Source organism: Acidovorax sp. K2F, from assembly GCF_025246485.1.
GTDB lineage: Bacteria > Pseudomonadota > Gammaproteobacteria > Burkholderiales > Burkholderiaceae_C > Acidovorax > Acidovorax delafieldii.
Map to the genome: position 1 here is coordinate 1 of NZ_JAOBSQ010000022.1, position 92068 is coordinate 92068.

General features: G+C 66.7%; 76 protein-coding genes and 1 tRNA gene. 50 read left to right on the forward strand and 27 right to left on the reverse strand.

What is annotated here, in order from left to right; all coding sequences use genetic code 11:
* Positions 1 to 154 precede the first annotated feature (154 nt).
* Together xdhB and xdhA are read right to left on the reverse strand one after the other, a co-directional pair.
* Entirely contained in the window at positions 155 to 2503 is a 2349-nt protein-coding gene (xdhB, locus tag N4G42_RS06620; RefSeq protein WP_260666616.1) for a xanthine dehydrogenase molybdopterin binding subunit, read from the reverse strand.
* A complete protein-coding gene (gene xdhA, locus N4G42_RS06625) occupies positions 2500 to 4011 on the reverse strand; it encodes a xanthine dehydrogenase small subunit (protein WP_260666617.1) in 1512 nt (503 codons plus the stop codon). The genes xdhB and xdhA overlap by 4 nt, the downstream gene beginning before the upstream one ends.
* Before the next feature lie 104 nt (positions 4012 to 4115).
* Between xdhA and N4G42_RS06630 the strand changes: the two genes are divergently transcribed.
* The 12 genes from N4G42_RS06630 to N4G42_RS06685 all read left to right on the forward strand — a co-directional run bounded on the left by N4G42_RS06630 (position 4116) and on the right by N4G42_RS06685 (position 17878).
* Positions 4116 to 5048 (forward strand): LysR family transcriptional regulator, encoded by a 933-nt coding sequence (locus N4G42_RS06630; RefSeq protein WP_099729453.1) that lies wholly within the window; start codon positions 4116 to 4118, stop codon positions 5046 to 5048.
* Positions 5049 to 5127: 79 nt separating this feature from the next.
* Positions 5128 to 6714, forward strand: a complete 1587-nt coding sequence (locus tag N4G42_RS06635; RefSeq protein ID WP_260666618.1) for an ABC transporter ATP-binding protein — start codon at positions 5128 to 5130, stop codon at positions 6712 to 6714.
* Positions 6707 to 7780: an ABC transporter permease gene (locus N4G42_RS06640; protein WP_260666619.1), complete on the forward strand. Its 1074-nt coding sequence runs from the start codon at positions 6707 to 6709 to the stop codon at positions 7778 to 7780. The genes N4G42_RS06635 and N4G42_RS06640 overlap by 8 nt, the downstream gene beginning before the upstream one ends.
* Positions 7780 to 8700, forward strand: coding sequence for an ABC transporter permease (locus N4G42_RS06645; protein ID WP_056060799.1), 921 nt, complete (start codon positions 7780 to 7782; stop codon positions 8698 to 8700). The genes N4G42_RS06640 and N4G42_RS06645 overlap by 1 nt, the downstream gene beginning before the upstream one ends.
* A 109-nt stretch (positions 8701 to 8809) precedes the next feature.
* On the forward strand, positions 8810 to 9976 hold the full coding sequence (locus tag N4G42_RS06650; RefSeq protein ID WP_056060802.1) for a BMP family ABC transporter substrate-binding protein: 1167 nt from the start codon (positions 8810 to 8812) through the stop codon (positions 9974 to 9976).
* Between the two features lie 117 nt (positions 9977 to 10093).
* Positions 10094 to 11077 (forward strand): aromatic ring-hydroxylating dioxygenase subunit alpha, encoded by a 984-nt coding sequence (locus N4G42_RS06655; RefSeq protein WP_260666620.1) that lies wholly within the window; start codon positions 10094 to 10096, stop codon positions 11075 to 11077.
* Positions 11077 to 12129: an adenosine deaminase gene (locus tag N4G42_RS06660; protein WP_260666621.1), complete on the forward strand. Its 1053-nt coding sequence runs from the start codon at positions 11077 to 11079 to the stop codon at positions 12127 to 12129. The genes N4G42_RS06655 and N4G42_RS06660 overlap by 1 nt, the downstream gene beginning before the upstream one ends.
* Before the next feature lie 218 nt (positions 12130 to 12347).
* On the forward strand, positions 12348 to 13922 hold the full coding sequence (locus tag N4G42_RS06665; RefSeq protein ID WP_108498050.1) for a methyl-accepting chemotaxis protein: 1575 nt from the start codon (positions 12348 to 12350) through the stop codon (positions 13920 to 13922).
* A gap of 179 nt (positions 13923 to 14101) precedes the next feature.
* Positions 14102 to 15202, forward strand: a complete 1101-nt coding sequence (locus tag N4G42_RS06670; RefSeq protein WP_260666622.1) for a BMP family ABC transporter substrate-binding protein — start codon at positions 14102 to 14104, stop codon at positions 15200 to 15202.
* A gap of 112 nt (positions 15203 to 15314) precedes the next feature.
* The gene (gene guaD / locus N4G42_RS06675; RefSeq protein ID WP_260666624.1) at positions 15315 to 16613 is read left to right on the forward strand and encodes a guanine deaminase; all 1299 of its coding nucleotides are present in this window, start codon (positions 15315 to 15317) and stop codon (positions 16611 to 16613) included.
* A gap of 80 nt (positions 16614 to 16693) precedes the next feature.
* The gene (gene dcd, locus N4G42_RS06680) at positions 16694 to 17266 is read left to right on the forward strand and encodes a dCTP deaminase (protein WP_015012892.1); all 573 of its coding nucleotides are present in this window, start codon (positions 16694 to 16696) and stop codon (positions 17264 to 17266) included.
* A 135-nt stretch (positions 17267 to 17401) separates the two neighbouring features.
* On the forward strand, positions 17402 to 17878 hold the full coding sequence (locus N4G42_RS06685; protein ID WP_260666625.1) for a hypothetical protein: 477 nt from the start codon (positions 17402 to 17404) through the stop codon (positions 17876 to 17878).
* Here N4G42_RS06685 and N4G42_RS06690 read toward each other — a convergent pair.
* From N4G42_RS06690 to pcp, 3 genes are all read right to left on the reverse strand, one after another.
* Entirely contained in the window at positions 17830 to 19530 is a 1701-nt protein-coding gene (locus tag N4G42_RS06690; protein ID WP_260666626.1) for a diguanylate cyclase, read from the reverse strand. The two genes, N4G42_RS06685 and N4G42_RS06690, sit on opposite strands and share 49 nt — an antisense overlap.
* Positions 19527 to 20516, reverse strand: coding sequence for a delta(1)-pyrroline-2-carboxylate reductase family protein (locus N4G42_RS06695; protein WP_260666627.1), 990 nt, complete (start codon positions 20514 to 20516; stop codon positions 19527 to 19529). Before N4G42_RS06695 ends, N4G42_RS06690 begins: the two co-directional genes overlap by 4 nt.
* Positions 20517 to 20637: 121 nt before the next feature.
* A complete protein-coding gene (gene pcp, locus N4G42_RS06700) occupies positions 20638 to 21312 on the reverse strand; it encodes a pyroglutamyl-peptidase I (RefSeq protein WP_056060826.1) in 675 nt (224 codons plus the stop codon).
* Between the two features lie 112 nt (positions 21313 to 21424).
* Here pcp and N4G42_RS06705 point away from each other — a divergent pair, with 112 nt between their 5' ends.
* From N4G42_RS06705 to N4G42_RS06745, 9 genes are all read left to right on the forward strand, one after another.
* Positions 21425 to 22309 (forward strand): neutral zinc metallopeptidase, encoded by an 885-nt coding sequence (locus tag N4G42_RS06705; RefSeq protein WP_056060829.1) that lies wholly within the window; start codon positions 21425 to 21427, stop codon positions 22307 to 22309.
* A gap of 34 nt (positions 22310 to 22343) precedes the next feature.
* Positions 22344 to 24533, forward strand: coding sequence for a cyclic nucleotide-binding domain-containing protein (locus tag N4G42_RS06710; protein ID WP_260666628.1), 2190 nt, complete (start codon positions 22344 to 22346; stop codon positions 24531 to 24533).
* A gap of 124 nt (positions 24534 to 24657) precedes the next feature.
* Positions 24658 to 25080 carry a group II truncated hemoglobin gene (locus N4G42_RS06715; RefSeq protein ID WP_108497517.1) on the forward strand — a complete coding sequence of 141 codons (423 nt, stop codon included), beginning with the start codon at positions 24658 to 24660 and terminating at the stop codon, positions 25078 to 25080.
* Positions 25081 to 25195: 115 nt separating this feature from the next.
* On the forward strand, positions 25196 to 25789 hold the full coding sequence (locus N4G42_RS06720; protein ID WP_056060837.1) for a LemA family protein: 594 nt from the start codon (positions 25196 to 25198) through the stop codon (positions 25787 to 25789).
* A gap of 19 nt (positions 25790 to 25808) precedes the next feature.
* On the forward strand, positions 25809 to 26900 hold the full coding sequence (locus N4G42_RS06725) for a M48 family metalloprotease (RefSeq protein WP_260666629.1): 1092 nt from the start codon (positions 25809 to 25811) through the stop codon (positions 26898 to 26900).
* 41 nt (positions 26901 to 26941) lie between these two features.
* Positions 26942 to 27415 carry a RidA family protein gene (locus N4G42_RS06730; protein ID WP_260666673.1) on the forward strand — a complete coding sequence of 158 codons (474 nt, stop codon included), beginning with the start codon at positions 26942 to 26944 and terminating at the stop codon, positions 27413 to 27415.
* A complete protein-coding gene (locus N4G42_RS06735; protein ID WP_056747423.1) occupies positions 27412 to 27825 on the forward strand; it encodes a GFA family protein in 414 nt (137 codons plus the stop codon). The genes N4G42_RS06730 and N4G42_RS06735 overlap by 4 nt, the downstream gene beginning before the upstream one ends.
* Before the next feature lie 11 nt (positions 27826 to 27836).
* A complete protein-coding gene (locus N4G42_RS06740; protein WP_260666630.1) occupies positions 27837 to 28070 on the forward strand; it encodes a hypothetical protein in 234 nt (77 codons plus the stop codon).
* Between the two features lie 174 nt (positions 28071 to 28244).
* Positions 28245 to 30257, forward strand: coding sequence for a bifunctional 2',3'-cyclic-nucleotide 2'-phosphodiesterase/3'-nucleotidase (locus N4G42_RS06745; RefSeq protein ID WP_260666674.1), 2013 nt, complete (start codon positions 28245 to 28247; stop codon positions 30255 to 30257).
* Positions 30258 to 30394: 137 nt separating this feature from the next.
* Here the strand turns inward: N4G42_RS06745 and N4G42_RS06750 are convergent, their stop codons facing one another.
* Entirely contained in the window at positions 30395 to 31141 is a 747-nt protein-coding gene (locus N4G42_RS06750; protein WP_409557804.1) for a Smr/MutS family protein, read from the reverse strand.
* Between the two features lie 185 nt (positions 31142 to 31326).
* A complete protein-coding gene (gene radC, locus N4G42_RS06755) occupies positions 31327 to 32040 on the reverse strand; it encodes a RadC family protein (RefSeq protein ID WP_260666632.1) in 714 nt (237 codons plus the stop codon).
* Between the two features lie 88 nt (positions 32041 to 32128).
* Here radC and N4G42_RS06760 point away from each other — a divergent pair, with 88 nt between their 5' ends.
* A complete protein-coding gene (locus N4G42_RS06760; protein ID WP_056060856.1) occupies positions 32129 to 32593 on the forward strand; it encodes a peptidylprolyl isomerase in 465 nt (154 codons plus the stop codon).
* Complete coding sequence (gene ispH, locus N4G42_RS06765) at positions 32593 to 33588, forward strand: 4-hydroxy-3-methylbut-2-enyl diphosphate reductase (protein WP_056747430.1); 996 nt, start codon at positions 32593 to 32595, stop codon at positions 33586 to 33588. The genes N4G42_RS06760 and ispH overlap by 1 nt, the downstream gene beginning before the upstream one ends.
* A 130-nt stretch (positions 33589 to 33718) precedes the next feature.
* On the opposite strand, the gene N4G42_RS06770 is transcribed toward ispH, so the two are convergent.
* Positions 33719 to 34447, reverse strand: a complete 729-nt coding sequence (locus N4G42_RS06770) for an HPP family protein (RefSeq protein WP_260666633.1) — start codon at positions 34445 to 34447, stop codon at positions 33719 to 33721.
* A gap of 168 nt (positions 34448 to 34615) precedes the next feature.
* Here N4G42_RS06770 and N4G42_RS06775 point away from each other — a divergent pair, with 168 nt between their 5' ends.
* The 5 genes from N4G42_RS06775 (at position 34616) to mnmH (ending at position 39573) form a co-directional block, all read left to right on the forward strand.
* Positions 34616 to 35554, forward strand: coding sequence for a threonine/serine dehydratase (locus N4G42_RS06775; RefSeq protein WP_260666634.1), 939 nt, complete (start codon positions 34616 to 34618; stop codon positions 35552 to 35554).
* A gap of 169 nt (positions 35555 to 35723) precedes the next feature.
* On the forward strand, positions 35724 to 37040 hold the full coding sequence (serS, locus tag N4G42_RS06780; RefSeq protein ID WP_260666635.1) for a serine--tRNA ligase: 1317 nt from the start codon (positions 35724 to 35726) through the stop codon (positions 37038 to 37040).
* A gap of 33 nt (positions 37041 to 37073) precedes the next feature.
* Positions 37074 to 37163, forward strand: a tRNA-Ser gene (locus N4G42_RS06785).
* A 251-nt stretch (positions 37164 to 37414) separates the two neighbouring features.
* Positions 37415 to 38467 (forward strand): selenide, water dikinase SelD, encoded by a 1053-nt coding sequence (gene selD / locus N4G42_RS06790; protein WP_260666636.1) that lies wholly within the window; start codon positions 37415 to 37417, stop codon positions 38465 to 38467.
* Positions 38467 to 39573: a tRNA 2-selenouridine(34) synthase MnmH gene (gene mnmH, locus N4G42_RS06795; RefSeq protein ID WP_260666637.1), complete on the forward strand. Its 1107-nt coding sequence runs from the start codon at positions 38467 to 38469 to the stop codon at positions 39571 to 39573. The genes selD and mnmH overlap by 1 nt, the downstream gene beginning before the upstream one ends.
* Here mnmH and N4G42_RS06800 read toward each other — a convergent pair whose 3' ends face one another.
* The 5 genes from N4G42_RS06800 to N4G42_RS06820 all read right to left on the reverse strand — a co-directional run bounded on the left by N4G42_RS06800 (position 39574) and on the right by N4G42_RS06820 (position 45963).
* On the reverse strand, positions 39574 to 41910 hold the full coding sequence (locus tag N4G42_RS06800) for a CHASE2 domain-containing protein (RefSeq protein ID WP_260666639.1): 2337 nt from the start codon (positions 41908 to 41910) through the stop codon (positions 39574 to 39576).
* Between the two features lie 103 nt (positions 41911 to 42013).
* Complete coding sequence (locus N4G42_RS06805) at positions 42014 to 43756, reverse strand: FecR domain-containing protein (protein ID WP_260666640.1); 1743 nt, start codon at positions 43754 to 43756, stop codon at positions 42014 to 42016.
* A gap of 74 nt (positions 43757 to 43830) precedes the next feature.
* The gene (locus N4G42_RS06810) at positions 43831 to 44529 is read right to left on the reverse strand and encodes a response regulator transcription factor (protein ID WP_056060880.1); all 699 of its coding nucleotides are present in this window, start codon (positions 44527 to 44529) and stop codon (positions 43831 to 43833) included.
* 118 nt (positions 44530 to 44647) lie between these two features.
* Entirely contained in the window at positions 44648 to 45655 is a 1008-nt protein-coding gene (locus N4G42_RS06815; protein ID WP_409557805.1) for a formylglycine-generating enzyme family protein, read from the reverse strand.
* Positions 45656 to 45702: 47 nt separating this feature from the next.
* Positions 45703 to 45963, reverse strand: coding sequence for a hypothetical protein (locus N4G42_RS06820; protein ID WP_015013035.1), 261 nt, complete (start codon positions 45961 to 45963; stop codon positions 45703 to 45705).
* A 179-nt stretch (positions 45964 to 46142) separates the two neighbouring features.
* On the opposite strand from N4G42_RS06820, the gene N4G42_RS06825 reads away from it, so the two are divergent.
* Both N4G42_RS06825 and N4G42_RS06830 read left to right on the forward strand, forming a co-directional pair.
* Complete coding sequence (locus tag N4G42_RS06825; RefSeq protein WP_260666641.1) at positions 46143 to 48152, forward strand: CHASE2 domain-containing protein; 2010 nt, start codon at positions 46143 to 46145, stop codon at positions 48150 to 48152.
* 35 nt (positions 48153 to 48187) lie between these two features.
* Positions 48188 to 51604 carry a FecR domain-containing protein gene (locus N4G42_RS06830; RefSeq protein ID WP_260666642.1) on the forward strand — a complete coding sequence of 1139 codons (3417 nt, stop codon included), beginning with the start codon at positions 48188 to 48190 and terminating at the stop codon, positions 51602 to 51604.
* Positions 51605 to 51806: 202 nt separating this feature from the next.
* On the opposite strand, the gene N4G42_RS06835 is transcribed toward N4G42_RS06830, so the two are convergent.
* On the reverse strand, positions 51807 to 53108 hold the full coding sequence (locus N4G42_RS06835) for a tryptophan--tRNA ligase (protein WP_056060893.1): 1302 nt from the start codon (positions 53106 to 53108) through the stop codon (positions 51807 to 51809).
* Positions 53109 to 53171: 63 nt separating this feature from the next.
* Positions 53172 to 53840, reverse strand: coding sequence for a site-2 protease family protein (locus tag N4G42_RS06840; RefSeq protein WP_056060897.1), 669 nt, complete (start codon positions 53838 to 53840; stop codon positions 53172 to 53174).
* Positions 53841 to 54094: 254 nt separating this feature from the next.
* On the opposite strand from N4G42_RS06840, the gene N4G42_RS06845 reads away from it, so the two are divergent.
* Positions 54095 to 55243, forward strand: a complete 1149-nt coding sequence (locus tag N4G42_RS06845) for a methyl-accepting chemotaxis protein (protein ID WP_099729567.1) — start codon at positions 54095 to 54097, stop codon at positions 55241 to 55243.
* A gap of 115 nt (positions 55244 to 55358) precedes the next feature.
* On the opposite strand, the gene N4G42_RS06850 is transcribed toward N4G42_RS06845, so the two are convergent.
* Together N4G42_RS06850 and N4G42_RS06855 are read right to left on the reverse strand one after the other, a co-directional pair.
* Positions 55359 to 55994 (reverse strand): L-threonylcarbamoyladenylate synthase, encoded by a 636-nt coding sequence (locus tag N4G42_RS06850; protein ID WP_056060901.1) that lies wholly within the window; start codon positions 55992 to 55994, stop codon positions 55359 to 55361.
* Positions 55995 to 56091: 97 nt separating this feature from the next.
* Positions 56092 to 56949: a 3',5'-nucleoside bisphosphate phosphatase gene (locus tag N4G42_RS06855; RefSeq protein WP_260666646.1), complete on the reverse strand. Its 858-nt coding sequence runs from the start codon at positions 56947 to 56949 to the stop codon at positions 56092 to 56094.
* Positions 56950 to 57132: 183 nt separating this feature from the next.
* Between N4G42_RS06855 and N4G42_RS06860 the strand changes: the two genes are divergently transcribed.
* From N4G42_RS06860 to N4G42_RS06870, 3 genes are all read left to right on the forward strand, one after another.
* Complete coding sequence (locus N4G42_RS06860) at positions 57133 to 58917, forward strand: methyl-accepting chemotaxis protein (protein ID WP_260666647.1); 1785 nt, start codon at positions 57133 to 57135, stop codon at positions 58915 to 58917.
* A gap of 322 nt (positions 58918 to 59239) precedes the next feature.
* Entirely contained in the window at positions 59240 to 61006 is a 1767-nt protein-coding gene (locus N4G42_RS06865; protein ID WP_260666649.1) for a methyl-accepting chemotaxis protein, read from the forward strand.
* Positions 61007 to 61134: 128 nt separating this feature from the next.
* Positions 61135 to 61359 (forward strand): tautomerase family protein, encoded by a 225-nt coding sequence (locus tag N4G42_RS06870; protein WP_056060909.1) that lies wholly within the window; start codon positions 61135 to 61137, stop codon positions 61357 to 61359.
* 11 nt (positions 61360 to 61370) lie between these two features.
* Here the strand turns inward: N4G42_RS06870 and recJ are convergent, their stop codons facing one another.
* Together recJ and N4G42_RS06880 are read right to left on the reverse strand one after the other, a co-directional pair.
* Complete coding sequence (recJ, locus tag N4G42_RS06875; RefSeq protein ID WP_260666650.1) at positions 61371 to 63095, reverse strand: single-stranded-DNA-specific exonuclease RecJ; 1725 nt, start codon at positions 63093 to 63095, stop codon at positions 61371 to 61373.
* Entirely contained in the window at positions 63092 to 64045 is a 954-nt protein-coding gene (locus N4G42_RS06880) for a phosphoglycerate mutase (RefSeq protein ID WP_260666653.1), read from the reverse strand. The genes recJ and N4G42_RS06880 overlap by 4 nt, the downstream gene beginning before the upstream one ends.
* Positions 64046 to 64125: 80 nt before the next feature.
* Between N4G42_RS06880 and N4G42_RS06885 the strand changes: the two genes are divergently transcribed.
* Together N4G42_RS06885 and lolD are read left to right on the forward strand one after the other, a co-directional pair.
* Positions 64126 to 65379, forward strand: a complete 1254-nt coding sequence (locus N4G42_RS06885) for a lipoprotein-releasing ABC transporter permease subunit (protein WP_056646585.1) — start codon at positions 64126 to 64128, stop codon at positions 65377 to 65379.
* Complete coding sequence (lolD, locus tag N4G42_RS06890; RefSeq protein WP_260666654.1) at positions 65372 to 66082, forward strand: lipoprotein-releasing ABC transporter ATP-binding protein LolD; 711 nt, start codon at positions 65372 to 65374, stop codon at positions 66080 to 66082. The genes N4G42_RS06885 and lolD overlap by 8 nt, the downstream gene beginning before the upstream one ends.
* A gap of 858 nt (positions 66083 to 66940) precedes the next feature.
* Here the strand turns inward: lolD and N4G42_RS06895 are convergent.
* From N4G42_RS06895 to N4G42_RS06910, 4 genes are all read right to left on the reverse strand, one after another.
* On the reverse strand, positions 66941 to 67987 hold the full coding sequence (locus N4G42_RS06895) for a VWA domain-containing protein (protein WP_260666655.1): 1047 nt from the start codon (positions 67985 to 67987) through the stop codon (positions 66941 to 66943).
* 67 nt (positions 67988 to 68054) lie between these two features.
* Entirely contained in the window at positions 68055 to 69101 is a 1047-nt protein-coding gene (locus N4G42_RS06900) for a DUF58 domain-containing protein (protein WP_260666656.1), read from the reverse strand.
* A gap of 11 nt (positions 69102 to 69112) precedes the next feature.
* The gene (locus N4G42_RS06905; protein WP_015013050.1) at positions 69113 to 70129 is read right to left on the reverse strand and encodes an AAA family ATPase; all 1017 of its coding nucleotides are present in this window, start codon (positions 70127 to 70129) and stop codon (positions 69113 to 69115) included.
* Positions 70130 to 70173: 44 nt separating this feature from the next.
* Positions 70174 to 71121 (reverse strand): S1C family serine protease, encoded by a 948-nt coding sequence (locus N4G42_RS06910; protein ID WP_121943540.1) that lies wholly within the window; start codon positions 71119 to 71121, stop codon positions 70174 to 70176.
* A gap of 147 nt (positions 71122 to 71268) precedes the next feature.
* On the opposite strand from N4G42_RS06910, the gene N4G42_RS06915 reads away from it, so the two are divergent.
* From N4G42_RS06915 to N4G42_RS06950, 8 genes are all read left to right on the forward strand, one after another.
* Positions 71269 to 72108 (forward strand): TatD family hydrolase, encoded by an 840-nt coding sequence (locus tag N4G42_RS06915; RefSeq protein WP_260666657.1) that lies wholly within the window; start codon positions 71269 to 71271, stop codon positions 72106 to 72108.
* A 134-nt stretch (positions 72109 to 72242) separates the two neighbouring features.
* Positions 72243 to 72872 (forward strand): DNA-deoxyinosine glycosylase, encoded by a 630-nt coding sequence (locus N4G42_RS06920; RefSeq protein WP_260666658.1) that lies wholly within the window; start codon positions 72243 to 72245, stop codon positions 72870 to 72872.
* On the forward strand, positions 72873 to 73637 hold the full coding sequence (locus N4G42_RS06925) for a spermidine synthase (protein ID WP_260666659.1): 765 nt from the start codon (positions 72873 to 72875) through the stop codon (positions 73635 to 73637).
* A gap of 13 nt (positions 73638 to 73650) precedes the next feature.
* Positions 73651 to 75444 (forward strand): GspE/PulE family protein, encoded by a 1794-nt coding sequence (locus N4G42_RS06930; protein ID WP_260666661.1) that lies wholly within the window; start codon positions 73651 to 73653, stop codon positions 75442 to 75444.
* Positions 75445 to 75640: 196 nt separating this feature from the next.
* Positions 75641 to 76129 carry a tripartite tricarboxylate transporter TctB family protein gene (locus tag N4G42_RS06935; protein WP_056060942.1) on the forward strand — a complete coding sequence of 163 codons (489 nt, stop codon included), beginning with the start codon at positions 75641 to 75643 and terminating at the stop codon, positions 76127 to 76129.
* Positions 76130 to 76144: 15 nt separating this feature from the next.
* Positions 76145 to 77656 carry a tripartite tricarboxylate transporter permease gene (locus N4G42_RS06940; protein ID WP_056060945.1) on the forward strand — a complete coding sequence of 504 codons (1512 nt, stop codon included), beginning with the start codon at positions 76145 to 76147 and terminating at the stop codon, positions 77654 to 77656.
* A 118-nt stretch (positions 77657 to 77774) separates the two neighbouring features.
* Positions 77775 to 79073 carry a DUF3422 family protein gene (locus tag N4G42_RS06945; protein ID WP_056060948.1) on the forward strand — a complete coding sequence of 433 codons (1299 nt, stop codon included), beginning with the start codon at positions 77775 to 77777 and terminating at the stop codon, positions 79071 to 79073.
* Positions 79074 to 79263: 190 nt separating this feature from the next.
* Positions 79264 to 80163 (forward strand): DMT family transporter, encoded by a 900-nt coding sequence (locus N4G42_RS06950; RefSeq protein WP_260666662.1) that lies wholly within the window; start codon positions 79264 to 79266, stop codon positions 80161 to 80163.
* A 56-nt stretch (positions 80164 to 80219) separates the two neighbouring features.
* On the opposite strand, the gene N4G42_RS06955 is transcribed toward N4G42_RS06950, so the two are convergent.
* Complete coding sequence (locus tag N4G42_RS06955) at positions 80220 to 81260, reverse strand: M48 family metalloprotease (RefSeq protein WP_260666663.1); 1041 nt, start codon at positions 81258 to 81260, stop codon at positions 80220 to 80222.
* 12 nt (positions 81261 to 81272) lie between these two features.
* Positions 81273 to 81899, reverse strand: coding sequence for an SH3 domain-containing protein (locus tag N4G42_RS06960; RefSeq protein WP_260666665.1), 627 nt, complete (start codon positions 81897 to 81899; stop codon positions 81273 to 81275).
* 65 nt (positions 81900 to 81964) lie between these two features.
* Here N4G42_RS06960 and N4G42_RS06965 point away from each other — a divergent pair, with 65 nt between their 5' ends.
* The 3 genes from N4G42_RS06965 to N4G42_RS06975 all read left to right on the forward strand — a co-directional run bounded on the left by N4G42_RS06965 (position 81965) and on the right by N4G42_RS06975 (position 86730).
* Positions 81965 to 82795, forward strand: a complete 831-nt coding sequence (locus N4G42_RS06965) for an SDR family oxidoreductase (RefSeq protein WP_260666666.1) — start codon at positions 81965 to 81967, stop codon at positions 82793 to 82795.
* A gap of 153 nt (positions 82796 to 82948) precedes the next feature.
* The gene (locus N4G42_RS06970; RefSeq protein WP_260666667.1) at positions 82949 to 84064 is read left to right on the forward strand and encodes a TRAP transporter substrate-binding protein; all 1116 of its coding nucleotides are present in this window, start codon (positions 82949 to 82951) and stop codon (positions 84062 to 84064) included.
* Positions 84061 to 86730 carry an EAL domain-containing protein gene (locus tag N4G42_RS06975; RefSeq protein WP_260666668.1) on the forward strand — a complete coding sequence of 890 codons (2670 nt, stop codon included), beginning with the start codon at positions 84061 to 84063 and terminating at the stop codon, positions 86728 to 86730. The genes N4G42_RS06970 and N4G42_RS06975 overlap by 4 nt, the downstream gene beginning before the upstream one ends.
* A 97-nt stretch (positions 86731 to 86827) precedes the next feature.
* Here the strand turns inward: N4G42_RS06975 and N4G42_RS06980 are convergent, their stop codons facing one another.
* Positions 86828 to 87727, reverse strand: coding sequence for a DMT family transporter (locus N4G42_RS06980; RefSeq protein ID WP_260666669.1), 900 nt, complete (start codon positions 87725 to 87727; stop codon positions 86828 to 86830).
* Between the two features lie 161 nt (positions 87728 to 87888).
* On the opposite strand from N4G42_RS06980, the gene N4G42_RS06985 reads away from it, so the two are divergent.
* Both N4G42_RS06985 and N4G42_RS06990 read left to right on the forward strand, forming a co-directional pair.
* The gene (locus tag N4G42_RS06985) at positions 87889 to 88872 is read left to right on the forward strand and encodes a quinone oxidoreductase family protein (RefSeq protein ID WP_056060964.1); all 984 of its coding nucleotides are present in this window, start codon (positions 87889 to 87891) and stop codon (positions 88870 to 88872) included.
* A complete protein-coding gene (locus N4G42_RS06990; RefSeq protein ID WP_260666670.1) occupies positions 88869 to 89702 on the forward strand; it encodes an NUDIX hydrolase in 834 nt (277 codons plus the stop codon). The genes N4G42_RS06985 and N4G42_RS06990 overlap by 4 nt, the downstream gene beginning before the upstream one ends.
* Here N4G42_RS06990 and N4G42_RS06995 read toward each other — a convergent pair.
* Positions 89656 to 90756, reverse strand: coding sequence for an NAD-dependent epimerase/dehydratase family protein (locus N4G42_RS06995; RefSeq protein ID WP_260666671.1), 1101 nt, complete (start codon positions 90754 to 90756; stop codon positions 89656 to 89658). The genes N4G42_RS06990 and N4G42_RS06995 overlap by 47 nt on opposite strands.
* 97 nt (positions 90757 to 90853) lie before the next feature.
* Here N4G42_RS06995 and N4G42_RS07000 point away from each other — a divergent pair, with 97 nt between their 5' ends.
* Positions 90854 to 91792, forward strand: a complete 939-nt coding sequence (locus tag N4G42_RS07000) for a LysR family transcriptional regulator (protein WP_260666672.1) — start codon at positions 90854 to 90856, stop codon at positions 91790 to 91792.
* Positions 91793 to 92068: the final 276 nt, after the last annotated feature.

The window sequence follows — 92068 nt, forward strand, 5'->3', positions numbered from 1 at the left end:
CTCTTGGCGAAGCAAAGAAAAGTACCTCGCCTGCCGGGCGACTCCCGGCCTCCGCCCTTAACAAAGGCATGCGACTCAGTCAGCGCACACAACCAAACACTACAAAATCAATAGCTACCAGCCAATATCCCACTATCGCCAGAAGCCAAAAACGTCACTCTCCCAACCGCCCCAACGCCTTCAGCACATTCTCTGCAGTCGCCGGCGCCGTCAACACCACCGGTGCCGCAGCATCCACGCCGCTACGCCCTGCTGCCACCGCATTGCGCAGCGCCTCATACACACTGATCGCCAGCATGAACGGCGGCTCCCCCACCGCCTTGCTGCCACCCACGTTGTCCTCCCGATTCGCCTCGGGCCACAGGTGGACGTTGAAGTGCGCCGGGATGTCGCCCGTGGCGGGAATCTTGTAGGTGCTGGGCGCGTGGGTGGCGAGGGTGCCCTTGTCGTTCCACACCAGCTGCTCGGTCGTCAGCCAGCCCATGCCCTGCACAAACCCGCCCTCGATCTGGCCCACATCGATGGCCGGGTTGATGCTGTGGCCCACGTCGTGCAGGATGTCCACCTTCAGCACGCGGCTCTCGCCGGTCAGGGTGTCGATGGCCACCTCGGTGCAGGCGGCGCCGTAGGCAAAGTAGTAGAACGGGCGCCCGGTGAGGGTGGTCTTGTCGTAGTGGATCTTGGGCGTGCGGTAAAAGCCGTCGCTCCACAGCTGGATGCGGTTGGCGTACGCGGCCTGCACCACCTCTTCAAAACTGCGCACCGTCTTGGGCGAGATCACCTGGCCGCCCGCAAACCGGATCGCGCCTGCGCCGCAGCCGTCCAGCCCGCACACAAACGAGGCCAGGTTGTCGCGCACGTTGCGCGCGGCGTATTGCGCGGCGCGGCCGTTCAGGTCGGTGCCGCTGCTGGCGGCGGTGGCGCTGGCGTTGGGCACCTTGCTGGTGTCGCTGGCCGTCACCAGCACGCGGTGCAGCGGCACACCCAGTTCGTCAGCCACGATCTGCGCCACCTTGGTGTGCAGGCCCTGGCCCATTTCGGTGCCGCCATGGTTCACCTGCACGCTGCCATCGGTGTACACGTGCACCAGCGCGCCCGCCTGGTTGAACAGCGTGGCCGTGAAGCTGATGCCGAACTTGACGGGCGTGATGGCCAGGCCGCGCTTGATGACGGTGTTGCGCGCGTTCCAGTCCGCAATCTCGGCCTGGCGCTGGCGGTAGTGCGAGGTCTGCTCCAGCGTGGGCAGCAGCTCGTGCAGGATGTTGTCTTCCACCGCCATCTGGTAGTGGGTGACGTGGCGGCCGCTGCTTGCGTCCTTGCCATACAGGTTGGCCAGGCGCACGTCCTGCGCATCGCGGCCCAGCGCGCGGGCAATGTCGCCCAGGATGGCCTCGATCACGATCACGCCCTGCGGGCCGCCAAAGCCGCGGAAGGCGGTGTGGCTTTGCGTGTTCGTCTTGCAGCGGTACGACGCGATCTCGACATCGCTCAGGTAGTACGCGTTGTCGGCATGGAACACCGCGCGGTCGGCCACGGGGCCCGACAGGTCGGCGCTGAAGCCGCAGTTGGCGGCCATCTGGAGCTTCAGGCCCGTGATGCGGCCCGTGCCGTCAAAGCCCACGTCGTACTCGTACGCAAACGGGTGGCGCTTGCCGGTGACCATGAAGTCCTCGTCCCGGTCCAGCCGCAGCTTGATGGGGCGGCCCAGCTTGTTCGCGGCCACGGCGGCCCACACGGCCAGGTGCCCGGCCTGGGTCTCCTTGCCGCCAAAGCCACCGCCCATGCGGCGGCATTCCACCTTGACCGCGTGGTTGTCGATGCCCAGCGCGTGCGCCACCCAGTGCTGCACCTCGCCGGGGTGCTGCGTGCTGGAGTAGATCCACCACTGCTTTTGCTCCAGCGGCATGGCGTAGGCGATCTGGCCCTCCAGGTAGAAATGCTCCTGGCCGCCGACTTCAAACGCTCCCTGCATGCGGTGCGCCGATTGCGCGAGGCCCGTGGCGGCGTCGCCCCGGCGCACAAACACCGGCGGCAGCACATAGCTTTGCGCCTTCAGCGCGTCCTGCACCGTCAGCACGGCGGGCAGGGGGGTGATGTCCAGCTTCACGGCCCGCACGGCGCGGCGCGCCTGCATGACCGAGTTGGCCACCACCAGGCCGATCACCTGGCCGACGAACTGCACGCTGTCCAGCGCAAACACGGGCTCGTCGTGCCCGAACGCAGCCAGGATCTTGTCGCCGGGCACGTCGGCTGCCAGCACCACACCGCGCACGCCAGGCAGCGCGAGGGCGGCGGTGGCATCCACCCCGTTCAATGTGCCGTGGGCCACGGTGGAGAGGATGGGCGCTGCGTACAGCGTGCCCTTGACCTCTGGCAGGTCGTCGATGTAGTGCGCGGCGCCCGCCACCTGGGCGCGGGCGCTTTCGTGGATGTGCGACTGGCCCATGGCGGCGCGGGCGGGCGCGGGCAGGGCGGTTTCGGCGATGGTGTGGGGGGCGTTCATACGGCGGCCTCCAGCGTCAAAGTGTCCAGGCTGACCGAGGGCTGGCCCTGGGTCTCCAGCCAGTAGCGCTGCAGCAGGCTGCCCAGCACCTGGCGGCGGTAGGCACCGCTGGCGCGCATGTCGGAGATGGGGCTGAACTCGGCCTGCAGCACCGCGGCGGCGCGCTGCGCGGTGGCCTCGGTCCAGGGCTGGCCGGTCAGAGCCGCCTCGGTCTGCCGCGCACGGGCCGGGGTGGCAGCCACGCCGCCTGCGCCGATGCTGGCGCGCTGCACGGTGCCATCCGCGATGTCGAGGTTGAGCACCAGGCAGACGGCGGAGATGTCGTCGTCAAAGCGCTTCGAAATCTTGTAGGCCCGCAGTTGTTCTTGGGCCGAGGGGCGGGGCACCACGATGCGCACCAGCAGCTCGTCTGCTGCCATCACGTTTTGCCGGTAGCCGGTGTACAGGTCTTCCAGCGGCAGCTGGCGCTCGCCCCGGGCCTGGCTGGCCAGCACCACCCGGGCGCGCAGCGCGATCAAGAGGGGCATGGAGTCGCCAATCGGCGAGCCGTTGGCCACATTGCCGCCCAGCGTGCCCGAGTTGCGCACAGGCAGCCCCGCAAACCGCGTGGCAAAGCTGTGCAGCTGTGGCCACTGCGCGGTCAGTGCCGCAAAGGCGTCGGTCAGGGTGACGGCGGCGCCGATGTGGATGGCGTCGGCGTGCTGTGCCACCTGCCGCAGCTCGGCCGCGCGGGTCACGTCCAGCACCTGGGAGTACTGCTTGTGCTGCTTGGTCACCCACAGCCCCACGTCGGTACAGCCCGCCACCACCTGGGCGCCCGGGTGGGCGGCGCGGGCTGCGAGCAGATCCGGGAGCGTGGAGGGTGCGATATAGGCCGAATCGGCCGCTTGCGCTAGTGCATCATGCCGAAGTAGCTTCAATTTTTGTAGCACTTCGGCCTCGTTGACCGACATGCCGGGCAGCGATGCCATCTGCTGGGCGGCATCAAGGATGGGGCGGTAGCCGGTGCAGCGGCACAGGTTGCCCGAGAGTTCTTCCTGGGCCAGTTCGCGGGTGATGGGTTGGCCGTGGCAGACATGGTTCTGGTACATGCCGAAGAGGCTCATCACGAAGCCCGGCGTGCAGAAGCCGCACTGCGAGCCGTGGCACTGGACCATCGCCTCCTGTGCTGGATGGAGCGTGATGGTTTGTTGTGCAACGGGTGCTGTGTCGCCCACGGGCTGGATCAGCGGATCTTCCGCCAGGTCTTCCACCGTCCACAGCGCCATGCCGTCCACCGAATGGGCCAGGCGGATGCAGCTGTTCACGGCGCTGTAGTGCAGCTGGCCATCGCGTTCTTCGCCCAGTACCACGGTGCAGGCGCCACAGTCACCTTCGCCGCAGCCCTCCTTGGTGCCGGTGTTGCCCAGGTCTTCGCGCAGCACCTCCAGCAGAGTGCGGTCGGGTGGTACATTGCCCAGCGCCACGGGCTGGCCTCGGCGCAGGAATTGCAAGGGTCTTGTTGTCATGACAAACGCCACTTCGATCTTTGATGGAAAGGTTCAGCAGAGGGTAGAACGCAGTACCGTTACCGGCATATGCGCAAGCTTATGGCACCCATGCCCCCACCGCTATGAGAGACCACGCCCTTTTCGACAAGATAGACCTCCATCTCATAAGGGTCTTGCACACCGTGCTCACAGAACGCAGCGTATCGAGGGCAGCCGTCCGCCTGGGCATGCACCAGCCGGCGGTGTCGGCTGCGTTGAAAAGGCTGCGCGACCTGTCGGGCGACCCGCTGCTGGTGCGCTCCGGCGCCAGCATGATGCCCACCGACGCCGCACTGCGCATGGTGGAGCCTGCAGGCGCCATTTTGCGGGCGGCCGAGGCACTGTTTTCGGACGCGCGCGGGTTTGATCCGCGCACGGCCACCCGTACCTTCCGCGTGGCGGCCAGCGATTACCTCGACCCACTCTTTCTGCCCCAGCTCGTGGCCCGCATCAAGGTCGAGGCGCCCCTGTGCCCGATCGAGATCCTGCCCCTGTCGGCCGACACGCACTACCACGCGCACCTGGCGCAGGGCGAGGTGGATGTGGTGATCGGCAACTGGCCCCAGCCCCCGGACGACCTGCACATGGGCCGCCTGTTTGGCGACGAGGTGGTGTGCCTGGTCGGCAAGGACCACCCTGCCGTGCGGCGCGGCTGGGACGTGGAGAGCTGGCTGGCCGCCGAGCACATCGCGCCCACCCCCACCCACCCGGGTGCACGCGGCGTGATCGACGCCCACCTGGACAGCCTGGGCATGCAGCGCCACATCACGGCGCGCTGTGCGCATTTCAGCCTCATCCCAAGCATCGTGGCATCGAGCTTGCTTGTGCTGACCACGGGCCGCCAGTACTGCGAGCGGTATGTGGACCAGCTGCCGCTGGCCATCCTGCCGTGCCCGGTGCCCTTCCCCCGGCTCATGTATTACCAGTTGTGGCATGCCCGCACGCACCACTCGGCGGCGGCCGCCTGGCTGCGAGATTGCGTGAAAACCGTGGCTGCTTCGCTACGAAAAGAATAGCTGCTTGAGTATGCTGAACAAGCGCCATGAGGTATTTTCATTCTTATAACAAGTTGTAAAACTGAGAGACAATCCCCGCATGAGTTCTCCCCCCAATCCTTCAGCGCCTGGTGCGGCGCCGCCACGGCTGCAGCTGGTGGGTATCACCAAGCGCTACCCGGCCGTGGTGGCCAACAGCGGCGTGTCGCTCACGGTGCTGCCGGGTGAAATCCACGCCGTGCTGGGCGAAAACGGCGCGGGCAAGTCCACGCTGATGAAAATCATCTACGGCTCGGTCAAGCCCGATGAAGGCAGCGTGTTCTTCAACGGCCAGGCCGTGCAGGTGCGCAACCCGCAAGAAGCGCGGGCCCTGGGCATTGCCATGGTGTTCCAGCATTTCAGCCTGTTCGACACCCTCACGGTGGCCGAGAACGTGTGGCTGGGCCTGGACAAGAGCCTGACGCTGGCCGAAGTGACCGGCCGCATCACCGCCAAGGCCGCCGAATACGGCCTTGACATCGACCCCCTGCGCCCCGTGCACACGCTGAGCGTGGGCGAAATGCAGCGGGTAGAAATCATCCGCGCGCTGCTCACCAACCCCAAGGTGCTGATCCTGGACGAGCCCACTTCGGTGCTCACGCCCCAGGCGGTCGAGAAGCTCTTTGTGGTGCTGCGCAAGTTGGCCAGCGAGGGTTGCAGCATCCTCTACATCAGCCACAAGCTGCACGAAATCCGTGCGCTGTGCACTGCCTGCACCGTGCTGCGTGGCGGCAAGGTGACGGGTGTGTGCAACCCGGCCGAGGAATCCAATGCGTCCCTGTCGCGGCTGATGATCGGCGCCGAACCGCCGGCGCTGGAACACCGTGCCGTGCAGACCGGCGCCACGGTGCTGCGCGTGCAGGGCTTGTCGCTGCCGCGTGCCGACCAGTTCGGCGTGGACCTGATCGACCTGCAGTTCGAGGTCAAGGCGGGCGAGGTGGTGGGCATTGCCGGGGTGTCGGGCAACGGGCAAAAAGAGCTGCTCTACGCGCTGTCGGGCGAAGACCAGCGGGCTGACGCGGCCTGCATCCAGGTGTCTGGCCAGAACGCGGGCCGCATGGGTCCCGGCCAGCGCCGGGCGCTGGGCCTGCATTTTGTGCCCGAAGAGCGCCTGGGCCGGGGCGCCGTGCCCACCATGGGGCTGGCGCACAACCTGCTGCTCACCCGCACCAATTCGGTCGGCGGCAGCGGCTGGATCAAGGTGGGCGCGCTGCAAAAACATGCAGCGGACATCATTGCCCGCTTCAATGTGAAGGCGGGCGGCCCCAATGCGGCGGCCAAGTCGCTGTCGGGCGGCAACCTGCAGAAGTTCATTGTGGGGCGCGAGATCGACGCCAACCCGAAGCTGCTCATCGTCTCGCAGCCCACCTGGGGCGTGGATGTGGGCGCCGCCGCACAGATCCGGGGCTCCATCCTGGCCCTGCGTGACGCAGGCTGCGCCGTGCTGGTGGTCAGTGAGGAGCTGGACGAATTGTTTGAAATCTGCGACCGACTGCATGTGGTGGCCAAGGGGCACCTGTCGCCCTCGGTGCCGCGCGCCGAGGCCACGGTGGAACGCATCGGTGAATGGATGAGCGGGCTGTGGCATGCCGATGTCCAAGCGCACCTCGCACAACAGGCCAAGGCAGCGGAGGTGCAGCATGCTTAAGCTGGAACCACGCCCCCAGGCTTCCAAGCTCTGGACCTACGGCTCGCCCCTGCTGGCGCTGGCCGTCACGGTGCTGATTGGTGTGGCCTTGTTCGTGGCGCTGGGCAAAGACCCGGTGCGCGGGTTGCAGGTCTTCTTCTGGGAGCCGATCAAGACGCCGTATGCCGTGGGTGAACTCATGGTCAAGGCCACGCCACTGTTGCTGATTGCGCTGGGGCTGGCCGTGTGTTTCCGCTCCAACGTGTGGAACATCGGTGCCGAAGGCCAGTTTGTGATCGGCGCCGTGGTGGCGGGCGGCGTGGCGCTGCTGGCCGACAAGACCACGAGCCCCTGGATCGTGCCCGCCATCCTGCTCGCTGGGGTGCTGGGTGGCATGGCCTGGGCGGGGCTCACGGCGCTGCTGCGCGACAAGTTCAACGCCAACGAAATCCTGGTGAGTCTGATGCTGGTCTATGTGGCCACGCTGGTGCTGGGCTATCTGGTCTATGGCCCGTGGAAGGACCCGATGGGCTACAACTTTCCGCAGACCAAGACGTTCGAGAAGGTCACGCAGATCCCGCGCCTGATGCAGGGGTCGCGCGTGTCCATCGGGTTGCTGCTGGCGCTCGCAGGCGCTGGGGCCTTGTGGGTGTTCCTGTTCCGTACGCGGGCGGGCTTTGCCCAGCAGGTGGGCGGGCTGGCACCAGCGGCGGCGCGTTATGCGGGCTTTTCGTCGCGCCGCGCGCTGTGGACGGCGCTGCTGATTTCGGGCGGCGCAGCTGGCCTGGCTGGTGCGCTGGAGGTGGCAGGGCCCATCGGCCAGCTCACGCCCTATGTGCCTGCGGGCTACGGCTTCGCGGCCATCATCGTGGCCTTTGTGGGGCGGTTGCACCCGGTGGGCATGATCCTCTCGGCCATCCTCATGAGCATGTTCTATATCGGTGGTGAACTCGCGCAGTCGCGCCTGGGCCTGCCCAAGTCGCTCACCGGTGTGTTCCAGGGCCTGCTGCTGTTCACGCTGCTGGCCTGTGACACGCTGATTGCCTACCGCATCCGCTGGGTCGGCAGCAAGAAAGGAGGTGTCTGATGGAGTCTTATGCACTGCTCATCGGCGCCACGCTCAGCGCGGGCACCGTGCTGGCCATTGCGGCCCTGGGCCTGCTCATCAACGAAAAGGCGGGCATCGTCAACCTGGGGGCCGAGGGCATGATGCTCTGCGCCGCCATTGCAGGCTTTGCCACCGTGGTGCACACGGGCAACACCTGGCTGGGCTTTGCGGCAGGCATGGCGGCCGGTGCCGTGCTGGCCGCCATCTTTGGTGTGCTGGTGATCTGGCTCAACACCAACCAGTACGCCACGGGGCTGGCGCTCAGTCTGTTCGGCGTGGGCTTCTCCGCGTTTGCGGGCATCAGCTACGTGCAGGCCAAGCTGCCCGAGCTGCCCAAGTACGCTATTCCCGTGCTGGGCGACGTGCCGCTCCTTGGGCCAGCGCTGTTCCAGCAGCACCCGCTGGTGTACCTCACCATGCTGCTGGTGGCGGGGTTGATCTGGTTTCTGTACCGCTCGCGCGCCGGGCTGGTGCTGCGGTCGGTGGGCGAATCGCCTGAGTCAGCCCATGCGTTGGGCTACCCGGTGCGGCGCATTCGGCTGGCGGCCGTGGTGGTGGGCGGGGCGCTGTGCGGGCTGGCCGGGGCTTACATCTCCACTGTCTACACCCCGCTGTGGGTCGAGGGCATGGTGGCCGGGCGCGGCTGGATTGCGCTGGCGCTCACCACCTTTGCCACCTGGCGCCCGGCACGGGTGTTGCTTGGTGCTTATCTGTTCGGCGGCGTGACCATGCTGCAGTTCCATTTGCAGGCCACCGGCGTGCAGGTGGCCAGTCAGTTGCTGAGCATGCTGCCGTATGTGGCCACCATCGTGGTGCTGGCGCTGATCTCGCGCAATCCGGCGTGGATCCGCATCAACATGCCGGCATCGCTGGGCAAACCGTTTTATCCGGGCTCCTGAAAGGGCTAGCCCATTGGAAAATCTGGTTACCCTGCGGTAGATCGCACCATAATCATCGTTTTCGTCCCCCAACCTTTGCAAGTCCTACTTCTTCGATAAGGAAACCGACATGACTGATCTGCAGAAACGCTCCCTGCTCAAGGTGGCAGCGCTCTCCGCTGTGGCTGCTGCTGCCCTGGTGGGCTGTGGCAAGAAGGAAGAACCGGCACCGGCCCCTGCGCCTGCACCGGCCCCTGCCGCAGAAGCACCGGCACCCAAGCCCGAGCCACTGAAGATCGCGTTTGCCTATGTCGGCCCGGTGGGCGACGGCGGCTGGTCGTTCGCGCACGACAACGGTCGCAAGGCCATCGAGAAGGAATTTGGCGACAAGGTCGTGACGAGCTTTGTGGAAAGCGTGCCCGAGTCTGCTGACGCAGAGCGCGTGCTGCGCGACCTGGCCGGCCAGGGCAACAAGTTGATCTTCGGCACCACCTTCGGCTACATGGAGTCCATGCTCAAGGTCGCGGAAGACAACAAGGGTGTGAAGTTCGAACACGCCACCGGCTACAAGACCGCCGAAAACCTGCGCACCTACGACAGCCGCACCTACGAAGGCGCGTACATGGCCGGCATCATCGCTGGCGCCATGACCAAGTCCAACACGCTGGGCGTGGTGGGCTCGGTGCCGATCCCTGAGGTGATCCGCAACATCAACAGCTTCACGCTGGGTGCGCAGTCGGTCAATCCCAAGATCAAGACCAAGGTGGTGTGGGTGAATGAATGGTTCAGCCCACCGAAGGAAACCGAAGCCGCGACCAGCCTGATCAACGGTGGCGCCGACATCCTGTTCCAGAACACCGACTCTCCCGCCGTGCTCAAGACCGCCCAGGAAAAGGGCAAGCGCGCCTTCGGCTGGGACAGCGACATGACCGCCTACGGCCCCAAGGCCCACCTGGCATCGGCGGTGATCAACTGGGGTCCTTACTACGTCAAGGCCACCAAGGACGTGCTGGACGGCACCTGGGCTTCGGGCCAAAGCTGGTGGGGTGTGAAGGAGGGCGCTATCGACATCGTCTCCATCGCTGAAGACGTGCCTGCCGACACCAAGGCCAAGGTCGAAGCCGTGAAGAAGGGCCTGGCCGACGGCAGCTTCAGCATCTGGAAGGGCCCCATCGTGGGTCAGGACGGCAAGCCCGTGCTGGAAAAGGACGCTGTGGCCGACGACAAGTTCCTGGGCGGCATCAACTTCTATGTCAAGGGCGTGGAAGGCAAGATCCCTGGCGGCGACAAGAAGTAATTCGCACCGCGTTCATCGGCAGTTCTTGCGAGCTGCTGTGACAAAGGGCCGCCCTGGGGTGGCCCTTTTGTTTTGCAGGCGCGCTTGTGGCCTGCAGCTTTTGGAGGAGCAAGGACGATGGTGGAATCTACGTTGTGGCACCCGGTGGCACTGTCAGAAGCCGTGGCGGCGCAGGCGCCGCTGGCCGTGCAGGTACTGGAGCAACCCGTGGTGTTGTGGCGCGAGAGCGAAGGCGCCGTGCTCGCGCTGGCCGACCAGTGCCCGCACCGGGGCGCCCGCCTGTCGCTGGGCCGCGTGACGCCCCAGGGCCAGTTGGAGTGCCCCTACCATGGCTGGCAGTTTGCGGCCGGTGGGCAATGCACGCACGTGCCTGCACTGCCCACCTTTGCGCCCCCGGCCACGCACTGCGCCCGCCATTTCGAGGTGCAGGAGGCCTATGGCCTGGTGTGGGTGCGCATCGTACCGGGCGAGCAGGGACTGCCTGGGTTTGCGGCGGAGGGGGATGCTCGCCTGCGCAAGCTCAACTGCGGTCCCTACGACGTGGCGGCCAGCGCGCCGCGCATCGTCGAGAACTTTCTGGACATGTCGCATTTCGGCTTTGTGCACGAAGGCTGGCTCGGCAGCCGTGAGGCGACGGCCATCGACGATTACCGCGTGGAGCCCACGCCCACAGGCCTCCTGGCCACGGGCTGCAAGGCCTGGCAACCGCAATCCAACCTGCATTCCACGGCGGCCGCGCAGGTCGAATACACCTACGAAGTCACGGCCCCCTATGGGGCCGTGCTGACCAAGGTGCCCGAGGCGGGCACCACGGCGGTCGATGGCTGGCGCGAGTCCATTGCGCTGTTCATCTGTCCGGTGACGCCGGTGCGCAGCCGGGTGTGGTTCCGCCTGGCCGTGGCGGATTTCGAATCGCCGGACGAGAAACTGCAGGCCTTCCAGCACACCATCTTCACGCAGGACCAACCCGTGCTGGAGTCGCAGACGCCACAGTGCCTGCCACTCGACCTGCGCGCGGAGTTGCATACCGCTGCCGACAAGGCATCATCTGCGTATCGCCGCTTTCTGCGCCAGAGTGGCATCACCTTTGGAGTCTGCTGATGTTCAAGATCCCCCCCATCTCCGCCGAGCGCCTTCCCAGCCTGCTGCGTGCCATGCCCAAGGCCGAGCTCCATATCCACATCGAGGGCTCGCTGGAGCCCGAGCTGATCTTTGCGCTGGCGCAGCGCAATGGTTTGACGCTGCCCTATGCCAGCGTGGACGCCTTGCGCAGCGCCTATGCGTTCACCAATCTGCAGAGTTTTCTGGACATCTACTACGCCGGTGCGAGTGTGCTGCTGCATGAGCAGGATTTTTACGACATGGCGCGCGCTTACCTGGGTCGTGCGGCGCGCGATAACGTGCTGCACACAGAACTCTTCTTCGACCCGCAAACCCATACCGCACGCGGCGTGGCGATGGAGACCGTCATCAACGGTCTGCACCGTGCCTGCCAGGATGCCCGCGCCGAACTCGGAATCAGCGCCACGCTGATCCTGTGCTTCCTGCGCCACCTGAGCGAGGAGTCGGCATTCGAAACGCTGGAGCAGGCCATGCCGCTGCTCGACAAGATCGTGGGTGTGGGTCTGGACTCCAGCGAACTGGGGCACCCGCCCGAGAAGTTTGCCCGCGTGTTCGCCCGCTGCCGCGAGCTGGGCCTGCACTTGGTGGCCCATGCGGGGGAGGAGGGTCCTCCCGCCTACATCTGGAGTGCGCTGGATGTGCTCAAGGTCGAGCGCATCGACCATGGCGTGCAGGCGGTACACGACGCGGCCCTGATGCAGCGCCTGGCGCAAGACCGCATTGCGCTCACGGTGTGCCCGCTGTCCAACCAGAAGCTGTGCGTCTTCCCCAACCTTGCGGACCACAACCTCGGCAAGCTGCTTGATGCCGGGCTGGCTGCCACCGTGAATTCGGACGACCCTGCCTACTTTGGCGGCTACATCAACGAGAACTTCACCCAGGTGTTTGCGGCCACGGGGCTCACGGCCAAACATGCCTACCAGTTGGCTTTCAACAGTTTTGAAGCCAGCTTTGCAGGCAATGCTGACAAGCGGGTGTGGGAGCACAAGCTCAAGGAAGCGTTCGAGCGGTGCGTGGAGCACGACTACTGAGCTTCGGGTAGCGCGCGCAGTGGGCTTGGGAAATGGCGCCAGAGGGACTGTCGCCAGTGCGGCAGGGGCCTGATCTGGGTAAACCCTTAAAATAGTAAGTATTCGTTCGAATTGCGTCCGGTCCAGGCCCAAGGGGTGATCCACCACCATGGCCCTTACCCTGCGCTCCCTTGCGGAGTGCACGGGTGCCGTGTTGCCCCCTTTTTTTGGAGCCTTCCATGTTTCTCAGTCAAATCTCCATTGGCAAGCGCCTGACCCTGGTGCTTGGCCTCATCCTGGCGCTGTTTTTTGCCAGCAGCGTGGTGGCCGTGGTCAAGCTCAGCCAGCTGGGCAGGGAGATCGACGCCATGGTCAACGACAACATCAAGACCGAGCGTGCTGGCTCGGACTGGCTGCGCCACACCACATCGGGCGTGCAGCGCGCGGCAGCCATTGCCAAGAGCAGCGACGCGAGCCTGATCCCCTACTTTGCGCCCGCCACGGCCGCGTCGATTCGCGACACCAACGAGCTGCAGAAATTCATCGAGTCCAAGATGGACACGCCGGAGAAGAAGCAGCTTTTTGCCAAGGTGGGAGACTTGCGCAAGGACTACCTGGCGGCCCGCGAGGAAGTGAGCAAGTTCAAGCAGGCGGGCGATGCCGAGAACGCCAACAAGGTTTTCACCGAGCGGTTTGAGCCCACCTCCCGCAGCTACTTGGCGGGTGTGCAGCAGATGGTGGATGGCCAGCGCGCCGAACTGGATGCCGCCGGCAAGCGCAGCGAAGAGCTGCGTGCCCAGACCACTCTGCTGCTGCAGATCTGCACCGGCGTGTCGCTGCTGCTGGGCGCCTTGCTGGCCTGGCTGCTGACCACCAGCATCACGCGCCCGCTGCGCAAGGCAGAGGCCATTGCAGAGACCATCGCCAACATGGACCTGACGGGTGCCCCCCAGGCGAGCTACGCCAATGACGAAACCGGCCACCTGCTGCGCGCGCTGGATGCCATGCGCAGCGCGTTGCACCGTTCGCTGCAGCAAGTCCGGGGCGTGGTGGACAGCATCTCCACCGCCAGCACCCAGATCGCGATTGGCAACCAGGACCTGAGCGCGCGCACCGAGCAGACAGCCAGCAGCCTGCAGGAGACCGCCAGCTCGATGGAAGAGCTGACCAGCACCGTGCGCCAGAGCGCCGATTCGGCCGTGCAGGCCAACCAGCTGGCCGTGTCGGCGGCGCAGGTGGCCCAGCGCGGTGGCGATGTGGTGGCACAGGTGGTGACCACCATGGACGAGATCAACACCAGCAGCAAGAAGATTGCCGACATCATCGGCACCATCGACGGCATCGCGTTCCAGACCAACATCCTGGCCCTCAACGCCGCCGTGGAAGCCGCCCGTGCGGGCGAGCAGGGCCGTGGCTTTGCCGTGGTGGCCAGCGAAGTGCGCTCGCTGGCCCAGCGCTCGGCCCAGGCGGCCAAGGAAATCAAGACGCTGATCGGCGTGTCGGTGGAAAAGGTTGAGTCGGGTGCTGCCCTGGTGCAGAACGCCGGCACCACCATGGGCGAGATCGTGAGTTCCGTGCGCCGCGTGACCGACATCATTGGAGAGATCAGCGCAGCCGCGTCGGAGCAGAGCCAGGGCATTGGCCAGGTGAATGTGGCAGTGACCCAGCTGGACCAGATGACCCAGCAAAATGCAGCCCTGGTGGAAGAGTCCACCGCCGCCGCCGAGAGCTTGAAGGACCAGGCGTCGCGCTTGGCCGAAGTCGTCGGTGCTTTCCGCCTGGGCGCAGGCCCGCAGGCTCTGCGGCTGAACTGAAAATTGCTCACGGCGCTTTTCGCGCTGCCGCAACGCCCCTCCCGTGCTTGAAAGCGCTTTTTTCCGACAGTCTTTGCAACATCGCTTCATGTAGTTTTCGCACAGTCTGACCTTCCTGGTGGCACCGTCGTCCTGCGGTGCTTCCGGTCCATTTCATCAGGGCCATGTAGAGGAACACCATGTACAAAAACCTCGCTGCCACGCTCGTGGCCGCCTGTTTTTTCTCCCCCGCTTTTTCCCAGACCACGTCCGCCAAGGGTCATACGGCCGAGCCGGTCAAAGCCGGTTTTGTCTATGTCTCACCCATCACCGAGGCAGGCTGGACGCGCCAGCATGACGAAGGCCGCAAGGCCGTCGAGGCCGCGCTGGGCAACCAGGTGAAGACCACGTTTGTCGAGAACGTGGCCGAAGGCGCCGATGCCGAACGCGTGATCCGCGACCTGGCCGCCACCGGCCACCAGATCATCTTCACCCCCAGCTTTGGCTACATGGAGCCCACGCTCAAGGTGGCGCAGGACTATCCGCAGGTGAAGTTCGAGTCCATCACCGGCTACAAGACCACCCCCAATGTGGCCGCCGCCAATGCGCGCTACTACGAGGGGCGTTACCTGGCGGGCATCGCTGCGGGCCGCATGAGCAAGACCGGCGTGGCAGGGTTCGTGGCCGGGTTTCCCATCCCCGAAGTGCTGCAGGGCATCAACGCCTTCACGCTGGGCATGCGCTCGGTCAACCCCAAGGCCACTGTCAAGGTGGTGTGGCTCAACGCATGGTTCGACCCGCCCAAGGAGCGGGATGCCGCCATGGCGCTGTTCAATCAGGACGTGGATGTGATCGCGTTTCACACCGGCTCCACCGCCGTGATGGCGGCTGCGCAAGAGCGCGGCAAGATGGCAGTGGCCTATCACTCGGACATGCGCAAGACGGGCCCGGACGCGCAGATCGTGGCCGTGACGCACCAGTGGGGCAGCTACTACACCGAGCGCGTGCGCGCCGTGCAAAACGGCACCTGGAAAAGTGCCAATGTGTGGGGCGGCGTGCGCGAGGGCATGATCCGCGTCGGTGACTTTGGCACCCGGGTGCCAGCGGCCGTCCAGCAGGAGGTGCTGAATGCCCAAAAGGCCGTGGGCGCGGGCAAGCTCCAGCCCTTCCGTGCGGGCAAAGTGCCGGTGCGCGACAACGAAGGGCAGGAGCGCATTGCTGCTGGCCAGGCACTGCCGGATGCCCAGATATTGCAGATGAACTGGCTGGTGGAAGGCGTGGTGGGCAGGTTGTCCCGCTGATCCTGCAGGGCATATCGCCCATCGTTTGCACTGATCGGCGCTCCCCGAACCCCATAGCCACTATGGGGTGCTGCATATACAAACGGCGCCCCCTGCCGCTAAGCTTGGCGCCATGCCTGTTTACCGTTCCGCCCTTTTGCGTTTTGCCGACGACGGCAGCGCCCTCTATGACGAAGATGGCCTGCTGGCCGTTGGCCCTGACGCTCAGGGCTGCCAGCGTGTGCTGGCGGCAGGCGCTTGGCAGACTCTCGCGCCACAATTTGCCGGGGAGCCTGTGGTGCATTTGCCGGAGCGCATCCTGGCGCCGGGGTTTGTGGACATGCACATCCACTTCCCGCAGACGGACGTGATCGGCTCGCCAGCCGATGGCCTGCTGCCCTGGCTCGAGAACTACACCTTTCCCCACGAATCCCGATTTGTAGACCCCGGCTACAGCGCACAGGTGGCCGAATTTTTTGTGGCCGAGCTGCTGCGCAACGGCGTGACCACAGCCCTGGCGTTTTCGACGTCACACCCCGCCTCGGTGGAGGCCCTGTTCACCGAGGCCCAGCGCCAGCGGATGCGCCTCATCACCGGCAAGGTGCTGCAGGACCGCCACTCGCCCGATGGCGTTCGCGACGACACCGAGCAGAGCCTCATCGACACCGAGGCGCTCATCCGGCGCTGGCACGGCGTGGACCGCCTGGGGTATGCCATCACCCCGCGTTTTGCGCCCACCAGCACGCATGAACAATTGCGCGGCGCGGGCGAGCTGGCTGCTCGCTACCCCGATGTGTGGATCCAGTCCCACGTGGCCGAGAACCGCGACGAGATCCGCTGGGCGCGCGAGCTGTTCCCCGCCGCGCGCAGCTACCTGGGCGTGTACGACGACTTTGGCCTGATGCGCGAACGTGCGGTGTATGCGCACTGCATTCACTTCGATGACGACGACCGCGCGCTGATGCGCGACACCGGCGCGGTGGCGGCGGTCAGCCCCACCAGCAACCTCTTTCTGGGCAGCGGGTTTTTCGACTACGCCGGTGCCGACCGCGTGGGGTTTGCTTATGGCCTGGCCAGCGACGTGGGCGGGGGCACCAGCTTCAGCCCGTTTCACACCATGCTGGCGGCGTACTACGTGGGGCGTGAGGGCCAGACCAAGCAGGGCCTGAGTCTGTCACCCCAGCAGCTGTGGTGGCAACACACGGCGGGCGCGGCCAGGGCGCTGGGCTTGGCGGGTGTGGTCGGCAATCTGCAGCCAGGCTGCGAGGCCGATTTTGTGGTGCTGAACCCGGAAGCCACGCCGGTTTTGGCGCGCAAGACCCGCCAGGCGCGCAACCTCGATGAGCTTTTGTTTGCGCTGATCGTGCTCGGCGACGACCGTGTGGTGCAGCAAACGGTGATTTCTCAAGCAAAATACGGCTCTAGCGCTTGATATTCATGCGCTACCAGCTACGTATTTAATAGCGCCCGGCAGTCCACCACTGAGCGGGCCACAGCGCAGGGAGTTCTGCTATGAGCATCAAGAGCGACAAATGGATCCGCCGCATGGCGGCCGAGCACGGAATGATCGAGCCCTTCGAGCCCGGCCAGGTTCGCGAGGTCGAAGGCCGCAAGATCATCAGCTACGGCACCAGCAGCTACGGCTACGACATCCGCTGTGCGCCCGAATTCAAGGTGTTCACCAACATCCACAGCACGGTGGTGGACCCGAAGAACTTCGATGAAAAGAGCTTTGTCGATTTCGAGGGTGACAGCTGCATCATCCCGCCCAACAGCTTCGCGCTGGCCCGCACGGTCGAATACTTCCGCATCCCGCGCAATGTGCTCACCATCTGCCTGGGCAAGAGCACCTATGCGCGCTGCGGCATCATCGTCAACGTGACGCCGTTCGAGCCCGAGTGGGAAGGCTATGTGACGCTGGAGTTCAGCAACACCACGCCGCTGCCAGCGCGCATCTACGCGGGCGAGGGCTGCGCACAAGTGCTGTTCTTCGAGAGCGACAAGGACGACGTGTGCGAGGTCAGCTACCGAGATCGGGGCGGCAAGTACCAGGGCCAGGTGGGCGTGACACTGCCCAAGGCCTGACAGGCGCACATGGCCGGCGGTGGCAGGGGTTGTGTCCTACACGCGCCATGCGCCTTGGCTGAAATGCAAGCATCGGTAAGTTTTCTAGCATCGGTGACACGCCTCCCGGGAGATGGAGGCTGATGGAGTTTCACCATGCTGATGTCCGCTGCCGCCTCAACCTTGTTCTTTGCGCCCATCCGCGCTCTGGCGCCAGCGCTGGCCGATCCCGCTCTAGCCCCTGCGCCTTCTGTCATCCCGCCGCCCCGGCGCCCAGACGCTGCGCCGCATTCCGCCGACGCCGACTGCCAGGCACACCACACCTACTGGCCCTGTGAGTTGCTCAATGCCTTTGTGCTGCGCATGGCAGCACACGGCCACTGCGTGAACATGTCGATGATGCTGGGCCACCGGCCCTATGCCCTGGAGCGATTGGCGTTGGCGGCTGGCGCGCCGGACGCTGGCCTGCAAGAGCTGTCGGCCCAGCTGCGGCCGTATTTTGAGGCGCCCGTGCTGCAAGCCGAAAGCCCGGAGCCACGGCCTGCTATACCGGTGGACGGCGCCGCTGCGCCATCGGGCAGCCCTCACGCCTCCACACAGACCCTGTTGCGTCCCTGGCCCTTGGCCTCGTAGAGCGCTGCATCGCCCCGACGCAGCATGGCAGCGCCGTTGTCGTCTGCGCTGCGCATGGTTGCGACACCTGCGCTGACGGTGATGGTGCCCACGACCGGGTTCTGTTGCTCTGCCATGGCGGTGACAAGGGCCTGCGCAATGGACTGTGCGCCGTCCAGGTCGGTGTCGGGCAGCAACGCCACGAACTCTTCTCCCCCCAGTCGCGCCACCACATCGGAGCCACGCAGGCGGGACTCCAGCGTGCGTGCCAGGCGTCGCAGGACCTCGTCTCCGGCTTCATGCCCGTAGGTGTCGTTCACCCGCTTGAAGTGGTCCACGTCCACGGTGATCAGGCTCAGCGGACGGCTGCTGCGCCGCGCCAGCGCCACCGCAAAGGCCATTTGTGTCTCGAAGCCGCGCCGGTTCAGCAACCCGGTGAGGGCGTCGGTGCGCGCCTGCAGGTCCAGCGCGCGGTTCGCTGCCTCCAGCTCCAGCGTGCGCAGGCGCACTTTTTCTTCCATCGCCTCGCGGGCGGCCAGCAGGCGGTGTGTCATGCGGCCCAGAGACTGAGACAGCTGTTGTACTTCGCGGCTGCTTTGCATGGTCGGAATGTCGCTGCCGGGGAGCCCGGCCTCTACCGCACTGGCCGCGTCGGCCAGTGCATACAGGTCCACGCTCAGGCGCCGGGCGGCCAGCCAGGCCAGGGCCGATGCCAGCAGCGCGGCCGTCAGGCCAATCACCAGTGCCAGTTGCACGGTCTTGTCTGCCTCCGCAAAAGCCAGCTCCACAGGCTGGCGTGCCACGATGCTCCAGCCCAGATCGCTGGCCGCGTTGCGCGGCTGCAGCTGCGTGGCAGCGGTCAGGTAGCGCTTGCCATCCCTCCACCGCACCACGGTGGTCTGCGTGCGGTCGCCATCACGGTTGTTGTTGACACTGATGTCCTCGGGCAGTCGCTGCCCGGCAGACCGCATCACCTCGGTCTGTCCGCCAGGCGCAAAAATCAACTGGCCTTCGCGGTCAAAGATGAACAGTTCCAGCGCGCTTTCATCGGATGACGCAGGGGTCAGACTCTCCAGTACCTCGCGTGTCCACTGCCAGCTGCCGTGGATGCCCAGCACGCCCACCGTGGTGGGGCCGACGCGAATGGGCGCTGCAAAGTCCACAAACCGGTGCGGTTCGCCAGTGGCGGTGGGGGGCAGCAGGGACTCCAGCAGCTTGGCGGGGTGGACGTCGCCCACATGCACCCCTTCGAGTCCGTGTTGAAACCAGGGCCGCTGGGCCACGCTCTGGCCCACCAGCAGGCCGCGTGTGGCATTGCGCACCACGCCTTGAGCATCGGCCACACCGATCCAGAGGTTGGTGGGCTGCATGGCCTGGCTGCGGGCCAGCATGTGCTGGGCCTCGGCGGAGTCGAGCCCCTTGGACCACACCACTTCGGCACTGGCCATCACCTCGGCCTCCAGGCTGCGCTGCATGAGGCCCAGGGCCAGGAGCTTGCCTGCGTTTTCGGCGACCACCTGCAAGGAACTGCCTGCATCGCGCTGAATGCGGTGCTTGAGCAACTCGCCAAACCCCAGCGACAGCAGCACTGACAGGGTCACGACCAGCGTGCCAAACACCAGCGCGATCTGCATGCGCAGGCTGTGGTCTGAAAAACGTGTGATGAGCATCATGCGGAAGGGTCTGCCCAGTGTGCCGTCGCGGCCGGTGCCGGGCTGGCGCGGCGCAGGGCCAGCCGGGCTGCTGCCAAGTCCCAGCCTGCCCAGCCGCAACTCTTGAACAGCACCGGACCCGAACGCCGCTCGGGGGCTGTGGCACCGAGGCTCCGGACCATCTCACCCAGCGTCGGCAGCGCCGCCACATCCAGGCCTGCCTGCAGCAGGTCGCCCGCCTCATGGAGTGCATCGCTGGTGTCCACCAGGATGCGTCCGTGCCGCGCCACATGCTGGCAAAGGGCTTGGGCCAGCTCTGCCATGGCGGGCGTGAAAGCGCCCACGGCCGCCAAAAATGCGTCGGGCCGGGGCGGGGCGCTCAGCACCAGCGCGCTGGCCGTGGTGCAGGTCGCTATCAGCGGGCAGTGGGGCACGGCGGCATCGGCATCGGCCACCACCCGCACGTGGACGCCCAGTCCGCGCACCTGCGCTGCCAGGGCCTGGGCGCTGGCGCTGCTGCGCGAGGCAATCCACACCTCGCGCACGCCCAGGCCGTGGATGAATGCCTCGGCATGTGCCAGGCCCTGCACCCCTGCGCCGACGATGAGCAAAGGGCCCTGTGGCACCTGCGCCAGATGCCGGGCGGCCAGCAGAGAGACCGCGGCGGTACGACGTGCGGTGACAGTGGGCCCGTCCAGCACCAGCCGACGCTCGCCCGTGGCGATGTCAAACACCACCACATCGCCCTGGATTGACGGGCGTCCTGTGCCCGCGTTGCCCGGGGTAAAGGTGATGAGCTTGGTCATCGCCACCGATTGATCCGTGGCGGGCATCACAAACAAGCTGCCGCCTTGCGCCAGCGGCAGCACGGCGCGTTGCGGCACCACGACTTTGGGGTCTTTGAGCAAGGCCGCTATTTCGTCAGCCAGATCGGACCAGGGCAACCGCGCAGCGGTGGCTGCTGCGTCCAGCACGCCCGAGGGGGCTGAAGAGGGGGCAAAAAGCATAGGCGGACTGTACACAGCATGCCGCTCTCGTGGGAGCGGAGAAGCCCTCACCTGTGCGGTGCCCAAGGTCACCCAGCGTGCGCTGGGCGCGGGTTCAGGTTCGCCATGGCTGCCATCCCCATCAATGCGTGGCTCCTGCCTGCAGCGCGATGTCCTGCGGCGTCAGCACCGCAGCCCACAGGGCGGCATGCATGCCGCGCACCATGTCGCGCAGGGGCAGATGGGGGTCCCCCTGGCCACTGAGCCAGGGCACGTGCACAAAACCACCCCGTGCGCCCTCTGGGCCTATGCCTTGTGCCAGCAGATGCATCAGGCCGTACAGCACATGGTTGCAGACAAAGGTGCCAGCGGTTTGCGACACCTCGCAGGGCACGCCTGCGCGTTGCACGGCGCGCAGCATGGCTTTGATGGGCAGGCTGGCGAAGTAGGCGGCAGGTCCGCCGGGCTGCACCGGGGTGTCTATGGGCTGTGCGCCACCGTTGTCTGGAATGCGCGCATCGTTGATGTTGATGCCGATGCGCTCGATGGACAGCGCTGCCCGACCACCTGCCAGGCCCAGGCACAGCGTGACGGTGGGCCGGTGTTCTAGCAACAGCGACTGCAGCCGCTGCAACGACTGCCCGAACACCGTGGGCAATTGCGCAGCCACCACCTGGTGTCCTGCGATGCGTTGCCCGTGCAGCGCTTGCGCAATGAGCCAGCTGGGGTTGTGCGCGCCACCACCAAACGGATCAAAACCAGTCAGAAGAATGGTGGGCCCGGCATGGGGCGCGCTATGGTGTGCGGCAGATGTCATGAAAGGCAGGCAAAAGCGGGGTGGAACACATCGTAAATCGTCCGCGCCAGGGCGGCCCCGCGCGTAACATGCAGGCTTGGCCGCCCCACCTGGAGGGCGCTGGAGAGACGCAATGAAATGGGAAGGCAATCGCGAGTCCGACAACGTGGAAGACCGCCGTGACGAGGGCGGCGGCGGTGGATCGCCGGTGTTTGGTGGGCGCAGCATCGGCATTGGCACCATCGTGATCGCGCTGGTGGGGGGCTGGGTGCTGGGCATCAACCCCTTGACCATCCTGGGACTGCTCAGCGGCGGCGGCCCGGCGCCCCAGCTACAGACGCAGCCCCATGCCCCGGCCCACCGCCCACCGGCCGATGACACCATGGCACGTTTTGTGTCCACGGTGCTTGCCGACACGGAGGACGTGTGGGGCGAGGTGTTCCGCCAGGGCGGCGGGCGCTACCAGGACCCGCGGCTGGTGTTGTTCCGGGGCGCTACGCCCACCGCATGTGGTACGGGGCAGGCAGCCATGGGGCCGTTCTATTGCCCCGCTGACCAGAAGGTCTACATCGACCTGGGGTTCTACGAGACTCTCAAGACCCGGCTGGGTGCCCCGGGCGACTTTGCCCAGGCCTACGTGATTGCCCATGAGGTGGGACACCACGTGCAGAACCAGCTGGGCATCAGCGCCAAGGTGGACCAGATGCGGGGGCGTGTGAGCAAGGTGGAATACAACGCGCTGTCGGTGCGGCTGGAGCTGCAGGCCGACTGCTTTGCGGGGGTGTGGGCCCACCACGCCCAGAAGTCCCGCCAGATCCTGGAGCAGGGCGATGTGGAAGAAGCCATGAACGCCGCCGCCAAGATTGGTGACGATGCGCTGCAGCGGGCCAATGGCGGCGCGGTGGTGCCCGAGAGCTTCACGCATGGCACGAGCGCCCAGCGGCAGCGATGGTTCAACAGCGGCCTGCAAAGTGGCAGTGTCAAGACCTGCGACACCTTTGCGGCGCGCAGCCTCTAGGCGCGCAGTGTCCAGGGATTATTAGACCTTCTCCATGCCGCCGACCGCACCCGTGACTGCCTCGCTGCATCGCCGTGCCGGGCCTTCGGCGGGGGCTGAGGTCGGGCCGTCGGCGCCGCAGCCCTCGGGCGCAGCGGCGGCGTGGTCTGCGGCAGCGGTCACCGTGCCCCACGCCGTGGGGCTGGGGCTGCTGGCATTTGCGCCGCTGGCGGGTGAGCATTCTCTGGCCGCGCTGGCGTTGTGGTCGGCTGCATTGCCCGGCCTGCTGCTGACCCTGGTGACACCCCGTGCCGGGGTGGTGTATGCACCGACCACGGTGGTGGCCCTGCTGTTTGCCGCCGTGCTGGCGACTGCCCACGGAGCGGCCCCCAGCCTGGGCCTGAGCGCGCGCCAGGTGCTGGCGGTTAGCGGTGCCACGGTGGCTTTGGCCTTTGTGTTCCAGTGGCTGCTGGGGGTGTTGCGGCTGGCGTCGGTGGCGCGGTTTCTTCCCATCTCGGTCACCCACGGGTTTGCAGCCGGTGTGGGCTTGTCGATGGTGGTGGGACAGGTGCGCAATGGCTTTGGTGCGGGTGCCGATGCGCTGTGGGATGCACGCACCAGCTGGCACCTGCTGGCTGCGCTGGCCGTGGTGGGGCTGGCCTGGGGGCTGCGCCGGCGCTGGCCCCGCATGCCGGGGCTGCTGTCGGCTGTGGCCTTGGTGGCACTGGCCGTGGCGCTGGCGGGGGTATGGGGTGTGGGGCTGGGCAGTGTGTTTGTGCCGGCCGTGCCGCCCAGCGTGTTTGCCTGGCCCATGCTGCCCGACTGGACGGGCATTCCCTGGATGGCCCTGGCCCGGCAGCAGGGCTCCGCTCTGGTGGTGCTGGCGGTGCTGATGGCGCTGGTCAACAGCCTGGAGATTCTGGTATTCAACCAGGAGCTGGAGCTGGACCATGGCCTGCGTGGCAACGCCAACCTGGCGCTGCGCCGCGAGAGTTTGCTGGGTGCGCTGTGTGGGCTGATGGGCATGATTCCCGCATCCACCAGCGCGTCGCGTTCGCGCATTGTGCTGGCGCAGGCGGGGGCCTCGCGCGATGCCCCGCGCTGGCACGCAGCCATCATGCTGGGGGTGGCGGTCACCGGGGCGTGGTGGCTGCACTGGGTGCCCATGGCCTGTCTTGCCGGAGGACTGGTGCTGGCGGGGCTGATGCAGGTGCCGGGCCTCATGTGGTCGCTGGGCTATGCCCGCCGGTCACGGGTGACCTGGGCGCAGAGCTGGCTGGTGGCGCTGGTGTTTGCCGTGATGGGGGGCGTGGGGGCGCTGGTGGCTGGCCTGGTGGTGGCCACGTTTGTGCTGCTGCACGACTCTGCCGCCACGGTGCTGCGCCATGTGCGTCTGGATGGCGAGCTGCGCTCGCGGCGCTTGCGCCGTGCCGGGTCGGACAGCTGGCTGACGCCGCGCATGAACCAGGTGGCGGTGTTTGAACTGCAAGGCGTGATGTCTTTTGGCGTGGCTGCCCACCTGGCCGAGCAGGTGCGCATGCTGCTGCTGCCGCGCCATCGCTGGGTCATTCTGGACGCGGGCCGCGTGCCCGCGTGGGACAGCACGGCAATGGCCCAACTGCGGGCGCTGGTGCGCGATCTGGACCAGCAGGGCATCGCCGCGGCCGTGGCAGCCCTGGACCCCATGGCCGCCGAGCATGCGGGGGAGCATGTGCGCGCCTTTGCCGATCTGGACCGGGCGCTGGAATGGGCCGAGGTGGGCATCCTGTCGCAGAGGCCCATCGAGCAACGCCCCGCGCACCCCGAGCGCGATATGCTGGGGGAGGTGGGCGAGGGCGTGCCCAAGGCCGCTGCCGAGGCCTTGCAGGCGCTGCTGGTGTCCCAGGCCGTCCCGCCCCATGGCGTGGTGTTCCATGCGGGGGATACGGACCATGACCTCCTCGTGGTCAAGTCCGGCCACATCACGCTGGTCACCCAGTGGCCGCCTGACAAGGGCTTGCGCCTGGCCACCGTCGGTCCGGGCATGGCGTTTGGCGAAATGGCCTTCCTCAATGGTGCGGCCCGCAGTGCCTGCGCGGGCGCGGAACGTGGCCCGGCGCATCTGGTGCGTTTGTCGCGCGCGCATTTTGATGCCTGGGCAAGGCAATACCCCGAGGCGGCCCTCACGGTGATGAACAACCTGGCCCAGATCGGCGCCCGGCGCTTGGCGGTGACCACGCGGCAGCTGCGGGCGGTGCTGGAGTAGCAGGGCAGGGCATCGGGTGTCGGAGTGCGGCTGTCCCAAGGTCCCACAAGGCGAATGAAAGGCCCTTGATTTCTATAATCAAAGGCTTCCCGACACCGTCTGGCAACCTCTCCTTGCCAACCCCATGGAATCCACCCCCTCGTCCTCCGCCGCAGACGCCCCCGTGGCCACCACCCCTTTTGAATGGATCGGCGGCGAAAAACGCGTGCGCGCCTTGACCGAGCGCTTCTATGACCTGATGGACCTGGAGCCCGGCTACACCGAGCTGCGTGCCGCCCATGGCAGCGACCTCGGCCAGGCGCGGCAAAAGCTGTTCATGTTTTTGTGCGGATGGCTGGGTGGGCCGTCGTACTACACCGACCAGTTTGGCCACCCGCGCCTGCGCGCGCGCCACATGCCGTTTGCCATCGGCATCAAGGAGCGCGACCAATGGGTGGCCTGCATGGACCAGGCCATGGGCGAGACCGGTGTGCCCTCCGACCTGCGCGTGCGGCTGAAGGAAAGCTTCATGGGCACGGCGGACTGGATGCGCAACAAAGGGGTGTAGCCCGCCCGCGAGGTGGTGCCCGTTTGCGCCGTTGAATGGCGCCCTGGTATGTTTCCGGGGGGCCGCCTCCACAGGCATCTAAGATGCTCCCTCCAACAAATACAGGAGGTGGGGTATGTCGGCAACCGCATGGGTCGTGGTCGTTGTGCTGGTCGCGTTGGGCTTGTGGGCGGTGGCGGTCTATAACCGGCTGGTGCAGTTGCGCAACCGCATTGCCAACGCGTTTGGCCAGATCGACGTGCAGCTCAAGCGCCGTTATGACCTGATCCCCAACCTGGTAGAGGTGGCGCGTGGCTATCTGGCGCACGAGGCAGCCACGCTGGAAGCCGTGATCAAGGCCCGCAGCCAGGCGCAGGGCGCGGCTGCGGCGGTGCGTGCCGCACCGCAAAGCGCCAGCGCCATGGGCGCGCTGGCGGCGGCAGAGGGTGTACTCGGCGGCAGCTTGGGCCGCCTGATGGTGGTGGCCGAGAGTTACCCTGAACTCAAGGCCGACGCCTCCATGCAGTCGCTGTCCGAAGAGATCACCAGCACCGAAAACCGCCTGGGGTTTGCACGTCAGGCCTACAACGACCAGGCGCTGGAGTTCAACGACGCGGCGGCGCAGTTCCCGGACCTCATCGTCGCGCGTCTGCTGGGTTTTGCGCCCGCGCCCATGCTGGCATCCACGCAGTCCGATGAAGAGCGCGCCGCGCCCCGGGTGAAGTTCTGACCCTTCCACTGCCACACCCATGAAGTTCTGGGATCACCAGCAAAACGCGCGCAGCGAGACGCGTCGGTTGCTGCTGGGTTTTGCCTTCGCTGTGGTCGTTCTGGTAGCGGCTGTGCACGCTGCCCTGGCGTTGGCCTGGTGGCTGATGGTGGCGGTGCTGCCCGTGCACTTGCCCTTTCCACAAGGTTTTCTGGCCGCCAATGTGGGTGTCTCGCTGATGCTGGTGCTTGGCGGCTGGTGGGTGGAGACGTCCAACTTGCGCGCAGGCGGTGTCAAGCTGGCGCAGCGTGTGGGCGCGCGCGAGTTGCGCCCGTCGCTGTCGCACGCCGAGCAGCGGCTGTCCAACATCGTGGACGAGCTGTGCATTGCCGCGCACATGCCGCGCCCGCAGATCATGGTCATGCCGCGCACCGATGCCATCAACGCGTTTGCTGCCGGGTGGGACGAGAGCGACGCCGTCATTGCCGTGACGCAGGGTGCCCTGGACTACCTCACCCGCGAAGAGATGCAGGGCATGGTGGCGCACGAGTTGAGCCATCTGCATGAGGGCGACACCCGCCTGAAGATGCGCCTGGCGGGCATGGTGTTCGGGCTGGAGCTGGTCTACAACTTTGGCGACACGATGCGCGAGCGTCGGGGCCTGGCCTGGTGGTTCGGCTCGGCCATCATGGTGGCGGGCTTTGCGGGCTGGCTCACCGGCCGCATGCTCAAGGCCGCAGTATCGCGACAGCGCGAATACCTGGCCGACGCACGCGCGGTGCAATGGACCCGCAGCCGCGATGGCCTGGGTGGCGTACTGCGCAAGGTCATGGCCCAGCGTCGTGACACCCCGGCCGGGTATGCCGAGAACCCCGTCCACACCGGCCTGGCCCACCCGGCCGTGCAACACATGCTGCTGGTGGATGTACCCGGCCGCAGCCGCATGGAGCGCTGGCTGGATACCCACCCCACGCTCGACGACCGCGTGCAGCGCGTGTATGGCCGCCGCATGCAGCCTTTGCCCGCCGTGCCCGTGCCGGCAGGGCATGAATCAGCGCGGTGTGACGAGGGTGGGGCGCCCGGCACCGTGTCGATCGCCTCGCTGGTAGACCCTTTTGCGCGCTTCATGTAGCCCGCTGCGAAGGCCGCAGTTTTTTCAGGAGACCCATGTCCATGTCACGCGACGCGAGATTTCAGGAACAAGCCCAGGCGCTGGGCTACTGCTTTGATGGCGAGATCAAGATTGGTGGCAACTACGTCCCGCTCGTGCGGGACGGCCACCACATCTACCTGAGCGGGCAGATCCCGCGCGTGGGCGACACCGTGGTGGTCACGGGCGCTGCCGGGGCGGTCGCCACGCTGGCCGATGCGCAAAAAGCAGCGAAGGTGTGTGTGATGCGGGCGCTGGCCTTGCTGCAGCGCTCGCTGGGTTCGCTCGATGCCGTGCAATCCATTTTGCGCATCACCGTGTACGTGCAGTCGGCGCCTGCCTTCACGCAGCAAAGCGAGGTGGCCGACGGTGCCTCCGAGGTGCTGTTTGCCGTGCTGGGCGAGGCTGGTGCCCACACCCGCACCTCGGTGGGTGTGCTGCAGCTGCCCAAGAACGCGACGGTGGAGGTGGACTTGATCGCGTCGGTGGCGCCATGACGACGCCTGCTGCTGTGCACCGAGGCAGTTGCCTGTGTGGTGGCGTGCGTTACGAAACCACGGCGCCATTGCAGGGTGCATCGCACTGCCACTGCTCGATGTGCCGCAAGGCGCATGGTGCGGCGTTTGGCAGCTATGGCAGCGTGTTGCGTGTGCACCATCGCTTCGTGTCTGGGCAAGGGCTGACGCGCACCTACCGGTCTTCGCCCCAGGTCACGCGCACGTTTTGCTCGGTGTGTGGCTCGCCCTTGCTGTGGCACAGCGAAGGCCCCTATACCGAGTGGGTGGCCGTGCCGCTGGGTACCTTGGACACCGCCTACGAGACCCCGCCCCAAAAGCACATCCATGTGGCCTCCAAAGCCGCATGGGTAGTGATCTGTGATGGTTTTCGGCAAGAGGCCGAAGGATAGATCGGTACCCCATGGCAGCACCGTTGAACTCTTACCCCCGTTTTAATGTTTTCGGCCGGATCGTCGAAGTGCGCCGCGAAGATGCGCTGTGGCAGGCCTACCGCGTGGGCGCAGATGGCAAGCGCTCACCGTCGGGTTTTGTGATCCCCGACTTTGTCCAAGAGCATGAGCTGGCACAGTTTCTGGAAGACCTGTTTCACGAAAGCGCCTCGCCGCATAACGGCGACGTGTACCGCATCGAGTGAGTCGCTGCAAGGCGCACTGACCGCAGCACGAAGCACAAGTGTTGCGGCCACGTTGCCACGTCACACCGCTGTCAAACCTGGCCCAGACACTCGGTCCCTTGTTTCAATTCGGGACTGTTCATGTCTGAACGCACTCTGGGCTTTCTGATTTCTCCTTCGCATGTTTCACGCCGCATGGCTGCATGTGGCATGGTGGCACTGGCCGCGTCGCTGGCTGCCTGCGGCGGCAGCAGCGACAACGCCAGCAGCAACGCGGGCGCCACGGCCACGCTGGCCGTGCTGGAGACCACCGACCTGCACTTCAACGTGCGCAGCTACGACTACTTCAAGCTGGCCGAAGACAAAAGCTACGGCTTTGAGCGCACGGCCACGCTGGTGCGCGCGGCCCGCAAGGAGTTTGCCAACACGCTGCTGGTGGACAACGGCGACACCATCCAGGGCACCGCGCTGGCCGACTACGAGGCCACCATCAGCCCTATCCCGTGCACGCAGCAGCTGTCCATGTACAAAGCCATGGGCGCGCTGGGCTTTGATGCGGGCACGCTGGGCAACCACGAGTTCAACTACGGCCTGCCCTTCCTGAACCAGGTGCTGGGCGGCGGGCTGGATGTGGACGGCGTGGACCCCTCCAAGAAGTGCGCAGGCGCTGGCTACCCCGCCGTGCTGGCCAACGTGTACAGCAATAAGACCAAGAAGCCGCTGGTGCAGCCCTACACGCTGCTGGAGCGCACGCTGGTGGCCAAGGGTACGGATGGCAAGGAGGTGAAGCTGCCGATCAAGATCGGCGTGATCGGCTTTACCACCCCCGGCATCATGAACTGGGACAAGCGCTACCTGGAAGGCAAGGTCTACACCGAAGGCGCCGTTGAGTCCGCCAACAAGTACGTGCCCGAGCTGCGTGCCAAGGGGGCTGACATCGTGGTGGCCTTGTTGCACGGCGGTCTCGACAGTGCCGCCTACTCGGCCACCATGGAGAACCCCGGCCTGTACCTGTCGAAGGTGGCAGGTATCGACGCGATGGTGATGGGCCACCAGCATGGCGTGTTCCCCGACACGGCCGCCACGCCCAGCTTCAACCTGACCGGCGTTGACCACAAGGCGGGCACCATCAACGGAGTGCCTGCCGTCATGGCCAGCTCCTGGGGCAAGGCCCTGGGGGTGGTGCAGCTGGCGCTGCAATGGGACGGCAGCAAGTGGGTGGTCAACAAGTCCGCCAGCAAGAGCGAGCTGCGCAACATCCAGAGCAAGAATGCCGCAGGCGCCACGGTGACCGTGGACGCCGACCCCGCCATCGCCCCGCTGATCGAGACACAGCACCAGGCCGCGATCAAGTACGTGAAGACACCCATCGGCCAGACCGACTTCCGCATGAGCACGCTGTTTGCTGATGTAGGTGACCCCGGCGCGATCCAGATCGTGAACCAGGCGCAGCAGGCCTATGTGGCGGCTTACATCAAGGCCAGCCTGCCGCAGTACGCGCAGCTGCCGGTGTTGTCGGTGAGCGCACCGTTCAAGAGCGGCTTCCAGGGCGGGGCCGACTACACCGACGTGGCCGTGGGCCCGCTGGCCATCAACAACGCCGCCGACCTGTACCTGTACCCCAACACGGTGTATGCGGTGAAGGTGAACGGCGCGGACATCAAGAACTGGCTCGAAGCCGCTGCCAAGCGCTTCAACCAGATCGACCCCGCCAAGACCACCGAGCAGCAGCTCATCAGCACCTTCCCTGGGTACAACTTCGACATGTTCACCACGGCGGACATGCAGTACGAGATCGACGTGACCCAGCCCGTGGGCAGCCGCATCAAGAACCTGACATACCTGGGCAAGCCCATCGATGTGGCGCAGGAGTTCGTGATCGCCACCAACAACTACCGCGCCACCAGCGGCAAGAGCTTCATCGACAAGCTCGACGGCTCGGGCACCATCTGGGCCTCGCCCGACGCCAACCGCGACGTGGTGATCGACTACATCCGCAAGAACCCGGCAGTGACCCGCGCGGCCAACGGCGCTGCCAAGAGCTGGCGCTTTGCCAAGGTCACGGTGGCGGGTCCGGTGGTGTTCAGCTCAGGCGCCAATGCCCTCAGCGTGGCGCAGGCGGCCGGGCTGGGCAACGTGTCGCTGCTGGCGGCCGACGATGGGTCGGGCAAGGGCACGTCTAAGTACGGCGTGGACCTGTCCAAGTAGTCGTCCCCCTCCTGTTACGGAGGCCGTGGCGGTGCATGCGTTCGTAGCACCGCTACGGAGCAGCCTGCTGTAGGGCGCTGAAATGCTCTGCTTTCGATAGCTGCAAGCGTATATGGATGTAGCGCTTGCAGCTATTTTTATGAATTTTTGCGTAGAACGGGTTGCAGCAGCACCACGAGCGCCCCTGCGCCCCCATCCATGGGCCGCGCCTGTACGAAGGCCAGCACCTCGTTCTTCTGCACCAGCCAGCGTTGCACGCGGCCCTTGAGCACGGGGCTTTTGCCGGGCGAGCCCAACCCCTTGCCATGCACCACGCGCACGCAGCGCAGGCCCGTCTTGTGGGCATGACGGATGAAGTCGCCCAGCGCTTCGCGCGCCTCGTCCACGCGCAGGCCATGCAGGTCCAGCTGGCGCTGGATGCTCCAGTGGCCAGAGCGCAGGCGGCGCGTCACTTCCACACCAATGCCTGGGCGGCGAAAGCTCAACTGGTCGTCGGTGTCGAGCAGGGTGCTCACATCGAAGTCGTCGCTGATGGATTCAAGCAGCACCCGTTCCTCGTCCAGCCAGTGCTGCACCGGCAGCGGCGGCGGCTGGTGGCGGCGCAGACGCGCCACATTCGGGTTGCGCAGTGGGGTGACGGGGCCCACGCTGCGGCTGAAGAGGTGGCGCTCGGCCTCGGCCCGGGCGGCGGCTTCGCGTCGGGCTTTGTCTTCGGCCTCGCGGCGCTCTTGGTCCTCGCGCAGGCGGCGGGCCACGGTGGCCAGGTCCTGCAGTTGGGTGATGCGTTCGCCCGCGCGGCGCGGGGCCGGGGGGGCGCGGCGGCGGGGTGGTGCGGGGTTGTCTGCGGCCGCGGGCGCGGCGGGGGCGTGGCGCAGCGGGCGCATGGCCGCCTTGGCCGCCGCTTTTTTGTCGGCCAGCCCTGCGCGCCGGGTGGACCGGGGCGCGGTGGGGGCCGATGCGGGAGCGGTGGTTTCCATAGGCGCCGCTTTACCTGGAGCAGCGTACGCAGCACGTGCCAGCGCTGCTTGCAGGGCCGTGGGCAGCGGGGTTGGTGCGGGGGCTGGGGCGGTCACATCAGGCCCTTTTCTGCCATCGACAGCGCCTGGCCCGGCGCCACGATCACGTGGTCGAGCACGCGCACATCCACCAGGGCCAGCGTGGTCTTCAGGGTCTGGGTCAGCGCCTCGTCGGCGCGGCTGGGTTGCACGCTGCCGCTGGGGTGGTTGTGGGCCAGCACCACAGCGGCCGCCTGGTGGTGCAGGGCGCGCAGCACCACCTCGCGCGGGTACACACTGGTCTGCGTGAGCGTGCCGCGAAACAGCTCCTCCAGCGCCAGCAGGCGGTTTTGTGCATCGACAAACAGCACCGCAAACACCTCGTGTCCCTTGGCGGCCAGGTGCAGTTGCAAATAGTGCTTGACGGTATCGGGCGAGTCGAACACCTCGCGTTCGCGCAGCTGCTGGGCCAGGGCGCGGCGGGCCAGCTCCAGCACGGCCACCAGCTCGGCGCGTTTGGCGGGGCCCAGGCCCTTGATGCGTTCCAGGTCGGCCGCGCTGGTGTGCAACAGCCCGGCAATGCCGCCAAAGCCGCCGGTGACGGCGCCCGTGTCGGGGTCGATGCCAGGCGGGTCCAGCAGCTCCTGCGCCATCTGCAGCACGCCCTTGCCCACGATGCCTGTGCGCAGCAGGATGGCCAGCAGCTCGGCATCGGCCAGCGCGGCGGGGCCGCGTGCCAGCAGTTTTTCGCGGGGCTGGGCGTCGGCGGGCAGGTCTTTGATGGCCATGGAAGAGGAGGTGGGACGCGCCAGCAGCGGTGGCTGCGGTAGGGGTTTGCCCGGTTTTCTACAATCGCGGCAGTTTATCGGGACTCTCATGACCTCTATTTCCACCTCCCTTCCCACTGTTCAGCCGGGCTCCTTCCTCACGCTGCACTACCGCCTGGCCGGCCCGGCGGGGGATGTGATCAACACTTTTACCGACAAACCCGCCACCCTGTCGCTGGGCACGGGCGAGCTGTCGCCCGCCATGGAACAGCGCCTGCTAGGCCTGGCCGAGGGCACGCGCACCACGTTCGAGCTGCCTGCGGGCGAGGCCTTTGGCGAGCGCAATCCCGACATGCAGCAGTGGGTGGCCCGCAAGCTGATGAACGAACTGGGCGATCCCGACGAGAAGTACAACGTGGGCGACGTGGTGCAGTTCCCCACGCCCGACGGCCAGGGCAGCTACGCCGGGGCCGTGATGCAGGTGCGTGACGACGGCGCCGTGCTGTTCGACTTCAACCACCCGCTGGCGGGCCAGCCCGTGACCTTTGAAGTGCAGCTGATCGGGATCCTGTGATGCTGGCGCCGAAAGAAATCCTGCTGGCCGAGCCGCGTGGCTTTTGCGCCGGTGTGGACCGCGCCATCGAGATCGTGGAGCGCGCCATCCAGAAGTTTGGCGCCCCCATCTATGTGCGCCACGAAATCGTGCACAACACCTACGTGGTGAACGACCTCAAGGCCAAGGGCGCGATCTTCATCGAAGAGCTGTCGGACGTGCCACCCGGCGCCACGCTGGTCTTCAGCGCCCACGGCGTGAGCAAGGCCGTGCAGCAAGAGGCCGAGGCGCGTGGCTTCAGCATTTTTGACGCCACCTGCCCGCTGGTGACCAAGGTGCACGTTGAAGTGGCCAAGCTCGCCAAAGAGGGCTACGAGTTCATCATGATCGGCCACAAGGGCCACCCCGAGGTGGAGGGCACCATGGGCCAGCTGGACCACGGCATCCACCTGGTGGAAGACGTGGAAGACGTGGCGCGCGTGCAGCCTGCGCAGACCGAAAAGCTGGCCGTGGTCACACAGACCACGCTCTCGGTGGACGATGCGGCCGAAATCTCTGCCGCCGTGCGTGCGCGCTTCCCCAGTGTGCGCGAGCCCAAGCAGCAGGACATCTGTTACGCCACGCAAAACCGGCAGGACGCCGTGAAGGTGCTGAGCCCGCAGGTGGACGTGGTGATCGTGGTGGGCAGCCCCACCAGCTCCAACAGCAACCGCCTGCGCGAGCTGGCGGCCAAGCTGGGCACCACCGCCTACATGGTGGACAGTGCTGACGAGCTGCAGGGCGAGTGGTTCAAGGGCCGTTCGCGCGTGGGGCTCACGGCGGGCGCGTCGGCGCCCGAAATCCTGGTGCAGCAGGTCATCGACCGCATCAAGGCGCTGGGCGCTGTGTCGGTCCGCACCATGGCGGGCATCGAGGAAACCATCAAGTTCCCGCTGCCCAAGGGGCTCAAGATCGACGCGGCCACGGGTCTGGAGATTCGTGAGCGCACGCCAGAGACAGGTCCATCGGCCCACTGACGGTGGCGTGAAGGGCTGCTAGTGATCGTGCAAGGGCGCCAACAGGCGCCCTTTTTTATTTACTCCTGAATTGATAGCGGCCGGCGCATATTCTTCTAGCGCCAACGGCCATTTTTATTCAAATATTCCCTTACAGGGGCACGGCGGGCCCGCTCCACAGGTCCAGTGGCGGGTCGGCCGCCACGGCGCGCAGGATGTCGGTGCGCGAGATAAAGCCCGAGAGCACGCCCGCTTCGTCCGTCACTGGCAGGCCCGGCAGGCCCGTGTCCAGCAGCACGGCGGCCACGCGGCGCAGTTCGGTGTCGGGGGACACCGTGGGCACGGGGCTCACCATCACCTCCGCCACCGGGCGGCGAGCCAGGTCGATCGCCTGCTTCACGGCGCCGGGTTCGGGCAGCAGGTCCAGCGGCGCCATGTCGGCCCTCAGCAGCAGTCCGATCACGCGGCCCAGCACATCCACTACGGGCGCCTGCGCCACTTTGTGCTCGGCCAGGGTCTGCCAGGCATCGTTCACACGCACGTCCGGCGCCACACTCACGCCGCCGGTGGTCATCACATCGCTCACCTTGGTCAACGGTTGGCGGGTGCTGGCCTGGGGGCCTTGCTCGGTCTGTGCGTAGGCGCTCACGGCGTCGTGCATGCGCAGGTTGACGATGGCTGCAGGCGCAGCAGCGTTGGTGGTGGTCGCAGTGGGGCGGGACGGGGCCGTGAAGACGGGCCCTGGCTGGCCATCTTGTGCGTCCATGGCCCGCGTGCGCAGGGCCTGCGGGCGCTGCACGCTGCGCACCGCAGAAATACGTGCCAAGTTTTCGGGGCCACCCCGGTACATCTGGCCTGACGGGCCGAACACAAAGAACATGATTTTTCTCCTGCGCGCAGGCCGGCCAGCGCGGTGGGGTGGGGACTGCTCTGCCCATGTTATCGGCAGTTGTGCGGCGCGCGCGCAGTCAGCGTTGTGTCTGCATGTTGCGGGCAGCCCCTACACTGCCCCCTTCTTTTGACATCACCTGCCATTCGGAGCCCCTGCATGATCGACCGCGCCGCCATTGCCGCTGCCCGCCGCCAACTGGCCACCCAGCCCGACTTTTTGCGCACTACGCCGCTGATGCGCCTGTCCGGAAAGTCCTTGGGCGTGGACTGTGCCGAGGTCTGGCTCAAGCTCGAGCATCTGCAGGTGGGCGGCAGCTTCAAGGCGCGCGGCATGTTGTACCGCCTGCTGGCCAACCCGGTGCCCGAGAGCGGCGTGATCATTGCCTCCGGCGGCAACGCCGGCATTGCCGTGGCGGCGGCAGCGCAGGCCCTGGGGGTGCGCTGCGAGGTCTTTGTGCCTGAGGTCTCGCCCGAGGCCAAACGTGCCCGCCTGCGCACGCTGGGGGCCGAGGTGGTTGTCACCGGCGCTGCATATTCCGAAGCCTTTGAAGCCTGCGTGGCCCGTCAGAAGGCCACGGGTGCGCTGCAGGCCCATGCCTACGACCAGCCCGAAGTGGTGGCAGGCGCGGGCACGCTGGCGCTGGAGATCGAAGAGCAGGGCGGCCGCTTGCCCGACTCGGTGTTGGTCAGCGTGGGTGGTGGCGGCCTCATTGGCGGTGTGGCCGCGTGGGTGGAAAGCCGCGCCCATGTGGTCGCACTGGAGCCCGAACGCGCGCCCACCCTGCACGCCGCGCGGTCTGCGGGCCAGCCGGTGGATGGGGACGTGGGTGGCGTGGCCGCTGACTCGCTGGGTGCCAAGCGCATCGGCGCCATTGGCTGGGAAGTGAGCCAGCGCCATGTGCACGACGCGTTGCTGCTGCCCGATGACGCCATCCGCGCGGCCCAGCTGTGGCTGTGGAAGGAGTTGAAACTGGCTGTGGAACCCGCCGCCGCGCTGGGCCTGGCCGCACTGCAAACCGGTGCCTACAAGCCCCAGCCACAAGAAACGGTGGCCCTGATTCTCTGCGGCGCCAACTTTGATCCGGCAAATCTATAGCCCCTGAGCCGCTGCGCGTCTTCCCCCTCAAGGCGGACGCCCCCAGCGCGGTGGGGCGGCCCTTGCGCGGGGGCCCTGCTCTGGTGCGTGCCAATTGCCAGGGCTCTGCGCGACAGCTGTGCCGTTGCTCTGAACTTGGCTTTTCTGCCAGCCCTCTAAAATCGACCCCATGCTTGACATTCTTCTCCTCCGCAAAGACCTCGACACCGCCATCGCGCGGCTGGAAACCCGCAAAAAGCCCCAGGCCTTCCTGGACGTCTCCGCTTTCCAGGCCCTGGAGTCCGAGCGCAAGACGCTGCAGACCCGAACCGAAGAGCTGCAGGCCCAGCGCAACCAGCTGTCCAAGCAGGTCGGCATGCTGATGAGCCGGGGTGACAAGGACGGCGCCGAAGCCGTCAAGGCCCAGGTGGCCGCAGGCAAGGTGGAGCTGGAGCGATCCGCCGCGCGCCTGGAGCAGATCCAATCCGAACTGTTGGCCATGCTGGTGGCCGTGCCCAACTTGCCGCACGAGTCCGTGCCGGTGGGCAGCGACGAAGCTGGCAATGTGGAAGTGCGCCGCTGGGGCGCGCCTGCCAATTTCGATTTCGAGGTGAAAGATCATGTCGATGTCGGCACCCCGCTGGGCCTCGATTTCGACATGGGCGTCAAGCTGTCGGGTTCGCGCTTCACCGTGATGAAGGGCCCCATCGCCCGCCTGCACCGCGCATTGAGCCAGTTCATGCTGGACGTGCAGACGCAAGAGCACGGCTACACCGAGTGCTACGTGCCCTATGCCGTGAACGCCGACTCGCTCAAGGGCACAGGCCAGTTGCCCAAGTTCGAAGGCGACCTGTTCGCTGCCAAGAAGGGCGGCCAAGATGGCGAGCCCGTGCCCGACAACGCGGCCCTCTACCTCATCCCCACCAGCGAAGTGCCGCTGACCAACTTTGTGCGCGACGTGGTGGTGGCCGAGTCCGATCTGCCCATCAAGCTCACGGCCCACACGCCATGCTTCCGCTCTGAAGCGGGCAGCTACGGCCGTGACACGCGCGGCATGATCCGCCAGCACCAGTTCGACAAGGTCGAGATGGTGCAGATCGTGCACCCCGACAAGAGCTACGAAGCGCTGGAGGAAATGACGCGCCACGCAGAAGCCGTGCTGCAAAAGCTGGGCCTGCCCTACCGCGTGATGAGCCTGTGCACCGGCGACATGGGCTTTGGCGCCGCCAAGACCTACGACCTGGAAGTGTGGCTGCCCGCGCAGAACACCTACCGCGAGATCAGCTCGGTGAGCAACTGCGAAGCCTTCCAGGCCCGCCGCCTGCAAGCCCGCTTCAAGAATGCCCAAGGCAAGAACGAGCTGCTGCACACCCTGAACGGCTCGGGCCTGGCCGTGGGCCGCACGCTGGTGGCAGTGCTCGAAAACTACCAGCAAGCCGACGGCAGCGTGACGGTGCCCGAGGTGCTGCGCCCCTACCTTGGCGGCACCGCTGTGCTCAAGCCCTGAAAATCTGGCTATAATCGAAGGCTTCGACACACAGGAGAGGTGGCAGAGTGGTCGAATGTACCTGACTCGAAATCAGGCGTAGTGGCAACACTACCGTGGGTTCGAATCCCACCCTCTCCGCCAGCATCAAGGCCCTGTAGCTATCTAATCAATAGCACGGGGCCTTTTTCTTTGGGTCCGTTAGAACAATTCAGGCAGCTCGCTGGCCCGCTTCGCATGCTTCAGGTGAAGCGGCTCGCAGATTCGCCATGGTGTTCGTATCGCTGTGCGGGCGTAGGAGGGGTAAGGTATTCGTTGCAATGCATGGCCGCGTTCCGCGCAGCGCCAGAATACGGGTAGCGCGCCCCGCGCCTGATGCCACGAAAGAACCTCGCATGCTTCCTGAGACCCTGACGACATCCCCCATCCGCCTGACCCAGTACAGCCACGGCGCAGGCTGTGGCTGCAAGATCAGCCCCAAGGTGCTGGACGTGATCCTGGCGGGCAGTGGGGCGCAGCACCTGGACCCCCGGCTCTGGGTGGGCAACACCTCGCGGGACGATGCGGCGGTGTATGCCCTGGATGCCGAGCGCGGCGTGGTATCCACCACCGATTTCTTCATGCCCATCGTGGATGACCCGTACGACTTCGGGCGCATTGCTGCCACCAATGCGATCAGCGACATCTACGCAATGGGTGCCGATCCGCTGATGGCCATCGCCATCCTGGGGTGGCCGGTGAATGTGCTGTCGCCCGAGGTGGCGCGTGAGGTGGTGCGCGGGGGGCGTGCGGTGTGCGACGCAGCAGGCATTCCCCTGGCAGGCGGTCACTCCATCGATGCGCCGGAGCCCATTTTCGGTCTGGCGGTGACGGGCATCGTCGAAAAGCGCCATCTCAAACGCAACGACACGGCCACGGCGGGTTGCCGCCTGTATCTGACCAAGCCCCTTGGGATCGGCATTCTGACCACCGCAGAGAAAAAGGCCAAGTTGCGCGCCCAGGATGTGGGGGTGGCGCGCGACCTGATGTGCACGCTCAACCGGCCAGGGAGCCGATTCGGCCGGCTGGCAGGCGTGGCAGCCATGACGGATGTGACCGGCTTCGGCCTGTTGGGGCATCTGGTCGAAATGGCGGAGGGCAGTGGCTTGAGCGCTGTGATTGACTACGCGGCAGTGCCCCGCCTGGAGGGAGTGGACTACTACATGGACCAGGGCTGTGTGCCAGGAGGCACGCTGCGCAACTTTGACAGCTACGGCGCGAAGATTGCGCCCCTGACCGAGGTGCAAAAGCACCTGCTGTGCGACCCTCAGACCAGCGGGGGGCTGCTGGTGGCCGTGAGTCCGGAGGGCGAGGCCGAGTTCCTGCAGGCGGCTGCGGAACTGGGCCTGGCGCTGCAGCCCATCGGCCAGCTCACCCCGCGACAGGCCTTTGCCGTCGAGTTGCGCTGATGCCCGACAACCTGACGGACTACCGGCACATCTTCCTGAACGATGTGCCCATGATGGATGTGCGCGCGCCGGTGGAGTTTGGGCAGGGCGCGTTTCCTGGGGTTGCCAACCTTCCCCTGATGGACGATGGCGAGCGCCAGCAGGTGGGCACCTGCTACAAGCACAAGGGCCAGGAGGCCGCGATTGCGCTGGGGCACCAGCTGGTGTCTGGCAGCATCAAGCGCCAGCGCGTTAAGGCGTGGGCGCAGTTTGCGCAGGCGCACCCACAGGGCGTGCTGTATTGCTTTCGTGGCGGGCTGCGCTCGCAGATCGTGCAGCAATGGTTGCTGAACGAAGCGGGCATGGACTACCCCCGGGTGGTGGGGGGCTACAAGGCCATGCGGGGTTTCCTCATCGGCACCACGCAGGCGGCGGCGGCGGAGTGTGGGTTGGTGGTGCTCAGTGGCCTGACCGGCACCGGCAAGACCGAGGTGATTGCGCAACTGGCCAACGGCTTGGACCTGGAAGGCCATGCCAACCACCGTGGCTCCAGTTTTGGCCAGCGCGTGAGCGGCCAGCCGACGCAGATCGATTTTGAGAACCGGCTGGCCATCGACGTGCTGAAGAAGCGAGCACGGGGCCATGCGACTTTTGTGCTGGAGGACGAGGGTCGCCATGTGGGCAGCTGCTCAGTGCCCCTGGAGCTGCGGCAGCGGCTGGAGCAGGTGCCCGTCGTCTGCCTGGAGGACGCTTTCGATGCCCGTGTAGAGCGCATCTTGGGCGACTACGTGTGGCAGCAGTGCGCAGATTTTGTGGCCGTCCATGGCGAGGTGGCGGGTACCGACCTGTTTGCAGCGCGGTTGCTCGATAGCTTGGGCAAACTCGCCAAGCGCCTTGGGGGCGACCGCTACCAGGCGCTTCGTGGGTCGATGCAGGCAGCGCTGGTACAGCAACGCAATCAGGGTGACCTGTCTCTGCACCGCGGCTGGATTGCTGCACTCATGCGCGACTATTACGACCCGATGTATGCCTACCAGCGGCAAAGCCGGGCTGATCGCATCGTTTTCCAGGGCGACCACCGGGCGGTGCTCGATTTTCTGCAGTCGCAGTCAGCCCCTCGCCGCTAGCTATTGCTCGTCGTCGTCCGGCGGCGCATCCAACCGCTGCGGCAGCACCAGCCGGAACTCGGCCCCCCGCCCTACGTCGCTGTCCACCTCCAGCGCCCCGCCGTGGCGCAGCACGACGGTCTGCACCAGTGCCAGGCCCAGGCCGACCCCTGCTATGGCCGGGTGGCTGTGGTCGTGCAACCGCTGGTAGGGCGTGAACAGACGGCCTTGCTGCTCGGGGGCAATGCCCGGGCCCTGGTCCCGTACCGACACCACCCAGTGCGTACCTCGCGCCACGATGGCGCATTGCACCGTGCCGCCGTCGGGGCTGAACTTGATGGCGTTGTGGATCACGTTGGTCAGCGCGCGGGACAGCAGGGCGCGGTCGCCCAGGCAGGGCGCAGTGTCTGGGGTGGACACCGTGCGCACGTCCACGTTGCGGTCACGGGCCAGGGTCCAGAGGTCGTCGGTGGTTTCGGATAGCAGGGCGGCCAGGTCCAGCGGCGCCATGCGGTATTCCTGCGTCTGCGCGCTGGCCAGTTGCACAAAACTTTCGGCCATGCCCAGCGAAGCCTGTGCATAACGTTCGATGCGCTCCAGCAACTCGTGGTCCGACAGGCGGCCGGGGTAGGCACGCTGCATCTCCAGCAGCGTCAGGATGGACGCGTTGGGCGCGCGGATGTCGTGCGAGATGAAGTGCATCGCCTGGTCGCGTTGCTGCAGCGCACGGCGCATCTCGGTCAGGTCCACCAGGGTCAGCAGCCAGCCTGCATTGGCCAGGTTGGTGAAAGGCTTGCACTGCACCAGTAGGCTGCGGCCCCGGGCGTCGGTGCCCTCGGTCTGTTCTGGCAAGGCAGCATGTTGCAAGGCTGCCTGGGTAACGATCGGCTCTTGAGTCCCTGTCTGCACGAGGTCGGCCAGCAGGTCCACCACGGACAGGCCCTGCAAGGAGGGCTGGGCGGACCCACCCAGGTGTTGGCGGGCCGCCTGGTTGGCCAGCAGGATTTCACCGTCGGGGGCGCAGACGATGGTGGGTGAGGGCAACTGCTGCAGGCTTTCGCTCACGAACTGGTGCAGGTCACGCAGCTGGTGGGATGCGCGCTCCACGGCGTTGATGCGGCGCTCCAGAAAGTCGGCGGAGTCTCCGGGCCGTCTGCGCAAGCGCATGGCCAGGCCTTGGCGCTGAAGGTTCTCCATCTCCAGCCGCAGAAAGTGCGCAGCCGCGCTCAGGCGCCGCCAGCTCCACAGCGGGTAGGCCAGCGCCAGGCCCAGCAAGGCGGCGGCCGGAGCGAACTGCAGACCTGCCCACCAGGGCAGGGCCATGCTCAGCAGCAAGGTGGCCAGGGCCAGCCCGGCGCTGGTCAGCAAGGCGGCCAGGGGGCCGATGAGCAGCAAGGCCACCAGCGCACAGGCCACAGGCACCAAGTTGAAGGCGATGTTCAAGGCCTGCGGTGCGCGCACGATGTGTTCGCCGGCCAGGCGGGCATCCAGCACATGGGCAACCACCTCCACGCCCGGCATCAGGCGCGACTGCTGGCTGACGGGCGTAGCAAACATGTCGCCCAGCCCCGAGGCTGCAGCGCCGACCAGCACGTACTTGCCCTCCAGTGCTCCGGCTGGCACCTGGCCACGCAGCACATCAATGTAGGAGTAGGTGGTGAAGGGCGATGGCCCGGCGGCGTAGGCGATGAGCGTGGGGTCATTGCGTTGCCAGGGGCTGGTATCCGATGCGCTGGCGGGCGAGGGCGCGCGGGCGGCCACAGATTGACGGTCTGCCACGCACTGCAGCGCCGTGCTGAAGTGATGCCAGGGGGCGGCCGCCGGGCCTTCCTGCAGGTACAGGCTGCGCACCACGCCATCGCTGTCGGGCGCCACATGCACATGGCCCAGGCCGGCGGCTGCCTCGGCAAAGGCGGGCCAGGGCAGGTCGGTCTGGTTGCTGACCGGGCCATAGCCGCGTCGCAGCACGGGCAGCACCACACGGGCGCTGCGCCGGATGGCGTCGGTGAGCAGCAGGTCGTCCTCGGGATAGTCCAGGTCGGCTTCGTTGAACAGCACGTCCATGCCGATGGCACGGGGGTTCTGGGCGGTCAGGCGCGAGATCAGCTCGGCATGCAGCGCCCGGCGCCAGGGCCAGCGGCCGATGGCGGCAATGCTGGCGTCGTCGATGGCCACGATCACGATGTCGGGGTGTGCGGGCCGCGAGACCAGTCGCATGCCTGCATCCTGCACCAGGTGGTTGACGCGGCTCAGGCTATCCGCGGTGCTGAGCCAGGCCACCAGCGCCATCAGCGCGCAGGCCAGCAGCGCCCATTCCAGGCGGCGTCGGCGGCGGCGCAGGTGGGCGATGGTCAGCATGAAAGGGGTGGTGGGATGCGGGGCGTCTGCTCAGCGCATGCCAGGGCCGCTGCGCGCGCTGGTGCGACCCGCAGGGCTGGGCTGGACGGGCTCCATGCCCCGCTCAAGGGCGCCCCACGGGCGTGCCGCTGCTGGTGGACACCGGCAAACCCGCACCGGTGCGGATGCCAGTGCCCACGCGGATCTTGCGCGGGGGAGAGAAATCGCTCTCCAGCCCGCTGGCATCCAGCACCTGGATGCGCACCAGGTACTCGCTGGCGGCGAGGTTGCTGGCCGTCCAGGTCGGGGCGTCGAGCACGGTGTCCTCTGCGACCTTGGCAAAGTCCAGATCGGTAGCCACAGTGCGCTGCAGCCGGAAGCGCTGGCCCGCCTGGGCAGGCCAGTGCAGCCGCACGGTCGGGTCTCCGTCCTCCGCCTGCAGAGCTTGCAGGGACAAGGCGGTCGGCCGGTCGGCCACCGTGAAAGGCTGTGGCGGTGCAAACGGCCCCTGGTCTGCTTGCCCGTCGGGCAGCGCCAGCAGGCTGGCGATGCGCCAGAAGTAGCTGCCTGCGGGCAGCGCCCCCAGGGGCAGGCGGCATTCGGTCAGGCGCTGCTCGTCGCGCAGGGGCTGGGTGAACTGGGCGTCGACGGCCACCTGCACGCGGTACCAGCGCACGCCGGGGACTTCCGTGCAGCGCAGCTCGGCCGCGCCACTGGGTACGACGGCGCCGGGCGCAGGGTGCTGGTACAGCGGTGCGACCGGGCGTGTCTTGACGGTGAACGGCTGCACGGCGGGCAGGCCTGCGATGCCGGCATCGTCCAGTGCCCGAACGGCCAGGTAGTAGCGGCCATCGTCCAGCGCCTTCCAGCGCAGACGGCCGTCGGGGAAGCTGCCATGGCGCAGCACCTGGGTGAACGCCGGGTCCTGCGCCACCTGCGCCACATACCGGGTGGCCCCGGAGGCCATGGGCAGGTCGATGGCCAGCAGTCCCGCATCGCCCAGTGTGGTGGGCATGCCGGAGGTATCGGGGGCGGGCAGCAAAGGGCGGGGGGCGCCCACCGTGCCATCCGTGGCCACTGCCAGACCCTGGCCCGGAGCCAGCAGCGCGGTCGGCGCCTTGAGTGCAGCGCCGGGCTCGCTGTCAGTGTCGCGCCGCGATTGCACCGCGACCGAGCCATGCTCTACCGACGCCGTGGTCTGGCCCGAATCGGCCAGTGCCACGCTGAACTGCGTGCCCCGCACGCTGGTCACGGCCAGCGGTGTGCGGATCTCCATGCGCCGCAGGGGCTCGGCGCTGGGTGGCACGGTCGATTCCACGCCGCCCTTGTGCATCTCCAGCACCGACTGCACGCTGCCAGCGCGCCCCCGCCGACGCAGCTGGCGCAGCTGCAGTTCGGACTGCGCCTGCACCCGCACCACGGTGCCATCGGCCAGCTGCACTGCCACGAACGACTCGGGGCCCACCTTCAGCTCGGTGCCTTCTTCCAGCTTGCTGCCGGTCGCAATGGGGGCGGGCGTGCCGCTGCCCCGCGCCTGCGCCGTGACCTCGCCCTGCACAAACTGTACGGTGGCCGATTCGCTGGGCTGCAGCCGAACGGGGATGAAGATCAACGAGCCTGGCTGCAGACGCTTGGGGTCGGCCACCTTGTTGCGTGCTTGCAGCAACGGCCACTGGCGCGGGTTGGCGAGGTAGCTGCGGGCCAGTCCTTCCAGGGTGTCGCCCTCTTTCACGGCGTGGGCAATTTCATCGCCTAGCTGGGTGACTGACGGGGCAGCGACCGGCTGGGCCGAGAAGGCGGTGGTTGCTGCCACGCACAACAGGGCTGCAGCAATCGAGTGCATGCGAAATGGCAGGGGGGTGATCAAGTCATGTCTCCTTCATGGGGCACGGAACGGGCAGGCGTGCTGGTGGCAGAGCCCGCCGGACTCTGTCGCGGCCTTCAGCCTTTGTGCTGGGCTTCGACGGCTTCAAAACGGTAGCCCACGCCATACACCGCTGTCACGATGAAACCGTTGGCGGGGCGCAGGTCGAGCAGGGTGCGCAGGCGCGAGATGTGGGTATCCAGCGAGCGCGACATCACATCGGCCACCTGGCCCCAGACGACTTCCTTGAGGTGGTCGCGCGACAGCAGCCGCCCCATGTTCTGGAACAGGAACAGGGCGAGGTCGTATTCGCGGTTCTTCAGCTCCACCGCCACTCCGTCCATTTCGATGGACCGGGTTTCGGGCAGGAAGCGGTAGCGGCCAAACTCCATCACGCCGCCGGTGTTGTCGGGGTAGGCGCGGCGCAGCAGGGCGGCCACGCGGGCATTGAGTTCGCCGATGCGCACGGGCTTGACCATGAAGTCATCCGCCCCACTGCCCAAGCCTTCCACAATATCGCGCTCTTCCTGGCGGTGCGTGACGAACAGGATGGGCACGCGGGCCGCAACGTTCTGGCGCACCCAGCGCACCACTTCGGGTCCGGTGGTGTCGGGCAGGTGCCAGTCCACGATCAGCAGGTCAAAGGTTTCGCGGCGCAGCGTACGCATCAGCTCCGCACCGGTCAGGTGGGTATGGCACACATGGCCCATCGCCTCCGTGGCCTGCTTGATCAGATCCAGCTGAAGCGCATCGTCGTCCAAAGCGGCTATGCGCATGGTTCTCCCCATCCAAAATCGAACTGCGGATTATTGGCCATAACTACCACGGCGCGGGCTCGCGCCGAGCGGAGCGAGAGGGGATTTGACATTTGTTAACCCTCCCGGCCCGGGGTGGTCACTGCGCGGGGGGCTCTGCCGCTACTTCACGCACCAGTCGCATGCCGACCAGCGTGTAGCGCGTCTCCGGGCTGTTCCAGTTGCGGTAGCCGCAGCGTGCATAGAGCGCCCAGGTGTGCCACGAGCCACCCCGGCGCACACGCACACTGCCCGTGGCCGGACCGGTGGGGTCGTTGCGTGGAGACTCGGCGTAGTAGGTGTCGCCATGCCAGTCGCCCGTCCACTCCCAGGCGTTGCCCAGCATGTCGTACAGCCCGAAGGCATTGGGGGCAAAGCGGCCTACCGGCGCGGTAAACGCGTATCCGTCGTTGCCCGCCAGCGCATGCTGGCGCCAGCGTGACCACTGAGGGGCTGCGGCCTGGTCGAAGGTATTGCCCGCTGAGACCAGCTCTTGCGGGTTGTCACCATGCGGGTACAGGCTGCGGCTGCCCGCGCGGCAGGCGTATTCCCACTCCGCCTCGGTGGGCAGCCGGTAGCGGTGGCCCTCGGTGCGGCTGAGCCACTGGGCCATGGCCTGCGCGTCATTCCAGGTCACGTTCACCACGGGGTGGTGCGGGCCCTGCGCAAAGCCGGGGTTGCGCCACGAGTAGCGCGGGTCGCGGCCCTCGAACGCATCGCCGCGCCGCGTGGTGGCCGGGTCGTAGGCGGGGTTGTAGCCATAGCCCCCAGTGCCATCGGCCTCAGACTCTGGCCGGTAGCCGGACGCCTCAAGGAAGCGCTGGAACTGCCCCACCGTGACCTCGTGCTGGCCAAGGTAGAAATCGCGGGTGATCTGCACCTCGTGCGCTGGCGATTCATCTGCCAGGTCGGTCAGGCGCTTGCGCTCCAGCAGCGGGAAGTTCTTTTCCAGCGTTTCGACGGGGGGCACGCCCCCCATCCAGAAGGTGCCCGCAGGCACACGGACAAAGGCCATGCCCAGGCTGTTGACCCAGGGCGACGTGACTGTGCCTGCCTGGGTGGACGGTGTGTGCTGGCAGCCCGCCAGCAGTGCGGACAGAGCCAGCAAGGCCGCACCGCTCGCCCAGCGGCGGCACGCTGGTGGGGCGGCTGGCCTCAAGGCTTGTCCTGCAACTCGCTCACGCATTCAAACACCAGACGCGAGCCATCGTTGCGCAACAGTTTGGCGTGCAAGGCCATGCGCTGGCATTCGCGGCTGGCCGCCGCATACGCCTGGGAAGTGTCGGGCCCGTAGACCGGCACGCTGAAGGTGCGGTCGCGGCCCGAGGCCATGGGGCCCGATGGGCCGTAGGGGTTGGTGGCATTGCAGCCCGCCAGCAGGGCCAGCACGGACACGGAGGCACATAGCAGTTTCATGGAAGTCTCCCAAACCGATCAAAAGACCAGTTTACGCACATGCCCGGTGGCTGCCCATAGGTGTTGTGCGGGGCGGCCATGGCGCGAGTCATGCGTGTAAGCCCCCACTGTGCACGCGCAGGCACAGCCACTACAGTGGGTGCTGCGTGCACGGCCGCATGCAGCGGTGGAGGGGCGGAATGGCAAGTGCAAGTACGCGAGCACCGGTTACACAAGACGCCTGGCGGGCCTGGGCGTTGCGGGTGGTGCTCGCGCTGGGCTTGCTGGCGCTGCTGCCCGCCTTGCCGGTGTGGACGCCGCTACAGCGGCTGGAGCATGACCTGCTGGCCAGCTGGACCGCTGCGCCGCCGCCCGACGTAGGCGTGCTGGTGGTCGGACTGGACGAACCCAGTCAGGCGGCGCTGAACCTGACCCCACCCCTGCCGCGCCGCCTGCACGCACAACTGGTGGAGGCCTTGTCTGCGGCGGGCGCCTTGGCGCTGGGCATCGACATGCTGTTTGCCGCACCCCAGTCCCCTGCGGACGATGCGGCGCTTGCGGCAGCCCTGCAAGGGCGCATGCCGGTGGTGCTGGCTGCGGCCGATGTAGCGGTGAACACCTCGCAGGTGGCGCAATACCGGCAGACCGTGCCCTCGGTGTTTCCCATGGCCCGCCAGGGCAGTGTGGCGGTGCAGCCGGACGACGATGGCGTGCTGCGCCTGGCACCCGCTCGGAGTGATGCCCTGTGGCAGGAGTTGGCGCGCAGCGGCGGGCGCAGTGTGCAGCCCCCACCACCGGGCGCGTTGCTGCGCTACTACGCCCCCGAGGTCCCGCTGCCCTACGCCCACTACACCCAGGCGCTGGAGGCCGGCCGGGCGCTGCCGCCTGCAGCCGTTCAGGGGCACCTGGTGCTGCTGGGGCAGAACACGCCGGTGGACGGGGTCGATCAGTTCGCCACGCCCCTGCGTGCACTGGGCGCGGGCACGCAGTCCGGCGTGCTGGTGCACGCTACGGCCCTGGTCAACGGCTTGGCGGGGGACTGGGTGGTGTCCGCCCACCCGGCAGGCCCTTGGCTGCAGGCCGCTCTTGCCGTGGGCTGTGTGGCCGCTTGGACCCGGCGCTGGCGCGGTGGGCGGGCGGTGCTGCTCAGTGCGGCGCTTGCAGTGCTTGCCCTGCTGGGTGGGCTGGGGGCCTACCTGGCAGGGGTGTTGTGGACGGCGCTGCCCACGCTGGCGGGCCTGGCACTGCATTTGAACGTGGGTGCAGCCGACAGCTACTGGCGCGAGCACCGCCGCCGCGAACAGCTGCGCGCGGACTTTGCCCGCTACGTGCCCGCCGCCGTGGTCGATGCCCTGGTGGCCGACGGTGCCCAGCCGCAACTGCATGGCGAGCGCCGTGTGCTGACGTTGCTGTTCTCTGACCTGGCAGGCTTCACCGCCGCCAGCGAGCACCTGCCTCCCGAGGCCGTGGCCCAGGCGCTGAATGCCTACTTCTCCCGCATGACCCACACCGTGCACCAGCACGGCGGCACGCTGGACAAGTTCATCGGCGACGCTGTCATGGCCTTCTGGAACGCCCCTTTGCCCGACGCCCGGCACGCGGACCGAGCCCTGGCCTGCGCACTGGCCATGCAGGCCGACATGGTGGACCTGCGGGCCCAGTGGCAGTGCACACCGTTTGCGCAGGTGCAACTGCGCATTGGCCTGCACACGGGCGAGGCGGCGGTGGGACACCTGGGGTCGCATGAGCGCTTTACATACACCGCCGTGGGCGACGCCGTGAACACTGCCGCACGGCTGGAGGGGGCCAACAAGGCCTTCGGCACAGGCATCCTGCTGTCGGGCGCCACACACGATGCGCTGCAGATGATGTCTGCGGGTGGTGCCCCAGAGGTCCGACTGATGTGGCTGGACACCGTGGTGCTGGCTGGGCGTAGCACCGGTGTGGACGTGTACACACCGTGTGACGACGCTGCGCTGGCCTCCATCAGCCACAAGCTGCGGGACCACCTGCGGGCTGCGCGCTGGGCACGGGCCCTGCAGTGCTGTGCCGATGCGTGCGCGCACGCGGCCGCGCATGCCCCGCAGTGGCACGGGCAGGCGCTGCGCTGGCAGGCCCGGGTGCAGGCCCAGGCAGACACAGCTCTGGCGGACGGCCCTGCAGCGGGCGCCACCCCCGTATTCACAGCGCGGGCACTGGACAAGACCTGAGTCCCCGGCGCAAGACTCCCCCAGAGAGGCCCACCATGCCCATCCCTCCTGTGTCATCCCCGTCACGCCTGGCGTGGCTTACGCCGGTGGGTGTCGCCCTGTCGGCCTGGAGTGCTGCCAGTGCCAGCGCGCAATGTGCCGGTGTACCTCTGGCGCCTGACGCAGTGGCTGCGCAAATTGTGGCGCTCAGCGGCCAAGGCGAAACGCGCCCCCCCGGCACCCAGCCCTGGCTGCCTGCCAGGCTCGCCCAGCCGTTGGGCCCGGGCGCAGACATGCGCACACTGGCGTTGTCATCCGCCGCATTGCTGCTGGCGGACCGCACGCAGATCCGCATGTCGGCTAACGCGCAATTGAGGCTGTGCGAGGCCCAGCCAGCGCGCACCCTGCTGGAACTGGCTGCGGGCCGGCTGTGGGCGCGCACCAAGAAGGCCCCGGCCAACCTGCAACTGCAAACGCCTGCAGCGCTGGCCGTGGTGCGGGGTACCGACTGGGACGTGGAGGTGGATGGAGCGGGGCGGACCACGCTCACCGTGCTGTCCGGCGCTGTGGAGTTGCGCAACGACCTGGGCAGCGTGCAACTGGGGCCCGCCGAGCAGGGCGTGGCCGAGCCCGGCCAGGCGCCTGTCAAGCGCCTGCTGGTCAACCCCCGCGAGCGGGTGCAGTGGGTGGCCGCCTACCCGGGCGACCTGACGCGTTGGACCGAGTTCCAGCCCGTTCAGACGGCACCACCCGCTCTGGCAGAGGTTCGCGCCGCATTGCAGGCGGGGCAATGGGCCCAGGCGCGTGCCCTGTTGCTGGCCCTGTCGGCGCAGGGCGATGGTGGGGTGGTGGTCGAGCTGGCCCTGGCGGACCTGGAGGTGATGGACGGCCAGCCCGACGCCGCGCAGCAGCGCCTGGCCCTGGCCTGGCAGCGCACGCGAGATCCCCGTACCGCTGCGGGCCGCGCCGACCTGCTGATGGCGCTGGACCGCCTGCCAGAAGCGCGCACCTGGCTGGATACCACGCGCGCCGCGTCGCCCGGCTTTGCGCCATTGCTGCAGGCCGACGCCGACTGGCACCGGCTGCAAGGGCAGGGGGACGCCGCCCTGGCCTTGTACCGGCAGGCGGTGACCCACGCGGAGGGCGATGCGCAGCGGGCCGCCGCCCTGGCAGGGCTGGGCCGCGCATTGCAAGAGCGCGGAGACCTGCGCGCGGCCCGCAGTGCACTGGCGCAGGCCGTGGCCCTGGCGCCAGACCAAGCGGCCTACTGGGGCGAAGCCGCCACGGCGGCCATCGAAGGCCTGCGCCTTGCCGAGGCGCGCACCGCCCTGGATGCCGCCCTGGCGCAGTCGGGCGACGACTATGTGGCCCTGGCAGCCGCCGGGTTGCTGGCCCTGCGGCAGGGCGATGCCGAGGCGGCCCGCACCGCGCTGCTCAAGGCCTTGGTGATTGAGCCGCGATACGCCCGCGCACAGGTGTGGCTGGCGGTGGCCGAATACACGCTGGGCGAGCGCGCCGCAGCGCTGGACGCACTGGTCCGCGCACGCCTGGCTGACGCGCGCGACCCGCTGCCCTGGCAAGTGGAGGCCATGCTGCGCAACGACAGCGGCGAGCCTGTGGCGGCCATGGCCGCAGCGCGCGAGGCGCTCACCCGGCTGCCCTACCTGAAGTCGCTCAACCCGCTGGCCTCGGACAGCCAGGGCTCGGCCAACCTGGGCAAGGCGCTGGGCGACTTCGGCATGGAGCACTGGGCACGGGCCTACGCCAGTGCGTCGTACTACCCGCTGTGGGCGGGCAGCCACTTCTTTCTGGCCGACCGGTACGAGAGCGACTTCAGCCGCCGCTCCGAGCTGTTCCAGGGCTACCTCACCGACCCCACCGTGTTTGGCGCCAGCGACAAGCGCGCGCCGCTCACGCTGTCTGCAGGCAGTGAATGGTCGATGGGCGCGAGCGCTGAACGCAACCCGCTGCGCCACAACGCCACAGCCGATGTGGGCTACCGCGGCTTTGCCGCCAGCAACGTGCCTGTGGCCTGGCTGGTGCGGGCCAACGACGTGCAGATGTGGCCCCGCGAAGGCCCCGCCACCACGCAGTACCGCCTGTCGTCGCCCGGGGTGGACCTGGCGCTGGGTGTGCGGCCCAACGAGAGCCTGTCGCTGTTCGCGCTGCATGGCGACACCACCTTGCGCTATCGCTTTCCGCAAGGCCTGGACTTCGGCAACGGCATCACCTTCACCGGAGGCGCCGAGACGCGCACCCGCCGCACGGACCTGGGCGCCGCGTGGCGATGGTCGGCCGACAGCCAGACCTGGCTCAAGGTGCACAGCGGGCGCCAGACCTCCGGACTGGTGCTGGACGATGCGCGCTGGGGCCCCCAGGACTACCGCTATGCCAGTGACGAGCAGGGCCTGTTCCTGCGCCACACCGTGTTGTGGGGCGCGCACCGCCTGAGCGTGGGCTGGGAGCGCGTGGACAGGGATGCCGTCAGCGCGATCTCTGACCCCGGCATCACCACGCCGCGCACCAACACCGAGCGCTACCACATGCCCTGGGTGGCGGGCGAATGGCGCAGCGGTGCCTGGACCTGGATGGCCGAGGCGTACTGGCCCCGGTTCACCACCCGGCAGCGCGACCGTTATGCCGACACAGCGACGGGACAAGACCTGCTGCCCGTGCAGGACGACGGCGCGGCGCACCGCCACCGGCTGCTGCCGCGCCTGGGCGCCAGCCTGCGCCTGGGCCCGGGCCGCGCCCTGCACTGGGCCTGGCAGGAGAGCGTGCGAGCGCCCGGCACGCACACCCTGTCGCCCGTCGCCACGGGTGCCATTGCCGTGGACAACCAGTACCTGCTTGCGGGCAGCTACGCCCGCAAGCACGCGGTGCAACTGGACTGGGAGGCCAGCTCCACCACCTTCTGGGGCGCCAGCCTGTCGGGACAGCGCATCAGCAACCTGGTGGCCGCCAACGGTCGCCTGTTTGCGCAGAACACGGGGGCGCTGTTCGACAACGTGGCCACCATCGCCCCCGTGGTGCTCAATGCCCAGACCACGCTCAGCACCTATGAGGAAACGCCTGTCTTCGGGCAGGGACAGCTGGCGCAGGCCACGGTGTCCGTCAACCATTTGCTGGGTCCGCGCTGGAGCGTGCTGGGCAGCTACATCCACACCACATCGCGCAACACCGGGGCGGGTCTGGAGGGGCGTTGGCTGCCCGGCTTTGCCCGCCACGTGGTGCTGGGCCAGACCACATGGCGCCATGAGGCGCGCAGCTTTTCGCTGCTGCGCCTGACCTGGCGCGGTATGCGCTATATCGACGAGGCCAACACTGTGCAACGCGCCCCGGGCTGGAGCCTGGCCCTGGCCCATGGCTGGGAGTCGCAGGACCGGCGCTGGAGCTTTACCGGCACGGTGCAGACCGGGCTGCGCACCGGGGAGCGGCCCACGCTGTGGGCCCTGGTGCGGTACCGGGACTGAAGGGGCGCCCAGTGTGCAGAGGGCGCCTTTACCGGGTGATGGAAGGGTGTTTGAGGCCTTTTTGGCCGGTAGCGCTAGTGCGATATGCCCAAGTAGCTATCAAAAATGTAGCGAATAGGCATTGAAAGGCGTACAAAAAAGAGCCCGCAGCCTTGCGGCTCGGGCTGTGTGTCTTGCACGCGGCGCTCGGTGGCGCGCCGGCTTATGCTGCGGCGGCCTCGGCCAGCGCCTGCAGGGCGGCCGTCACTTCGGCAGCTTCCACGCCGTCCACGGGCGCCAAACGCGGGGCCAGGGTCTGCAGGGCTGCGCTGTCCTTCTGCAACTGGGCAATCGCCTGGCCGGCCTCCTTGGGTGCGTCAAAGCCCGTGCTCTGCAGCAGCAGGCGGCCGTCGGCGGCCACGAGCTTGAAGTAGAACTTGCCGTCGGCCTCGCGGTACTGCTTGAAAGCGGGCAGTGCGGCCTTGGCGGCCTTGGCCGGTTTGGCGGCTGTGCTGGCCTGCACCAGGCTGCGCAGGCCCACGGCGCTGCGCAGTTCGCGGATGAACGGCGTGGCCAGAGCGCGGGCGCGCTCGGCGCCAGCCAGCAGGGTCTGTTCGATGCGCGCAGGGTTGTGGATGAGTTCTTCGTACTGCGCGCGCATGGGGGCGATCACTTGGTCCACGCGCTCCAGCAGCAGGTGCTTGGCGTCGCCCCAGGCAATGCCGTCGGCATAGGCCTTGCGCAGGGCCTCGGTCTCTTCGGGCGTGGCAAAGGCCTGGTAGATCTGGAACAGGGCCGAGCCTTCGACCTCTTTGGCCTCGCCGGGCGCGCGCGAGTCGGTCAGGATGCCGCCGATGAGCTTCTGCAGCTGGGCACGCGAGCTGAACAGCGGGATGGTGTTGTCGTAGCTCTTGCTCATCTTGCGGCCATCCAGCCCGGGCAGTGTGGCCACATGGTCGTCGATGGCCGCCTCGGGCAGCACAAAGTGCTCGCCGTACAGGTGGTTGAAGCTGGCCGCCATGTCGCGGGCCATCTCGATATGCTGGATCTGGTCGCGGCCCACCGGCACCTTGTGGGCCTTGAACATCAGAATGTCCGCGCCCATCAGCACCGGGTACATGAACAGGCCTGCGGTGACACCGTCGTCGTGCTCGCGCCCGGCGGCGGTGTTCTTGTCCACGCTGGCCTTGTAGGCGTGGGCACGGTTCAGCACGCCCTTGCCGGTCACGCAGGTCAGCAGCCAGGTCAGCTCGGGGATCTCGGGGATGTCGGACTGGCGGTAGAAGGTGACCTTCTCAGGGTTGAGCCCTGCGGCCAGCCAGCTGGCCGCGATCTCCAGCGTGGAGCGCTGGATGCGCACCGGGTCTTCGCACTTGATCAGCGCGTGGTAGTCGGCCAGAAAGTAAAAGCTCTGCACGCCGGGCGTGAGGCTGGCCGCCACCGACGGGCGGATGGAGCCGACGAAGTTGCCCAGGTGGGGGGTGCCGGTGGTGGTGATGCCGGTGAGAAAACGGGTGGTGCTCATGGGAAACAAAAACTCAGCAGATCAAATGAACAGGAAGTGGCGGGCTCACAGGCTGTGCTGCGCTCAGCGCAGCAAGGCCGTCAGCGGGGTGAGCAACAGGTTGATGGCGGTGTAACCCACGGCCATCAGGGGGCGCAGCCACAGCGTGCCCACCACCCCGGCGATCACCAGGCCCATCACGATGAAGAAGCCCCAGGGCTCGATGCGCGACACCATATGGGCCTGTTTCCAGGGCAGCAGGCCCACCAGAATGCGCCCGCCATCGAGCGGCGGCAGCGGAAAAAGGTTGAAGGCCCACATCACCAGGTTGACCATGACCCCCGCGCGTGCCATTTCCAGAAAAAAGCGCTCCTCAATCCCCGTGCCCACCAGCACTACCAGCAGCACGGCCCAGGCGATGGCCTGAATGAAGTTGGACGCGGGCCCGGCCAGGGCTACCCACACCATGTGCTTCTTGGGGTTACGCAGATTGCCGAAGTTGACCGGCACCGGCTTGGCGTAGCCAAACAGGAAGGCGCCCGAGGTCGCAAAGTACAGCAGCAGCGGCATCAGGATGGTGCCGACCGGGTCAATGTGCTTGAAAGGGTTGAGCGTGATGCGCCCCATCATGTACGCGGTGTTGTCGCCAAAGTGGCGCGCCGCGTAGCCATGGGCCGCCTCGTGCACAGTGATCGCAAACAGCACCGGCAGGGCGTAGATCAGAACGGTTTGGATGAGATTGGAGGTGTCCACGCCGGGATTGTCTCAGACGCCCCGCTGTCCCCGGCGTTGCCAGGGTGACCCGGCGGGTGTTCAGGCGCCCGGCGGCAACCGCGTATTGTGGGTTGTACGTATGCTGACGGGTCTCCAGGCGGGGTGTTCGTTGCTAGCATCAACCTCTTGCCCGCAGCCCGTGCCAGTTTGTGCAAGTTCGTGCCCTTTGGCGCGCACGCTGCGCGGCGGCCCCTCCCACAACGACATACAACAGGCCTGGAGACATTGAAGCCATGTGGAACAACTTGAAGATCGGAACGCGCCTGTTGCTGGCGTTTGGCGGCCTCGCACTCGTGGTGCTGCTGCTGATGGTGATGGCGCTGTCCGGAATCGGCGGTGCCGAGCAGGCGCTGCAGGGCGCCACGCCCCCGGCCCAGGCGGCGCTGGCGCAGTTGCAAAGCGCGCGCACCTGGGTGATCGGTTGCAGTGTGGTGGTGTTTGTGCTGGCTTTAGTGGCCACGCTCAGCCTGCGCGCCAGCATCGTGGCGCCGCTCAACCAGGCCATCCTGATCGCCGAAACCGTGGCTTCGGGGGACCTGAGCCAGGAATTCAACTCCGACCTGGAGGGTGACTTTGGCCGCCTGCTGGGCGCGCTGGGCACCATGGAGGACACGCTGACCGACTTGGTGTCCCGGATCAAGCAAAGCACCGATTCGATCACCGCCTCTGCGGCAGATATTGACCATGGCAACACCGACCTTTCGCGCAGGGCGGAAGACCAGGTGTCGTCCCTGACCGAGACGGCAGCCAGCATGGAGCAGCTGACAGCCACCGTGCGCCAGAACGCCGAGCGCGCCCATTCGGCCAGCGGCCTGGCCGTGCAAGCGTCGGCGATTGCCGAGCAGGGCGGGTCGGTGGTGGGCGAGGTGGTGCAGACCATGCAGGCCATCAGTGGCAGCTCGCGCAAGATTGTGGACATCATCCAGGTCATCGAAGGCATTGCCTTCCAGACCAATATCCTGGCACTCAATGCTGCCGTGGAGGCCGCGCGTGCCGGCGAACAGGGCCGGGGTTTTGCCGTGGTGGCCAGCGAGGTGCGCAACCTGGCCCAGCGCAGCGCGGTGGCGGCGCGTGAGATCAAGGCACTGATCAGCGCGTCGGTCGAACAGGTGGAAAGCGGCGCCGGTCAGGTGGGCAAGGCGGGCAAGACCATGGAAGAGATCGTCGGCGCTGTGGGCCAGGTGAGCGCGCTGCTGGGCGAAATCTCCACCGCCCTGCGCGAGCAGAGCGAAGCCATCAGCCATGTCAACGTGGCCGTGTCGCACATGGACGGCAGCACGCAGGAGACGGCCTCGCTGGTGCAGCATGCGGTGAGCACGGCGTCGGCATTGTCGGCACAAGCCCGCGACCTGGAGCAGGCGGTGGGGGCGTTCAAGCTCTGACGAATTCCTGAGCCGCAGCGCGGCTCTCTCCTCCAAGGCGCGCGTTAGCGGCGGCTGAGCGAAGCCCGCTGCACCGCAGCGAATGTATTGGGGGTGGCGCCGCTTCGGCGGGCTCTTACAGCCCCAGCGCCTGCAGGCTGCCCCGGCCTTCGCGCACCACCACCGGGTCGCCGCCGGTGCCCATGGGGGTCAGGTCCACCACCGTGGTGGGCTCCAGGGGGCAGGCCCCGGCATCGACGATGGCATCCACCAGCTTTTCGTAGCGCTCGCGAATTTCTTGCGGGTCGTTCAGGGGCTCGGTCTCACCCGCAGGGATCAACGTGGTGGCCAGCAGCGGGGCGCCGTGCAGCTCCAGCAGCAGCTGCAGGCCTTTGCGGTCGGGCACCCGCAGCCCAATGGTCTTGCGCGAGGGGTGGCTCACGCGGCGGGGCACTTCCTTGGTGGCTTCGAGGATGAAGGTGTACGGGCCCGGCGTGCCCAGCTTGAGCAGGCGGTACTGCCGGTTGTCCACCCGTGCGTAGTTGGCCAGCTCCGACAGGTCGCGGCACAGCAGCGTGAGGTGGTGCTTTTCGTCCACCTGGCGGATGCGGCGCAGGCGGTCCACTGCGTCCTTGTCGTCCAGGTGGCAGACCAGCGCATAGCTCGAATCCGTGGGCACGGCCACGATGCCGCCCTTTTGCAGCAGCAGTGCGGCTTGCTTGAGCAGCCGGGGCTGCGGGTTGTCGGGATGGGCTTCGAAATACTGGGCCATGGGGCAGGTTCTCAGTGATGCGTGGCGCTGCGCGTGGGTGCCTTGCCTGGTGGCAGGTCGTCCAGAGGGCGGCTGGCGCGGCTGCGGCAGCGCGGGGTCATCGCAAAATTCGGTCGGACAGCAGTTCCCACACGGGGGTCAATGCGCCGGGCAGCAGGGGCAGCGTGCCCAGGTCGGTGTGCGACTCGTCGGGGCTGTGGAAGTCGCTGCCACGCGATGCGGCCAGGCCAAACTCCTGCGCCATGTCGGCGTAGGTCACGTACTCGGCTGCGCTGTGGCTGCCCGTGACGACCTCGACCGCCCGGCCACCATGTTGCTTGAATTCGGAGAACAGCGCGAATTCTTCATTGGCGCTGAACTTGTAGCGCGCCGGGTGGGCGATCACCGCCATGCCCCCGGCCTGTGTGATCCAGCGCACGGCATCCCCCAGGCTGGCCCACCTGTGGGGCACATAGCCTGGTTTGCCTTCGGTCAGGAATTTGCGAAACACCTCGGAGGTGTCCTTGCACACGCCGGTTTCCACCAGAAAACGCGCGAAATGGGTGCGCGAGATGAGTGCCGGGTTGCCCACAAACTGCAGCGCCCCTTCGTAGGCGCCCTTGATGCCGACCTGGGCCAGCTGGGCCGCCATCTCCTGCGCCCGTTCGCCGCGCCCGCCGCGTGTGGCGGTCAGGCCCTGGGCCAGCTGGGTGTCGTCAGGGTCAAAGCCCAGACCCACGATATGGACGGTGGTGTCGGCAAAGGTGACCGAAATTTCGGTGCCGGTGAGGTAGGCCATGCCTTGGGCGCGGGCGGCAGCGGCCGCACGGTGCTGGCCGCCGATCTCGTCATGGTCCGTCAACGCCCACAGCTCCACCCCGTTGGCCTTGGCCCGCGCGGCCAGGTCTTCGGGCGTCAGGGTTCCGTCGGAAACGACGGAATGGCAGTGCAGGTCGGCGTTGAGTATGGAGGTCACCGATTCATTTTAGGGCTTGTACTGATAACGCGCCCCACGGAATCCATTAACACTTGTTACATGCACACTTCGCCTGGCTGGCGGGTGTTCAGCCGGGTCGAACGCCGGCAGTGTGGTGGTTTTCCTTGGGCAAGATACAACAACGCGGAACCTCGGGGTTTTTGCAGAGCATCAGGAGCAACCATGAAATTCAATGACCTGCGTGTCGCCCACAAGATGTGGAGCGTAATTCTGGGTCTGCTGGCGCTGATGCTGGTGGCCGCCGTCTGGACCCAGTGGTATGGGCGGCAGGTCACTGCTGCGACCGAAGAGTCCGTCAACAAATACGAGTCCGCCATCACCACGGCGGTCAGCTGGCGTGGCCTGGCGGAAGTGGCGGTCACCATGTCGATGGCCGGGTTTGTGACCACCGACCAGGCGCTCAAGGCAGATTTTGATACCCGGGTGGCTGCGCTCACCGCACGCATCACCCCGGTGCAGGAAAAGATCAACAAGGCGGCGGTGTCCCCCGAGGACAAGGCGGCATTGGCCGCGGTGGCCGCTGCGCGTGCCGATGTCCGGGGCCAGACCGACAAGCTCAAGGAGCTGACCGATGCGGGCGATGCCGCCGCCAAGCAGGCCTATGTGGACAAGGTTTACCGGCCCAAGGTGTTGGCTTATCTGGAGTCGATCGACAAGTTCGTGGCGGTGCAGGAGCGCCAGCGTGACGATGCGGTGCAGGCCGCACGTGCCACGCGCGGCAACCTGGTGCTGATCGGGGCTGCCGCAGCCATTGCGGTGGTGGCCCTGGGCATGCTGCTGGCGGCCCTGCTGGTGCGCTCCATCACTCGGCCGCTGGATCGGGCCGTGGTGCTGGCCGAAGCCATTTCGGCCGGAGACCTCACCCAAGACATTCAAGATGGCCGCAAGGATGAACTGGGCGTGCTTACCCGGGCGCTGTCGGCCATGTCGTCACGGCTGCGCGGTGTGGTGAGCGAAGTGCGCCAGGGGGTGGACTCGGTCTCGTCGGCGTCGGTGGAGATTGCCAACGGCAACCACGACCTGTCGGCGCGCACCGAGCAGACGGCCTCCAACCTGGAAGAGACGGCAGCGAGCATGGAACAGCTCACGGCCACCGTGAGCCAGTCGGCCGACACGGCCCGCCAGGCCAACCAGCTCGCCGGCACGGCAGCCCAGGCTGCAGCGCGGGGCGGCGAAGTGGTGGGCCAGGTGGTCACCAGCATGCAGCAGATCACCGACAGCAGCCGCAAGATCAGCGACATCATCGGCACCATCGACGGCATCGCCTTCCAGACCAACATCCTGGCGCTGAACGCTGCGGTGGAAGCCGCCCGAGCGGGCGAGCAAGGCCGGGGCTTTGCGGTGGTGGCCAGCGAAGTGCGCAGCCTGGCGCAGCGCAGCGCCGAGGCGGCCAAAGAGATCAAGACCCTGATCAGCGCCAGCGTGGAGAACGTGGAATCGGGCTCGGCCCAGGTGGCGCAGGCAGGGCAAAGCATGCAAGAGATCGTTGCCAGCGTACAGCGCGTGAGCGACCTCATCGGCGAGATCACGGCCTCCTCGACAGAACAGCGCGACGGCATCGCGCAGGTCAACCAGGCCGTCACACACCTTGATCAGATGACGCAACAGAACGCGGCGCTGGTGGAAGAGTCCACGGCGGCAGCCGCCTCGATGCGTGACCAGGCACAGCACCTGGCGCAGGTGGTGTCGGTGTTCAACGTGGGCGCGGTGGCTACCCGGGCGCCGGCAGCGGCACCCCGCGCTGCAGCACCGGCGCCTGCGCCACGGCCCGCCGTGGCCAAGGCCCCACTGGGCAACAAGCCTGCCACCGCCAGTAAGGCGGCCTCCAACGCGCCCAAGGCCCCATCGCGGCTGGCGCCGCCAGTTGCACCCGCAGTCACACAGTCGGCAGCCCCTGCACCCAAGGCGGCGGCCAAGGGCGGGGACGACGACTGGGAAAGCTTCTGATTCCTGGCCCTGCGTGCCCTGAAGGCTCCGGGGCGAAGGCCTGTCAGGGCAAGCAATACTGGGACCAGAGGCTTGGGTGTGGCGGGCTGGGACTTGTATACCGGTCTGGCCCTGTCAGGCCATGGGTTCTAGCGCCTGTTCGATCTGTCTTCGTTCGCGCATTCCTGGCGGGTTTTGGATGCGGGTTTTTCCCGGTGGGGCATGAGTCCGCCGGTGCCTTGGGCTGGCGTAGGCTATGGCCTGTTGTTGATGTAATCGAATGTGTCTTGCACGCCATGCGCAGACCATGGAGACATCACCGATCCACGAGGAAAAACCAACCATGCAATTTGACAATATCCGCGTCTCCCGCAAGCTGTGGGGCGCCTTTCTGGGGCTCATGATTGCCATGTTGCTGCTGTCTGCATTTGCGCAGAACCGGGGCAACTCTTCGATGTCGGCGGCCATGGACGCCGTGGTCGAGATCGAGGCCCGCATCTCGGCTGCTGTGCGCTGGCGGGGCGCCACCGAAACGGCTGTCACCATGGTCATGGGCGGCGCGGTGACCACCGATTCGGTGTTGGCCGAGCAGTACGGCGCCAAGGTCAAGGAGATCATTGGCAACATCAACAAGGTGCAGGAAGGCATCGTGGCCTCAGCCACCGCGCCCGAGGAGAAAGCCTCGCTCGACAAGGTGCTGGAGGCGCGCAAGGCCGTGCTGGCGGCTACCGCCAAGACCTGGGAGCTCAAGGGCGCAGGCGATGCCGTCGCCACCCAACGCTATGCGGACGACGAGTTTGCCCCCCTGGTCACCAAGTACCTCAAGGCGCAGGATGAGTTTGTGGCCACGCTCGAAAAGCGCCGCGACGTGATCCGTGCCGAAGCCACCCAGCGCCGCATCGAATACGCCATCACCGGCATCATCAGCTCCATGGTGCTGATGGCGGCGGGCCTGTTCCTGGCCTGGAAGCTGGTGCGCTCCATCACCCTGCCGCTGAACGAAGCGGTCGAGACCATCGATGCCATTGCAGCAGGCGATCTGACGCGCGAGCTGCAATCCACCCGCAAGGACGAGTTTGGCCACATGCTGCGTTCGCTGTCGGCCATGTCGTCGCGGCTGCGCGGTGTGGTGAGCGAAGTGCGCCAGGGAGTGGACTCGGTCTCGTCGGCGTCGGTGGAGATTGCCAACGGCAACCACGACCTGTCGGCGCGCACCGAGCAGACGGCCTCCAACCTGGAAGAGACGGCAGCCAGCATGGAACAGCTCACGGCCACCGTGAGCCAGTCGGCCGACACGGCTCGCCAGGCCAACCAGCTCGCCGGCACGGCGGCCCAGGCTGCAGCGCGGGGCGGCGAAGTGGTGGGCCAGGTGGTCACCAGCATGCAGCAGATCACCGACAGCAGCCGCAAGATCAGCGACATCATCGGCACCATCGACGGCATCGCCTTCCAGACCAACATCCTGGCGCTGAACGCTGCGGTGGAAGCCGCCCGGGCCGGCGAGCAGGGCCGTGGGTTTGCGGTGGTGGCCAGCGAAGTGCGCAGCCTGGCGCAGCGCAGCGCCGAGGCGGCCAAAGAGATCAAGACCCTGATCAGCGCCAGCGTGGAGAACGTGGAATCGGGCTCGGCCCAGGTGGCACAGGCCGGGCAAAGCATGCAAGAGATCGTTGCCAGCGTACAGCGCGTGAGCGACCTCATCGGCGAGATCACGGCCTCCTCGACAGAACAGCGCGACGGCATCGCGCAGGTCAACCAGGCCGTCACACACCTCGATCAGATGACGCAACAGAACGCGGCGCTGGTGGAGGAGTCCACGGCGGCAGCCGCCTCGATGCGTGACCAGGCACAGCACCTGGCGCAGGTGGTGTCGGTGTTCAACGTGGGAGCGGTGGCCACCCGGGCGCCGGCAGCGGCACCCCGCGCTGCAGCGCCTGCGCCCCGGCCCGCCGTGGCCAAGGCAACGGCCAGCGCGCCCCGCGTGGCGTCTTCCGCCACCCCGAAGGCACCTGCGCCCGCCCCGGCGCGCCTGCCTGCGGCCAAGGCGCCCGCCCCCGCCCCCGCAGCCAAGGCAGCGGCGCAGGGTGGCGATGACGATTGGGAGAGCTTCTAAATCGATAGCGGCTAGCACATGACCATCAAGCGCTGGCGGCTATTTTTTGTGGTCGGTATTCCGGCCGATTTGACAGCAAGGCAGCGTGAGCTGCCTTTTGTTTTGGTGCACCTTGAAAGGATTCTCCGATGCCCTTGGTCAACATCCGCCTTGCGCGCCGCGACCTGCCGACTACCGCAGCCCAGAAAGCCGCCCTGATTGCGGGCGTGACCCAGCTCATGCAGCAGGTGCTGGACAAGCGGCCGGAAAGTGTCACCGTCATCATCGACGAGGTGGACCCCGAGAACTGGGGGCAGGGCGGTGAGCCGGTGACCGTGATCCGCCAGCGAAGCAAGGGGCCGACGCAGGCTTGAGCGGTGGCGCGCTACACCTGCGCGCCTTCGACCAGAAACTGCACCTTGCGCTCGCCCTTCCACTCGTTCACATCCAGGCGGAAGGCCAGCAGTACCCGGGCAGGCAACTGCTCGGTGTGGCCGAACCAGATGGCATCCACGGGGTTGCCCTGGTGGATGAGCTTGAGCGACAGGTGGTTCTTGGCCTCGCCCACCAGGCGCTGGCTCACGATCTGCACCTCTTCGCTGAAGGTGGGGGGCGCAAAGCCTTGGCCCCAGACCTCGCGGTGCAGCGTGTCCACAATGTCGGCGCGGCAGTATTCGCGGGCCAGCGGGCCGTCGGTCTCGATGCGGCGGGTGAGGGTGGCGGCGTCCAGCCATTCCTGCGCCACCTGGGCAAAGGCCTGCTCGAACACGTCGAACGATTCCTCCGCCACCGTGCAGCCCGCCGCCATGGCGTGGCCGCCGAACTTGAGGATCACGCCCGGGTGGCGTTTGGCCACCAGGTCCAGCGCGTCGCGCAGGTGAAAGCCGGGGATGGAGCGGCCCGAGCCTTTGAGTTCATGCTCTTTGCCCGGCGCGCTGCTGGCCGCAAACACGAAGGTCGGGCGGTGCAGCTTGTCCTTGATGCGGCTGGCCACGATACCCACCACGCCTTCGTGGAAGTCGGGGTCGAACACGCTGATGGCGGGGGGCGGCTCTTCGCTCTCGTCAAACAGGCTCTCGGCCATCAGCATGGCCTGTTCGCGCATGCCGCTTTCGATGTCGCGGCGCTCGCGGTTGATGCCATCCAGCGTGGCAGCCAGTTCGGCAGCGCGGCCTGCGTCGTCCGTCAGCAGGCATTCGATGCCCAGCGTCATGTCGGCCAGGCGGCCTGCGGCGTTGATGCGTGGGCCTAAAGCAAAGCCAAAGTCGAAGGTGGTGGCCACGGGCGCCTTGCGGCCGGCGGCGTGGAACAGGGCGGCGATGCCTGCGGGCATCTGCCCCGCGCGGATGCGCTTCAAGCCCTGGGCGACCAGGCGGCGGTTGTTGGCATCCAGCTTGACCACGTCGGCCACGGTGCCCAGCGCCACCAGGGTGAGCAAGGGGTCGAGCTTGGGTTGCGTGGCGGCGTCAAACACGCCACGCGCACGCAGCTCGGCGCGCAAGGCCAGCAGCACATAAAACATCACGCCCACCCCGGCCATGGACTTGCTTTCGAACGGGCAGCCGGGCTGGTTGGGATTGACGATGGCGTCCGCCGCAGGCAGCTCGGGGCCAGGCAGGTGGTGGTCGGTCACCAGCACCTGCAGGCCCAGCGCCTTGGCCTCGGCCACGCCGTCCACGCTGGCGATGCCGTTGTCCACGGTGATGAGCATGTCGGCACCCCGCTCGGCCACGCGGCGGGCGATCGAGGCGGTGAGGCCGTAGCCGTCGGTCACGCGGTCGGGCACCAAGTAGTCCACGTTCTGGGCGCCCAGCAGCCGCAGGCCGCGCACACCCACGGCGCAGGCGGTGGCGCCGTCGCAGTCGTAGTCGGCCACGATGATGAGCCGTTGGTTCTGCGCCATGGCATCGGCCAGCAGGCGGGCTGCGGCGTCAATGCCCTTCAAGCCCTGGTCGCCACTGGGCGGCAGCAGGCGGCCCAGGCCATCGTCCAGTTCGTCCTTGGCCCGCACGCCACGCGCGGCGTACAGGCGCGCCAGCAGCGGGTGCACGCCGGCCTGCTCCAGCGCCCAGGCGGCGCGGGGCGGAATGTCTCTTGCTATTATTTTCATAGCTGCACCAGCATATTCGACCAGCGCATGGGGCGAAAAAGACCTTGAAACCGCTGTGCAAGGCTGCGTGGAGCGGTGTGGAAGCCCAGCGCATTGCGTTCGCCGCACAGGGTCAGTTGCACGGGCGTGCCGCTTTCGGCCCGGCGCAGCAGGTCGGCCACGGGGCCTGCGTCCAGCGCGGCCCAGGCGCTGGCCCAGGTGCGCCAGTCGTCGTGCAAGGCGGCGTCCCGCAGGGTGGTGGGCATATGGGGTGGCACAGTGGCACGCGGTGGGCCAGCCAGTGTGCCCGTGCCATGCACCCAGAACGAGTTGACGACGGGTAGCCCGCGCGCTGAGCGCTCGTCGTTGAAGGCGTGGGTGTACAGCAGCATCTGCATCTCGCTGTGCAGGCGATGCAGGGTGCGGGCTTGTTTCACATCGGGCATCCAGGCGCGCACGTCGCGCAGCAGCACACGCTCCAGCGACGCGGTGGCCAGGTCGGCAAACAGCGGCCCGCTGGCCAGCCAGCGCGTGGGCTGGTCGTAGTGCAGGGTGATGCCGTCCTCAGCAAACCAGGGCGCCACGATGACCAGCAGCGCGCGGGACGCGGCTTCGTCCAGACCCAGCTGTTCGGGGTCGCGCAGGGTGACGTGGTCGGTGCTGACCTGCCACTGGCAGGGGGTGACGAAGGCCCAGGCCTCGCCGTGGATCGTCAGGCCTTGCTGGTGGCGGTGCCAGGCGGCCCAAGGGATGCGGCCGTCCTGCGCGGGCAGGCCCAGGGCGCGGGCCAGGGCACGTTCATGGGGGGCGGAGAAGCTGGTTTCTTCGCCGCTGTCGCTCCGGGCGGGATGGGGGCTGAGCCGGGCCAGCAGCCGGTCCAGGTGGGGCAGGGCCAGGCCCTGTTGGGCTTGCTGGCATCCCGGTAAGGCGCTGGCGGCGTAGGGAATGAGCAAATGGGTGGTGTCCGACATGGGCGTATTGTCCGGGATGCCACAATCGGCCCGGCCCGTAGCGTGCATTCCGCACCGTACAGGTCCTTCTTTCCTAATCCATGCAAATTCCCTACGAACTGGCCCTGGGCTGGCGCTACACGCGCGCGGGCCGCGCCACGCGGCGCAATGGCTTCATCTCGTTCATCTCGGGCGTGTCCATGCTGGGCATTGCGCTGGGGGTGGCGGCGCTGATCATCGTGCTGTCGGTGATGAACGGCTTTCAGAAGGACGTGCGCGACCGCATGCTCAGCGTGGTCTCGCACATCGAGATCTTTGCGCCCCTGGGGGCCGCACTGCCCGACCCGGCACTCACCCTGGCCGAGGCCAAGAAGAACCCGAATGTGATCGGGGCTGCACCTTTTGTCGCGGCCCAGGCCCTGCTGGCGCGTGGCGAAGACATGAAGGGTGCGCTGGTGCGCGGCATCGACCCGGCCCTGGAAGGCGCGGTGACCGATCTGGCCGCCACCAACGAGAAGACGCTGAACCTGCTGGTGCCCGGCGAGTTCCGGGTGGTGCTGGGGGGCGAGCTGGCCCGTGCCCTGGGCGTGCGGGTGGGCGACCCGGTGACGCTGATAGCGCCCGCCGGCCAGGTGACGCCCGCAGGCGTGGTGCCGCGCCTCAAGCAGATGACGGTGGCGGGCACGTTTGACTCCGGCCACTACGAATACGACTCGGCCCTGGTGCTGCTGCACCATGAGGACGCGCAGCGCATCTTCCGCCTGGAAGGCCCCACGGGCGTGCGCCTGAAGCTCAAGGACCTGCACCAGGCCCGCGAGGTGGCGCAGCAGCTGGCGCAGTCCCTGAGCGGCCAGCTGCTGATCCGCGACTGGACGCAGCAGAACCGCACCTGGTTCGCCGCCGTGCAGCTCGAAAAACGCATGATGTTCATCATCCTCACGCTCATCGTGGCGGTGGCGGCGTTCAACCTGGTCTCCACGCTGGTGATGACGGTGACCGACAAGCGCGCCGACATCGCCATCCTGCGCACGCTGGGCGCCAGCCCCAAAAGCATCATGGGCATCTTTGTGGTGCAGGGCGCGATGGTGGGCGTGATTGGCACGCTGGTCGGCCTGCTGCTGGGCCTTGGCATCGCGTTCAACATCGACGTGATCGTGCCGGCCATCGAGCGCGCGCTGAACGCGAGCTTTTTGCCCAAGGACATCTACCTCATCAGCAAGATGCCCAGCGAGCCGCAGAGCAGCGACATCGTGCCCATTGCGGTCATCTCGCTGGTGCTGGCCTTTGTGGCCACCCTGTACCCCAGCTGGCGCGCCAGCCGTGTGAACCCTGCCGAGGCGCTGCGTTATGAGTAACCCCACCTCCCACAACAATAAAAACAACGCTCACCCGGTGGTGCTGGAAGCCAAGGGCCTGACCAAACGCTTTACCGAAGGCCGTCTGGATGTGACCGTGCTCAAGGGCGTTGACCTGCAGATCCATGCGGGTGAAACGCTGGCGATCGTGGGCGCCTCGGGCTCGGGTAAGAGCACCTTGCTGCACCTGCTGGGCGGGCTGGATGCACCCACGGCGGGCACGGTGCGCCTGAAGGGCGAAGAGATGTCGTCGCTGTCGGCGGAGCGCCAGGGGCAGCTGCGCAACCAGCACCTGGGGTTTATCTACCAGTTCCATCACCTGCTGCCGGAGTTCAGTGCGCTGGACAACGTGGCCATGCCGCTGCGCATCCGTCGCCTGCCGTTGGCCCAGTGCCATGCGGAGGCGGAGCGTGTGCTGGCGTCAGTCGGTTTGAAGGAGCGGCTGATGCACCGGCCGGCCGAGCTGTCGGGCGGTGAGCGTCAGCGGGTGGCGATTGCGCGGGCCTTGGTGACCCGGCCTGCGTGTGTGCTGGCGGACGAGCCTACGGGCAATCTGGACCGGAGTACGGCTGATGGGGTGTTTGACCTGATGCTGCAATTGGCGCGGGACCAGGGTACGGCGTTTGTGATGGTGACGCACGATGAGTCGCTGGCGGCGCGGTGTGACCGGGTGGTGAGGCTGGTGTCTGGGGTGTTAGGGTGATTTTGGCTGGATGCGCTAGTGGGATATGGGCTGGTAGCTATTGATTTTGCAGTGTTGGTTCTTGTGCGCTGATTGGGTGGCGTGCCTTTGTTGAGGGCGGGAGCCGGGAGTCGCCCGGCGTGCGAGTAACTTTCTTTTGCTTCGCCAAAAGAAAGTCACCAAAGAAAAGGCGACCCCCAGTCTGCGACCCCTGCGCTTCGCTCCGGGGCACACCTGCGTCGGGGCGGTTGCGGGGTGCGCCGTGGAACTCGCTTTGCGCTGCCGCGCGCCGCTCGGACATCCACGGCGAGTCAGAGCACGAAGCACGCGCGCTCCGACGCGCGTGCCACCCCACAACCGCCCCGCCGCAGGCGCAGCCAGCAGGGGGTGGACAGCCGAACATCCAAACAATCGAACAGCCGGACATCCATTCGGGCCATTGCTGCGCTCGGACCAGTTTGCGCAGCGCGTGGCGCTTGCGCCCACGATGTGGGGCCGAGCGCAGCGATGGCCCGTGTGGATGTTCTGCTCCCCGTGCCCCTGTGGATGCGCCGAGGAGCGCAGGGTTTGGCGGATCAGGGCTCGCGTGTGTTTGAGCGACGCGCAGCGGCGCGAGTTGAGCGAGACCCCGCCAAACCCGAGCACCGCAGGTTGCCCCGTAGCGTCAGCGCAGGGGACGCAGACAGTGGGGTCGCCCTTTCTTTGGTTCCTTTCTTTCGGCGACGCGAAAGAAAGGGACTCGCATGCCGGGCGACTCCCGGCCTCCGCCCTCAACCCAAGCATGCGGCCAAATCAGTGCACGCCACCAAACGCTACAAAATCAATAGCTACCAGCGCATATTCCACTAATGCATCCAGCCAAAATCACCCAAAAAAAGATCACATCACCCGCCCATACCACCACACCGACAACCCCGCCGCCACCAACGCCAGCACCGCCCCCAACAACGCCAGCAAAGAAGAAATCTCAGTCTCCTTCTTCTCCACCGTCAGCCGCGAGCTCAGCGTCTCGTACACCTTCTTCAAGTCTGCCGCCGTCGCCGCATGAAAGTATTCGGCATTGGTCCGCGCAGCCACGGCCTTCAGGGTTTCTTCGTCCAGCCGTACCCGCATCGACCAGCCCTCAAAGCCAATGGTCTCGCCCTGCACCGTGCCCACCCCCACCGTGTACACCCGCACCCCCCGGTCGGCCGCCCACTTGGCGGCTTCCAGTGGGTCCACGCCTGTGGTGCGCTGACCGTCCGTCAGCATGATGATGGCGGCCGAGTTGTACGAGCCTGGGGCCACGGGCGTGAAGGTCTTGGCGGGGTCCTGTTGCTTGCCCAGCTCTTCGATGGGCTTCGGGCGCATGGCCTGGCGGCCGCCCAGAGCGGCGATGTCGATACCCGCATCGGGAAAGATGGTGGCCAGCGACAGCATGATGCCGTTGCCCGTGGCCGTGCCGCGCTGCAGCTGGAAGCTGTCGATGGCTTTCACCAGGTCTTCACGGCTCTGGGTGGGCAGCTGGGCCAGCTGGGCGCTGCCCGCAAAGGCCACGATGCCCACGCGCACATGGCGCGGCAGGTCGGCAATGAAGGCCTTGGCGGCGTTCTGGGCGGCGGTGATGCGGTCGGGCTCCACATCGGCGGCGCGCATGCTGCCCGACACGTCCATGGCCAGCATGATGATCTGGTCTTGCGAGGGCAGGGTGATGACGGCCAGCGGGCGCGCGGCGGCCAGCAGCAGTGCCACCAGGGCCAGCAGAAACAGCGCGGGCGGGATGTGGCGGCGCAGATGCTGGCCGGGGCCCATGGCCTCGCGCACCAGGGACAGGCTGGAGTAGGTCAGCGCTGTTTTCTTGCGCCGGTGCAGCAGCCACCAGTACAGCAGTACCAAGAGGGGCACAGCCAGCAGCAGCCAGAGCAGGGTGGGCCAGAGAAAAACCATGGTGTGTGTCCTTGGTGGCGAGTACAGCGTGTGCGGCGGGTGATCAATGAATCAATCCATTGATCGGTCAGGCGGCGGCAGCCGTTGCGGCAGGGCCTGCGGATGCCGATGCGGGGACGAGGGGGTGGCTGTGCGCCCGCACCCGGCGCTGGCGCAGGTCCATGAAGCGCAGCAGGGCGTCGACCAGGTCGTCGTCGGTGCACAGCTCCAGCGTGTCGGCACCTGCGCGCGTCAGGCCTTCACGCAGCGCGGCCTCGCGGTCGGCGGCCAGCTGGGCAAAGCGGCGGCGAAAGCCCGCGTCGTGCGTGTCCACCTGCAGTTGCTCGCCGCTTTCGGCATCGCGCAGCGTGACCAGGCCCACGTCGGGTAGCTCCAGCTCCAGCGGGTCGAGCAGGCGCACGGCCACCACGTCATGCCGCTGGGCCAGTTGGGCCAGGGGCTTTTCCCAGCCGGGCGCGCTGATGAAGTCGGACACCACAAACACGGTGGACCGGCGCTTGAGCGTGGCCAGGCCGGTCTGCAGCAGGCGGTGCAGCTCGGTGGCGCCGCCACCCGTCTTGTTTGGTGGCACCGGGGTTTTGGAGGGCAGCAGCTTGTGCACCAGGTGCAGCACATGGGCGCGGCTGCTGCGCGGTGGCAGCACGGCGTCCACTGCGCGTTCGGCCTTCGGACTGGCACCGCCGTAGAGCACGGCGCCCACGCGGTTGCCGTGGCGGGTGAGCAGGCGCGAAAGCACGGCGACAAAGCCGGTCAGGATGTCGCGCTTGGCATGGCCGGTGGGGCCAAAGCTGATCGACGGACTCAGGTCCAGCAGAAACCAGGCCGACATTTCGCGGTCTTCGGTGAACACGCGCACATGGGGGGTGTTCAGCCGCGCGGTCACGTTCCAGTCGATGTGGCGTACGTCGTCGTGCGGCTGGTATTCGCGCAGGTCGGTCAGGTCCAGGCCGCTGCCGCGCATCAGCGTGCGGTAGTCGCCCTGCAGCAGGCCGTCCAGGCGGCGGATCACCTTCCACTCCAGCTCGCGCAGCAGCCGGTCGGCCTGCCCGGGCCGTGTGGGCAGGGTGTGGACCGTGGCGGATGGGACGGATGTGGCGGGCGGCTTGCTGGTCATGGCAGGTGGACTCAAGCGGCTTTTTGTTCGTGGTGCAAGGGGCGCGCCGGTGCCGGGATCTTGGCCATGATGCGCTGGATGAGCGCGTCGGCATCCAGCCCTTCAGACAGCGCCTCGTACGACAGCGCCACGCGGTGGCGCAGCACGTCGGCGGCCAGGTCCACCATGTCTTCCGGCAGCACATAGTTGCGCCCGCGCAGCATGGCCAGGGCCTGCGCGCCCTCGGCCAGGGCAATGGTGGCGCGCGGGCTGGCGCCGCAGCTGATGTAGCTGGCCAGGTCTTTCAGGCCATGGCGCGCAGGCTCGCGCGTGGCCGCCACCAGCTTCACGGCGTACTGCAGCATCGACGGATCTACATACACCGTGCGGCATTCGGCCTGCAATGCCGCCAGCTGCGCCGTGGTGGCCACGGGTAGCACCTGCACGGGCACATCGAGCGCGCGCTGGGCGATCACGAATTCTTCTTCCTCGGTGGGGTAGCCCAGCAGCACCTTCATCATGAAACGGTCCACCTGCGCCTCGGGCAGCGCGTAGGTGCCTTCGGTCTCGATGGGGTTCTGGGTGGCCATCACCAGGAAGGGCTCGGGCACCTTGTGGGTTTCGCCCGCAATGGTCACCTGGCGCTCCTGCATCACCTCCAGCAGCGCGCTCTGCACCTTGGCGGGCGCGCGGTTGATCTCGTCGGCCAGCAGCAGGTGGGTGAAAACGGGCCCCAACGTGGTGCTGAACTCGCCGGTTTTCTGGTTGTACATGCGCGTGCCCACCAGGTCGGCGGGTACCAGGTCTGGCGTGAACTGAATGCGCTTGAAGCTGCCCTGGATGGTGCTGGCGAGTGTTTTTACCGTCAGCGTCTTGGCCAGGCCTGGCACGCCCTCGACCAGCAGGTGGCCCTGGGCCAGCATGGCGACCATGACGCGCTCCAGAAAGCGGTCCTGCCCGACCACTACGCGTTTGACCTCGTAGAGCACCTGTTCCATCAGCGTGGCGGTGGCGGCGTTCGATGCATTGGGCGACGTGCTGGATGACATGGGGCTCCTTGCGATGACGAGTGGAATGGTGGGGCGGTGTGGGGTCAGAACGGCGGCATGCCCACGGCGGACGCCGCGTTTTCGATGGGCACCGCAAAACCGATGCCGATGAAGGTGCGCGCCTGCGTGGGGTTGAGGATGGCGGTGACGATGCCCACCACCTCGCCGTCCATCGTCACCAGCGGGCCGCCAGAGTTGCCAGGGTTGGCCGCTGCGTCGAACTGGATCAGATTGCTGAGCTGGCGCTTGCCCTCGGGCGACGTGAACTCGCGCTGCAGGCCCGACACCACGCCCGCCGAGGCCGACGGGCCGATGCCAAAAGGAAAGCCGACGGCCACCACATGGTCGCCCGGGCGCAGGTTCTGGGTGGACCGCAGGGTGGCGGCCTCCAGGTCGTCGGGCACCTTGTGGGCCTGCAGCACGGCCAGGTCGTTTTCGGGTTGTACGCCGGTGATGCTGGCCGTGGTTTCCAGTCCGTCGTGGAAGGTGATGCCGATGCGGTCTGAGCCCGCCACCACATGCAGGTTGGTCAGGATGACGCCTTTGTCCACGATGACCACGCCCGTGCCGATGCCGCGCTCGACCTCTTCCTTGCCGTTCTTGCTGCGCCCGTAGCCCACCACGCGCACCACCGAGGGGCCGATGCTCTCCACAGCCCGCGCGGCGGCAGAGGGCGGGGTGGTGGTCTCCAGCGTGCGCAGCACCGCGGCGTCGATGTCGTCCTGGGTGATCTTGCGGGCGGGGCTGCGGGTGTTGTGCCAGGCGCTGGCTACCAGCAAGGCGGCCAACAGCACCACGATGGTCCACAGGGCAACCAGCTGGCGTTTGAATGCCCGGGAATTCGGGGGCGTGGCGGCTGCGGTGGCGGCGTTCGTCGCCGGCGAATCATCTGCGGGCGGCGCTGTGGAGGCCACGGCTTCGGTGGCATCCACCGCCGCAGGTGTGCGGCTGCGGGCGGGGCGGGAGCTGCTGTAGAGGGCGGGCCGGGGCATCCTGTCACCTTTGCTCGTACACGCCAGGGCCTGGCGCACGCAAATGACAGTAGCACGGTTTGCGGGCAAATGCACATGCAGGGCTACACGGGCCCACCGTCCCCTGCGACCGCAGCCTTTGCAGGCTGCATCGGGCATCATCGGCGCATGACCGCCTGGATCGATACCCACTGCCACCTCGACGCCCCCGAGTTCGATGCCGACCGCAGTGCAGTCCGCACACTGGCGGCGGCGCAAGGCGTTTGCCATTGCGTGATTCCGGCCGTGGAGCGCAGCAACTGGGACACCGTGCGGGCGCTGGCGCACCAGCATGGGGACAGCTATGCGCTGGGCATTCATCCCCTCTACACAGGGCGCGCCGAGGAGGAGGACCTGCAGCATCTGGCCGGATACCTGGAGCAGCACCACGCAGACCCGCGCCTGGTGGCGATAGGCGAGATCGGCCTCGATTACTTTGTACCGGGCCTCGACCCGGCGCGCCAGGAGCGGTTTTACCGCGCACAGCTGCAGCTGGCCCGGCGGTTTGACCTGCCGGTGATCCTGCATGTGCGCCGTTCTGCCGACAAGCTGCTCAAGGGCCTGCGGGATTTGCCGGTGCGCGGCGGCATTGCGCATGCCTTCAACGGCAGCCTGCAGCAGGCGCAGGCGTTCATCGGCCTTGGCTTCAAGCTGGGATTTGGCGGTGCGGTGACCTATGACCGCGCCCTGCAGCTGCGCCGTCTGGCCACCGAGCTGCCCGGCGATGCCCTGGTGCTGGAAACCGACGCGCCTGACATTCCGCCCCACTGGCTGTACACCACCGCCGCAGAGCGCGCCGCAGGACAGGCCCAGGGCCGCAACAGCCCGGCAGAGCTGCCTGGCATTGCGGCGGTGGTGGCCCAGCTGCGCGGCCAGCCTGTGCAGCCGCTGGCCGGCAGCACCGGGGCCAATGCCTTGGCCGCGTTGCCCCGGCTGGAAAGGCTGCTGGCAGACGGGCGGCCATCGTAGGAGGATAGAGAGACCGGCAGGGACGATCAAATGGGAGAAATTGGGGAGTTTGACGCCCTGTGGCAAAGGGCCGACAGCTATCTTTTTTGTGCTGCCAGACGTGGCTGACGGCCCTTTGGGGCCAAAATTGCCCCATGCTTCCAGCCCCTGTTGCAGCCGACCCGTCGCTGGCCTCCACGCCTGACGCCTCCGGACCGTCCGCGCGCTGGCTGGGCCTTCCGCCGGTGGCAGGTGTGTGCACCGTGGTGCTGGTGCTGGGCAGTTTTCCCGGGGCTGCGTCATTGCAAGCCCGCCAGTACTACGCGCACCCCCAGAACCACTTCTGGAAGATCCTGCAGGCCTTGTGGCCTCAGCATCCCTTGCCCCCGGCGGGGCCGGATGGGTATGCAGACCGCTGCGCCTGGCTGCTGGATCGCGGCTTGGGCCTGTGGGACGTGTACCAGAGCTGCGAGCGCGAGGGCAGCCTGGACACCAGCATCCGTAACGCCCGGCTCAACGACTTTGCGGCGCTGCGCAGTGTGTGCCCCCGGCTGGCCGCGCTGGCGCACAACGGTGCGGAGAGTTTTCGGCACGCGCCGGCGGCGCTTGCCGCGCTGGGAGCTGCCGGGCAGCCGACACTCTTGCCGCATGATGTGGGCACGTCAGGCGCACGTGCCATCGAGGCCGTGCGGCTGCCATCGACCAGCCCGGCCAACGCCTCCTGGAGTTTTGAACGTAAATTGACCGCCTGGGCCGATGTGATGGCCCGGCACGGATTGCTGTGAATGGCCCGTAAAAAAGAAACCTTGCTAGAACTGCCCGAAGTCAGCGTGTCTGACGACGGCGAAGTGCGTCACCTGCACCTGGGCACACCCTGGATCCAGGGCTCCATGCGCATCGATGAGCCCTTTGCCCTGGAGCTGGAATACGTGCAGCGCATGATGGCCTGGCTGCTGTTTGCCGACCTGGCGCAGGTGTCCAAGGGCCATGCCATGCAGTTGGGCCTGGGAGCGGGTGCCATCACCAAGTTCTGCCACAAAAAGCTGCGCATCTGCACCACCGCCATCGAGCTGAACCCGCAGGTGCTGGCCGTGTGCCGCCAGTGGTTCAAGTTGCCGCCCGACGGCCCCAAGCTGCGCGTGGTGCTGGCCGATGCGTCCAAGGAGATCCAGAACCCCATGTGGCTGGGCACGGTGGATGCGCTGGCTGTGGACCTGTATGACCACGAGGCTGCGGCCCCCGTGCTCGATAGCCCCGATTTTTACGCCGACTGCCGCGCACTGCTCACGGAGACGGGCTGCATGACCGTGAACCTGTTCGGCCGCGCGTCGAGCTTTGACCGCAGCCTGCAGAGCATGTCCCAGGCGTTTGGCAGCGATGCGCTGTGGGCGTTCAAGCCCACGCGTGAAGGCAACACGGTGGTGCTGGCCCAGCGCACCCCCACGCGGCCCAAGCGCGCGGAACTGGCCGAGCGGGCCGAGGCGATTCAGGCGCGGTGGGACCTGCCCACCAGCAAATGGCTGCGGGTGTTCAAGCCTGTGAACCCCTGAGAGGAATCTTGCAATGAATGCTCCTGTCGTGACCCCTGACCGGCTGAAGTCGGCTTCACACATTGGCCCGGTGGACTGGCGCCGCATGGTGCAGTGGCTCAGCGATGACAAGGTGATCTCGCGCGAGGAAGCGCAGCGCACCATCGCCCGCTGTTCGCAGGCTGAGAGCTCCCAGCATGCCCTGGTGCGCCTGGCCAGTGTGGCCATGGAGCGCGCCAGCGACAGCAAGCCGCTCGACATCGAGGCGCTGTCCGAGTATCTGGCGCAACGTGCAGGCCTCGCCTACCTGCGCATCGACCCCCTCAAGGTGGATGTGGGGCGCGTAGCAGACACCATGAGCGCCACTTATGCGGAACGCCACAAGGTGCTGCCCGTGCAGGTGACCAGCAAAGAAGTGGTGGTGGCCACGGCCGAGCCTTTCATCGATGACTGGGTGGCCGAGGTGGAGCGCCAGTCGCGCCGCTCGGTGCGTCGGGTGGTGGCGAACCCCCAAGACATCCACCGCTTCACGGCCGAATTTTTTGCGCTGGCCAAGTCGGTGCGCGCCGCGCAGAAGGCTGGTGGCAACTCGGGTGGCAGCAGCTTTGAGCAGCTGGTGGAGCTGGGCAAGAGCAACAAGCAGCTCGATGCCAACGACCAGGGCGTGGTCAAGGTGGTGGACTGGCTCTGGCAGTACGCGTTTGACCAGCGCGCGAGCGACATTCACCTGGAGCCGCGCCGCGACCAGGGCGTGATCCGTTTTCGCATCGACGGTGTGCTGCACCCCGTCTACCAGATGCCCATGGGCGTGCACAACGCGATGGTGGCGCGCATCAAGTTGCTGGGGCGCATCGACGTGGTGGAAAAACGCCGCCCACAGGACGGCCGCATCAAGACCCGCAACCAGCGGGGCGAAGAGGTGGAAATGCGCCTGTCCACCTTGCCCACTGCGTTTGGCGAAAAGATGGTGATGCGCATTTTTGACCCGGACAACGCGGTCAAGGACCTTGATGCCCTGGGCTTTGCGCAGCACGATGCGCAGCGCTGGGAGGCGTTGGTCAAGCGGCCGCACGGCATCATCCTGGTGACTGGCCCCACGGGCTCGGGCAAGACCACCACGCTGTACTCGACCCTGAAGCGCGTGGCCACCGAAGAGGTCAACGTGAGCACGGTGGAAGACCCCATCGAAATGATCGAGCCCAGCTTCAACCAGACCCAGGTGCAGCCGCAGCTCGACTTCAACTTTGCCGAAGGCCTGCGCGCCCTGATGCGGCAGGACCCTGACATCATCATGGTGGGTGAGATCCGCGACCTGGAGACCGCCGAGATGGCCATCCAGGCGGCGCTGACAGGCCACCTGGTGTTCTCTACCCTGCACACCAACGATGCCCCCAGCGCCATCACCCGCATGATGGAGCTGGGTGTTCCGTCGTACCTCATCAATGCCACCTTGCTGGGCGTGCTGGCCCAACGGCTGGTGCGCACGCTGTGCAAGCACTGCAAACAAAAGGATGAGGCCGCGAGCCGCGAAGCCCTGACCGAGGTGGTCAAGCCCTGGAAGATCAGTGGTAGCTACCACCCGTACAAGCCGGTCGGTTGCGTGGATTGCCGCATGGGCGGTTTCAGGGGCCGCATGGGGCTCTATGAATTGCTCACCGTCAGTGAGGCGCTCAAGGACAAAATCACCCAGGCGCCTTCCATTGACGTACTGCGCCGCCAGGCCGTGCAAGACGGCATGCGTCCCTTGCGCCTGGCGGGTGCGCTGCGCGTGGCTGAGGGGCTGACCACCATGGAAGAGGTGGTTGCGGCCACACCGCCTCTGGAGTGAGAGAAGGGGAGGGGCGGTCATTCCTCTGCGGTTGGCCAGCCGTCTTCCAGAGTGGTTTTCGAGACAGTCTCCTGGGCGACTCGCCCGGTGGTGCATGCCTGCCAGTCGTTACCGGATGTAGGTGGAATCCACATCGCGCCGCCCCCTCCTTGCCAGCACAATCGCGCAGTCGAGAATTCCGTCAAGGAGACAATTCGTGAAAATCAAGAGTAATAAAGACTTTGCGTCCGGGCTCATGTTCATGGGCGTCGGGGTCGCATTTGCGTGGGGTGCCACCACTTACAACGTGGGCACGGGCGCGCGCATGGGCCCTGGCTACTTCCCGTTGTTGCTGGGTATCTTGCTGGCCCTCATCGGCAGCGTGATCACCTTCAAGGCGCTGACCGTGGAAACCGCCGATGGCGACAAGATCGGCAAATGGGCCTGGAAGCCGCTGTTCTTCATCCTGGCCGCCAACTTTGCCTTCGGCATTCTGCTGGGCGGCTTGCCCAGCCTGGGCATTCCAGCCATGGGGCTCATCGTGGGCATCTATGCACTGACCTTCATCTCCAGCCTGGCTGGCAATGAGTTCAATGCCAAGGCCGTATTTGTTCTCGCCACCGTGCTGGCCATTGGCAGCTATGTGGCTTTTGTGTGGGCGCTCAAGCTGCAGTTTCCTGTGTGGCCGAGTTTCATCGCAGGTTAAGCAGGAGCACCGACCATGGATCTTATTAACAACTTGTCGTTGGGTTTTGGTGTTGCTTTCACCTTCCAGAACCTGATTTACTGTTTTGTGGGCTGTTTGCTCGGCACGCTCATTGGCGTGTTGCCAGGCATTGGCCCGGTGGCGACCATCGCCATGTTGCTGCCCGCCACCTATGCGCTGCCCCCGGTGGCGGCGCTGATCATGCTGGCTGGTATTTACTACGGTGCCCAGTACGGTGGTTCCACCACCGCCATTCTGGTGAACCTGCCGGGCGAGTCCTCGTCGGTGGTGACCGTGATTGACGGTTACCAGATGGCGCGTAAGGGGCGAGCGGGGCCGGCGCTGGCGGCTGCGGGCCTGGGTTCGTTCTTTGCGGGCTGCGTGGGCACGCTGATCCTGGCGGCCTTTGCGCCTCCGCTGACCGAAGTCGCGTTCAAGTTCGGCCCTGCCGAATACTTCTCGCTGATGACCTTGGGCCTGATCGGTGCCGTGGTGTTGGCCTCGGGTTCGTTGCTCAAGGCGGTGGCCATGATCGTGCTGGGCCTGCTGATGGGCCTGGTGGGGACCGACGTGAACTCGGGTGTGGCGCGCTTCAGCTTCGATATCCCTGAACTGACCGACGGCATCGGTTTTGTGACCATCGCCATGGGTGTGTTCGGTTACGGTGAAATCATCGCCAACCTCTCGCGCCCCGATGACGAGCGTGAGGTGTTCACTGCCAAGGTGGAAGGTCTGTTCCCCACCAAGGAAGACTTCAAGAACATGATCCCCGCTGTGCTGCGGGGCACAGCGCTGGGTTCTGCTCTGGGCATCTTGCCCGGTGGTGGTGCCTTGCTGGCCGCTTTTGCTGCCTATACGGTGGAAAAGAAGACCAAGCTGCGTCCTGGCGAAGTGCCCTTCGGACAAGGCAACATCCGCGGTGTAGCGGCCCCTGAGTCGGCCAACAACGCAGGTTCGCAAACCTCGTTCATCCCTCTGCTGACGCTGGGTATCCCGCCGAATGCCGTGATGGCGCTGATGGTGGGTGCCATGACCATCCACAACATCCAGCCTGGTCCCCAGGTGATGACGAGCAACCCCGAACTGTTCTGGGGCCTGATCGCGTCGATGTGGATCGGCAACGCCATGCTGGTGATCCTGAACCTGCCGCTGATCGGCATCTGGATCAAGCTGCTGACCGTGCCTTACCGCTGGCTGTATCCGTCCATCGTGCTGTTCTGCGCGGTGGGTGTGTATTCGACCAACAACAACACCTTCGACATCTGGATGGTGGGTGCGTTCGGTCTGATTGGCTACATCTTTCACAAGTTGGGCACCGAGCCTGCACCTTTGCTGCTGGGCTTCATTCTGGGCCCCATGATGGAAGAGAACCTGCGCCGTGCGCTGCTGCTGTCGCGTGGTGACTGGAGCGTGTTTGTGACGCGTCCGCTGTCGGCAGGCCTGTTGGCGGCTGCGGCACTGCTGCTCATCATCGTGCTGCTGCCTTCAGTCAAGAACAAGCGCGAAGAAGCGTTTGTGGAAGACTGATCGGTTCCGATTCTTTTCTCACCCTGATCAACGGCACCTTCGGGTGCCGTTGTTTTTTGGGCAGTGGCGTCCACGTGGTACGGCTGTCGCCAGTACACAATTGCGGGCAGAGGTCCGCATGTCCACACCGTTTCATCCCACGCAGCACCCGCACCGGGCGATGCTGCACAACGAAATCCACGCCCGCCCGCCCGAGGCGATGAATGCCCCGCTGGCCATCGCGCACATCGTGATGCTGGCCGATGCGGCAGGGCGCGAGGCCAGCCGGGCCCATGTGGCCGCGCTCCTGCGGGACCACCACATGGCGCTTCCCGACGCCCAGACCACCCACTTGCGGATGGACTTGGGCGCTTTTCGGATGCGCTGGGAGATGCACACCGAATTCGTCACCTGGACCTTCATGGTCCCGGCGCCGGTGGAGGCTTTTGGAGAGCGGGAGCCGGTCAGTGCCGTGGATTCCGTTCCGCACGACTGGCTTGCAGCTTTGCCCGGCCAGTGCCTGTGCAGCCTGAACCTGTGGGTGCTGCCCACACACACCTTTGGATCGGGCTCTCTGGTCAAGCATGTTCTGCACGAAGACACATTGGTAGCTTCTACCGTGGCCGACGGGCATGGTGAGGTGTACACCGACTTTGCGATCCACGCCGACGGCTTTTCGCGCATGGTGCTGCTCGCAGGGGGTATGACACCACGGCGCCTGGGGCGGTTGGTGCAGCGCCTGCTGGAAATCGAGACCTACCGCATGGCTGCCTTGCTCGGCCTGCCTGCCGCTCGCGAGGCTGCCAGTGTGCTGGCCTTTGCTGAGCGCGAACTGGCGGCGCTGGCTGAAGCCATCCGCACGGCCAACCGTGATGACGAGCCCGCCTTGCTCGACCGGCTGACGCGCCTGGCCGGGCAGGTGGAAAGTCAGTACGCAGCCACGCACTCGCGCTTCTCGGCCAGCAGCGCCTACTTTGAATTGCTGGACCGCCGTATCCAGGACATTGCCGAGTCCCGCCTGGCGGGCATGCAGACCATCCGGGAGTTCATGGACCGGCGCCTGACCCCCGCTCGGAGTACCTGTGAGTGGGCAACCCGCCGGCAGGATGCACTGTCGCAGCGCGTATCGCGCATGAGCAACCTGCTGCGCACCCGGGTAGAGATCGAACAGCAGCAAAGCAGCCAGGCGCTGCTGACCACAATGAACCACCGGCAGGATCTGCAGTTGCAGATGCAGTCCACCGTGGAGGGGTTGTCTGTGGCGGCCATTACCTATTACATCGTCGGGCTCGTCAGCTATCTGGCCAAGGGCGCGCAAAAACTGGGCTGGCCGTTGTCGCCGGAGACTACGGCAGCCCTCGCGATTCCGGTGGTGGCGGCAGGGGTGTGGTGGTCACTGCGGCGGCTGCACCAGCGGGTGTTCCACAAACACCGCTGAGGCGGTAGGCCCACCGATCTGTCGAGCGGCACGGGGTGCACTTTGGCTTGTCAGCCATCGTTGATGAAGGGGGCGCCCGCGCAGAGGTTCGATGGCCTGCACCAGCCCTGCCGTGTCACACTGGGCGCAACGCTCCGGCGAACTCTGTCCGGCAGATACTTCAGCAGGCGCTTTGCGTCCCTTCGTACCCGTGACCACTGAAAAGAAGAGTATTGCCTCCGGCCTTGTGCTGGCATTCCTGGGCTCCATCGCCTTCAGCGGCAAGGCCATCATCGTCAAGCTGGCCTACCGCCATGGGGTGGATGCGGTCACGCTCATCATGTACCGCATGCTTTTTGCGCTGCCCATCTTTGCCGTGATGGCCTGGTGGGCCAGCCGGGGGAAACCGCCGCTCACCCGCAAGGACTGGCTGGGCGTGCTGGGCCTGGGTGTCACCGGCTACTATCTGGCGAGTTTTCTCGACTTTGCAGGGCTTGCCTACGTCAGCGCCAGCCTGGAGCGCCTCATCCTGTACCTCAACCCCACGCTGGTCGTGTTGCTGGGCTGGGTGTTGTACGGACGTGGTATCCGCTGGGCCCAGGCGGCAGGCATGCTGGTGAGCTACAGCGGCGTGGTTCTGGTGTTTGGCCACGAGGCCAACCTGCAGGGTGCCAATGCTGCCTGGGGCACCTTGCTGGTGTTCCTGAGCGCAGTCAGCTATGCCATCTATCTGGTTTACAGCGGCGAGATGGTGCAGCGCCTGGGCGCGCTGCGGTTGGTGGGGCTTGCCACGACCGTGGCTTGCCTGTGCTGCCTGTTGCAGTTTGTGGTGCTGCGGCCGCTGAGTGCGGCAGTCGTTGCGCCTGAGGTGATCTGGCTGTCGGTGCTCAACGCCACCTTGTGCACGGCCGCGCCCGTGCTGATGGTGATGATGGCCATTGAGCGCATCGGCGCAGGCATGGCCGCGCAGACGGGCATGGTGGGCCCGTTGTCCACCATCCTCATGGGTGTGTGGATTCTGGGCGAACCGTTCACGGTGTGGGTCGCTGCCGGGACGGTGCTTGTGGTCGCGGGTATCTTCATTTTTACCCGCATGGCGCGCAGGGTCTGACAGCCCACATCCCGCAGCCCTTTGGGGCGCCGTGACAGGGGCCGCCCTGCTTGCTTTTATGACGTCTTCTTTTTGGGAGCTGCCTTGCTGCGGGCTGGTGCCTCGGCCGGTACGGCAGGCGACGGCACCGCTGCTGCTGCGGGCGCAGTCTTGGGATTCATACGCTGGGCCACCGTCACGGGGGCCGTGCCGGTGAATCCATCGAGGTTCTTGCCCATGGCCAGCTCCAGTTGCTCCAGGCGCGCCTGTGCCGGCGGGTGCGTGGCCAGTGCCAGCGTGAAGGCCGGGTTGTCAGGCGTGGCGGTGCGCAGGTGCTGGAGCACCGACACCAGTCCATAGGGATCAAACCCCGCGCGGGTGGCCAGGGCTACGCCAGTGCGGTCGGCATCGTACTCATCGGTCTGGTCCAGGCCGCGTGCGTACAGGTTGCGCCCCAGTGCCAAAAATTGCGAGGCCACCACGTTGCCCACGGCGTTGGTCTTGATCTGCGAAGCCACCAACTGGGTCAGCATGCCCGACTGTGCCGTCTTGCGAATGGCCAGCAGGTGGTGTTTGGCGGTGACGTGGGTGATTTCGTGGGCGAGGATGCCAGCCAGCTCGGCCTCGTCGGCGCAGCGGTCGATCAGGCCCTTGGTCACGAACACATACCCCCCCGGGGCCGCAAAGGCGTTGTACCCCGAATCGTCCAGCACCACAAAGGTCCACGGCAGGTTGGGGCGGGGCGATTGCAGGCTAATCCAGCGCCCGAGCTGATTCACATACCGCTGCAGTGCCATGTCCGGGTGCAGGGGTTTGCTGCCCAGCAGCACGGCCGAGAGTTGGCGGCCGATTTCGATCTCGCGGGGCTCGTCGATGCTCTCGACCGAACGGGTGAGCATGCTGATGAGGTCATCTCCCTGGCCTGCGGGGCTGCCTCCACCGGTGATGGCGCCCAGCAGGCCTCCGCCGGTGTTGCTGGTGGAGCTGCCACCACCCAGGGCGTTGAGCAGATTCATGACCCCCTGGCTCTGTCCCTGGCTGGGGAGCAGGGTCAGGGCCAGGGCGGTGCACGCCGCAGCGAGCAGCCGGGTGCGGGAGAGGGATGGGGGCAGACGCATGGCAGCTCTCGCTCAGTTGGGGCTGAAATTGGGGTCGGACGGATTGTTGGACGAGCCTGTCGCCCCCGATCCGCTGCTGGAGGAGGGCCGGGGCGGCTCCGCCAGGGGTGCCACGTTGCGTGGCTGCAGCGACGCATTGCTGGCGAACTGGCGGGCTTGGTCGGCGTTGACCCGCAGCCCCTCGGCCTGGGTCACGGCTGCCGGGTTGGGTTGCGCCTTGGCGATGTCTTCGGCTCCCAGACCCCGGATGCCCACGGTGGAGGTGGCGGTCGTGGTGCCGCCGCTGTTTCCGCCGAACAAGCTGCCAAGGCCTCGCATTCCGCTCGTTGCGGCATTACCAGTGGCCGGTGCTGCGCCTGACTGGGGGCCCAGGTCAAACATATGGACCCAGCCCGTAGCGCCTTGTGCTGTGCTGACCTTGGTCCAGGGCCCCTTGCGCTCACTGCTGCGCGTGACTACTGAGTTGGCCTCCAGGGGGGCCACGCTGGCGCCGCTTTCTGCGGGGCTGTCGCGCAGCTGGGTGGCGCGTTTGACCACGGCAGCCTCCTGCGCATGCGCTGTGGAGCTGAGCAGTGGCAAGAGGGCCATCGCGGCCGATGCCAGCCAAGGCGCCAGGGCTTTCCAGTGCGGCCGGTTCATGGTGATGCTCTCCAACTATGATTTAACAAAGCACACTTGTATCAGTGTGCAACCAGGAGATTGTTATGGATTTGGGTATTGCAGGCAAATGGGCGCTGGTGTGTGGCGCGAGCAAGGGGCTGGGCTATGGCTGCGCGCAGGCTTTGGTGCGCGAGGGTGTCAATGTGGTCATCAACGCCCGCAGTGCCGAGGCACTCGAACAGGCTGCTACTCGTTTGATAGCTGAAAGTGCAAACAAGACTAGCGCCAGCGGCCAAAAGGGTGCATCGCCGCAGGTGCTGGCTGTGGCGGCCGACATCACCACGCCCGAAGGGCGTGCGGCGGTGTTCTCGGTGGCCGGAGGACCGGGCCGTGACTTCGACATCGTGGTCACCAACGCAGGCGGCCCACCCACCGGCGACTTCCGCGACTGGAACCGCGACGCCTGGATCAAGGCTGTGGACGCCAATATGCTGACCCCTATCGAACTGATCCAGGCCACGGTGGATGGCATGGCTGAACGCGGGTTTGGCCGCATCGTCAACATCACTTCCAGCGCCGTGAAGGCGCCCATCGACATCCTGGGCCTGTCCAACGGCGCGCGCAGTGGTCTCACGGGGTTTGTGGCGGGTGTGTCGCGCAGCAAGATTGCAGCGAGCGGGGTGACCATCAACAACCTGCTGCCTGGCAAGTTCGACACCGACCGGCTCGCAGCCACCGTCACGGCAGCCGCCAGCAAGGCGGGCAAGAGCGTCCAGGATGTGCGCTCCGCGCAGCAGGCGCAGATTCCGGCAGGGCGGTATGGCACTGCCGAAGAGTTTGGTGCCATCTGCGCCTTCCTGTGCAGCGTGCACGCGGGCTACATGACGGGACAGAACGTGCTGGCCGACGGTGGTGCCTACCCCGGTACGTTCTGACGCAGGCCGGGCCCGACGAGGCACGGCTGGTGGGCTGTGTGGCGCAGTGCTTGCTCAGAACGGAAGCTGGCGTGGTGTTTTGCCGACAGCTTTACCGGAGCGCTGAATAATTGGTGGAATACTGCGGGCCAGCGCCTGCCACTGTCCGCCGCCATGCAATCTGTCCACACTCCCTTTCTGCCGCGCCTGAAACGCCACTGCACCCTGCTGTGTCTGGCGCTGTGCGTTGGGGCAGCTGTGCAGGCCGCCGATGCGGCCAGCGCGGCGGGTGCGGGCACTGCAGCGGCAGCTCCGTACCGGTTGCGCATCGTGGGCGGTCTGGCCGGTATCAGCCAGTACGTCCGGCAGGAAGAGCCCTTCTGGACCAAGGAGCTTTCTCGCCTGAGCGCCGGGCGCTTCCAGGCAGAGATCGTGCCCTTTGACCGGGCCGGCGTGCCTGGGGCCGAGATGCTGCGTTTGTTACAGCTGGGCGTGGTTCCTTTTGGCACCACCCTGATGAGTTCGTTCACCGCGCAATACCCCGAATACACAGCGCCTGACCTGGCCGGACTGAACCCCGACCTTGCCACGCTCAAGACCACGCTGGCGGCGTTTCGCCCCTACCTCGAAAAGGCGTTGCGTGAGCAGCATGGCGTCGAGGCACTCGCCATCTATGTGTACCCGGCGCAGGTGGTGTTCTGCAAGAAGCCACTGCGTACCTTGGCCGAACTCACTGGCCGCCGCGTGCGTGTGTCGTCGGCCAGCCAGGCCGACTTTGTGGGCGCCTTGGGCGGGGTGCCCGTGCTGACCAGTTTTTCGCAGATCGTGCCGAGCTTGACCGCGGGCAATACCGAATGCGCCATCACCGGCACCATGTCGGGCAACATGCTTGGCCTGCCGGCGCTCACCACCCACGTGCACACCCTGCCGGTGACCTGGGGGCTTGCCGTGTTTGGTGCCAACCAGGCCGCCTGGGCGGCGCTGCCGCCCGACCTGCGCACGCTGCTCAAGCGCGAACTGCCCCGCCTGGAAGCCGCCATCTGGGCCGAGTCCGAGCGTGAAACTGCCGACGGACTGGCTTGCAACCGGGGTGCCCCCACCTGCAACGCTGGCACCAAGGGCAGCATGGTGGTGGTGCCCGTGTCGCCCCAGGATGAGCGCAGCCGCCAGGAGATCCTTGAATCCACCGTGTTGCCGCGCTGGGTGCAGCGTTGCGGCGCTCGCTGCGCGCAGGTCTGGAACCAGACCATCGGGCCAGTGCGTGGGCTGCAGGCAGCGCCTGCGAAATGACAGAGTCCGCCGCACCTTCGCGCATCAAGGCCTATGTCTGGGCGGGCGCTGCAGTGTTTGTGGCGGCCGTGGTGGCGGTGGCCGGTACCCTGGCGTGGAATGCCCGCCAGGCCGCGCTGGCCGATAGCGAGGCCCAGGCCACCCGCTTCGTGGCGGGCGCAGAGGCGGCACTCAACCGCTCGCTGCTGGCCGTGGACGTGCTGCTGGCCAGCATGGACGAGCTGCTGGGACTGTCCAATGCCATGCCCAAGTGGCTGGATGCCGATTCGGCAAGCCAGCGGCTGCGGGGGTCGGCGCGGCAGAACCTCATGGTGCGCTACGTGGCGGTGCTCGACAGCACGGGCAAGGCGTTGGCGTCGTCCGACCCCGCAGGCGCCAGCCTGTTGGTGCAACTGCCGGCCGGTTTTCTGGAGAGCGTGCTGGAGCAACCTGTATCCACCCTGATGGTCAGTGCGCCGGTGGTGAGCTTTGCCAGTTCCGAGAAAGTGTTGTACTTCGCTCGCCACCTGCGCATGGCCGACAGCTCGCGGGTGGTGGCCGTGGCCGAGCTGCCGGTGTCGGCCCTCAGCTCGGTGCTGGTACAGGGCGTGGACATCAGCGGCCTGCAGGTCACGCTGGAGCGCGCCACCGGGCAACTGCTGCTGAGCGTGCCCAACCGCGAAGACGTGACCGCGCCCACGCTCACGCCGCCCATCGGAGACTTGGTCGACCGGGGAATGGCCTGGCAGGCCCCTGCGCGATTGACCGGCGAGCCATCGCTGGTGGTGTTCCGGCCCATCCTGTACCAGGACTTGCGCATCGCGGCCAGCATTCCGCTGGATGCGGCGCTCGCCGGCTGGCGCGACCAGCGCGATGCCATTGCGCTGACCACCGCGCTGTTCATCGCCATGATCTTTGCGGCGGGAGTGCTGGCGTTGCGGTATGTGGACCGCATGTCCCAGGCCCGCCTGGCCATCGCGCAGTCCAAGGCCACGCTGGACCAGGCGCTGGAATCCATGGTCAGCGGATTTTTGCTACTCGACAGCCAGCAGCGCGTGGTGCAGTGGAATCGCCAGCTCGAAACCATCCTCCCGTGGCTGCAGGGCGTGATCACGCCCCTGATGCCGTTCCGCGCAGTGCTGGAGGCCACGGTGGAGCACCACTCGCCCCGCCTGTCCGACGAGGAGCGCAAGCGGTGGGTGAGCCAGCGCCTGGAGCGGCAAAAGCACCAGCCTGAACCGCGTGAACAGTCGTACGCCAACGGCAGCACTATCCAGATCACCGAGCGCGCCACACCCGATGGTGGCCTCGTGATCAGCTACCACGATGTGACAGCGCTGCGCAAGGCCAGCACGGAGATCGAGAGCCTGGCCTTTTACGACCCGCTGACCAACCTGCCCAACCGCCGTCTGTTGATGGACCGGATGCAGCAAGCCGTTGCCGCCAGCGTGCGCAGCGGGCAGTACGGCGCCTTGTTGTTCCTGGACCTGGACCACTTCAAGACCCTGAACGACACGCGGGGCCACGAGGTGGGCGACATGCTGTTGCGTCAGGTGGCCCAGCGCCTGAAGACCTGCGTGCGGCGCGAGGACACGGTGGCGCGCCTGGGGGGCGACGAATTCGTGGTCATGCTCAGTGACCTGTCGGTGCACCGTGATGAGGCCGCCGCCCAGGCGCGCCGGGTGGGCGAGAAGATCCTGCGCAAACTGAACGTGCCCTACACGTTGGGGGGCAACGCGCACCACAGCACGCCCAGCATTGGCGCCACGCTGATGGGCGGCAGCCTGCAGTCGTCGGTGGACCTGCTGAAAGAGGCTGACATCGCCATGTACCAGGTCAAATCGCAAGGGCGCAACGCGCTGTGCTTTTTTGACCCCCAGATGCAGATTGTCATCAGCATGCGCGCGCAGCTGGAGACCGACCTGCAGATGGCGCTCACGGCGCGGCAGTTTGTGCTGCACTACCAGCCGCAGTTCCACCTGGATGGCCGCATGGTGGGCGCCGAGGCCCTGATCCGGTGGCAGCACCCCGAGCGCGGGCTGGTTGCGCCCGGCGAGTTCATAGGCGTGGCCGAAGAAAGCGAACTCATCGTGCCCATGGGCCACTGGGTGCTGCGCACGGCCTGCGAGCAGCTGGCGGCCTGGCAGGGGGACGAGCGCTACCGGCACCTGCAGGTGTCGGTCAACGTGAGTGCGCGGCAGTTCCGCCAGCGCGACTTTGTGGCCCGGGTGGTGGAGGTGCTGCGCGAGACGGGCGCCAAGCCGCACCTGCTCAAGCTCGAACTCACCGAATCGCTGGTGCTGGACAACGTGGACGACACCATCGCCAAGATCGGCATGCTCAAGACCAAGGGCGTGCGCTTTTCGGTGGATGACTTTGGCACCGGCTATTCATCGCTGGCGTATCTCACGCGGCTGCCGCTGGACCAGCTCAAGATCGACCAGTCCTTTGTGCGCAACCTGGGGGTGCGGCACACCGACGATGTGATCGTCCAGACCATTCTGGGCATGGCACGCAACCTGGAGCTGGATGTGATTGCCGAAGGGGTGGAAACCGAGGCACAGAAGGACTTCCTGGCCCGGCACGGCTGTGTGTACTTCCAGGGCTATCTGCTGGGGCGGCCCACCCCGGTGATGGACCTGGAGGCGTTGATGGAGTCCGCCACCACGGTCACTGCCCCGGGTTGAGGGGCCCAGAAAGGTCACGCCGTTTGCTACTCTTTGTGTAGCAATTGGGATAATAAATACATGCGCTACCGCTGGTTTAGACCAAAAATTGCATCCGTCAACGCCGTGACGACACCACAATGCCACCCACGATCAGCGCGAACGCCACGGCATGGAACGCCTTGGGCGTGTCGCCCAGAAAGGCCGCCGAGAGCACCCCGGCAAACAGCGGCGTGAGGTTGATGAAAAACCCGGCAGCTGCGGGCCCGGCGCGTTGCACGCCCACCCCCCAGCAGCGGTAGGCCAGCACCGCAGGCCCCACGGCGATGAAGGCCAGGGCGGCAATCAGCGGCCATCCCCATGCGATGTGCGTGCGCCCGCTGGCCCATTCGGCCCCCGCAAAGCTGCCCGACCAGGCCAGTCCAAACACCATCTGTGCCATCAAAAACGCAGCCCAGTCGCCCCGGATGCTGGTGGGCTCGCTGGTGCGCGACAGCAGCCAGCTGTAGAAAGCCCACGAGATGGTGGCCAGCAGCATGAACAAATCGCCCGGCACCAGGCGGAAGGCCAGCAGCTGTGACCACTCGCCCCGGCTCAGCACCAGCAGCACACCACACACCGACAGCAATGCCCCCAGCACCTGCCGCCGCGTGACGCTGGCCCCGAAGAACAGCGCGCCCACGGCCAGCATCCACACCGGCATGCTGGAGCCGACCAGCGTCACGTTGATGGGGGTGGAAGTCTGCAGCGCCATGTACTGCAGCGCGTTGTAGGCCCCGATGCCCAGCAGGCCCAGCAGCGCATAGCGGCGCCAGTGCGGCCACAGCGGGCTGTTTGTGCGCAGCACGCCATGGGCCAGGGGTAGCAGGATGGCAAAGGCCAGCACCCAGCGGATGAAATTCAGGGTGATGGGGGGAATCAGGTCATGGACCAGCCGCCCCACCACAGCGTTGCCGGCCCACAGCAGGGGCGGAATCACCAGCAGCACGGCCGTGCTGGGTGTGATTTTTTGAGTCATGGGGCTGCACTGTAACGGTGCAGCCCGGGCCCTGCTGCGCCCGGGGCACAAGGCCCCAGCACGCACCGGTGCTGCAAGGGCCGTCGGCAACCGCGTGCGATTCGTGGCAGGATGGCCGCCGTTGAGACATCCCCCCTTTTTTGTTTGAGGAGACGTTAGCCATGAGCCTTGCCGTCCAGATCCGCCAGCACGGTGGTCCCGAAGAACTCCACATCGTTGACGTCCCTGTGGGCGAGCCTGGCCCCGGTGAGGTCCGCATCCGCCACCACGCCATTGGCCTGAACTTCATTGACGTGTACCACCGCACGGGCCTGTACCCTTTGAGCATGCCCGCCACCATCGGCATGGAAGGCGCGGGCGTGATCGAGGCGGTGGGTGAGGGCGTCACGCACCTGAAGGTGGGCGACCGCGCCGCCTATGCCAGCAACCCTCCCGGCGCCTACTGCGAAGTGCGCGTGATGCCCGCCAAATGCGTGTGCAAGCTGCCCGACGCCATCAGCTTCGAGACTGGCGCGGCCATGATGCTCAAGGGCCTGACGGCGCAATACCTGCTCAAGAAAACCCGGCCTGTGGAAGGCCTGCAGCCTGGCGACCATGTGCTGTTCCATGCCGCAGCGGGCGGTGTGGGCCTCATCGCCTGCCAATGGGCCAAGGCGCTCGGCCTGCAGCTCATCGGCACGGCAGGGTCCGATGCCAAGTGCCAGCTGGCGCTGGCCAACGGCGCGGCGCACGCCATCAACTACAGCACCGAGGACTTTGCGGCCCGTGTGAAGGAGATCACCGGCGGCAAGGGCGTGAAGGTGGTGTATGACTCGGTGGGCAAGGACACCTGGGACAAGTCGCTCGAATGCCTGCGCCCCTTCGGTTTGATGGCCAGCTTCGGCAACGCGTCGGGCCCGGTGGCGCCGTTTGCGCCCGGCAGCCTGGGCGCCAAAGGCTCGCTGTACGTCACGCGTCAGACGCTGTTCACCCACATCGCCACGCGCGAGGCCACGCAAGCCATGGCGGACGACCTGTTTGCCGTGGTCGCCAGCGGGCAGGTCAAGATCCACATCGACCAGCGCTACCCGCTGGCCGATGTGCAGCAGGCCCACCGCGACCTGGAAGCACGCAAGACCACCGGCTGCACCATCCTCACGCTGTGAACACGGCTGCACAGGCGCCCACCTTCGACCAGTGGCTGGCAGGGGCACGCCAGGCGGCGCAGCAGCCACCCGCCCAGCCGCGCCAGCCCCTGGTGGTGGCGGGGCAGGTGGTGGGCTCGGTAGCGCCGGGGTTTTTCAGCCAAATCAGCCTGAAGCGCTTGATGAATAAGCGCTACAAGCTATCAGAAGCAGAGCATTCTCAGGGCCGTGCGTGGCATTTGCAGGCATCGCCCACCGACACCACGGATGCCCTCAACACCCTGGCCGCCGCGCTGCGCGATGCGGGCCTGTGCGGCCCCTGGCGTGATGAGCAGTTGGCGGTCACCAACCCGGCGGGCGAGGTCATCGGCACCGTGGAGCGCGGGGCGGTACGTGTGCTGGGCGTGGCCACCCGCGCCGTGCACCTGGTGGGCCTGGCGCCCGACGGGCGCATGTGGGTGCAAAAGCGCTCCCTGACCAAGCCCAGCAACCCCGGACTATGGGACACGCTGATGGGGGGCATGGTCTCCGCTGCCGACTCTCTGTCGCAGGCCCTGGCCCGCGAAACCTGGGAAGAGGCCGGTTTGCGGGTGGAGGCATTGGCCGACGTGGCGCACGGGGGCCAGGTGCTGTTCAGCCGCCCCAGCCGCGAGGGCGGGGGCGCGGGCTTCATGGTCGAGCGCATCGACTGGTTTCGCGCCCAGGTGCCTCAGGGCATGGAGCCCGACAACCAGGACGGCGAGGTCGAGCGTTTTGACCTGCTGCCTCTGGACGCGGTGCGCGAGCGGGTGGCCCAGGGGGCGTTCACGCTGGAAGCCGGGCTGGTGATTGCGGGGTTTCTGGGAGTGTAGTTGCCGGTGCGGCCTGTGCGTGCCCGCTCCCGCTGCTACCGGAGCAGGCTGGCAGGCAGCCCAGGCCCTGCAAGGTGGCCTGCACCGCCTCGTCCAGCGGGGTGTGTGGCTCCTCGCCCAGCACCGCCCGCAGCCGGTCGTTGGCCATGCGCACCGGCTGCTGCCACAGGTAGCGCATCTCGCGCATTTCACGCAAGGTGGTCACGAACGGCGAGACCAGCGTGACCAGCCACCACGGAAAAGCCTGCACGCGCGGCGCCTGGCTGCCCCGCGCCACCACCACACGGCCAATGGCAGCCGCCATCTGCGTGCCGTCGGCATCCCAATGCCCAGCCAGGTGAAAACGGGCAAACGCGGGCAGCTCGGCGCGCCGCTCCAGCAGCAGCACCATGGCGCGCGCCACGTCGGGCAAGTACGACCACTGGTGCCCGACGCCGGGCGCGCCTGGCTGCTTTACCGTGGCCACCGGTCGGCCCGGCTGGATGAGGCCCTGCGCAAACCAGCTGTTGCCCGCCTGCGGGCCAAAGAAGTCGCCCGCGCGCACGATGATCACACGGCATGCTGCCTCCAGCGGGTGTGGCTCGGTGGCTTGCTGCAGGCGGCGCTCCAGCTCCACCCGCAGGGCGCCTTTGCGTGTGCGGGGGTGTTGGGGGGCGTCTTCGTGCAGCACCGGGAAGGCGTCCGGCCCGTAGTTGTAGACGGTGCCTGGCAGCACCACCGTGGCCCCGTGCGCCCGGGCCGCTGCAATCGTGTTGTCGATCATTGGCAGCACCAGCTCGCTCCAGCGCCGGTAGCCGGGTGGGTTGACCGCGTGCACGATCACCTGGCAGCCCGTGGAAGCAGCCATCACATCGGCCTGGGTCATCGCGTCACCCCGAACCCAGGTGAACCCGTCGCGCTGCTCTCGGGCCTGCGCTGCGTTGCGGTGCATTGCCACCACCTCCCACTCCCGGTCACGCAGCTGGCGCGCCACCTCGCCGCCAATGCCGCCGGTGACGCCCAGAACCAGTGCCCTGGGGCGGCTGCCGATGGGGTTGTTGGGGTTGTTGCTCATCGCGATGCTCCTTCAAAAACTATGGATAAAGGCAGTGTCTGCGCCCCAGTGATTAAATGGAATTGCTGAAAATGAGTTGATGGCTATACATTTATGTATGGATCAACCGAATCGCCATGACATTGGCTGGGAGCTGTACCGCTCGTACCTCGGCGTACTGCGGGAGGGCTCCCTGTCAGGCGCCGCGCGGGCCCTGGGGGTGACGCAGCCCACCGTGGGCCGCCACATTGCCGCGCTGGAGCAGGCCCTGGGGCTGGTGCTCTTCACGCGCTCTCAGCAGGGCCTGCTGCCCACCGAGGCCGCGTTGGCCCTGCGCAGCTACGCCGAAGCCATGGGTCACTCTGCGGCGGCGCTGGTGCGCGCGGCTGACAGCCATGGCGACGGCGTGCGCGGCACGGTGCGCGTGAGCGCCAGCGAGGTGATGGGGGTCGAGGTGTTGCCGCCCCTCCTCGCGCAGTTGCAGGCCGAGCATCCCGCGTTGACGGTGGAGCTGGTGCTGAGCAACCGCGTGCACGACCTGCTGCAGCGCGAGGCCGACATCGCCATCCGCATGACCGAACCCCGGCAGGACGCGCTCATCGCCCGCCGCGTGGGCACCATCCCGCTGGGCCTGTATGCCCATCCGCGCTACATCGCCGCCCAGGGTATGCCCGCCACCCTGGCCGAGCTGGCGCAGCACCGCCTGATCGGCTTTGATGCAGAAACACCTTTTTTGCGTGCGGCCCAAAAGGCCCTGCCTGTGTGGCGGCGCGATCGGTTTGCCGTGCGCAGCGACAGCGATGTGGCGCAGCTGGCCTTTGTCCGCGCAGGCGCCGGCATCGGCATTTGCCAGGAAGCACTGGCCCGGCGCAGTGCCCCCGCACTCGTGCGGGTGCTGCCGCAGCAGTTTCAATACGGGCTAGAGACCTGGGTGGTGATGCACGAGGACCTGCGCACCAGTCCGCGCTGCAGGCGCACGTTTGATGCGCTGGTGTCGGGGTTGGAGCGCTACGTGGCAAGCGTTGCCGGCCCAGCACAGGCCGAGGGACCCGGGTGAATTTTTTGCTATTAAATATGGAGCATTCAGGGCATGTTGCACTAACGCTTGAATGCACTTTGGCTCCAATTTTGGATGGCGGTGCGATCGGTCCTCTCGAATGGACGTGCGTGTTGCACCTCAAGTTCGCCGGTCTGGCGTCGATACGACATCTAGATACGGCACCGTCGTGCCATAACAAACACAAAAAACCTGGGGCGGGGCATAGGCATGGCATCCACGATCAACACCAACGTTGCGTCCTTGACGGCGCAGCGCAACCTGGGCGCTAGCCAA

Excerpts from the sequence above, each read along its gene's own strand:
- N4G42_RS06940 (WP_056060945.1), top strand. The coding sequence starts at position 76,145 with ATGGATCTTATTAACAACTTGTCGTTGGGTTTTGGTGTTGCTTTCACC.
- xdhB (WP_260666616.1), bottom strand. The coding sequence starts at position 2,503 with ATGAACGCCCCCCACACCATCGCCGAAACCGCCCTGCCCGCGCCCGCC.
- N4G42_RS06850 (WP_056060901.1), bottom strand. The coding sequence starts at position 55,994 with ATGGCCCAGTATTTCGAAGCCCATCCCGACAACCCGCAGCCCCGGCTG.
- N4G42_RS06720 (WP_056060837.1), top strand. The coding sequence starts at position 25,196 with ATGTCGGCAACCGCATGGGTCGTGGTCGTTGTGCTGGTCGCGTTGGGC.
- N4G42_RS06695 (WP_260666627.1), bottom strand. The coding sequence starts at position 20,516 with ATGCTTTTTGCCCCCTCTTCAGCCCCCTCGGGCGTGCTGGACGCAGCA.
- N4G42_RS06645 (WP_056060799.1), top strand. The coding sequence starts at position 7,780 with ATGGAGTCTTATGCACTGCTCATCGGCGCCACGCTCAGCGCGGGCACC.
- N4G42_RS06745 (WP_260666674.1), top strand. The coding sequence starts at position 28,245 with ATGGCTGCATGTGGCATGGTGGCACTGGCCGCGTCGCTGGCTGCCTGC.
- N4G42_RS06945 (WP_056060948.1), top strand. The coding sequence starts at position 77,775 with ATGTCCACACCGTTTCATCCCACGCAGCACCCGCACCGGGCGATGCTG.
- N4G42_RS06740 (WP_260666630.1), top strand. The coding sequence starts at position 27,837 with ATGGCAGCACCGTTGAACTCTTACCCCCGTTTTAATGTTTTCGGCCGG.
- N4G42_RS06880 (WP_260666653.1), bottom strand. The coding sequence starts at position 64,045 with ATGTCGGACACCACCCATTTGCTCATTCCCTACGCCGCCAGCGCCTTA.
- N4G42_RS06865 (WP_260666649.1), top strand. The coding sequence starts at position 59,240 with ATGCAATTTGACAATATCCGCGTCTCCCGCAAGCTGTGGGGCGCCTTT.
- lolD (WP_260666654.1), top strand. The coding sequence starts at position 65,372 with ATGAGTAACCCCACCTCCCACAACAATAAAAACAACGCTCACCCGGTG.
- N4G42_RS06810 (WP_056060880.1), bottom strand. The coding sequence starts at position 44,529 with ATGCGCATAGCCGCTTTGGACGACGATGCGCTTCAGCTGGATCTGATC.
- N4G42_RS06825 (WP_260666641.1), top strand. The coding sequence starts at position 46,143 with ATGGCAAGTGCAAGTACGCGAGCACCGGTTACACAAGACGCCTGGCGG.
- guaD (WP_260666624.1), top strand. The coding sequence starts at position 15,315 with ATGCCTGTTTACCGTTCCGCCCTTTTGCGTTTTGCCGACGACGGCAGC.
- N4G42_RS06830 (WP_260666642.1), top strand. The coding sequence starts at position 48,188 with ATGCCCATCCCTCCTGTGTCATCCCCGTCACGCCTGGCGTGGCTTACG.
- N4G42_RS06690 (WP_260666626.1), bottom strand. The coding sequence starts at position 19,530 with ATGATGCTCATCACACGTTTTTCAGACCACAGCCTGCGCATGCAGATC.
- N4G42_RS06925 (WP_260666659.1), top strand. The coding sequence starts at position 72,873 with ATGGCCCGTAAAAAAGAAACCTTGCTAGAACTGCCCGAAGTCAGCGTG.
- N4G42_RS06715 (WP_108497517.1), top strand. The coding sequence starts at position 24,658 with ATGGAATCCACCCCCTCGTCCTCCGCCGCAGACGCCCCCGTGGCCACC.
- ispH (WP_056747430.1), top strand. The coding sequence starts at position 32,593 with ATGCTGGCGCCGAAAGAAATCCTGCTGGCCGAGCCGCGTGGCTTTTGC.
- N4G42_RS06915 (WP_260666657.1), top strand. The coding sequence starts at position 71,269 with ATGACCGCCTGGATCGATACCCACTGCCACCTCGACGCCCCCGAGTTC.
- mnmH (WP_260666637.1), top strand. The coding sequence starts at position 38,467 with ATGCCCGACAACCTGACGGACTACCGGCACATCTTCCTGAACGATGTG.
- N4G42_RS06885 (WP_056646585.1), top strand. The coding sequence starts at position 64,126 with ATGCAAATTCCCTACGAACTGGCCCTGGGCTGGCGCTACACGCGCGCG.
- N4G42_RS06750 (WP_409557804.1), bottom strand. The coding sequence starts at position 31,141 with ATGCGCCCGCTGCGCCACGCCCCCGCCGCGCCCGCGGCCGCAGACAAC.
- N4G42_RS06660 (WP_260666621.1), top strand. The coding sequence starts at position 11,077 with ATGTTCAAGATCCCCCCCATCTCCGCCGAGCGCCTTCCCAGCCTGCTG.
- N4G42_RS06995 (WP_260666671.1), bottom strand. The coding sequence starts at position 90,756 with ATGAGCAACAACCCCAACAACCCCATCGGCAGCCGCCCCAGGGCACTG.
- serS (WP_260666635.1), top strand. The coding sequence starts at position 35,724 with ATGCTTGACATTCTTCTCCTCCGCAAAGACCTCGACACCGCCATCGCG.
- radC (WP_260666632.1), bottom strand. The coding sequence starts at position 32,040 with ATGGCCATCAAAGACCTGCCCGCCGACGCCCAGCCCCGCGAAAAACTG.
- N4G42_RS06845 (WP_099729567.1), top strand. The coding sequence starts at position 54,095 with ATGTGGAACAACTTGAAGATCGGAACGCGCCTGTTGCTGGCGTTTGGC.
- recJ (WP_260666650.1), bottom strand. The coding sequence starts at position 63,095 with ATGAAAATAATAGCAAGAGACATTCCGCCCCGCGCCGCCTGGGCGCTG.
- N4G42_RS06835 (WP_056060893.1), bottom strand. The coding sequence starts at position 53,108 with ATGAGCACCACCCGTTTTCTCACCGGCATCACCACCACCGGCACCCCC.
- N4G42_RS06685 (WP_260666625.1), top strand. The coding sequence starts at position 17,402 with ATGCTGATGTCCGCTGCCGCCTCAACCTTGTTCTTTGCGCCCATCCGC.
- N4G42_RS06970 (WP_260666667.1), top strand. The coding sequence starts at position 82,949 with ATGCAATCTGTCCACACTCCCTTTCTGCCGCGCCTGAAACGCCACTGC.
- N4G42_RS06775 (WP_260666634.1), top strand. The coding sequence starts at position 34,616 with ATGATCGACCGCGCCGCCATTGCCGCTGCCCGCCGCCAACTGGCCACC.
- selD (WP_260666636.1), top strand. The coding sequence starts at position 37,415 with ATGCTTCCTGAGACCCTGACGACATCCCCCATCCGCCTGACCCAGTAC.
- N4G42_RS06640 (WP_260666619.1), top strand. The coding sequence starts at position 6,707 with ATGCTTAAGCTGGAACCACGCCCCCAGGCTTCCAAGCTCTGGACCTAC.
- N4G42_RS06630 (WP_099729453.1), top strand. The coding sequence starts at position 4,116 with ATGAGAGACCACGCCCTTTTCGACAAGATAGACCTCCATCTCATAAGG.
- N4G42_RS06975 (WP_260666668.1), top strand. The coding sequence starts at position 84,061 with ATGACAGAGTCCGCCGCACCTTCGCGCATCAAGGCCTATGTCTGGGCG.
- N4G42_RS06760 (WP_056060856.1), top strand. The coding sequence starts at position 32,129 with ATGACCTCTATTTCCACCTCCCTTCCCACTGTTCAGCCGGGCTCCTTC.
- dcd (WP_015012892.1), top strand. The coding sequence starts at position 16,694 with ATGAGCATCAAGAGCGACAAATGGATCCGCCGCATGGCGGCCGAGCAC.
- N4G42_RS06670 (WP_260666622.1), top strand. The coding sequence starts at position 14,102 with ATGTACAAAAACCTCGCTGCCACGCTCGTGGCCGCCTGTTTTTTCTCC.
- N4G42_RS06910 (WP_121943540.1), bottom strand. The coding sequence starts at position 71,121 with ATGCCCCGGCCCGCCCTCTACAGCAGCTCCCGCCCCGCCCGCAGCCGC.
- N4G42_RS06895 (WP_260666655.1), bottom strand. The coding sequence starts at position 67,987 with ATGGTTTTTCTCTGGCCCACCCTGCTCTGGCTGCTGCTGGCTGTGCCC.
- N4G42_RS06930 (WP_260666661.1), top strand. The coding sequence starts at position 73,651 with ATGAATGCTCCTGTCGTGACCCCTGACCGGCTGAAGTCGGCTTCACAC.
- N4G42_RS06705 (WP_056060829.1), top strand. The coding sequence starts at position 21,425 with ATGAAATGGGAAGGCAATCGCGAGTCCGACAACGTGGAAGACCGCCGT.
- N4G42_RS07000 (WP_260666672.1), top strand. The coding sequence starts at position 90,854 with ATGGATCAACCGAATCGCCATGACATTGGCTGGGAGCTGTACCGCTCG.
- N4G42_RS06635 (WP_260666618.1), top strand. The coding sequence starts at position 5,128 with ATGAGTTCTCCCCCCAATCCTTCAGCGCCTGGTGCGGCGCCGCCACGG.
- N4G42_RS06900 (WP_260666656.1), bottom strand. The coding sequence starts at position 69,101 with ATGACCAGCAAGCCGCCCGCCACATCCGTCCCATCCGCCACGGTCCAC.
- N4G42_RS06730 (WP_260666673.1), top strand. The coding sequence starts at position 26,942 with ATGTCACGCGACGCGAGATTTCAGGAACAAGCCCAGGCGCTGGGCTAC.
- N4G42_RS06870 (WP_056060909.1), top strand. The coding sequence starts at position 61,135 with ATGCCCTTGGTCAACATCCGCCTTGCGCGCCGCGACCTGCCGACTACC.
- xdhA (WP_260666617.1), bottom strand. The coding sequence starts at position 4,011 with ATGACAACAAGACCCTTGCAATTCCTGCGCCGAGGCCAGCCCGTGGCG.
- N4G42_RS06980 (WP_260666669.1), bottom strand. The coding sequence starts at position 87,727 with ATGACTCAAAAAATCACACCCAGCACGGCCGTGCTGCTGGTGATTCCG.
- N4G42_RS06710 (WP_260666628.1), top strand. The coding sequence starts at position 22,344 with ATGCCGCCGACCGCACCCGTGACTGCCTCGCTGCATCGCCGTGCCGGG.
- N4G42_RS06800 (WP_260666639.1), bottom strand. The coding sequence starts at position 41,910 with ATGCTGACCATCGCCCACCTGCGCCGCCGCCGACGCCGCCTGGAATGG.
- N4G42_RS06960 (WP_260666665.1), bottom strand. The coding sequence starts at position 81,899 with ATGAACCGGCCGCACTGGAAAGCCCTGGCGCCTTGGCTGGCATCGGCC.
- N4G42_RS06735 (WP_056747423.1), top strand. The coding sequence starts at position 27,412 with ATGACGACGCCTGCTGCTGTGCACCGAGGCAGTTGCCTGTGTGGTGGC.
- N4G42_RS06725 (WP_260666629.1), top strand. The coding sequence starts at position 25,809 with ATGAAGTTCTGGGATCACCAGCAAAACGCGCGCAGCGAGACGCGTCGG.
- N4G42_RS06650 (WP_056060802.1), top strand. The coding sequence starts at position 8,810 with ATGACTGATCTGCAGAAACGCTCCCTGCTCAAGGTGGCAGCGCTCTCC.
- N4G42_RS06905 (WP_015013050.1), bottom strand. The coding sequence starts at position 70,129 with ATGTCATCCAGCACGTCGCCCAATGCATCGAACGCCGCCACCGCCACG.
- N4G42_RS06955 (WP_260666663.1), bottom strand. The coding sequence starts at position 81,260 with ATGCGTCTGCCCCCATCCCTCTCCCGCACCCGGCTGCTCGCTGCGGCG.
- N4G42_RS06920 (WP_260666658.1), top strand. The coding sequence starts at position 72,243 with ATGCTTCCAGCCCCTGTTGCAGCCGACCCGTCGCTGGCCTCCACGCCT.
- N4G42_RS06655 (WP_260666620.1), top strand. The coding sequence starts at position 10,094 with ATGGTGGAATCTACGTTGTGGCACCCGGTGGCACTGTCAGAAGCCGTG.
- N4G42_RS06665 (WP_108498050.1), top strand. The coding sequence starts at position 12,348 with ATGTTTCTCAGTCAAATCTCCATTGGCAAGCGCCTGACCCTGGTGCTT.
- N4G42_RS06770 (WP_260666633.1), bottom strand. The coding sequence starts at position 34,447 with ATGTTCTTTGTGTTCGGCCCGTCAGGCCAGATGTACCGGGGTGGCCCC.
- N4G42_RS06860 (WP_260666647.1), top strand. The coding sequence starts at position 57,133 with ATGAAATTCAATGACCTGCGTGTCGCCCACAAGATGTGGAGCGTAATT.
- N4G42_RS06820 (WP_015013035.1), bottom strand. The coding sequence starts at position 45,963 with ATGAAACTGCTATGTGCCTCCGTGTCCGTGCTGGCCCTGCTGGCGGGC.
- pcp (WP_056060826.1), bottom strand. The coding sequence starts at position 21,312 with ATGACATCTGCCGCACACCATAGCGCGCCCCATGCCGGGCCCACCATT.
- N4G42_RS06965 (WP_260666666.1), top strand. The coding sequence starts at position 81,965 with ATGGATTTGGGTATTGCAGGCAAATGGGCGCTGGTGTGTGGCGCGAGC.
- N4G42_RS06985 (WP_056060964.1), top strand. The coding sequence starts at position 87,889 with ATGAGCCTTGCCGTCCAGATCCGCCAGCACGGTGGTCCCGAAGAACTC.